This window comes from Bacteroides sp. M10 (assembly GCF_014334015.1).
Taxonomy (GTDB): Bacteria; Bacteroidota; Bacteroidia; order Bacteroidales; family Bacteroidaceae; genus Bacteroides; species Bacteroides intestinigallinarum.
Window position 1 is genome coordinate 460,632 of sequence record NZ_CP060488.1, and the last position, 115,343, is coordinate 575,974.

Below are 115,343 nucleotides of genomic sequence, written 5' to 3' on the forward strand. Positions count from 1 at the left end.
TCCCAGACACCGGCAGTAATCGGTTGTGACGGTTTACAGTCGCGTACCCAGCGAAAAACATTGGTCAATAAAGACAAAGAGGTTTCCTCGTGTTTACTATTTCCGGGTTCATTATACAAATCCCACATCAATATCCGGTCATCATGAGCGTAAGTGCGTATAATATCTTTGACATACTCTTGTAGAAAAGGATACAAAGTCAGTGTATCCTTGCGCAAGCTACACGAAGGGTCCTGTACCCATCCGGAATTATGAACTCCCGGCTTCGGTTCTGGTTGTTTGCCATAAGTAGATTCAGCATTCCAACAGTCATCAAAGAATACAAACATAGGACGAATTGAGTACTTTTTACAAATATTCAGAAATTCATCCATACGTTTTTTCATGCCTTTCGCATCGTTTTTCCATACGACACTGCTTAAGAAAACCCGTAAGGTATTAAAACCCAGATCATGTGCCCATGACAGTTCTTTATCTATTTGTTTAGGATTGAAAGTATCCGCACTCCACATTTCTATCTGATTGATTGCTGTTGCCGGAATATAATTGCAACCTATCAGCCAATCCTGGTCGTCATACCATTTCTGTATTTTCTCTTCTGACCAACGATCATTGTTTGAGGAATTGCACTCCTGCGTACAAGCATTTATACATATCCCCACTAAAAAGAATAAAAATGCAACACTAACACACCATTTATTTTTCATGCTATTTCAATTGATTAATATACAAGTCTATTTATTTTAATTTTCACCTTTGAGTTATACTGTATCCATCATTCAGCTCTAAACCGCTTGGTTTGTACATCACGGGAGTTCGATCCTACCATGACATCAAATTCTCCTGGTTCATAGATATATTCCAAACCGGAATCATAGAATTTCAGATCATTTTCCGTGATAACGAAGTTAATGTCACGACTTTCACCACTCTTCAGGAAAATACGTTCAAAGCCTTTCAACTCCTTCACCGGACGGGCAATCTCTGCATATATATCACGAAGATATAGCTGCACTGTCTCGTAACCGTCGTAGTTTCCTTTATTGGTAACAGTCACAGAAACCGTTAACTCACCGTTTTTAGGTAAAGTTTCCGAGCTAATCTGAAGATCACTATAAACAAAGTCTGTATAACTCAAACCATATCCGAACGGATACAGAGGCTCATTACTCTCATCCAGATAATTGCTGGCATAACGATTAAATATACGATTGTCAGGATCAGGACGACCGGTATTCAGATGATTGTAGAATAATGGTAACTGTCCCACCGAACGCGGGAAAGTCGTTGTCAATTTACCGCTTGGAGCTACTTTGCCGAACAGTACGTCAGCAACCGCATCCCCCGTTTCACTACCTCCAAACCAGACATTCAAGATGGAATGTACATTTGTAGCCTCCCAGTTCAAAACCAAAGGACGACCCGTGAACAAAAGAAGTACGACAGGTTTGCCCGTCTTCACCAGAGCTTTTAATAAGTCCTGTTGAGCATCGGGTATCTCCAGATTGGTACGTGAAACCGATTCACCACTCATTTCCGCACACTCACCCAAAGCAGCTACAATCACATCAGCACGGGCAGCTATACGCAAAGCCTCATCCAATAACTGCCGGTTGTCTCCACGTTCAAGCGGCCGAATACCCGTAGCAGCCTTTTCCGTTTCTGCATCATAATATATGTTACTGCCTTTCGCGTACAGTATTTCAGCCTTATCACCCGCTGCCGAACGGATTCCTTCCAGTAACGTTCCGTGCCGGGAAGGAGTACATGTCATACTCCACATTCCACACATGTTATTACGTGCATCTGCCATCGGACCGATCAGGGCAATCTTTCCTTTTATGTCCAAAGGAAGCAGATGACGATCGTTCTTCAACAAAACAAAAGTTTCAGTTGCAATCGTACGGGCGGAAGAACGATGTTCGGCCGTATAAAGTTTTTCCCGGGTACGCAGAGTATCACAATATTTATACGGATCGGAGAATAACCCCAATTTATATTTAGCTTCCAGGACACGACGGCAGGCCGCATTTATCTGTTCTTCCGTCACTTTTCCTTCTTTCAGGGATTCTTCCAGTGTGTTCAGAAAACCACAGGAAACCATATCCATATCTGTCCCTGCCTGCAAAGCACGTATGGAAGCTTCTTTCAGAGGGGCGACACCGTGGGAGGACATTTCGGCTATCGAATTATAATCTGTCACCAATAGTCCCCCGAAACCCCATTCATCCCGAAGCAGATCGGTCAGTAACCATTTATTGGCCGTGGCAGGAATACCGTCGACGATATTAAAAGAACTCATGACACTACCTACACCGGCATCAACGGCAGCTTTATAAGGAGCCAGATATTCGTTATACATACGCAGGCGGCTCATATCCACCACATTATAATCACGTCCTGATTCAGACGCTCCATAAAGTGCAAAATGTTTCACACAGGCAAGTATTTCATCGTTGCCCTGCATATTGTTTCCCTGATAACCACGCACATACGCTTTAGCCATTAAAGAACCCAGGTAAGGATCTTCCCCACTCCCTTCTGCGATACGTCCCCAGCGGGCGTCACGACAAATATCGACCATCGGGCTGAATGTCCAGTTAATACCGTCTGCGCTGGCTTCAATGGCAGAGATGCGTGCCATACGTTCGACGGCCAGAGTGTCCCAACTGCAAGAAAGCGCCAATGGGATCGGGAAAATAGTTTCGTAACCGTGGATAACGTCTGCACCTACAAGTAGAGGTATTTTCAACCGGCTTTCTTCTACCGCAAGGTGTTGCAGGGCATTGATTTTCTGAATCCCCTTGACATTGAAGAAGCCGCCTATTTCCTGTTTGCGAATCATATCGCTAAGTTCACCGTTCATCACCGAACCTGTCACGAGATCACCGCCCGAAGGCAGGTTTAGTTGTCCGAGTTTCTCACGGAGAGTCATCCGCTCCATTAAGTCGGTAATGAAACAGTCCATTTCCGCATCTTTCCCTCCCCCGGACGGTGAGCAGGCAAAGAGAGTAAGCCCGCAAAGGGCACAAGATATAAGATTTTTTATCTTCATTTTTCTTGTTATTGGGTTATTTATGCTTGTTGTCCGATTTTTCTTTCCACACCACTACTCCCGCAGGTTCAAGGCGTGCACTGCCAATCAGTACCTCCGCCTCATCGGGAATGACTATTTCCTGAATGTCCGACGTATAATTCAAGGCGATGTAAAAACCATCACGCCATTCTTTCACTACTCCGTACGGCAAATCTTCGGTCGATACGCCTGCTTCTGTATATACACGACGTACCACCTCTTTTTCCAGTTTGCCGTCATCGGTATCCGTTCCGATATAAGTGACCGTTCCCTTACCCAGTTTGTGGTGTATCACGGAAGCGGCTCCTTTATAAAACTGGTCTGTATAGACAGCCCACACATCTGTTCCGGCAGCCGGTGTCAGTACGTCTCCCCAATTATTCCAGGCAAATTCCTTACCCTCGAAATTGATCTTTCCGTACAGATTGTGTGGCAGATGGTCATAATACAAGCTATTTATTCCGGCCAGTTGATGGATCGGAGTAGCCAAAGGAGCCTCCCACAGTTTGGCGTCACGGTCTTTCTGACCGGTACGGCAAGTCAGGATCAGGTGTCCTCCCTTCTTCACATATTCAGTCCAACGTTCCACCAGCTTGTTGTCAAGCAACTGATAGGCAGGAGCTATCAGGAAAGGATAACCGGAAAAATCCTCTTTCTCCGAAATCACGTCTACGGGAGCTGCAAAAGATTTTAGCAGATTGTAATATTTATGCACGTGAGCCATCGTCCGCCATTGATCCGTCTGCCGCTGAAACTCCATTTCCCAATAATTACTCATATCGAAAAGTAAACCAATACGCCGGGAGGCCAGTTGACCGGGCATACGATTTTTCTTATCGTAGGCGGCACGCAGTTTTTTCATCTCCTGCGTAATGCGTACATATTCTTCACCGCCCGGAGAAAGAGTTACTCCATCAGTCATTATCATACCGTAATGATATTGCTCACTGCCTTTCAGAGGTTGACGGAAACGGTAATTGCATACGAATTTCCCACCACCTGCAAAGACGTGATACACCCACATACGGACGGCACCGGGTAAAGGTTGGGGGTTATACACTCCCCAGTTCACCTGCCCGGGTTGGAGTTCCATAACTCCAAAGGCTTTACCTACGCGATTACGGAACTGGTCGTTTGAGAAACCGAGATCTTCCGGAATACCCATCCGAAAACCCTGGCTGCCTATTCCCTGATTATGTCCGGTCACCAGATAGCGGGTGTAGGTCAGGAAATCCGGATGATCGATCCGTACCGGATCGACCGGATTGAAAATAGGTATCAGGTTGGTAGTGATCCATTGGTCTTTGTGGATATGCCGCCGAAGGATGTCTGCCTGCATATTGACAAAGCCTGCCAGTTCATCCGCCATAAAGCGGTTTAAATCAAGCATAGCGTGAGGATTGGCCTTATCAGGTACTTCCTGTTGGTTGGGAAGGCGAACCTGCTCGAAGTTCTGATAGGTTTCACTCCAGAAAGAGGTACCCCAGGTATCATTCAGTTTGTCAATAGTGCCGTATTTCTTCTGTAACCAGACACGGAATTTGGCTTGTGCATTTTCACTGTAATCTACCACCCCGTAGTGTCCCGGTTCATTGTCAATCTGCCAGCCGATAACAGTGGGATTATTGCCATAATGTATTGCCAGGCGGGAAACGATATTTTCTACATAATGACGGTAGCGATCACTACTCCAGGAAGCGTGCTGACGTCGTCCGTGTTGAATGGTCACTCCATTATCCCGTTGAATCAGTATGTCGGGATATTTTTTCGACAGCCAGACGGGAGGCGTGGGGGTAGGTGTACACATGATTACTTTCAGGCCATACTTCTCCGCCAGAGAGACTGCACGATCCAGCCATTCAAAATGATATTCTCCCTCTTCCGGTTCCATCATAGCCCAGGCGAACTCTGCAAAATGGGTGAACTTGATGCCCATTTCCGACATTTTCTTCAAATCACGCTCCCATTGGGAGGAATCCCATTGCTCGGGATAATAGTAAGAGCCCAAAGCAAACAACTCTTCCTGAGGAAAAGACTTATCGACCGGAGACTGGGAAAAGGATGATAATGAAAACAATAAAGTTAAAACAAATAGGAAATTCTTCATGGATATTATTTTTAGAATCTATATGATAAGACATTTCTGAAAGAAAAAGCCACATTGCTATTTGTATAAAGAGGTCGTGTTTCGGTGAAACCCGGCCTCTTTATCTTATGTAACACGAATACCTATGCCAGACTATTATCTCTTTGTAAACGTACAGGTATTTGTATTCATATCCAGTTTGACATGATATATACCGGCTCTGAAATTATTTCCCGGTCCGAAGTTCTCTGTTTCCTTCCATTGATCTCCATCCCAATAACCACCCCGGGCTATTAAATCACCTTCAGAAACGATGGTCACATCAAACGAAGTAATTACTTCATTCCAAGCACTTCGTTTTTTAAAGAATTTAAACATAAAATCTTTTCTTAATAGCAGATTAGTCTCGAAAACTCCATCACTCGTCTTCACACAACAAATAGCATCTTTAGGGGTATCCCATAGCCAACCACCACTACTTAGATTGCCAGCAATATCTACATCTAAATTCCCACTAATTTTAGGATGTCCGAAGTTCAAGCCACAAACCCACAATGCATTAGGATACGCCATTGAAACATCAGCAATCTCTACAAAGATCATCTCTCTAACCTTATTATACAAAATTTTATATTTCCCATCCTGAGCATTGAACTTGTATTGTCCATTCTCATTTGTAAAATATTCCGGCTGAAGCATATAATCCAGATAACTAAACCCATCAAAGTCAACAACCTGACCTTTTATAAGATTTAATTCCACACCTAAATAATCAGGATAATCAGATTGAGTCAGTTCCGTACCATTTATTTTATAAGATTCCGGTCCAAGTTGTCCTTCATCTACCTTATCAATAAACATACATAGATTCTTATTCAAATCTATCCGGACACGATATACTCCCGGTGTGAAATCCGGTCCGGCTACAAAATCACCGGTAAAATGTCCGCCACCAGTGCCACCTGTTGCCGGATCACTGTAATACCATCCCTTACCCAATAAATTAACAGGTTGCGTATTGACAATAGTACTAGCCAGTTCACCTCCCCAAGGACGTTGTTTGTAGAATTTAAACTGGAAATCTTTAACCAGATAAAGAGTGGTTTCAAAAATATTGTCTGCTACCTTCACACACTGGAATGCATCACTCGGCAAGTTGAAAGTCCATGCACCGACAGTCACCCGTCCGGCTTGAGGATGTCCGAAACTGGATCCGCAAACCCATAACCCATCCGGATAATTCACCGAGCGGTTTTCCAGATATGTCAGTTTGTTTATCGGATCATAATACAATTTATAGTTTCCGTCTACTCCGATAAATGTGGCTTTATCTTTTGTTATATTTTCAAAGAAATCCGGTTGAAGCATCTTTCTCACATCACCAAAATTGCTGAAAGTCACTTCATCACCTTTATGAAGTTCCAAAGCAATGCCCAGAAAAGATGAAGCCTCTTCTAATATACCCATTTCCTGACCGTTAACCAGGAAGGATTGTTCTTGAATATTCTCATCTTTCGCTTCAAAAGCACAAGTGTTATTGTTCAAATCGAGCGTGATAAGATAAACTCCGGGTTGGAACAGAGGTCCCGGAATAAAATCTCCTCCCGTCTTTCCGGCAACCAGGAAAGGGGTAGTTAGAGTGATATTATCTTCGGGAAGAGTAGTGATCTCATTGTCTCCTTCTCCCCAGCCTCTATGCTTGAAAAACTTAAATGAGAAGTTATTAGCCAGATAGAGAGTCAGTTGAAAAACATTGTCGGCACTTTTATAGCAATAAAGCACATTGTTGGGTCCGTCCATACTCCAGCCGCTTGTGGTAACCAGCCTCGCTTGAGGATGTCCCCAATTGGCTCCGCAGAACCATAATCCGTCCGGATAGGTCGCCCCGGCTTTTTCTATGTACAAAAGCTCATTAGCAGGATCATAAAGCACACTATAATCAGCCGTCTCTCCTTTGAAACGGGCCTTATTTTCGGACACATATTCAAAGTAATCCGGTGAAAGAATGGATTCTATTTCGTCAATCCCCGAAAACTCGACTTCCTGTCCTTTTTCCAGATGAAGCTTTTTTCCCTGAAAATTAGAGTAAATCTCTTCATCCAACACTTGACCTCCTACAGAAAGAGGAGAGGCAAGTTTCCATTCCGGCCATTGATCCCATTTCTGTACGTCATCACTGCAAGATGCCGTTAACAGCAACAGAAGAACCGTATATATATAATATTTCATAATGCAGTCATATTAAGATTATACATTTATTTTTTATATGCTTTCAGCAGAGCCTGATAAACTGTTTCGTTCACCTTTACGATGCAGCCGTGTCGTGCGCCGGGTCTGTCCGTACCATCCTTTACATTAGGTCCGGAGAAAGTACGTTCTTTCCATGGGCCGTCCATAGAGGTCGACTGAAACAAATGATACCCATAAGGTTTGGCTGCATAAGATTCCGCATAAATAAACCAACCGCTATGATTCGGCCGTTCGATAAAAATAGGTGCTTCACGCATCATATCATTCGGAGTAACAGGTGCTCCCGGATTAGTGTAGGGACCAGTCAGATTGGAAGAGGTGGCAATACGGACTGTTTTCCCTGTTTCCGGGGCAACAGCCGGATCGCGTTCGTCTTTCATAATCGCATAATAAACACCGTTTACTTTACGGATAATAGCATCGATAATAGCCATATTCTCATCCGTACCGGTAAAATTGAATAATTTCTGTGGTTCCGTATAGGTCTCGAAATCCTTTGTCAACACATAGAGAGTGCGCATACTGTCCCAATCGTCCTTATCCGGGTCGTTGCAGGCATGCCAGCTTATAATGTACTGTTCGCTATCCTTGTCATAAAACATTTTGGGTGCTCCCCAATAATAGGTAGTATAGAATCCCTGTGCATTGCTACGATTAAAAATCATTTCATTCAACTGGGTAGATGTCCATGTCACCAGATTTTCCGAACGCCACAAAGCCAGCGGATTGACTGCAATCATATAGAAAGCTCCGTCATGTCCCTGACAAATATCAGGATGTCCAATGTAAGCGCTATTGATGATCCGGCCTTTATTCAGTGTTTCCCAGTTGATGCCATCCCGGGAAACAGCATAATACAACTTTCCATAATTCGCATTAGTCATGTGAGCGAACAAATATCCGCCATCAGTTTCCACCGGAATTTCTTCTCTGCCTGTTTCTGCATCATCCGAACACGACCAACTCATTAAAGACAATAATAGACCAATTATATAGTAACTCATACGTTTCATATCTTTTATTCAGTTAATAGGTTTAATTTATACTTTGCTGCGCTTTGCTCTTATCCTCCGCCCAACCCGGACGTTCCCAAGTCTGCTTCAGCTCTTTTCCATAAGAAATGGCCTGTTCGACTGCATAGTTAGGAATCGGCATGTATTGATGCGTCGGCATTATGCCTTTCGCCTTATACATTTCTTGCGCGTATTTATTAAAGCGGATCAAGTCAATCTTTCGATTACCTTCATAGAAAAATTCATGTCCCCGCTCTATCAGAATAGCGTTTAAAAAAGCGTCTTTTGTATTGGTTGTCACACTCGGCAAGTCCGACAGCCCGGCTCTTTTTCTCACCTGATTCACCGCATTTATAGCAGCTACGGAAGGTACAGTTCCTGTTTTACGCACTTCTGCCTCTGCATACATCAATAATACATCGGCCCATCTTGCCAAAGGAATATCGGTACCCTGGAAAGTAGTCATCGTCTCCTGCGGGAATTTATTTATAATATATCCGTTCCATCTCACTCCCAGATTATCTTTGTTGATAACGACACCATTCTTATCCTTATAACTGGTTACAATGGTCTTCAGACGACCGTCGTTGCTTTCGAAAGCATCGTAGTATTTTTTATCCATACTGAAAGCCTGGAGCCATCCGCCTCCCATTGGAAAAGGATCCCCTTTTGCCACATCAGAAGGTAAAGCCCACATCAGGAAAGGATTCGCATTTCCATGTTTCGGGTTACCATCGGCAGTCGGGCTACAGCTGACAGCCATAATCATTTCTTTATTGAATTTATTGGCATTCTTAAACAGGTCAACGTACGGAGTACTTCCGGTTTTAAACAAATCATATTTGCCCGTATTGAGTTCATTATACATATCAATCGCTCTCTGATAATAGCCTTCCATGTGTTCACCCTCGTTCAGACAGTGTTTCATCAGGCAGAAACGGGCATAGTCACGCGTATAGCGTCCCAAATCCGGGGCTACTTCGGGAGCATTCTTTGCGGCAAATTCCAGATCATCCGTAATCCATTGAGTCATTTCATCCAAAGAAGGACGCACGGTATTCGACAACGCTTCCGGATCAATTACTTTTTCGGGATCCAGGATTACCGGTACGGGACCGTAAACATGCAACAGGAAGTACATCATCAATCCACGACACAAGCGTGCTTCTCCAAGTAAATTATTCTTCTTTTCTTCCGTAAGAGCAGTCAGGGGAGCTTTTTCCAACGTTCCAATCACTTCAGTCATACGGGTTACCTGGGCTGTTTTCGGGAAATGATTCAAGTTGCCACCGTCGTCTACATTTCCGCGCCAGTAATAAAAGCAATTACTATAATCTCCTTTACTAAGGCGTTCCCAGTCTGCACCTACTGTGGTAGCAGGCGCACATATATCAGAAGCAGAATCAAACATACGCACCGCTCCTCCAGACTGTATATGAATACCATGTTGCAAACCACCCGAACCCATATCATACGTCCAAACCGTAGTATAAGGCAGGTAGCAAACCATCATATAGGAAACATACTCCTGCTCTGTGGAAGGATATTCTCCCTGCAACAAAGCTCCGTAAATATAAGGATCAAAATTATTCTCACAACTACCGAATAAGAGTTGCAAGGAAACAAGCATCGGTAAAAAGAACTTCTTTTTCATACGACATAATTTGTTAGATTTCATAGCTTGAAGTTTAGAAGGTTAATTTTGCACCTATTGAATAAACTCTCATTTGAGGATATTGTCCTCCGGTCAGATTCGAAGAGGAAGTGTTGATTTCAGGGTCATATCCTTTGTATTTGGTAAAGGTCAAAGGATTCTGAAAGTCGACAAACACACGTATTCCTCTAATATATCCTTTAAATACGGATAATTCTTTGGGGCCCAGGTTATATCCCAATGTGATGTTTCTCACACGTATATAAGAGGCATTTTCTCTTGTATAATCAAAGCCCAGATTTTCGGGTAAAGCCACTGATTTACTGATTGCAATACCCGGGAAATGTCCGTTCGTGTTTGTCTGGGTATTCCAGATGTTATAAGAATAGATACCCACATTGTGCGCATCCACTCCCCTGGAGAGATTTCCGGCATCTGCACTATAACTATATGCGTCATTCCATTTCTTTACACCTAGTTGTCCGTACATAAATATATCCAGATCAAAGTTTTTCCATGTAAACGTATTGCCAAAACCAAAATACAATTTAGGAAGCATGTTATCCATGTAAGAGTCATTCACATCAATGATTCCATCACCGTTTTTATCTTCGACAATAGGATAACCCGGCATACAGGCGGCAGGTCCCAATGAACGTTGCGATTCGGGCATATTACTCTTATCCACATCGATAATACCGGTCGTTTTATAATAATAGAATGCATTCATCGGTTCATTTTTCCTTTTCTGATATTTCTGATAATCATAGTTAGGCATACGTTCGATCCATACTGCATTGTAATGGGACATCGTAATTTGAGAGGTCCATTTAAAATCATGTGTCTGGAGATTCAATGAGTTCAGGCTTACATCTACTCCGGTACGTTTATAATGCCCTCCATTGATAGGACGTGTTCCGTGCATTCCCAATAATTCTGTCGGTGCTGTTCCCAACAAATGGGTTACGTCGTTACGGAATACATCTACACTACCCCAGATTCTATCTCTAAAAATAGAAAAATCCAATCCGATATTTTTCATGACTGTCTTTTGCCAGGTGACATCTTCATAGTTAGCGCCGGACAATATGTAGGGAATGTAAGTTACCGAGTTATTATTGAATTGAACATCCTCGCGGGTTGTCGTTACAATACCGTATAGTGTTGTACCCAGGTTATCGCTACCTGTTTCACCGTAACTGGCTCTTAATTTCAACATATTAATCCAGGAGATATTCTTTATAAATGATTCTTCGTTCATCTTCCATGCAAGAGAAACAGATGGAAAGAGGGCGTATTTCTTACTGGGAAAGAATTTATCCGTACCGTCACGGCGCAATGAAGCGGATACTACATAGCGTCCGAATAAGTCGAAACTTCCTCTGACAAACTGTGATCTCTTTTCATTCTTATATTTATAAGAAGTCGGATAGAAAGGACCGTCTGCCATACCTACGCTACTTCCCTGTATATGGTCATTGGCATTTTCATAAGATATATCCGAACCATCGCCACTATCAAGATAACGTCCCATACCGGCCATCAAATTCATATCCAATAATTCTCCAAATTTATGTTGGAATGTCAATGTACCTTCGAGAGTGCTTTGCTGCCTTTTTCCATATCCTAAGTTTCCTCTGGATTTACGTTGCAATGCATAGTAAATATCAGAAGGAATGTAAGAATCACGAGAGGTATTTTCCTTGTTCAAGCCATACAAAACTTTGGCTGAAAGCATATTCTTGATAATATCGACATCCAGTGAGAAGTTCATGTAGTAACCATTTTGCTCGGATTTGTCATTAATATCTTGCATGGAAACGGGATTAGGCGTCCGGCTGAATACATTATATTGTCCTTCGGCATCGTACACGGGAAGATAAGAGGGATAGAAGATTGCTCCGAAAAGTGCTCCGGCTCCCTGATCTCTTAAGTTTCCGACATCTCCGCCGACAGTAGAGTTCGTGTAATTATTCTGATTCAAGTTGACAATTGTTGTCAGTTTCAGGAAATTAGTCAGCTGGGATGTGATGTTTGTACGCAGGGAGTATCGCTCCATATCCGAATTATAAACGGTAGCGTCTTCTTTATAGTAGTTAACGCCCAGATAGTATTTAAACTTTTCCGAACCACCGCTAATCGTCAGATTATGATTGGTCACTGCACCTGTTTTCAGTACCTTGTCCAGCCAATCCGTAGTCGGGGCATTCGCTATTTGTGTCGGTGTAAAGATAGGTGTCCATTTATCGTCATAAGCGGCGTTTCCATAAGGATACTGACCTTTATCATATAAATAATTCTCTTTACTGAACACATTCACCATGTTCATCAGTTCGGGTCCGCTCAATACATCCAGATAAGGATAATGTTTTTGCACGGAATAGCTTCCTTCATATACGATGGTCGGTTTTCCCTCTTTTCCTTTTTTGGTGGTCACCAGAATAACACCATCCGCTGCTCCGATGCCATAAATTGCTGCAGAAGCATCCTTCAGGATTTCAATAGATTCAATATCATTGGGGTTTAATCCGGCCAGTCCGGCACGATTGACGGAAGAAGGAAGTGACGTACTTCCCGTGCCGACTTCAAAAGAGCCGTTAGGCATAACTACTCCATCCACCACATAAATCGGTGTACCACCTCCACGAATGGAGATATTAATACCTCCTCCCGGCTGGGGACTGGCAACGGTTGCCTGCAAACCGGCAGCACGTCCCAGCAACATTCCGGAGATATTGCTAGTAGCCGCTTTGGATATTTTTTCTGTTTTTACGGTAGCGATAGAAGTAGTCAGGTTTTTACGGGAGGTTGTACCATACCCCACCACTACCACCTCGTCCAATATTTGCTGATTTTCAGCCAAGGTGACGGATAAAGATACCCGGTCACCCACCTTTACTTCCTGTGTCTGATAACCGATATAGGAGACTTCCAATACAGCTCCCGGTGACACTTCCAGAGAGAAGTTAGCATCCAAATCAGATGCGGTTCCGTTGGTTGTTCCTTTTTCCTTGATGGTAGCACCGATGATCGGTTCACCGTTGGCATCATTCACTGTACCTGTGACTTTACGCTTTTTAGTGTCTTTAGAGGTATTCTGCCGCGCTTGCCCTTTTTGGACAATAATATTCTTGCCCTTTACCTCATAAACAACTTCTTGCCCGTACAATATCTGATCGATAGCTTCATTCAATTGTTTTGCCTTTACACTTACAATCTTCCTGGTATCCAGGTCTCCCACTTTATATACGAAAGAATATCCGCTTTTATTCTTCAATTGCGTCATTGCTTCTTTCACTGAAACATTATTCATTTTCAATGAAACGGCCTGGGCTAGCATTGCTATGTTAAGGCAAAAGAGAGCCACGACCATTAATATGGCCTTCTTCCTGTAATTCATAAAATAAACAAATTATTTAATTAAAACTTGAATAACTCGTTTTAAAAGAGATGTATTTTGCTAACTTTGCATAATCTCTTTTGAAAACATGCTCACGTTTGAAAGTTGTTAAAGAAGAGATTCAGGAGCCGGAAGATGTTCGAGATCTTCCGGTTTTTATTTTTCTCTCCTTATCATTCACTAAAAACTATTCAGTATTATTTCCTTTACTCATATTCTTCAATTATAAGGTTAAACAATCATAGTATTATAATCTCTGGTAACCGGTTAATAGATAGTTATATTGCGCTCTTCAATTTTATATTGTATTTTCTCTGTAGATGCCAACGCATCCAACACTTCCTGAATACTTTGTTCCCGACGGACGAAGTTTCCGTAGAACCGGAATTTATTTAATGAATCATTAGCTATATGGATATTCACATTGTAGCTACGTTCCAGTTCTTTCACGATGTCGGGCAAAAGTTCTTCATCAAAAAACAGATAGCCATCCGTCCATTGGGAGGCATTGGAAGCTGTGACAGTTTCTACGGTCATCAATCCGTTCGCTTTGTTTAATATCGCTCTCTCGTCGGGTGCAAGGAAAGCTTCTTTCTCTTTTTTCAGTAAATTACTTAATTCTACTTTCCCTTCCAACAAGGATACTACTACTTCATGATCTTTCGGATAATCGCGGAAATTAAATTTTGTTCCCAATACCTGCAATTGCAAATCTTTAGTCTTTACAAAGAAAGGGAGTTTCTCATTCCGTTGGACTTCAAAATATCCCTCGCCTTCTAATTCTACTTTACGGTTATCTACTCCGAAGCCTTGTGAGTAGGTCATTCGTGAACCGGCATTCAACCAAACCAATGTACCATCAGGCAAATAAAGTTTCGTTCTTGATCCTAAAGGAGCCTCTACGGATATATCTGCAAAAGTGTCTTTTACATCCACTCCCCCCTGCCAATATGAGAAGCATCCTACTGCAAGTATGACTGCGATAATCGCGGCATAACGCCACAACGCCGACAAACGGAATTCCTGGCGAGGAGCTTTCTCCACTTGCTTCCGGCTCCCGATACGATTCTTAAAGGTATCAAATGCCTTGTCTTTATTGTATTTCGACGCGGCTTCACGGCTCACGGCAGAGAACCAGACTTCCCGTTGCTGAATAAAATAATCCTCATTTTCAGGTGATGCAGCTATCCATGCTTTCAGTTCGGCTAAAGCATTTTTGTCCAAACCTTCGGTCAGATAGGTTGCAATCAATTCATCAATATGTTTCTTTTCTTCTTCCATTTTTCTGCGTTCTATAAAGGAGACAGTAGATTTTTAATTGAGGGTAGTCTAAAAATGACTTTTTTTCGTTTTTACCCGAAAAAAAATAAAAGTAGAGTAATCAGATATTTACTTAGATTCGTTTGTAAAGATGCTAATGCATTCTTTATATGATACTTAACCGTATTGACAGAGATGCCTAACTCTTGAGAAATTTCTTCGTATGTTTTTCCTTCAAAACGGCTTTTATCGAACACGCGGCGACATTCGTTCGGCAATTTATCAATGGCTTTATATATTTCCTCTTCCAGTTCACGCTCCAGCAATGTCCCCAACGGATGCGAATCGGATATCGTTATTTTATCGTCTGTGATCTCATCAGGCATTAGAGATGAAAACGCAATCTCGCGCTTTTCCCATTCTGAATTAAGATAGTTGATACAACGATTACGGACGGCTCTCAACAAATAGCTACGGATGGAAACGGAAATCTCCAGCGTTTCACGAATCTCCCATAAATGAAAAATAGTATCTCCGACGATAGTTTCCGCGAGGAATTGATCTTTTACATAGCCATTCGCGACATGACACAACAGGGCATAGTGACGGTCATAGATGTATTGATAGGCATCTTCATTGCCTGTCTTCAACTGCTCCACTATTAAAGTTTCAGTATGCTCCATGGATGTATTAGTCAAGTTAATGGCACAAATTTAGAGAATTTGTCCTAATTAACCTAATATCTATATTAATATCTCCAAAGACACTTTGACTAGAAAAAAAATTATCTTCGAATAACTATATATGGAATAAAAAGTTATTTTTGCACCGTTTTTTTAATTTTATCTTAACCTAATATTATGTACAAAATTTTTCATGGTTTCCATTTAGTGGAAGCTTATCAGGATTTAAAAAAAGCCAAACGGTTGGCAAAAAACCGGACAGTAACCCGATGCATAAAGTTAACCGTAGCTATTACTCTCTCTCTTATTTTATGGTTCCTCCCTATTGGCACATTTGGAATAGAAGGATTAACCGTCATAGAACAAAGACTTATTTCCATCTTTATTTTTGCCACACTGATGTGGGTATTCGAAGCTATCCCTGCATGGACAACCTCCGTATTGATTGTTGTATTACTATTACTTACCGTTTCTGACAGTAGCTTATGGTTCCTCACGCAAAATATTTCAGCTGATGAGTTAGGGCAGACAGTCAAATATAAGTCCATTATGCACTGCTTTGCCGATCCTATCATTATGCTATTTATAGGTGGGTTCATACTTGCCATCGCAGCAACCAAAAGCGGACTGGACGTATTGTTGGCACGTGTCATACTGCGACCTTTCGGAACACAGTCACGCTATGTATTATTAGGATTCATTCTCGTTACGGCTGCCTTTTCAATGTTCCTTAGCAATACAGCTACAGCTGCCATGATGCTCACTTTCCTTACTCCTGTATTAAAAGCACTGCCAGCAGACGGTAAAGGGAAAATAGGGCTGGCCATGGCTATTCCTGTAGCGGCCAATGTAGGCGGTATGGGAACTCCTATCGGTACACCACCTAACGCCATTGCTTTAAAATACCTGAATGATCCGGAAGGGCTAAACCTGAACATCGGTTTTGGAGAGTGGATGAGTTTTATGTTGCCTTATACCATTATTGTATTGTTTATTGCGTGGTTTATTCTCTTAAGACTATTCCCTTTTAAACAAAAAAATATTGAATTACAAATCGAAGGTGAAGCCAAAAAAGATTGGCGTTCCATTGTGGTTTATATCACTTTCGCTATCACTGTTGTCCTATGGATGTTTGACAAAGTGACAGGAGTGAATTCCAATGTAGTAGCCATGATTCCGGTAGCCGTATTCTGTATAACAGGAGTTATCACCAAACGTGACCTGGAAGAAATCAGTTGGAGTGTACTCTGGATGGTAGCCGGTGGATTCGCACTAGGTGTTGCCCTACAAGAAACAGGACTAGCCAAACATATGATTGAAGCTATCCCCTTCAACACATGGCCTCCTGCACTAATGATTGTCGGCTCCGGACTGATTTGTTATGCCATGGCAAATTTCATTTCACATACGGCTACTGCGGCATTGCTAGTCCCTATTCTTGCTATTGCGGGAAGCAGTATGCGTGAAAACCTATCTTCATTAGGTGGAGTCGAAACTTTATTGATCGGAGTAGCAATCGGTTCATCATTAGCAATGATATTGCCCATCAGTACCCCTCCTAACGCGCTGGCACATGCTACGGGTATGATTCAGCAAAAGGATATGGAAAAAGTCGGTATCATTATGGGAATTATCGGACTAATACTAGGATATACCATGTTGATTATACTTGGCTCCAACAATTTGCTATAAATAATTTCTTTTCCATAAAGATAAGCCCTGCAAGAAAAAACATTCTTACAGGGCTTTTTGATTAGTCAGTCTCATTTCGAAAATTGGAAAGTATCTTTCTCGACATTATTATTCGTTGTTCAAAATATTTGCGGACTTCTTCCCACTGATAATATGGGAAACGAGATGTTGCCACCGGAATAGCTACTTCTTTTTCATTCAAAAGTATTTTAATCCAGACCTGACCGTTTTGATCATGATAAAGAACCCATTGCACATTGGCAGCCATAGGAGCAATTTCATAATCTTTCCAATAAATGGATACAGAATCGGACGCTGTTATCTGCATGTCAGTTTTTCCTATCCCCATTAAAGCCACCAAAGGGATAATTGTTTCCGCATGTGCAAAACGGAGATTTACCCGGTTATCTGATTGACCGTAAATTACTCTCTCTGTAGTTTGAATGAACTCTGAAAGCAACGGCCACGCAATTGCAACCGGCAACATTCTTCCTACCGGTGCCGCACTTTTAGTCATATATTGCCGTAAATTTTGTGTTTGCCAATAATTATACCATTCTTCATTTTTAAAAAGGTCTTTCATATCAAAAGGCAGGCCCGTATCAGGGAGGATTGCCGCTATTGAAAATAAAGCCATGACAAATTCCCGGCTTTCCAATTCTGTTTCTTGCCCCGAAATAAGAAAAAATCTTTCCATGACAGGAATGACCGTTATTTTATCCCGGACAAATGATTCATACAATGAAATCCAATTTCCTTTCTCTTTATAATGAATATAAGACTTGTTCAAAGCGAAAAAACGGAGAAGGGAATTATATTGCTCTCCTGCACTTTGCCGTATAACCAGCAAGGAATCGCGCTTCTTCATACAGGAAAGAAAAACATCCATACTGTTAATGCAACGAGGAACATAGGTAGCTATGGCTTCAACCCGAGCCGAACCTACAAATAGTTCAGGATAACGTGCTAGCATACGTTCTGCTATTCCTTTTTGCTCCTGTTCTCCTATTGGTGACAACTTCCCCCATTGGTCCTTAAAATTGTCGGATAGTTGTAATACCGTAGCAAGTAATTCCAGTCCTTTTGCAGTCAACCTTTTCTCCTGTTTCGCCAGTATAAGTCTATCTCTAACTTTCTCTAATGCCTTTCCCGAAGTTGGAAACCGTGCTCCATGTCTTCCCAAATGGTTAATATAAAAAGGCATCATACCCTCATGATTCAAAATGGGAAGTTCCTTTACTGAAGGGTATGGCATAGCCGTACCTGCATATTTCTGAATTTCACTTTGTCCAAGTAGAGAAGCAACAGGGAAAAACAGAACAGCTAAAAATATCATTATTACTTTCATCCGGCATAATCTGTTTCTATTTACAGAACATAACAACCAGAAATAAAATAATGTTTATTCACCTCACATACTATTCTATATTTGCCGAATTGGTTGTCGAAGAAACGACATCTTTTCCCGACTCTGCATACTTGCTTGGACTTACATCATAATATTTTTTAAATACTTCGCGGAAGTATTTCACATCCGAAAATCCAACAATATCAGCAACCTCCGTTACTGTATGTTCGCCCTGTTTCAACAACTGTGCAGCATGTTGCAAACGTATCATCCGGATATAATCAGCCGGGGCATAACCGGTCAATGCCTTTAATTTATTGTAGAAACTCGTACGACTCATATGATGCTGACTGCTAAGTATATCCACAGTAAAGTCCAGATCTCCCATGTTCTTCTCTATACATTCTTTAACTGAAGCTATAAACTTCCAATCCAAAGTATTAGAACAATTGGCTGGTAAATGCTTTTCTTCATCTTCAATACTATTATAAGCTTGACGAAGCAATGCACGATTCGCAAGTATGTTTTTAACGGTAACCTTGAATATTCCCACACTAAAAGGTTTGGTGATATAAGCATCCGCTCCGATTTCCAGTCCTCCAAGCATATTTTTCTCATCCCCTAGTGCGGTTAGCAAAATGACTGGAATATGAGACATTTCAATATCCCTCTTTATAGTTGAACATAGTTCATCCCCACTCATCTCGGGCATCATTATATCGGATATGACAAGATCCGGATTGAATTCCTGTATAATGACAAGTGCATCTTTTCCATTAGAACAAGACTGAACGTTATAACTCACAGCAAGCATATCAAAAAGATAATTGCGCAAATCATCATTATCTTCCACTACCAAAACACGTTGCGAAGAGCTGTTCATCTGTGGCGATTTCATGACCGACAAATTCGGAGCTTCACCCAACATGGTAGCTTCCGGACATTCATCCACCTCTTTAGGGGAAATGAATTTAGCTTTATGGAAATGCTTATTTCCTTTCGGAAAAGTTATCCGAACACAAGTACCCTGTTGTTCAGTACTTTGGATCTGAATCTTTCCCTTATGCAACCGAACCAGTTTATACACTAACATAAGCCCAATTCCACTACCCGTTACTTTCAGATTGACAACATTGCTACCTCTAAAATAGTTCTTGAACAATTTCTTCTGTTCACATGAAGGAATACCAATTCCTGTATCTTTTACTTCAATGTTCCAAGTAGCTCCTTCCTCATAAACACAAATACACACACTACCATTTTCTGACGTGTACTTCAACGAATTTGACAAAATATTTTTCAGAATAGAACTCATCTTGTCACTATCAAACCACACATTCAGATAGTCGAAATTGCTTTCGTAAACAAATCTAACATGTTTCATCTCGGCATATTTGCGGAAAGTGGCGCAAACATCATTCATATAGGAGTTCAGCTCATACTCAGAGACATAAAGGGTAGAAGAGTAAATGTCTATCCGTTCAAAGTTTATCAGGTTGGTCGTCAGTTGAAGTAATGTATTCACATTCCTAAGAGCCATACTTATATGGGGTAATGCTTTATCAGTCACCATATGATTCTCTACAACCTCCTCCAACGGTGCTTTTATCAATGTTAGCGGTGTACGTATGTCATGAGCTGTATTAATAAAAAACCGTGTTTTCTCATCCGAAATCTTCTTTTGTTTGTGCAACATGGCAATACGGAATATGATAATCATAACCAACAGCAACAGGATTGCATATCCCACCATGGCCCACATGCTGGCCCATACCGGAGGCGTAATAATGATCTGGATGCTCCTCGTTTCATAAGTCTTATATTTCTCTTCATTGGATATGGCACGAATTTGTAACGTATAGCTACCGGGAGGCAAATTCCTGACAAGAATTCGATTATCATAGCTCGGACGACTCCATTCTTTATGATAACCGTCAATTTTCCATGAATAAAGAATATTGGAAGGATAATCATAATTAATAGAAGCTACATCAAGGGAGAACGTGTTTTGTCCGTAGGCTAATTCCAATCGATCAGTTTCGTCAATATCCTGCTTCAAAGGAGATCCATCGTCACCCGGATAAACAGGATGATAGGCTATCATAAAATCACGTAACAACAGACGCGAATAATGCGGTTCCGGTATCTGTATGTCTGTCGGGAACCTGATAGCACCGTCATTACCACCAAAAACAAGGGTACTATTACTGTAAGCTGTGGCAGAACCTGCATTAAAATTGACACTCATCAGGCCCTGCTCCCGCGTCCAGTTACGAAAGGAGTGTTCCTCGGGTGAATAAATTGTAATACCGTTCTCCGTCCCCATCAAGAAGCTGTTGTCCTGACGTGGAAGAATCGTATAAATATTATCGGAAATCAGCGCACAATTGTCAGTTCGGTACTGATGCACAAATTTCCCTTTATCGATATCATAAACAAGAAGTCCAGCTCCGCGAGTACCAATATACAAAATACCGTCTTCTCTCTGATATAATGCACATATATAAAGAGATTCAATGGGCAGGTCAATATACTGATAAATTCCAGATTGCTTATCAAGCTGATAGAGTCCCATCCTCGTACCAATCCACATCTGCCGGGCATCTTTCTCCAGAATAGTGGTGACAGAACTTACCCCCGGATACAAACGCACGCTTTTACTCTCCAGATTGATTCGTTTCAAATGATAATACCCGCCGGACCATATATCACCGCTTGAATCCTTTTTAATATCAAAAATATATTGATCGGGACGTATTCCTGCAATAGAAGCCGGAGAAAGATAGCTGATTTTAAACCCTTTCTTTTCTATTTTATAAATATTGGAGGTAAAACCACCGGCCCATATCACACCGGGAGAAACCTCACAAAGTGCTAAAAAGATGTGATTCCCATCTTCCAATATCGGATCAAAAGAACTTAAAAAAGAGCGCCATTCTTTTGTTTTAGTCTGATAGAGACTAATGCCATTACTGGTTGCGAACCAAAGATCACCGTCACTATCCTCCATCACGTCATGCACTTGATCGTTCACCAAAGACCGGTTGTTACCGAGGGAATGTTTTATCAGGTCGTAACTCTGATAACGATTATTACGGATTGTGATACCGGTGGGGTAATTAGCAAGCCAAATACGTTCTTCTTCATCCACATAAATATCATTGATATTGTTTCCATTCATTCCATTATAGCTACTATAATCAGCCGTTATATAAGGCTCACTCATAGCCGTATTCACATCCAGTTTGTATACTCCTTTTCCACCCGTGGCTACCAGGAGTTCATGAGCGTTCAAAGCAACAATTTGGTTAACCTCTACATTATTGGGGGATTGGCAGGGGATGATTTTTCCAGTTCCAACCATGTCATATATAAGTACTCCCTCTTTGTAGGTTCCCACAAACAGCTGTTGTGAAACGGCATGATAATAAAGTTCATGTACAGGTGCAGCAATACTTTTCACAACCTCATCAGAAACCAGCTTCAGTTCTTCCCCTTCTACTCTAACACGAAACAAACCGCTTCCCGTACCGATAAAAAACTGGTTACTATCCGTCTGTTCAATGGCAGTTATTTCCTCATGAACCGGTATTGCCAAATGTAGTATTTTTCCTGTACGGATATTATACCAAGTAAGAGTGTCTTTATAACATAGCCAGATATGGTCATTCTTATCCAAATAACCGTAATTAAGAAACGCCTGTGACTTATTTCTAATCAGCTCCGGATGTACATATGTCAGTTCGAATTTATCATGTTTCGAATCATACTTGAAAATCCGCCCTTTTTGCCCAATCACCCATAAGCCATCCCTTCTATCCATGTAGAGCCAACTCAAAGCAATCCGCGAATCCAGCTTCATGCTATCGTCTGAAAAGGTGTAATGCTTGATATGTTTACCATCATAACGGTCTACCCCTTCCTGGGTCAAAAACCACATATACCCTCTTCGGTCTTTCTGGATATAGTATATTTTCTGATTGTTCAAACCATCTTCAAGTCCTATGTACTTATAGATCTGTCCCTTGCTTACAGTAACATTAATGAAAAGGAATATAAACAACAAAAGCCTTCTCATTTTCACAAAACAATTCATGTCTTCACAAATATTCAAAAAACTCTCTGCAAAAATATGAAAAAATTAACAAAAATGCAATATGATAAATGTATTTATATTTCAACTAACAATTAAAAATAAATCCCATGTATCCAAGTTAAGTCTGATGAGTATTGTAAAGAAGAGCCTGAAATCTCTGTAGATTTCAACATTTTAAAGTTTCCAAAGCACACAAAATAAATAGAAAGCTATCTTAATATTACTAAAACAGCCTTCTACTTATATATCATTTATTTATCAACATAATTGCTACGCTTTCTTTCCCCAAACAATAAGCTTTAGCTTTTATCAATGGAGCATCACATTTTATCGGTTCTTTCCATAAAACAGAATTTTCATTGGGCTCATTTCCGTCAGTGGTATACCGAATTACCGCATTTGGATTGGCTGTATTAGCTAATAGTAATCCATCCTTTACTATAATACCTGGAGGGGATACCCGGAAATTAATACCTCGTTTTGCCAAACGGGGCAACTCATAAGTTACAATACCAGCATTATATTTTCGTTTGGCATCTACATATACCTTACTGTCCGGAGATAATGCCCACGATGGTTGAGCGTTCCAAGCGCGTTCTACCAGTCCGAAAACTTTTGGGAAAAGATAATATTCTATTTGTTCGAAACTACGGATTGTCTCCGCCCAGATTTGTCCGGACAAACCTTTGATATTCTTATAACCCTCTTTTGTCAAGGGTTGCTTACCGTTTGAGGCTGTTTTTACATCCACAGATTCACCTTTCAGATTCCGCCGTAAAGACTTGTAAATATCAAAAGGTAACATATCAAACGTTACGTACTCATCTACGTAACCACCCCAACGCAATCCCGGTTCTTCCACATGATAACAATAGGCCATATCCAAATAGAAATTACCCACATTACAGAGTATAATAGGATAGCCCGCATTTGCTAACTTATACGGAACTTCATCCCCACCCTGTTCCGGAATTGTATTCCAGCAATAATTCAAGACCTTGCTATTTCTGAAATGTTCGTTCACGGTATTATCCGGCTTCATAACAATGTCTTGCCATCCAACTGCCTGTATATTGCGTTTATCCAACATTTCCAGAATTTGCTCCAGAAAATAATCTTTCAAATCCCGTATCTTAGCCAATCCATGTTCTTTCATAAAAGTACGGCAGATAGCAGAACCTTCCCAAATGCCTTCCGGCACTTCATCTCCACCTACATGGAAAGCAAGCAATTCTACTCCCGCATCCTGATACATCCGCCCGATTTCATCAATCACTTTTTCAAGAAAACGGTATGTAGAAGGCATGGCGACATTAATAACATTATCAGTGAAATTTTGTGCCGATAGATATTGGGAAGTATCTGCAAAGTCAATCAGAAGATATTCTTCCGCTTTCGGCTGATCCGTATCGATATATTTCCGGTAACGGGCATTCATTGCTTTTATTGCTGCCCGTGAATGGCCGGGAATATCTATTTCAGGAATAATTCTGATATGCCTTTCTTTTGCATATTTCAAAATATCCATAAAGTCACTGCGGGAATAATACCCATTAGCCAATGAGGTGGTATCTGCCTCATTCCATCCCCAAGCATAAGCAGGATAAAGACATGTCAGTTCATCTGTAGTATGTCCTCTGCGAGAGGCTATTTCTGTCAATTCTTCCAATCCGGGTATTTCTACACGCCAAGCCTCATCATCACTCAAATGCAGGTGCAGTACATTCATTTTATAGAATGACAGTATATCTATCAGTTTCAGTAAGTCCGTCTTCTTTGTAAAATTGCGGGCTACATCCAGCATGATTCCCCGATGTCCCATGTCCGGATAATCGGTAATATGAAGATTGGGGAGCGGAGAGGAAGCTAGCTTCATGTTATCCAATAAAGCAACCAATGTCTGACAAGCATTAAATATGCCATGCGCATCATTAGCTTTCAAAGTCAACAGGTTATTCTTTATCACAATTTCGTAATACTCATCCGGACATTGACAGGTGGCAGGATGTTCTGTTTTCTTCAATTCAATGATTGTTTCTTCATCCTTGTCAGAAACGGTACATCCTAACTGTGAAGTCAATTGCTTTTTCAACAAAAGAGCTTCTTCTTTAAATACACCGTCAAACTTCAGACCTACCTTTGGAGAGAAAGTAGAAACACCACCCGCCTTCTCAACTTTTTTAGGAGTAGGAAAGAGAGAAAGTATATCACAATCTACAGGCTTGCTGAAATCATCATTCTGCTTATACAAATAATTTCCATCTGCATAGGGAAAACTATTCTTCGAACGAATCCATTGGGCATCGGGCGTAAACAGTCCGATCTCAATCGGAATATTTTGCGGCTGCAACATTTTCCCTTTTTCATCGGTAACTACAATATAAGCCCCTTCAGGAACCGAAGATACATTAATCACATTTCCTTCACTCAATATAGTAAAAGAGAGTGTTTCACCCGGTGCCAACGCCTGATAGTGTTCAGTAGGATACATTTTATAGTAAGTCGAACCAATACATTCTATTTCCAACGGGGCATTAATAGGTTGCTGATAATAAATTGGTGTCTGATTAAAATAGATCACCCAATCATCAGCCAAGGATTTATTCCCTTTATTCGTCAAACAGAATGTATTCTTAAAATATCTGGCTTCCACACTATCTTTTTCCAGTTTCCATGTTAAAGAGAGCTGTGAGGAAGGGGGCTGTTTACCAGCCCCACAACCAAACAAGCATATCCCCAACATCATTATCCATATATTCCTCATAGTTATCATAAGGGAATTATTTAGTTAATGAACGAATACATTCCACTTCTTCTGTCGAATAAGGTGTCCCATCGCTACGGAAAATATCATGGAACCACAAAGACGGTTCAGCTACGTCAGGCAACGGAGTATCCCATGCAAAGATTGTATTTGTCTTTCCGGCTACAAGTCCCCAGTTTATTGCACCGATATTTTCTTTCTTCAGCATCGGCATAATATCCTGGAAAGTACTATTTTGAGTACGTGCCATATATTCCGTGCAAATCATCGGACGCCCATATTGCTTCAATGTGTCAATGAGCTGTTGATGCGAATCCAGACCTTCATACGTGTGATAGGTTATCACGTCCGAGTTTTCCAACTGAAACTTATTCAAATTAGTCAAACTCATATCCCAGACTCCGGCTGACAAGGGTTGCGACGGGTTAACCATCCGTCCCCACATAAATATCTTCTGCAATAACGGCAGACTTCTTTCACCGTATCTATATCCACCCGAACCGCCGGGCTCATTATATAAATCCCACAACACAATTCTCTTATCATCCTTAAAGGTGGTAAGAATGTCTTTCACATAATTCTCCAAGACCGGAAGTATCACTGCCGTATCACCTTTATAATACAAATCTCCCGGATCACGCGCCCATCCCGAATTATGTACTCCCGGTTGTGGTTCCGGTTGCTTTCCTGCCTGGTAAGTAGGATTCCAGCAATCATCCAGAAAGACGAAAATGGTAGAGATATGATGCTTGTCGGCAATAGTAAGGTATTCATTAATACGTTTCTTAAAACCTTCCTTATCCATTTCCCAAACCAGATGGTGCAAATATACACGCATACAATTCATTCCGATATCTTCTGCCCAGCCTAGTTCACGGTCAATAGTCACCGGATCAAAAGTATCAGCCTGCCACATCTCCAATTGGTTGATTGCCGTGCTCGGAATAAAATCACACCCACGGAGCCATCCCCATTGTTGATACCATTCATTGGCCTGCTCTTTTGTCCAGACTTCACGAACAGAGACTGTTTTCTGACTGCAGGCAATTAACATAATGCCAATAAAAAATAAGAGTAATATCTTTTTCATAATCGAATTTACTTTATCTAATTAGAAACCTTTATTCATTTTCTCCATGTAAATATAACCATATCCCCCGGTTCAACCGCTATCGTAGAACCATCCGGACTTACAGTTGAACCATCCTTCAGCACTCTGCTTACAGAACCATCCACATCAATTGCCAGATTCATCACATTACGAAAGTCCTTATTTACAACTACAAGATACTGGTTACTACCTTTCTCCAATACAGAAACAACAGCACCTGTATCACTCGTTGTCAACGATTTTATAGGGGCCGGCAAACTTCCCAACGCCGTAGTTCCTTCCGGTATTTCGCTTCCGGTATGAGACACTGAAATAACCTGCGCTCCCAAGAATATACCTGCAAGCTGTTGCACCTCCTGATTAACTGTCTTGACCAAATCATATACTTCGGTCGGTTCATCATGTTGAAGTCCGCGATAAGTAAAATACTGGATTGCCTGTGCGCCGTAAGCCAAATCACTGAAAACTTGTAATCTCAACTCGGGCAATGTTGGTATTTTATAAAAATGAGTTTCATCCAGTTTATGAGAAAGTGCAAGTGCAAATGCCCAAAAAGGTTTATTACCCTCTTTAGCAGCTGCTGATATTTCTTCCAAATTCCGATACCAGTCCGGCCGTACAATGCTGGGAGCCCCATTTATAGACACAATAGGATAATTGTCAAACGATATAAACGGTACAGGCACCTGCTCTATAAACGACTTTACATTTTCAGAATAAAGTTCTTTTCCCCAGGCCCAGTTCGGATACAAATTTATATAACAGGGATGATGACTATCCACCGTCTTAATCTTCTTTACCAATTCCCCCAAGCCCGGTAAATCATTCACCTCCGGCTCATCTTTCAAATGATAGGCATACAATGCCGGATGATTCATCATCGCTTTTACAACCTCTTCGGCAGTACCAACAGACAATAGGTCCTGACAGGAAGTTATCATCTTCACTCCGGTTTTCTGTGCCGCATCAAGCACTTTGAGTGTTGTCTCCAAATCATTATACCATCCCAGATAAATATTAATGCCGGATGCTTTCATCACCGGAAATTTCTCAAGTGATTTGTCTGCTTCCACTCCAGTCCATGCTATAATCGGAAATACTCCATCAGCTTCCGGGATATAGGAGTTTCCCTGAATAATCTCTATTTCCTGCGTTTTCACCCCATTAGGCACCACACGGAATACGGCAGTACGACCGGTTCCCGCATTTGCACTTACAGTAATTGTCACTTTTCCGTTCCCACTCCCTTTAACCGGGGAAATGGTGGCCCAAGACTGATCGGTCTCGTTAACAAATTTCCACTCCGTATTAGACTTTATCGAATAAACTTCTGTAAACCCTTCATTGCTGATTTGCAACTTCCCCAAATTTCCGGAAATAGAGAAAGAGGCTTTTTCCGGCTCCATCGAACAAGACATCAACACCATTGGCAACATTGAAAAAAAGAATGCAACCAGAAACTTCTTACTATATGTTTTCATTGATATATACATAATTCTATTGAATATTAAATTAAAGACTATTAATCCCGATTCCCGACTCAATTATAAGGAATCAATCGTATCATTTCACTAGCTTTATCAATATGTATCGTATAAAGACCAGCTTTAAAATCAGGACCGGGAATCAAATCACCGGGAGCACTTCTCGTAACCAAGTTAGCCGGTTCAACCGTATACAAATTCTTCGTATCCTCTTCTTGCGCCCAGCCATATCCTCTAAAGAACTTAAATCCCATCGTCTGGTCGATATATACGACTGCCTCAAAAGCACTTGCACCTACCTTCTTAAAGAAGAACCACTGGTGAGGATATGAGAAGTCCCAAGCAAGTGTGGCAACATAGGGTTCACGCGGGAATCCAACTCCGGTACCAACAATATACATCACTTCCGGATAAAACACATCCCGCGGCCGTTCCATATACATAAAACCGTTTGATGTATTGTATTTCAAGTTATAAAGTACCGACGGACCATCGAATTTTGCCTTGGCACCAGAAACATCTTTAAAGAATTCCGGCCGGAGCATATTGGTGACATCATTACCAAAGCCGATAAAATTAACCTTGGCACTTTCCACCAGTTCAACATCCAACTGGATATATCCTCCTCCCACATCAAAGAACCGGGATTTATCAATATCAATACTATACGTCAGTGTCTTATCAGCCAGGAAAGACAACATATCGAAAGTGATATTCTCCAATGTATAACTTCCCACCTTAGGAGTCGGTATTGAAGCTGCCGCATCATCCGTCACAATGGATATTTTATCATCCGCATACCCCCAAACCAGACCGGAATAGTCCGGTTTATTATTTACCACCTTCTCGGCAACTTTAAAATGATCTCCGATCCCTGCAAGATCCGCAGCATTCGTCCGAAAACCATAATCCGATTCATTCTGATTTGCCTTGTCCATTTCATATACATTTCCGAGATCATCAACAATGTATAATTTGGAAGGTGTTTCCGGACGGGTTACTTTCACACTTGCAGCCTCATCCAGGGTCAGTGTCGATTCATTACCTCCCAAATCATTTACAGCTTTGATAGTTACCACAGGACGCCCGTTCTGAAAACCGGCAACAAAAGGCAAAGTTGCTTCCTCTTCAATAACTGCAGAGCGTCCGCTCAATCCCTTAGACAAATTCAAAATCTCGGCTCCGTCCATTGTCACCAATAATTGGAATGAAACCAGATCATTATACTCATCACTTATCTGTGCGGTGAATTTAACTTTATCACCAGCCGCCACAACCGTTTCACCATTCACCCCCCGCAATACAGCATTTTCTATTTTAGGTTTTGAAGGCGTAGGCCACTCCGGCCATTCACTTGGCTTACTAATATCATCTTTCGCACACGAAAAGAGCAATAGCGATGATATGAATAGTACGTATATCTTTTTCATTTTTCTTAAGATCTCTAGTTTAACAATCATGAATGACGACATTAATTGCGAGCTGCCGCAAGATCCGCTTTCCATCCCTCACGCTCGAATGTCTGTACCAACACTTTTCCATAAGATTCCGAAGCTTGCTGAACCGCATAATTAGGAATAGGCACATATTGATGTGTAGGAGCCACTCCTTTTATCTTCGCCGTACGCTGTGCATATTGATTAAACCGGATGAGGTCTATTTTACGCATTCCTTCATACAACATTTCATGTCCTCTTTCGGTAAGTAAAGCATCCAGGAAAGCTTCGGCACTAGCTGTTGCCGATGACGGAAGATCATCCAGTCCGGCACGTTTACGCACTTCATTCACTGCAGCAACAGCGTCAGCAGACGGAGCAGCATTGTTTTTACGAACTTCGGCTTCCGCATACATCAACAAGACATCCGCCCAACGAGCCAACGGTATATCAGTCCCCTGAAAAGCCGTAGCCGTTTCAACCGGGAATTTATTAATTATAAATCCGTCCCATGTGGTTGTATTCCGGTCAATCCAAGTTCCGGCTGTCGTATAATACTTAGTCAGGATAACGTCACGACGCTTATCCGAAGGATCATACGTATCCCAGAATTTCGGAGATACATTAAAGGTTTGTCCCCATCCCTGCCCTTGCAGATAGAAAGGAGTCGGATTGCCCTGATCGTCCACTCTCGCCGCATTATCAGGAGTAGCGAGCATCATCAGCGGATTAAAATTACCGGACTTATTCGTACCATCCGCCGTTTCATCACAACTAACAGCCATAATCACTTCCGAATTGAAGTTATTGACATTTTTAAATTGCTCGATATAAGGATTATCTCCTTTTTTGAAAAGGCTATACCGCCCCTTCAACTCGCTATACATATCAATCGCTTTCTGATAATAACCGGACATATAATAACCTTCATTCAAGCAATGCCGCATGATGCACACACGTGCATAGTCCTTATTGTAACGTCCTTGTTCCGGCTGCGTATCTGCAATATACTGATAAGCATAATCAAAATCAGCCATAATCCATTCCGTCATTTGCTGCAATGTCGGACGTACCAGATTCTCCAGTTTTGAAGGATTAATCAGATCGTTCGGATCAACAATCAAAGGAACAGGTCCATATACATGCAATAAATAATACATCATCAATCCCCGGCAAAGACGGGCCTCGGCAATAAACTCCCTTTTACGTTCCTCGGAAACGACCTCGGTAGAAGCCTTCTCCAAAGTTCCAATCACATTGGTGAAGTAGGAAATCTCACTTACTTTCGGAAAATGATTCGGCCTTTCGTCACTTAACGTACCACTCGTATAATAGACACACTGACTGAAATCGGCTTTGGAAAGGAAGTAGTATCCACCTCCCCAACCATTATTCCACACCGCCATCTCATCGGTCGGATAATCAAAGAATTTCAGTACGCCTCCGGCAGGTATATACCAACCATGCTGGTTGCCACTTGTACCGGCACCAATCCAATAAGTCCATGTAGTAGTAAAAGGCATATAGCAGGTCATCATAAATGATTCGTATTCGGCTTCAGTCACCGGATAATTAGAAACATTCAATGTGCCATACATCTTCGGATCAAAATTATCCTCACAACTGCACATGATAAATGCAATCATGATAAATACTTTAAATAATTTATTCTTGCTCATATTTTCATTTTTTTCTTTCGTTACAGGTTCTCTTAAAAACATATTTTTGCTCCGAAGGAGTATGTTCTTGTCATCGGATATTCCGCCTTGGAGCCGTCGCCACCCGTCTTTATTTCAGGATCGACCCCAACAAACTTGGTAAAAGTCAGCGGATTCTGACAATCAATAAAAACCCGGATAGAACTTACATAATCACCTATTCTTCCCAGCTTTTTCCCCGAGAGATTATATCCCAAAGTAATATTCCTGACACGTACGAACGAAGCATTCTGATAATCTTCTTCAAAACCTACGTTACCGGGTAAAGCAACAGCCTTTGTCGAAGCAATGCCACGCCGGTTTCCATTCTGGTTCGTTTGAGAGTTCCAGATAGTATATACATATTTGTTCGAGTTCTTGGGACTTGTGTAATACACATCTCCGACAAGCGCCCAACGATATGCATAATTATAACGTGTACGTCCGAATTGTCCATACATAAATATATCCAGATCGAAATCCTTGTACACAAATGTGTTTCCAAATCCGATGTGAATTTTCGGAAGTGTATTCCTCATCTTTACATCATCAATCGTTATTTTATTATCCCCATTCGCATCCTTTATAATCGGATAGCCGGGTTGTTGTGCATCCGCCGGTAAAGATTTCTGCGATTCGGGCATATTGCTTTTATCTATATTGATTACGCCTTCCGTTTCATAATAGTAATAAGCATTTACCGGTTCGTTTTTACGGATTCGATATTCTTCATAATAATAGTTGGGCATCCGTTCTTTCCAAACGGCATTATGATGTGATAAGGTCAATTGTGACGTCCACTTAAACACACGGGGGATTTCATAGTTAAGTGAATTGATAGTTGCATCCCATCCATAACGTACATAATGTCCATAGTTCATCGGGACGGAAGATGTCATACTAAGCGGAGAGGAAGAATCATATCCCAGCAAGTTGGTTACATCATTACGGAACATATCGAAACTTCCCCAGATTCTATCCTTCAACACAGAAAAGTCTACACCTATATTCTTCATGGTAGTCTTTTCCCAAGTTACATTCGGGTAATCAGGACCGCTAAGCAGATAGGGTACATAAGTCACTGAATTGTTAGAGAATTTAATGTATTGTGCTGCCAGACTAAAAGTTCCATAAAGTGAACTGCCCAGGTTGTCATTACCTGTCTGTCCATAACTGCCACGAATCTTCAACTGGTCAATCCATGATATATTCTTCATAAACGGTTCGTTAGATAATTTCCAGGCTAATGACACTGAAGGGAAATAGGCATATTTCTTTCCCGGAAAAAATTTATCCGTTCCATCCCGGCGGATAGTAGCCGCAACCACATACCTGTCAAGCAAATCCACACTTGCCCTGGCAAATTGAGAACGACGTTCGTCGGCTGCCCTGAAAGAAGTCGGATAGAAAGTACCTTCCGCAGCTTCCACTTTATCAGCAGCAATGTGATCGTTAATCTGCTCGTAGTCAAGTTCAAGTCCATTTGAATCGTTCGTATATCTTCCCATACCCACTACGGCATCAACACGCAACAAATCTCCAAACTGCTTTTTGAAAGTCAGTGTCCCTTCCATGGTTTGGTTTCTACGCTCAACATATCCCAGATGCCCTCTCGATTTATACATATCCATAAAATAAATATCAGAAGGAATATACAGGTTACGATTAGCATTCTCCTTATTGATACCATACATCAAACGGAACGACAGCATATCCTTGATAATATCCACATCGGCAGCAAAGTTTAGATAGTAACCACTCGTTTTGGTGCGGTCGCTCACTTTTACCATTTCTGCAGGATTGGGGTAGTTCGAATATAAAGTAGGATTTCCTGCCGCATCCCTGATTGGCAAATAAGAAGGATAAGTCAATGCCGATTGGATAGCATCATAACCATTACCACCACCTCCACCACCGGAAGTTGAGTTTGTATATTCATTCTCATTTACATTGACAATTGCAGTCAACTTAAGAAATGGAAGCAATTGTGAAGATATGTTCGTCCGAAGAGCATAACGCTCCATTGCAGAGTTTTCTACCGTACCTTCCTGTTTATAATAGTTTCCGGACAAGTAATATTTCAGTAGTTTAGATCCTCCTGTAATTGTGATGTTATGGTTATTGATACTACCATCTTTCAACACACAATCCAGCCAGTCTGTTGTTTGAGCGGCAGCTATCTGTTGAGGTGAGAATTGAGGCACCCATTTATTATCAAAAGGTTTATCGCCATAGGGATACATGCCGTTCGTAAATAAATAGTTTTCCTTATTGAAAATGTTAGCAACATTCATATATTCCTCTCCGCTCAAAGGTTCCAGATACGGATAGTTTTTCACGATAGAGTAATTTCCCTCATAAGTGATCTGTGGACGAGTTTCAGTACCTTTCTTCGTAGTAATCAATACGACACCATTGGCTGCGCCAATTCCATAGATGGAGGCAGATGCATCCTTTAATACTTCGATAGATTCAATATCGGCCGGATTAAGTCCTGCCAATCCCGAACGATTGATAGAATTAGGCATGACCTGATTTCCGTTTCCAACCTCTAAAGAAGTGGAAGGCATCATTACTCCATCCACTATAAAAATAGGAGTGCCTGCACCACGAATGGAAAGGTCGACTGCTCCACCCGGTTGTGGGCTTGCTAACGTAGCTTCCAGTCCGGCTGCCCGTCCAAGCAACATCTGCGACATATTACTTGTTGCGGCTCTTGATATTTTTTCTGTTTTGACCGTTGCTATGGAAGTGGTCAGATTCTTACGGGTGGTCGTTCCATAACCTACCACAACAACCTCATCCAATTGTTTTGAATCTTCTTTCATCGTCACGTTCAACGTCATCGGCCTGGTTATTTTCTGCGTATATGTAGTGTAACCTATTGAAGTAAATTTCAGTGTCGAACCTTCCGGAACCTGCAACTGATAATTGCCGTCTATACCGGTGATGGTTCCTTGAGTCACCCCCTCTATCATCACAGTCACTCCCGGAAGAGTCTCTCCAGATTCGTCCACGACCTTTCCTGTCACCTTGACTGTCGGCTTGTTATCCTGCTGTTGAGATGAAACTTTGTTTAATACAATCTGGCGTTTTTCAATCGTATAAGATACTCCTTCGCCTTTAAAAAGTTTATCCAGTACCAGAGTCATCAGTTCATTCTTCACAGAAATGCTCACTATACGGCTAACATCAACAATATCTTTGTTATACAGGAAGCGATATTCTGTCTGATTTTCGATACTAGTCAAGACCTCCTCTACAGTCACGTTCTTCAGTCGTAATGTAATTTTGGCGGATTGTGCAAGGATAGGTATACTGACGGCTTGCAGAGCTATACAAAACAACCATATAGCACAAATTCTCCCCATTTTTACATTCGCAGGTACATTAATTCTCTTTTTCATTTTTCTAATTGAAATAAGTTTCATACCTTTACATGTTTGGTTATTGGTTCTACAAATAAGTTGATTAACGAATAACTGAATCTTAGGAAAGGAAGGTGAGTCAGACCTTCCTTTTTTATCAGTTTTTTCGGAAGTAAAATTCACTGATTATGTCTTTCCCATGGCTTGTATTATTTAAAGGTTAATAAATGTGTTTTTCTCTCGTTCCTATCAATAAGACGTTTCTAAAAATAAAAGCCACATCCCATATCACATTATTTTTTCATCCGGACTATTTTTTCATCAAACTATCGTTTATCCCAAATAATCTTTCTATTTTTACCCCCAACAATAGAATCTCTACTACAATACTATGTCAAATATCCAACAACAGACTTCCGATGACCGTTTTCTGGTAATAGCACTGAAACAGGATGATAAACAGGCTTTTACCCGATTATTCCATGCCTACTACAAAGATCTGGTGTTGTTTGGCGGTACTTACATTCCAGAGAAATCTACCTGTGAGGATATTGTACAGAATATCTTTCTCAAATTATGGAATGACCGGAAAACACTGGAAATTGAGAACTCACTAAAATCATATTTACTGAAAGCTGTCCGAAACTACTGCCTGGATGAATTGCGCCATCGCAGGATTATAGATGAACACGTTGCTTATGAACTTAAATCGGGCTCTATAGATATAGATACAACGGAAAACTACATACTTTACTCCGATTTATGCCGGCAACTCAAAAATGCATTGGAACAATTACCTCCCCAGGAAAGAGAAGTATTTGAAATGAGCCGGTTAGAAAATATTAAATATCAGGAAATAGCCAATCGCCTCAATATCTCTGTCAGAACAGTGGAAGTACGCATCAGCAAGGCTTTGAAACAGCTTCGCATTTTATTAAAAGATTTTTATTTGCTACTTTTTTTCTTTCTTTTCCACTAATGGATGTGGGATTTTCTTTCTGAAACGTCTATTATATATAAGGTAAAATGCATATGATAAATAAAGATTCAGACATAGAAATTATAATTTCCAAATATCTCTCGAAAGAGGCTACACCAGAAGAAATAAAGGTACTGGAAGATTGGATATCGGCTACTCCCGAAAACTATAAGAGCTTTCTATCACAAAAGAATGTGTGGGAAGTCAGTCACCCGGCTTTTAATCCGGAAGAGATAGATGTGGACAGCGCGCACAGAAAAGTTATGGAGCAGATTCTTCATCAAAATCAGCCGACATCGGTTCGTCCAAAGTTGTCCTTTCTGTACTACTGGCAACAAATTGCAGCTATACTGCTTCTCCCTTTGCTGATAGTATCCGCTTATCTTTATTTGAAACCTGCTTCTCAAATTGCAGAAACTTATCAGGAGTTATTCACTCCTTACGGTACCTGGTCGGTAGTGAATCTGCCCGACGGCTCTAAGGTTTGGCTAAATGCCGGAAGTTCTCTAAAGTATCCGACTCAATTCAATGATAAGCAAAGAGTGGTTTCAATGCAAGGTGAAGCCTATTTTGAAGTAGAATCCGACAAGGAGCATCCGTTCATCGTAAAAACGAAAGAACTGACTGTAGAAGCTACCGGCACAGCATTCAATGTGAATGCATATACCTCGGACAATGTAACAGCAGTGACATTAGTAAAAGGAAAGGTAGCAGTAACTCTTGACAAGAAAAAAACAATTTCCCTTTCACCGGGAGAGAAAATAGACTATAATCTGGCAACTGCTTTGTATAACGTCAACAAAACCAATACTTACAAATGGTGCTCATGGAAAGATGGAGTACTCATTTTTAGAGACGACCCACTGGAATATGTATTCAAACGTTTGGGACAAACTTATAATGTGGAGTTTATTTTGAAAGATGCCGAATTAGGAAAATATTCCTATAAGGCGACTTTTGAGGGTGAATCTTTGAATGAGATCTTGCGCTTGCTCGAAATGAGTGCACCTATTCGCTGTAAAGAGGTTAGTAACCGCAATACCAATAATGAGAAGTTTGAAAAGCAGCGTATAGAGGTGAGCAAGACTATCCAATAAAGGTCGTTTCACTCTGTGTAAAACGACGTTTCCGTATGCTCTGACAGGAAATGATACTCACCGCTATGAGAATTAATTCTCATAGTAATGAGAAAAAGTTCTCACCGCAATGAGTATTTTTTCTCATTACGGTGAGAATGTTTGAGAATTCTTAATAGCATTAAGTCATATGACATCCGGGTGTCGTACAACTGATTCATGCAGTATCTTTTTTTCTTTACTGAATATTTCTATTAAACAAGAAGCTATTTCTTATTAATATCTTCTGCAGCATAGACTCTAACATAATCAACATACATATCTGAGCCATTTCCATATCTTTCTAAATCTATTGGCCATCCACTAATACCTCCAATAGCATAATTAATCATAAACAAATGAGGAAAATCTCGCGAAATTTCATTAGTAGGATGACGAAAAACTTCGATATCATCTAAATAATAAACAGTATCTTTTAATCCGATATAAAGACCATAAGTATGAAAAGTGGTAGACCAAGAAGATTTTCCTCCCAATGCTAACATATCAATGCTCTTTGCCGGATGTGGCTTGGCTTTACCATTTTCATCTCTCTGTCCCCAAAAGTGACTAGTACAAGAATATCCCCAATAATTAGGATTTCCCTTACCCCGTCCTCCATACGCCTCTACAATATCCAACTCATCTCCCGGAGCATGTCTTATTTGATTGATTGTCCAAAAAGCTGGCCAAGTGCCCGGAGCCGACTGCGCAATAAAACAACATTCCAAGTAGCATGGAGCCTTTACCCAAAATCCTTCACCATCCATATTTACAGATGCTATCAATCCCGTACTTCCCTTGGTATCCTTTCTCTTTCTCGCCGCAATCTTCAAATAAGTATCAACTTGAAAAAAGGGATTATCCGGACCATCCACATCGGAAAAAGGCCATCCGCTAAAATCTCCCCATAGTGGTTTATGAGCATTATAGCGAGCTCCCCGCCCATCATTTGAGATTGATAACCCTTTGTCAAAGTCATCACTAAAAACAAGTTTCAACCCCTTTGCTGCCGGCGGATCTTTTTTAGGAATTCCTTGTTTCCAAGAAATCCCTCCCTTATTATAAAGCTGTAATTCAAAGATATCTTTCTTACCATTTTCTGCTTGAGCATAAATTCGAATATTCATCGGACCTGCCGGAAGAAGTTCTGCATCAAAAGTAAAACGTCCTGAACCATCTTTTTTTAGCTTTAGTCCCCGAGGAGTCAGATTAACATCATATCCCCAATCACTTTTATTTTTCTCCGTTGGTTGACTCCAGCATAAAGCTTTTGCCGTTTTCATCCCTTTTGCCTTAAATTGTACCTCAACTTTCCCTTGTACTTCACTTCTACATAGCGGACTAATAATCTGAATAGCTTCGACCCAATCAGTATCCTGAACATGTTGTCCATAATTAAAATCCATATAATTAGGATCCTGTGCCCAAGCTAGCATATCTATAGCAAAACTTGCTAATAAAATCATTATAATACGTTGTAATATTTTCATTATATATACTTTAATATTATTCATCTTTTATCTACACTAGAAATATCTCGTATTTTTATCTCCTAGTTTAAACCACACGGACTTAACGAATCGACATCTATTAAGTTATCGGATGAGCCTAATGTCATCTTAACATCCGGTTTGAAGACAGTCCCTGAATCTTTCAGATATTTCAGATAGCAAAGACCTAACTGCCAATCAGTAGAATATGTAGGAACACTTGTGTTCAAAATAACCACATCTCCACCTACTGATTTCAAACCAGCCAGTCCATCCAATTGCCAAAATGCATGACAGTCCTGAATTATCAAATCACCACCTATCTTTTCTAACGGTAATGGTCTTGTCGGATCCTTAAAGTTTAGTTCCCAGAACCACTGAATGTCTCTTAATTCAAAATCACCTTCCACTTCCGTCAAGTTCTTGAATGTTTCACTGTTCACATTAGAAGTAACAATCCCTATCAATCTTAAATCTCCTTCAACTTTAGTTATGCAATTAAAGGAACTCCATCCTTGAAAACCTCCACAAGCAAAATTCGGACAATTTTCAATTATAAAATCGCCATGAATAATACGATATTTATCAGGTGCCTCTTGGAAACCTGAAGGATCAACCAATTTAGGACAGTTTTTTATAATAATACCTCCTTGACAATCAATGACATTAAAAAAATGTCTTGTTGACTCAATGCTGAGGTTATCCCATGTAACTACTCCTGAAACGCTTTCGATACGATATTGCACTTGATTCATCATTTCCTGCGTAATATCTTGTCCTTTTATCGTCAAGTTAATCGCCTTACCTTTAGGACCTTCCAAAAATAATTGCATCTCTCGTGCGCCATTTATCTCATAATCCTTTGGTATACCATCATCCTTTGAGGGATTAAAACCATCACAAGCATCAATCATGCTTAAGTCTACTAATTCTCCATCGCTATATGTAAGAACAACGTCTGAAGTGTTTTTCACTATTTCGTCTTCTATCCATGCCTTGACCATACACCATCCGGGACGACCTGTCGAGCCATAGGTCGGAATTTCCCCATCAGCATTCCCATTTCTGGTAATTTCGATTCCGTTGCCGATAGATTTTAGAGATTCAAAACCAGTCAAACTGGCCACTTTGGGATTGTTTTTATAAATCAATTTCCCGCCAATCTCCTGTAATGCCATCATAAATGTTTGCATATTTACAATATTGGAGCAACCGCTAATCTCTAAATCTCCCCCAACTTTCTTTAATAATGGCATACCGTCCAATTCATCACCCCGCGTACCTTGGTATGGATTATTAAGTATTCTGAAATCTCCAGTAATTTCCTTTATTTGAGCAAAACTACTTCCCTTTCCCCAGAACTTTATCGGAGTATTATCTATAATTAAATCTCCATTGATTTTTTCATAAAAACGTAAGCCATTACTAAAAATAGCATCGTATCCATTTCCAGGAGTGTTATTGCGAAATATTATACCGCCTTCCACACTAACAACATCAAAAAATCCTTCTGTATTGGTTATAACTGTTCCTTCTATAGTCAACGTACCAATAATCTTTTTCAGCTTTCCTGTCAACAATTTCAGCACTTCGTCCGTTATCTCACTACCTGATATTGTTAAATTACGCACGGCGGTATTGGTTGGAGCAAACTCCAAAGCATCTTTACGAGAAGCAATCGTATAACTCGAAATTCCATCTTCCAACTTACCTATATCTTCTATATCTGCGGCTGCATTAGGATGATTATCAGCAATACGGAATGTACCATCAAACTTTCCTTTTTCATATAAATACCTCAATGGGAGCAATCCATAAGAATAATCTTCTCCCACCAAAGGCTTATCTTCTCCCAAGGCTTTATTATTAATAACACTAATAGTGCCGGCACCACTCTGTATATCCAGAAGCCCCGAGATATCTGTTAATAGGACATTATTATTAATTACTAATTCTCCATTAATCTCTTTCAGTTTTGACAAATCTGATATTTTTATAAGTTTAGAATTGCCCTCAATCCTTAACTCTTCATGCACTGATGCTAAATTCGGAAGAGACAGGTCAAGTACATTGGTATTCTTAATAATCAAAGTTCCAATAGAAGCAAACTTTAATGCAGACAAATCTGTTATATCCTCTCCTGAAATAATAAGATAAGATATATTTCCCGATTCCAAGAAGTTATTTACATCCTTTTGTGTAGTTAAATTATAACCAACAGCTGAATCACCTCCATCATCATCTTTACAACCACCAACATGAATGACAAAGAGCAAACATAATACTCCTAACATAATCGAACGTATATTTTTCATAACCACTAATTTAAAAGTTCTACAAATTGGTATTTTACATTTTATAAACTATCCCGGTTCTCTACCATTTCAAAAGATGGAGGGATGGATTCAGGTAATGAGGCCCATGATTTATTAGGATATTCTCCCATTATCAACTCAAGCTTACCTCCTTTTTCCAGCTCTTCATGACTGAACCATGATTTATTCCAGACACGTCCATTCAAAGTAGCAGATTGAATGTATTTATTCTGAGGAGCATAATTCTTACATACTACTTCGAATGTTTTACCATTATCCAATTTTATTACAGAACGCTCAAAAACCGGACTTCCTATCACATACATTGGTAACCCCGGTGTTATGGGGTAAAAACCTAAAGAAGAGAAAGCGACAAAAGCTGATAACCCTCCTCCATCTTCATCACCAGGTACTCCCATTACGTCATTACGAAACCACTGCTCCAATAAACGACGAATCCTCTTTTGGGTGCGCCAGGGAGCACCTGCATAATTATATAGATAAGGGATGTGTAAACAAGGCTCATTCGCCATTGAAAATTGTCCCACATTACCTGTATGATCTGCATTCTGGCTATAAAAATGAACTCGGTTCTGTCCTAATGGAGTATAGTACATACGTTCCAGTTCATCAATAAAAGACTGATTACCACCAATCATATTCACCAAATCAGCAATATTGTGTAATAAATCCCAACGATATATCCAACCATTATTCTCATCATAAGCATCTCTAAATCCAACTCCCCAAGAATATCGATAATCAAATGGTTCTACAAAATTGCCTTTACTATCTTTTGGATGAAAGAATTTAGTAGCTGGATTAAATATCTTTTTATAATTCAGACTTCTATGCAAAAAGTATTGATAGTCTTCTTTCTTATCCAACGCTTTAGCAATCTGCGACAAGCACCATTCGTCATATACTGTTCCCAAAGTTACTGCAACAGGCTGCCTCCTCTCAAAAGAATTCACTTCTACAACTGTTTCCTGTTCCCCAGGGACAAGTGACGGGAAATAACCATTTTTTAAGTAAAATTCATCCAATACTCCTGCTTTTGCATCAGACCACGGAATAAGTGTTTTTTCAGTTATAGCTGTCTTACAAGCTTCATAAGCCTTCGACAAATTAAAATTCCTCAATCCTTTATTGTAAGCATCTATAAAGGTAGCAACTCCATGATTACTATTCATACTATGATTATCACCCGTAGCCACAGGAAATGTTGGCATCCAATAATTATCCCGCTCTTCCGCCATCCGGATATATGAACTCAACATATCTTGCTCAACAGCCGGATCCATAATAACTCGTAACGGATGTGCTGCGCGAAAGGTGTCCCAAAACCAATCATCTGTATAGAAAGGTACTCCATTGTCATTATGTACCTTTTTATCAAATCCACTATAATAATATCCATCTTCCGAGATGCATACAGGACGCTCACAGACCCGATATATAGAAGTATAAAATACAGTTTTCTGGTCTTCATCATTGCCCTGAACAGATATTTTATTCAATTTTTCATTCCATATATTACGTCCTATCCGTGCTACGCTATCTACATTATATCCTTCAATTTCCCGATACAGATTCCTTCTTGCCTGTTCGCTACTAATAAATGAAATACCATAACGAATTTTCATCACACGAACCTCTTTGGGGAATTTTAAAACGACACAGCTTCCTCCATTAACCTTTTGCTCCATTCTTTGCTCTGACAGAATTCCACTGGAAACTGGCGGCACTTCCGTCTCCAAATAAATATAAGCCCTATCCTCTTTACCAATTGGTTGATCGCCCGAAATTGTATTTCCCGCCACTTTCAGGTTTCCTTCTTTTGAATTTAAAATCAAATAGGAATCAGCATGATTATTAAAATCAATTTCATATACAGCCGATTGATGTGAAGGAGCATATTTAACTCTTGCATTCAGACTATCTAATAGAACACTATAATAGTAGGGCTTCACTACTTCTTGATCATATTCATATGCAACTACCGGTTTTAAGCCCAATGTATCACCCTGATATGGACTCAAATTAAACGCAAATCCACCTCGATGTCCAATCAAAAATAATGGCAAACCATTTAAACGATCCCCCGTATAGTCCAAGCGTTGAGCATACACTCGCATCATACTATTAGGAAGATGTACAGTTGGATAAGTAGGTACTAATAGATGACTTATATTGCCAATATATGCATTTACATAATCAACAGGAGTCTTCTGATCTTGACACACGCATCCGATTCCCAACAACGGAAAAATGAATATTATTATCAATAACTTTACTTTCTGCATAATACTAATAAATATTTTTCAAACATTACTTTACAACTTTACGTGGAGCATACAGTCTCGTAAAGTCATCTTGAACAAATCCTGTAATAGTTATCGGTAAATAACTGATGGTAACAATAACTTTTCCATTTAATACTTTCAACTGTTGTACTCTTCCAAAAATGTCAGTCACATTCACCTTTTTCGTATTTGGCAAATACAAAGTTTCTTCTTTACTGCCTTTTTCTGTCCATAAACACAATTGATTCTTTCCCTGATTATCATAAGCGAAACCATATGATTGACCAGCATACTTCCCAACAGGAATTGCATGTCTATAATTATTCACCATATTAGAGAAAGCTACAGCAGAGGGTTTCACACTAAGTGATTCATTAAATCTAAGAATTCCAAAGAAGGATTCCGGATTATTCGGACCAAAAGGCTCATCAGCCATTTCATACCAAAAAACTTTTTTAGCTCCATAATATAAATGAGATAAATAAGTTCGAACTAAATAAGCCGCTTGTTCGTATTCTGTCACAGGGATATACCGATTCGGTTCACCATTATTTTTATAAGTAGTCCATCCTACTTCTGTAACCCACATTTCTGTAGGTACTTTCATCTTTTTCAATCCTCTTTGATGCTCATCATAAAAACCGGAAGCAAATTTTTCTGTTTCAGGGTATATTTTATCATTTACATACGGATGAATAGCAGTAATGTCAATGTATGGAGCGGCTCCTCTTTCATTAACAAAGTACTCAATCCACTCATCTTCCCCCGGCCACATCAATTTAATAGCTGGATCAACAGCGCGTATAGAATCACACATTTGTTTAATAAGATCAGTGAAAGGTTTCCCCCAACCTTGTGGACGCCATTGCTGTCCTTGCGGATGCGGCCAGCGCTTAGACCACCCACCAAAATTATTCGGTTCATTTTGAGACTCAAACACAACAAAATGTCCTTTTGTCAATTCTACATACTTTTTTAAGATGGATACGTCTTTATTCCATGTCCAAACTCCTTTATCATTTTGAATACCATCAAATGAATTGATATATCCGAATAAATTAAGCCAGCAAATATGATGGCGATCTAGATAATCCAAATCAGGATCGCTATCCAGATTTTCTTCAACAACTTTCTTCCAATTACTTTCATCACGTACCCAAGCTATTCCTAATTTCTGTTGTACAGCTGCAATATTCCATTTCTTATAATCATATCTTGCATAATGCCCACAGATACCAAATGGAGAATCCCAATCCTTTTTCGTAAGAGTCACATTAGGTATAACACCGAATCCTTCTTCAATCGTATCAGATTTCAAGGTTGATTCAGCGATAACTTTAAGAGTATAATACCCTAGATCTTTTTGCTTTAACGGATAATGGACAGCCATGTTCTTATCTCCCTTTATTGTATACGATTTTCGACTTAGCACTTTCTTATCAGTATCTAACAATTCAACTATCACTTTCTTATAAGGTTCGTTCAGCTGTATAAAAGCCTTCCCAGCTTCTCTAACATGGTAAAGCGCTCCTGGTTGATCGAATGTTATTCTAACCGGAAAATTCTTTTCATTTTCTACATTAGCTAATGCTATGGTATTACATAACATGAATGTGCACAACATACATATTACAATTACTGTCTTGAATATATTTCTCATATCTAATTTATTTTAGTTGTGTTTTAAGGAATATCAGTCATCTCAAAAACTAATGTACCACCATTCATTATTTGCGTATGGGATATTGTATTGGTTACTAAATTTCCATTCAACATTACAGACTTTACATATTTATTTGCTGACGAATAATTTTGAGCTTTTACTGTGAAATACTTACCGTTTAGCAAATGAATAGTAGCTTGAGGGATCTGAGGGGCACCTAACACATAATTACCACTAACCGGATCTACCGGATAAAAACCCAATGCGCTGAACATATACCATGCCGACATCTGCCCACAATCATCATTACCACACAGTCCATCGGACTTAGGCAAATAGAACTTATCAAAAATTTCTCTTACCAACTCTGCTGTACGCCACTGTTCGCCCGCAAGAGTATACATATATACCACATGGTGACTTGGTTCATTTCCATGTGCATATTGTCCAATTAATCCAGTAACATCACCAACAAAACCAGCACTTTTCGCATCGGACTGCAAGAAAAATAAAGAATCCAACTTGGTTATAAAGGCCTCTTTTCCTCCCATTAAATCTATCAAACCATCAATATCATGCAAAACATGCCATGTATACTGCCATGCATTCCCCTCCGTATAGTCGCCCCCCGCTGTACCAGCATGAGATAAAGCCAACTTGTCAAAAGGCACACGCCAGTTGCCTTTCGTATCCTTCCCCCTCATCAGTTGACTTTCCGGATCAAACAAGTTCTTATAATAATTAGCTCTCTTCATGAAAAAACGATAATCTTCTTCTTTGCCTAATTTCCGTGCCAGTTGTGCTGCACAATAATCATCATAAGCACCTTCTAATGTACGGGACACAGCTTCATCCTTAATCAAATCAATTGGATAATATCCATATTCATCATAGATATTCCATTCTGAACGATAATGATTTCGGGTCAAAGTATTTTTCACTTCACCATATACCTGTTCCGGATCTATCCCTTTAATATCTTTCATACAAGCTTCCACTACTACAGGAATTCCATGGTTGCCGATCATACAATAATTTTCCTTTCCCCACAAAGCCCAAATAGGTAAGAATCCTTGTACTTTACTATGGGTTAACATTGTATTTATCATATCAGGCACCTTTTCCGGAACCAATATTGTGTACATAGGATGGGCGGCACGAAAAGTATCCCATAGAGAAAAGGTTGAATAGTATTCACCTGACAAAGAGACAAAAATAGAATCATTAGCCCCACGATATTTTCCATCTACATCGGCTATATTGTTTGGTTGAAAAAAGAGATGGTACATGGATGTATAAAAGTTTCTTTTTTGCTCTACACTTCCTTCTATCTCAACTCGTGACAATATATCTTCCCATCTTTTGCTACTCCTCTCTTTCACTTGATTAAAATTCCAGTGTGCCAATTCTGAGTCCATATTCCCATACGCCCCCTCTATGCTGACTGTAGATAAAGCAACTTTAGCCTGTAACACATCTCCCTTTTTCTGATTAAAATGAAAAACGCAAATAGGAGCCTTATTATGTTCATTCCCTTTTATCGTATCAATAGATACAATCGGTTTATCAAACTGAATAATATAATACAATTGCCGTTCTACCCATCCTTTCAAATGATGAAATCCTGATATTGTATAATCATCCACAACATTCACCTTTGAATGAATGACACGAGTTTCATACTGTTCTTCCGTACTAACAGAACCACTTTGAAAATTAATATACACTGCTCCTCCGTCTCGATCAAAAGAGTATTTATGTATGGCAACATGAGGCGTGCAACTTAATTCTACTTTAACATGATTATCGTCTAAATACACAGAATAATATCCTGGCGAAGCTATCTCTGTATCTTTAGAATATTTACTCTTAAAGTCTTTTCCCGAAACTCCGGAAAATGGCATCATCAAAAGATCACCCATATCAGGAATACCAGTTCCATTGAGTTTATTTTGAGTAAATCCCCAAATCAGCGAATCGTTATAATTATAGCCACTGCAATGTTCCCAGCCAAAATTTCCAGTTTGAGGCCCTGGCTGAACAAATCCTAAAGGACAAGCTGCTGCAGGAGTTGTATGTCCTGTATAAGCAGTACCTACAAATGGGTCAACGTATTGAGTCAAATTACGATCTTTCACATCTGTAGATTTGCAAGAGTAAAATCCACAAATAAAGAATAAAATAATTATCAGATATATTTTCATACAACTTTACCATTTAATAAATTAATAAGTCATTCATTCCACCCGTTCTATTCTAAAAGAATAACTTATAGGCCTATTTTCCGGAATCATATATTTAGGGAGAGGTATGTCTCCACACGTTGCATTCCCCAATCCCTGTTGTATGCAATCCAAATTAAGATAAACTTCCGGCCTCTTTATTTCCTTTAGTTTGAAGTCATGGGTAGCCTCCCACAAATCCTGATCGGTATAATGCAAAGCACTAAAACTTAAGTTGTCTTTTGACGTTATCTTTAGTCCGTCTCCCTTTGCATCTGTAATTGTCACCCAACGGATTTTTTCACGATTTCCCATACTCTGAGACCGCACGTAATGTTCTGATGCCATATCATCAACAGTCATATTATAGCATCCTATCATAGCAGACTGAACCCTATCAATATAATTCTCATGAGGCCCACAACCATACCATTGAACATTTTCATAGCCGGAAGGCATTATCAATTGAAGTCCCAAGCGACGAATGATTGCCGCATCCGCATATTTCGTGAAACTTGCTTCCACATCTATAACACCATTCTCATAGATAATGTACTTTACTGAATATGGGATTTCAATTGGCTTGGGAGCATCTACGTTTACTGTAGCATTAATTATTAACGTTACAAATTTTCCAGTCTCATCCAATTTATAATTAAAAAGAATATTCTTAATATTTGATTTATAATAATGTTGGTCTGTATACTTATCATTCCCCACACTACGATACCAGTTTAACACCAGCCCACCGTTATTATATATCCTTTCTTTTCCACTATATTTCAACGAAAGAAGTTTTCCATTTAACTTATTGAATAGAATTTGAAACTTCGAGCCATATATACCTAAACTATCCTTCAAAACATCAATCTTCAATTCTCTTAAAGATGACAAATCAACCGTTGCAACAGAAGGGCGTTCATTTAAAGGGATTTGCTCTTCTGCTATACAATAACCGGCTTCTGCCCAAGGCATTTTATTCTTTGTCAAAAAATAAATATTCAGGAAAAATTCACTGTCACTATTAATTTTTGTTGTATAAGGTATTGTTAGAGTTGCCTTCTCATTTGGAGGCAAATTAAGCCCTTCGTTTATGGTCCCTTGTTCTATTTCTATTCCATTTTTCAAGATTTTCCAAACTACACGAAAATTATTCAAATTCAGGAAGTCATAGCCATTACTCACTTCAATCTTACCCGCAGACATTGCCAATGGCCGCAATTTTATATACTGATATACTTTTTTCACCTCCAGCAACTTGGCTGTCACCCGACGGTCAGGCGTCACCAGCCCATTGCAACAGAAGTCCGCATCATTCGGTTTATCTCCAAAATCTCCTCCATAATAATAATGACTCGATGGTGCTCCTACTTTATTAATACCTTGATCAACCCAATCCCATATACAAGCACCAATCATACGTTGAGACTTATTCTCAATATACTCCCAATATTCAGCTAAATTTCCCGGAGCATTTCCCATAGAATGAGCATACTCACATAAAAAGTAAGGCTTATCTGTATCCAACTGGTCAAAACGACTCATTCGTGCAATATCAGGATACATCTGCGAATCAATATCGGCAGCATCATTCTTTCCTTCATAGTGTACGGGACGCGAAGGATCTAATTCTTTCGCTCGTTTATACATTGCGTCAAAATTAACGCCCGCTCCTCCCTCGTTTCCAAGAGACCAGAAAATAATAGAAGGATGGTTCTTATCCCTTTGGATTACTCTAGTAATTCTATCCAGAAATGCAGGTTGCCAAGAAAGTTTATCACTTAATCCATGATTCCCATGATTCTCAAGATCCGCCTCATCCATCACATATAGACCGTAGTAATCATATAAAGCATACATTTTAGGACTATTGGGATAATGACTAGTACGTACTGTGTTAATATTATGTCGCTTCATCAGTTCAATGTCCTTTATCATTGTAGATACAGGTACAGCTTTACCAAATCTCGGGTCTATATCATGCCTATTGGTTCCTTTAAAGAAAACTTGCTCATTGTTTAAATAAACACGCTTATTCTTTATCTCTATTTTACGAAAACCAAACTTTGAAGACATTGCTTCTGTCTCTTTACCCTCATCATCTCTTAAAGCCAAGATTACAGTATAAAGTTGCGGGGATTCAGCCGACCACAATAAAGGTTTCTCAACCAATGTACAAATGCTTAATTTATTTTCTTTATTCTTGAATAAGTTTTCTATCGGCTGAACCTGATTAACAACCAGCTTTCCAAAAGGGTCCCAAAGTTGTATTTCAACACTATTCCCTTTTGCCACTTTCCCTCCATCATTTTTAATCCACAAATCAACATTTAGTTTTGATGAAAGAAGATCGTCAACCAGAAAATCCGATCTTAAAGAAAAATCACGTATATACATTTGAGGCGTGGCATAAATATATACATCACGATGTATACCACTCAAACGAAACATATCCTGATCTTCAATATAGCTCCCGTCAGTCCAACGATACACTTCTACCGCCAGAATGTTTTCACCTACGTTTACAAACGAAGTAATATCAAATTCCGCATCATTGTTAGCCCCCTGACTATAACCTACCTTACGTCCATTTACCCAAACATACATACCACTATATACTCCGTCAAAATGAAGAAAGATTTTCTTGCCATCCCAATCTTTTGGTATTTGAAAATTACGACGATATGAACCGACCGGATTCATCTCTGTCTCATTAGTAAACCCTTTTTGTGGTAGAATCTTTGAAGGTAAATTTTTAAACGGGTAATTTACATTTGTGTATATAGGAGTACCATATCCCAGCATTTCCCAATTAGAAGGTACCGTTATCTCATCCCAAGTCGAAGTATCATAAGTTGTTTTATAAAAGTCGACCGGACGCTCTGATGGTTGCTTCGTCCAATAGAATTTCCATAGCCCATTTAATGAACTATAAAATGAAGAAGAAGGCGTCTCCCATGGTTTCTCATAATACAATCTATCATTCCGTAAACTTTCTATTGAAGGATAGGGTATATAAGTACTATGCCCTGGTTCTTTATTCACAGCAAATATTTGTTCATTTTCCCATTCATGCTTTCCACGGATATTCTCCGGAGGTAGTTTTACAGAGGTTTTAACAAGCTTCCAAGTTGTTTCTGAAACATTTATAGCATATATTTCGGCACCTTCTTTCTCATTTCCTTTAAAAGTAATTCCCCAGTTTGAATCATTATGCAAAATAGCATAACGTCCATCCCTATCCGGTACTATACGCCAATGTTGATTCACATTCGCTCTACTGTAATCCCACAGATTCAATGGATGTTTACCATTATCTGTATCGACAATATCCAAACTTTTGGCCGTAAACGGACTATAAATTACATAACATTCCTTGTAAGGTACAATTCTCCATAATTGTCCTTTAGCTCCTTTCTTTTCTTTTTCCAGGAAAACGCCAGTCATATTGGTCGGACTTTCATGATTATCCAGAACCAATCCCTTTGGACTTACAATTTTATAAAGTATATCTTCTTGAATTTCTTGAGCAATCAAATTGCACTTGCAACAAAAAAGAAAAGAAAATAAACCTATGAAAAAAAGAATATTTTTCATACTTATTAATTATAGTAAAAAATTATCTGACCATACAATTCACAGGTTTATAGATAATAACCTATTATTTCTGCAACTCCAAAACATATGGATATGTAGACATTGTCAAACGTACAGAGTTGACATTGTCCAATGTTTCAATCTCGGAAGAGCTATATGTAGGATCGTAAATTTTCACTGATTTAAATGTATTATCAAAATTAATGGTCACTTTCTCATTCCCACCAGAATACTTCTCATCCCAAACAACTAGCATAAACCGTCCTGTACTCTTTTGTAACAAGAGATAATGAACAGTAGCCGGTTTCATCGGTATCGAGAAAGTCAAAGTTTCTAAAGTTGTCTCCGCCTGTGGATTATCAGCTAGAATAGACGTCAAATTATGCAAATAATGCGCAGCAACTTTTGGAGTGCCATCTTGATTAAAAAAAGCAAAGGCAGCGTGATTTGTTTCATCACTATGAGTTTTCAATAAATAGATGGCCGTATATGCCCATCCTCTTTTAAATTGAGCTAAATACAAATTCATATACATACATCCTTGCATTTCCTCGGTGAGTATATCTTCCCCTTGTTGGCCAATAGTGATACCCGTTTCTGTAGTAACTCTGGGCAAAGTTGCTAGTTCTTTCTCCGTATAACCAGAGAAACCATTAACCCATGTAATACCATAATTTCCATACAGACCGTCTGCGTGAGAATCCGCTGACGGATCTGAAGCTCTCCAAGTCATATTATCATGTATACCAGGCCATGACGGATGCGATATATAATTATGGCAATTAGCATAATCTGCAAATTTAGTCCCGACTGGATACAACGCTGAACTCCCTTCCGGTATTTCAAGATATTGAAGTCCTACATTATCTGTTTCAGCTCCATTCTCACTAATATGAAACACAGGATATTTTTTCAGCACTTCATCTCCTTTGACTATCGAATATAAATCCCGCATTAAATCAGCAATGGGTAACCAAGTTCCATTGCTACCACCGGTAACTCCATTGTAGACAACAGACCAATTATTAGGCTCATTAGGACCTTCAAAAGCTAGAAGAGCTCCGGCTTCTGCAAGCTTCCGTGTTTTCAATATTTTGTCAGTCAGACTTGCTGTTGTTAAATCTCCTCCGCTACTCGTGCCAATGCAAACTTTTGCTCCTGTCTCTTTATGCAAAGTTATAATATCATCCAACTCCTGATCTGCTCCATATCCTCCACGAATCCACCGGGCTCCCAAATAGTTTATAAAATCAATTGTCTGATATAAATACTCCCCTCTTGACACAATGGAAGAATTTACTCCAATGCTATTTAAGAAATCATTTGCACTTTTAGCACTAACCGTCTCTTTCACCAAAATATGATCATATTCCAACGGTTCTGTTTCACATGATAATAACAAAGGAAACATTAATATATAGAAGAAGTTTTTCATATAATATAAATTTAAAATTCAAAACCAAACTATTCTATCGGAGCCCCATATACCTCTATTTCAGATAAGAAAGCATACTGATTAGGTCCCTTTGTCGCCGTATATCTAAAATAACGAGCTTCCGGTAAAAGAACCATTGTATATGTTTGCCCTGCATCTTTTTGCGAATCAAAAGCAAATGTTCCCATGTCGGTCCAATCATTTCCATTTAAACTTACCTCAAATTTATGTTCGGTCTGTCCTCCATTATTACCTTGTCTTCTGTAGCACACAAAACTGCTAATAATATATTCTCGTCCCATGTCAACAATAAACCAGTGCGGATAGCCAGGTTGAGCTTTATCCCATTGAGTATGCCAAAAAGTAGTCAGGTCTCCGTCTATTGTAGCCTGCGCTAAACCTGCTATAGGAGAATCGCTCCATTCCGCTTCTTTAGGTTCTTCACTATCACATCCAACAATACTCCATCCTGAATTATCTAACTTTGCAGCCTGTATAAGCTTCAATCGTAATGTATAAGCTGCATCTCCTGAAATGCCTTTAGCATTCAAAGTTACATCATAAATGCCCAAATCATCATATACATGTTCCGGATTAAGTTCTGTAGAAGTTGTTCCGTCTCCAAAATCCCATAACACAGAAGTTACATATTTAGCAGTACTGTTGAATTTCACTTTAGTACCATCTAATGAATATGTGAAACTTGCTTCCGGAACCATAATCTTTGTATCAATAACTACAATTGTAGTTCCTAAAGAATTATTTATTTCTTGATCAGCTTTTACTATCTGTACAGCGAAAGCATACTTCTTTCCTCTATTGGTATTCAAAAAATCTAAATCTACCGTTACAAAAAATGGCTCATAATCCTTACCGGTAGCAATCTGAAGATTTGAGGGAATGGAATATTTATCAGAAGATAGAATCTCGACTCCATCCAGTAGAGTATTACCAGCAGCAATCAATGAAGCAATCGTATCTGGATATGCTTCCAAATTCACAGAAACATTATTATCACGATTTAATCCAGACCGATACACAGCTAGAGCTACATTAAAAGCATTATTTTCTGTATCAATCTTAAAAGAATAAGTATTACCCGGTGTTGGAACTGCAGTACTTGAAGATGGAATATCATTGATAACATAAATGCCATTAACTGCGGTTGGCAAATATATTTTTGAATCAGGATAATCCATCGATACAATTTCTTCATATCCACATGCTGTCATTATGACTCCACACAAGAATAGTAAGAAAGCTTTCTTGATATCTATATTAGCTCTTTTCATTTTTATTCTTTTTACTTTAATAAGTTCACTACATATTATTACCATAACGGATTTTGACTCCATCCTGCAATATCCAAATCTCCTTGTGGAATAGGATATAAATACATTTTAGGTTCAAAATTTCTTTTTTCTATTTCAATAGGACTATATGAAGGTACTCCACCCCGATTCAAAATTTCAAGTCCTCGAAGAGGTATATTAAGAACTCCCTTTCCCATTTCATTGTCAGCAGCAATCATCCAGCGACGAGCATCCCATAGACGATGATCTTCAAAAGCTAGTTCTATTCTTCTTTCATGGCGAATCTTCTGACGAACAGCATCCTGATCTAATCCATCTGGAAGTTCAGGCATCTTTATACCTTCGCGTCGACGTATCTTATCATAATATATTTTTATATCTGAATGTGTCGGCTGGTATTCGTTTAAAGCCTCAATATAATTCAAATAAACCTCTGCTAAACGGATAAGAATCCATGTATGTACACTAGTACGACCTTCCAGTAAATTTAACTCCGGATCAATATATTTCAGCAAATATTGTCCAGTTTTAGTAGCACGAGGGACTCCTTTACCATCTCGTCCGCCAGTCCAACATTCCACCGGACGTCCGTTGAACTTTGTCATATTGCTCAGTATAGTAAAAGCCAAACGAGGATCTCTACCTTTATAGGGATTTGCTGCATGATTTTTATTGTTCCAGTCAAAAGCTGTTCCATCCAACATCTCATAATCATCCAACAGATTTAATGAAGGAGTATTCCCACTATTACCTAAATCATATCCAACCGGATAATTAGTTTTCTCAAAATCATTACTGGCACCATCTCTACGCGCCAAAATTATTTCTGCATCTGTATATGAACGAAAAACCCCTTGATAATTATTTGATAAAGCATAACCGGCATCTGTCAAATCAATCACATCTTTTGCAGCATCAGCTGCTTTTTTCCACCTTTCTTTTCTATCTATTGGTTTTACTGATATCAAATCCTTATTTGCATAACCCGAAGCCCATTTTTCAGGAGAATTAAATAAATCACTTGCTGCATAAAGCAATACTCTACTTTTTAAAGCAAGAACAGCTCCCCTTGTAGCACGTCCTAAATTCTCTTGCTCTGTATACTTAATCGGTAATCCTAGAGCAATGTCATCACATTCTTTTACTATAAAATTAACACAAGAATCCAGCGTATTACGTGGAAAGGAATCTCCTATTTCTACAGGACGAGTTATCACTGGCACTCCTCCGTAGCGTTTTATCAATTCAAAATAAAAGTAAGCTCTAAGGAAACGAACTTCATACTTCCACCTCTTAATATTATCTAGTCTGTTTTGGTATTGTTCATGTCCAATATCATCAGGATTCAAACGATACATCTCAAGATCTAAATTATCCGAATTGGCTAAAAAATGATTTACTAAATAAATTCCACGAAAATTATTCCACCATGAGCCACCATCCGGATTATTTTTGGCATTCCATGATCCTACATTAAACATCTGTATACTAGATGTTTCAAGTGTATATTCTGCTTCATCTGAAGCTGAAGCCATCATTGCTCCATCAACACATCTAAATCCGGAAGGCAAATAATTATATATAGCAACAGCTCTGGATTGTGTATTATTATAGAGAGTTAAAACATCATCTTCTGTAAGAGAAAGCACTACTTCACGATCAAGAATGCTATCGCAGGCATTTACCAATAGAAGTAAAGCTGCGCCATACAATATAGTTTTCACTTTTTTCATTACTACCATTATTAAAAGTTACACTTTGCTATAATTGGATACTTAAACCAAAACTAATTGTTCTTAAAGCAGGATAACCACTCATTGTTTCCGGGTCTGTAAATCCATCCATATGATCAAGAGAAAATAAATTCGTTCCATTTGCAAATATTCTGACTTTCTCCAAATTAATTTTTCTGGAAAACTGGAATGGCAATGTATATCCTATTTCCAAACTTCTTAGCTTTAAAAAATTTCCATTTTTCTGCCAAAAAGAAGATGCCTGATAATTATTCAAATTATTCTCTGAAGACAATCGAGGATAAGTAGCTGTTTCTGCTGTTTCAGGTGTCCAACGCCCCATAGCTATACTAGAAACCTTACCATCATTTTGAAAAGCATGGTAATATTTCCCACCGCAATACACAGTACGATTAGCCGCTCCCTGAAAAAAGACATCCAGATCAAAGCCTTTAAATGTTATTCCACCATGAAGCCCTAGAGTTATTTGAGGCATTGAAGTATAGCCAATTGGATAATAGTCATTCGAATCAATCTTTCCATCTTTATTTTGATCTTTATATTTTATATCCCCCGGACGTACATCTGTAAATGTTTGAGTAGGCGATTTCAATATATCATCTTCATCTTTAAAAAATCCTATGGCTTCCAAAACGAAAGGCTGCCCTACCATACGTCCTGTTCCATACAAATATTCATTCTCTTGGATTGCTTCTGCATTATAAACAACTTTATTCTTTGCATACCAGAAACTGGTTTCTACAAAATAAGTCAGATCTTTCTTACCAATTCCATTATAACGAATAGAAGTCTCAAGTCCCTTATTGTCTACCTTACCAATGTTTATATCCGGGCGGGATATCCCTAAATAATCTGGAACTGTCCGATAAGGCTGTGAAAGAATATTTGAACGTTTTTGAATAAAATAGTCAAATGAAACATCAATCTTATTAATCAACGTAGCCTCAAAGCCGGCATTAAACTTCTTTTCTTTCTCCCATGTGACATCAGGGTTGGCTAGTTTCCCCTGAACTAAACCATCCTGTACATTATTAGAGTTACCAAGATGATAGCCATATCCATCATAATATTGGTCGAACATATAGCGTATACCTCCAATATTATCATTACCAACTATGCCATAGGAAGCTCTCAGCTTTAAATAATTCAAAATCGGATTTCCTTTTAGAAAAGCCTCATTAGATAATATCCATCCTAATGAACCTGCAGGGAAAAAACCAAAACGATGTCCTTTGGGAAAATTCTCCGTTCCATTGTAACCAAACGAAAATTCTCCAATATAGCGTTTATCATATGAATAAGTCACACGTCCTCCCATAGCAATATTCTTGTAGGAAAGATCAGTTCCTGTCACAACATAATCATTATATGATCCTAAATATATAGCATCAATATTATGTAGTTCGTTAAACGTACGATTATAATTTAATGAAGCCTGCAAAGAATAATCTCTCCATTGTGAAGAACTAGACTCATCTCCAGCTAAAGAAGTATTCTGACCATAGGTCGTATAAATAATCTCATCGGCATTATCACGATCAACAGAATAACGAGCATATTGACGTGATTTTTTTGAATATGACTTAAAATAAGTATTAAAGCCAACCGCACCACTAACACTCAATCCAGGAGTAATAAACCCCAAGTCACCTTTTAGTTGAAATATAGCCTGCAAAGATCTACCATTATAAGAAGTATAACCAGTCTGCATCAAATCACCCAAAGGATTTGAGTACATAGAATTACCACCATACATGCCCGTTGACACATAAACGGGGAAAGCATTTGGAGCAATAGAAGACATCAAATCAAACATCCCTGAAGTATTTTCACTAGTCCCAGGATTAGTTTTATCTTCAATTGTTCCACCAAGAGTTACAGCTCCCTGCAATCGCTTTGACAATTTCACATCAATATTCGTACGAAAATTGTAACGGGTATATGTTCCATTTTTTGAGAAGTCTGAAACATTTCCAGCTTTTCGATATAGACTCCTGTCGTCAAGAACATTGAGTAACACAAAATATCGGAAATATTCATTACTTCCACTCGCTGTAAAATTATAATTAGTTATAGGGGCAGCCTTTCTTAGAATAGTCTCGTACCAGTCCACATCCGGGTGAAAAATTGGGTCATTACCCGCTTTATAGGCTTCTAAGTCCATCGGTGTATAAAGTGGTGACTTTCCATCATTCACTAAGGCCTCATTATATAATGTTGCATAATCATACGCTCCTAAAAACTCAGGTAAACGAAGTGGCTGCTGAAAACCACTTTGAATGCTAAAATTAATCTTTATCTTATCACTAGTACCTCGTTTAGTAGTTATCAGTAAAACCCCATTTGCCCCTTTTGATCCATAAATTGCAGTGGCAGAAGCATCTTTCAATAAAGTAATTGATTCTATTTCTTGTGGAGTCAATTGCTGAAAATAAGCCTCTGTTGACTGAAAACCATCAATCACAATAAAAAGACCTGCTCCAGAACCATATGTATTTACTCCCCGAGCATTCATTGCCGGAGAATCCGCTCCCGGTTCACATCCCCATTGTTGAACAACCAACCCTGGAATCCGTCCGTTAAGCATATTGGCTATATTAGGGACAAATGATTTTAGCTCATCACCTTTAACAGAAGAAACAGCACTAGTTGTCATCCATTTCGGTTGTATGCCATATGCAACCCTATTTATATCATTTTGCAATAAAGTATCAACTCTAAAAGTGTGAGCCATAGCAAAGCTACAATTCATTCCGAATAGTAAGGATACGAATAATATTCTCCTTATATATATGATGTTTTTTATATCGTTTCTCATATCTTCATCTATTAAGCTACATTTAACTGTTTAGTAACCAGGATTTTGAATTAAATATCCTTTATTGATTTCACCTGTACCAAATGGGTGCAAGTACATTCTGCGGCTAAATGAGCGAGTTTCAAAAACATACGGCTCATAACGGTACTCTGTACTCTCTGGTATCTGATAAATTTTAATACCAAGCATACCTCCTTGCATAACCCCTTCCTCTTCTGCTATCATCCAACGGCGAATATCATAAAATCTATGTCCATCAAAAGCAAGTTCAATCGCTCTCTCATTCCTCACTTTGGTACGAAACTCCAAATGTCCCAACCCTGTTGGCAAATCAGGTTGACCTGAACGTTTACGAATCGTATTAATAGCATCATAGGCCTCTTGAGTAGGTCCTTCATTATATTCATTTAATGCCTCAGCATAATTCAAATAAGCTTCATTCAACTGGTATAATGTGGAATTCGGAACTTTTTTCCATACAGATTCACTGATTTCTTCAGGATAAAGTTTATGTAACCAAAAACCACCATAACAAGTATTAGCATCTGCCCCTGGTCCATTACCCGAATCTTGCCATAGTTGTAATTTAGGAAACTCTGAATTCCATCTCATTAAATTGCCAACTACTGTTTGAGAAAAACGATAATCCAAACTTGCCATTTTAGCTTGCAAATCATTACCGCCATTCCAATCGACCTTGTTTCCTAAACGATCTTCATATTTCGAAACTAAATTCAAGGTCACAGTCACTCCACTCTGCCCTGCATTACCTGGATAAACAGTAGGAGGAGATATAGCAGACCAAGGCCATGTATATTTTCCCATGGCATCACTTGATTTCTCTGCAAAAATAATTTCCGAATTATCATAGGTTTGCCATGAATATCTATAATTACCATCTATTCCCTGATCAGTAATCAAATAACAGTTAGCCTCTTTCGCCCAATCCAAGACCTTTTTTGCTGCATCTGCTGCTAGCTTCCATCGTTCTTTATCCTTATTGCCGTAACATATCAATTTATTATTTGTTCCAAAATCTAAATAAGGTCTATCTGTATTAAATAAATCACTCGCTGCATACAGTAAAGTTCTCGCTTTCAAGGCTAAGGCCGCCCCTCGTGTAGCTCTACCTCGTAAGGCACCCAATTGATTGATTGGCAAATCTGGAATTGCCTCATCACAATCTTTCACGATAAAATTAACTACATCTTCAACACTGCTACGAGGTATTTTCAAATTCTCATCCAACTGTAAACGATGATCAATAATTGGCACCCCTCCATAACGCTTGAACATCTCAAAATAATTCAATGCTCTGATAAACTTTGATTCTGCTTTTAGTTGATTAGCATACTCCTTGGTTATATCAGGTACTTCATCTACCCGATCTAACATTACTGTTACTTTTCGTATTGCAGTAAATCGATGTGAAAATCGAGGATCATCCGTATTATCAGGACTAACAGAAGCGTTATTCCACTTTTGAGGATCATACCAATTGGCACAAGCTTCAGCCTCATCTGTAGCCCCTGCATCTATCGTCCCTGCACTATTAGCAATGGCCGGAGCGCCATTATCTGGACTACCCAAACCTAAATTGGAATGGACACCATATTCATATATACTAGCCAGGAACATCTCAACCTGCGACCTGGATGAGAAAATTGTATCTTCTGTGACATCAACTCCTGGAGCTTTCTCTAAAAAATCTCCCATCATATCCTCACAAGACACTATAGTCAGTAACATTATAGAGGTCACTATTACAATAGCTGCATTTTTCATATATAAGCTTTTTAGAAGTTAACATTAAATCCCAAATTATAGACTCTTGTAACAGGGTAAGGTTCACTATTAGCTTCTCCATTAGGAAATTCCGGATCTTCCCCCTGATATAAATCAGACCATGTCAATAAGTTATTTCCATTCAAATATAATCGAACCGAACTAATGCCTATCCGTTGCAAACCTTTATTTCTAAATGTATATCCAATCTCCATATTTTTCAAGCGTAGGTAATTGGCATTTTCCAGCCAATATGTAGATTGTACATAATTATGAGCATTATTAGAGGCTGACATACGAGGATAAATAATTTCCTGTCCATTTTCCCATCGTTCTAAACTCCAACTTTTCAACAACGCTTTTCCTGCATTAGTATTAGTATAAAAGCCTTGTGTACTACGACGAGAAGGCCATGTGGAAACATTTGCCGCCCCCTGAAATAAAATTGAAAAATCAAAACCTTTATATTCGCCACCTAATACTAAACCAAATGTTTTTTCCGGAAAGTTAGAATATCCAATCGGTACCTGATCCTGGTCGTTTATCTTACCATCTCCATTTATGTCTACATAACGAATATCACCAGGCTGAATCTTATTATTATTCCACTGATAAACTGGACGATAAGGATTATTAACTTCTTCCCACGAATTGAATAACCCATCAGCAACATAGCCAAAATTCTGGCCAAAGCGATGCCCTGTTCGATACTGATAATCATACGGCCAAACGGCTTCATCCATATACTCTATCTCATTATGGGCATAAGTATAATTAACCTTAGCATAGTAATTGAAGTCCCCGATTTTGTCATTATAAGCTAGTTCAAATTCAAGACCACCATTTTTCATTTTCCCCAGATTATAGGCTGGAAAGTTGGCTCCAACTATTGTTGGAACTGTCCCTCGATTAGCTAAAATATTACTTCTTCTTTCCTGAAAATAATCAAAAGAAAAGGAAAGACGATCATTCAAAAACTTAATATCAGCTCCAATATTCATTTTATGAGCTTTTTCCCAAGTCAAATCAGGATTCCCTAATTTACCCTCATAAGCTCCTTTGTATGTCTGATAGGTGGAACCATCTTCTCCCCAATGATACTTTCCACCATATGAATAAGACGTTGGCCTATATAAAAATCGATCTCCTCCTATCTTATCATTACCAACCACTCCATACGAACCTCTAATTTTCATAAATGTCAAATACTGATTTCGTGGAAAGAAACTTTCTTCTGTTACAACCCATCCTAATGAGTAGGCTGGAAATACGCCAAATCGCTTTCCTGGTGCAAAATTCTCCGTTCCATTATACCCAATATTAAATTCTGCCAAATATCGACTTTTAAAATTATAAGTAATACGTCCTACAATGCCCTGATAACCATTAGGTATTAGGAACTCCAAATTTGGATCATAATATTTACTTTGGTTATAAAGTAAAAGGGCAGTGATATTGTGATTTTTAAACGTTCGTGCGTATTCTAAACCAAATTCAATATAAACCCTATGGTTCTTTGTAACTCCTTCCGAGAATTGCATTTGACTTGGTTCTCCCATTGGCATTAATACATAAGATTCTCCTGTTTCTTCATTTTTTATGTTCAAAGCTTCATAAGATACCCCTGTCTCATTATAACGTTGTGATTGAGTATTATAATTTTTATATGAAATTACTCCACGCGCATTAAGTCCCTTAGTTATAAAACCAAGATCATATGTCAAACGCAGCGAACCATTCAGATTATTCCCAAAATCTTTATGCCAACCACTATTAAAAGCTGCATATGGTGAAAAAGAAACATTTGTTTGACGAGGCATAACCACAATCTTATTATCAATTATACCAGGAGAAATATAAGGTAAAGTAGATGATAACATTTCCATGAACAGAGGGGTGTCCCAGTTAGGGTAACGTCTGTCATCTAGTTGGGCTGAAACATCAAAACTGGCTTTTAAACGTTTAGTAATATTTATATCAAAATTAGAACGCATATTATATCTACGATACTTAATCTGTGTATCGTACCCCGGGTCATAAATGTCTGTATTATACATTCCGTTTTGAGTCAGATAACCAAGTGAAAAGAAATATTTAATACGTTCACTACCACCACTTATATTTAAGTTAGTTCGTGTTTCCCATGAATATTTCTTCAACATCTCATCATACCAATCAATACTAGGATGGAAAATCGGATCTGCACCTGTACGATACAATTCTATGTCTTCATCACTAAACTTGGGATTATAACCACCTGTCACATAAGAATCATAAGCTAACGCCTTATTAAAAGAACTAGTATATTCATATGAATTCATATTTTCTCTAAGAAACGGAAAAGAAGTCATAGAAACACTGGAAGATAAACTGACTTTGAGTTTTCCTATATCTCCACGTTTGGTTGTTATAAGTAACACTCCATTGGCCCCCCGTACACCATATACAGCTGTAGCCGAAGCATCTTTCAATATAGAAATGGATTCTATTTCATTAGGATCTATATTATTATAACTAGGCGTCTCAATTCCATCAACCATAACCAAAGGAGCCTGTAAATCTTCAGAATTGCTAGTAGCAAAAGAGCCGATACCGCGAATACGTAAAGTAGACGCATCTTTTCCAGGTTCGCCACTACGCTGAACTGATAAAAGTCCAGGCATACGTCCTGTTAATGAGTTACTGATATTAGCTTGTGGAGATTGAAGCAGGTCTTTTGTTTTAACTGCAGATATAGCACCTGTTATTGTTTCTTTTTTCTGAGAAGAATAGCCCACTATAACCACATCTTGCAAAGATGTCACATCTTCTTTTAAAGTTACATTAATTACATTTTTATGACTGATTTTCACTGTATAAGATTGATATCCTACATAAGAAAATTTCAGTTCAGCCTCCCCTCCCGTAATTAAAATAGAATAGTTTCCATTTGCATCCGTAATAGTACCAGTCATAGCATTCGATACCGTTATAGATACTCCTATTAGAGGTTCTCCCGCCTCATCACGAACAGTTCCTTTAATGTTTCTCTTTTCTTGTTGCAATACATCCAAAGAAACCTCACCCGTTCTCACTCCCGAGTTCCCAATCCACGTTGTTCCCATGCTGTCTTCCGAAAAGGCATTTGGAAACCAAAGGTTAACAAACAGATAGCAAATAACATAATAAATACTTCTGCGATTAAACTTTAACATTAAACATTTTTTTTTCATACTGTCTACTTTTTATTCATAAGACGACAAATTAGATTTTTAAAGTTTACTGTTCACATTAATATTAGTATTCTTCATAGTAATAGATAAATATATAATGTGCCTATTTAAACTACACACAAATGTATAGTCCAAACCTTAACCCGGACATTAATTAAACCTTAATCAGTCCTTAATTATTTCTTAAAGTTTCATGATATACCCATTAAGAGCAAGATATATAAAAGAAAAGAAGAAAATCGTATACCCTACAATTTCTTTATCAGCTCTTCATACGTAAAAGGAGGATACTCATTTAATAAATGATGATAGTCCGATCTAAATTTTTCAAAACGGCTTTTAGACAAACCTTTCTGTCCCAATTTATACAAAGCAATACATTTTAATCGGATAGCTTCCTCATCTATATCATCATGTAGTAAAACAACATCTGCAATTTTTTGCATAGATACCAAATCTCTTTGTACTTCTACTGTTTTAGACTTTTCCAATAGGAAATTTATAATCTTCCCTGAATATTCTGATTTATAATGATCAATCCAATCAGTTATCATATTAGGCAATAAAATTCCCTGAGATGCCAATTCCAAAATTTCAGCAAGCCTTCTACTATCAAAATTGGAAGATAATTTATCTTCCAATAAAAGTGATACTATCGTCGCATAATCAATAAATACCTCGCTACCAATATCTAAAAGCCAATAACTTTTTTCATTTTTCAACGTTATATCACCAATCTCTTTCAATAATAATCTTAACTTACGTATATTTACATTCCTATTGTTAGAAGCGCTATCTTTATCCATACCAGACCAAAAAGTTTCATCTAAGCGTTCCGAAGTTATACCCTTCCCATTCTGAATAAAATTCAGTAAGATAAACAAGAACATCTGACGAATTACAGGAGTAAACTTCTGAGTAATGTCATTTCCATCACTATCAAAAATTTGCAACCCTCCCAACAAATAAATAGCAGAAAACTGCTTTCTATTTATTAAATCAATTGTATCTTTATCAGAAAAGTTAGATGTGGTTATGTTACTTACTTTCTTTTTAGGCCTAAAAAAGAAATAAAGTAACAAAATCAAACCTACTCCTATTCCTGCTAATAATAAATATACAAATCTTTTAGAATCAACTCCATTATCCAAATATTTATCTTGCAAAATATCTGTCCAATTTAGAGGAGGATAAGACAAAGAATATACATCAACAGAGTAAAATCCTGATTCTTTTTCCTGCAATAGAATTGAATAAAGGTTGTTTGTCGATTTATTCAGAAAAATATCACAAAAAGATTCTGAATCCAAAAAATTATATGGAATAGAATCAGCAAAGGATTTCCGTTCAAATTTTTTTAAATCTACAGAAAATAGAGATAAAGAAGAATGAAATCTATCATTAAAAAATTTTAGAGTATAAAAATTGTTGTTTAAAGAATCAATCACCATTGAATTAGAATAAACAATTGGACCTTCTACTGGAAATTCTGTTAATTTCTGACAAGATAAATTTCTATAATCGATTAAATATAAATCATGCAAATTTTTAGGAAACTCTTCCTGTTTCCCAGACGCACTGCCGTACCCTCCCATTAATAGAAATTTTCCATTGCCCATATTCCCGATAGAACTTAAATATCTCGGCGACAACAAAGAACTTATGGTATCAATTTTCCATTTGCAACCATCCAGATCATGTATTGCCAGTTCTGCATTATATGTATGATTCCCATAACCTCCAAAAACGACGAGAGTATTTGTTAAAGGATCCACAAAACGATTATGTTGTTGAATAACTGCTAATTTTTCAGTAGGATGATTAGGCCATTCACCATTATTAAAATTAAAAGAGATAAGACTATCATTCAAAATACTATAAGAGATCAATCGATGTTTCACTCTATCATAGATCAACTGGCTTCCCCCCGCTTTATAGGGTTGTCCTTTCTTGACCTCCATTTTTTCAATCTGATCACTTTTAATATTATACTTATATATATATTTATCACTAGCTATAAAGATAATACCATCTTCCTTATCACAAGCTATTTGGACATTTTTTTCCGAAAAAGGAATTGAGATACAATGTTTCCATTTCACATGCCCATCAATATCCCAAATACCATTTTCTACTACTGCCCTCTTACCACCTATTAAATCAAAGATTTCATCTCTGTTATGTTGTTGCATTCTCCAATAATGAATAAGTTCGCCTTCATTATTGTACAATCTCAAATCTCGAATAGCCATAGGAGGCACGTCTGTTGTATAAAAACTAGAGTATCTATTTTTTCCAAAAGAAATTTTAATATTTTCAAATCCTTTTAATGGATGAGAAATGATTTTCATTGTAGAGTCAACCATGCATCGAATACCATTCTCATCAACGTCTATTCTAATCTTCAACCAACGATCTGTAACACTATCTTTGTTGCACTGGAATTCGCAATTTTTCAAAATACTACTAGATTTACTCAACACATAATTCAATTTTTCTGTATTCAAATTAGTTATTAAATCAAAACTTGATATTTCATCCAATATAATACGAAAAACATAACCATAAGTCAAGTTAGCTTCAAACAATTTTAAATCAAAACTCATTGAAAAGCCTGGCTTCAAATTAAAGCATTCTTCGGGAGACAAATCAAGACTAGTTCTTTCATCCTGATTAACTGTATGAGAACGAAATGTTAGCCCATATCTCGTTGAAGCAAAATTTACAGGATTTCCCCAAGCAGCATAATTACCGACAAATAAAAGCATTATTAAAATATATATACCTCGCTGCATAATATAATTTCTACTTTTTAAATACAAAATTTGTGTTCTTCAATGCTAGAAATACTAGAGATGCAAACATACATAAAAATATTCTGATTTTACGCAAATCAAACAAAAAACAAAGCTCCTATTTTCATCAAGCTACTTCAAATTAGTTTATGCTCTATATATTTTCAAATTATGAAACGACTGAAAAATATTAGATAATACAGTATAAAAATATATCATACATGCAACCTCTGAAATATCCACATATTATATTTATAGGTCTCAATTGTCATTGCATTTTACAATCTACGTCTTACATCTTTATAAAAGAATGTCCAATAAAAAAAGGCAGCCCTTAAAAGGCTGCCCTACTGATTCTATCAGAAACAAATTTATTACTTCATCTTATACACCAGTGTACCACCTTTTACAATATCTTCATGTGAGATTGTTTTCTTCGTATATGGTTCACCATTCAATGTAATACTATCTACATATTTATGTTCTTTCGATAGATTCTCTGCAATAATTGTGAAAGTCTTGCCATCAGCCAAATGCAAGGTCATTTTTGGTAATTGTGGAGCACCGAATACATATTCTGCACTCACCGGATCTACCGGATAGAATCCCATCGCACTAAGCATATACCAGGCAGACATCTGTCCGCAATCATCGTTTCCACAAAGTCCATCAGGTTTGTTCTTGTATTGAGTATCGAATATTTCACGAACCAGTTCTTGTGTACGTTCCGGACGACCTGCCAATGCATATAAATAAGTTACATGATGACTTGGCTCATTGCCATGAGCATACTGCCCAATCAGTCCGGTTACATCTGACAGACTTTCGCCTTCCAACTTAACGGTAAACAATGAATCTAACTTATTCAGGAAAGGCTCTTCACCGCCAAATAACTGAATCAATCCCGGTACGTCATGTTGTACATGCCAGGTATATTGCCATGCATTTCCTTCTGTATAATCTCCACCGATACTTTCAGAATGTCCTAGTGCACTTGGATTAAATGGAGCTTTCCAAGTTCCATCAGCCTTGCGCGGACGCATGAACTTCGTTTGTGGATCGAACATATTCTTATAATAATCAGCACGTTTTGCAAAATATGCCGCATCTTCCTCTTTGCCCATACGACGTGCCATATCGGCAGCAGCATAATCATCATATACCGATTCTAAAGTAGAAGATACAGATTCAGCTTTTATCAGGTCTGTCGGGAAATAACCATATTTTGTATAAACTTCCCAATCGGACTTCAACGGATGAGACACCGTCTGCGTCTTCTTTATTATATTGAAAGCACGTTCAGCATCGAAACCACGGAATCCTTTACGATAGGCTTCGGCAATAACTGATACGCCGTGATTACCAATCATACAGAAATTCTCTTTGCCCCACAATCCCCAAATAGGTAAGAAGCCTTGCACTTCACCTTGTTCAATAAGAGAATTAACAAAGCCATCCACACGTTCGGGAATCATTAATGTATAAAATGGATGAGCAGCACGATAAGTATCCCACAAAGAGAATGTGGAATAGAAAGTACCCATTCCGGCTTTCACTATAGAATCAGCAGCATTACGATACATACCGTCTACATCCGAAATCTGATTGGGTTGAATCAATGCATGATAGAAACAAGTGTAGAAATTTGTTTTTTCATCATCCGTACCATCTATTTCAATACGGCTCAAATAGTTATTCCATTCATTATGGGCAGCAGTCTTCACTCCTTCAAAATCCCAGGCAGGAATTTCTGCTTCCAGATTCTTTTTAGCCCCATCTACACTGGTAGTAGAAAGCGCCACTTTCATCATCAGCTCGTCTCCCGGTTGCATATCGAAAGAGGCAATAATACGTTTGCCTTTTTCTGTCTCTCCCATTGGAAGATAAATCGAATCGACTACCGGACGGTTGAACTTCATCACAAAGAAATAATCCTGATTCACCCATACCGTATTATTGACATGTCCTGTCAGTGTCTGGGCATCTTCCCAGTTTACTTCGCAACTGTTGACCTGTGAATGATATTGCTCTTCTCTCCATGCAGGACCATGTTGCAGGTCGATCAATATAGAGGCAGAATCAGCTTTATGATAAGTATAGCGGTGAAGGGCAGCATGGATAGATGCTGTCAGTTCCGCTTTCACCTGCGGATCGGAAAGTTCCGTAGTGTAATATCCCGGAGTAGCCGCTTCTTTGTCTTTAGGGAAATGACTACGATAAGCATCCCATGCACGGACACGTGTACCCGTGACCGGCATCACCAGAATATCGCCTAAATCCATACAGCCTGTTCCATTCAAATGTGTCTGTGTAAATCCCCAAACCAGAGAATCCTCATAAACATATTCAGAACAGTAACGCCAACCGACTGCACCCGTCACAGGGCTGGTCTGTATCATACCGAAAGGATAACATGCGCCGGGAAATGTATGCCCGTTGTCTGCGCCACCGATAAAGGTATTAACGTATTGAGTATAATCTTTTGTATCCGTCTTTTCAGCCGGAGTACAAGAAGAATAAAAAAACAAGCCTGCTGCCAGAGTTGCAGCCATAAAAGGGGTTTTTCTTCTCATGGTAAATATAATAATGTTAAGTTAATGTCGCATTATATATGCTGATATTTATCTAATTTTTCACGATAGTAGCTTTCTACATCTTTCCAGTGGTAATAAGGAGCTACGTCTGTTTTCACCGGTAGTTTAGTTTCCTTTTCATTAAGTAATACTTTTACCAATACATCGTTACTTCCTTTTTTATGGAAAAAGACGAATTGCACGTTACTAGCCATCGGGAAAATATCATACGCTCTCCATTGTTCGGATAACTTTTCTACGTCAGGGTAAGATTCTCCATAATGATTCAGTTCCAATAAAGCGACTAACGGTAACAGACAAGACTCATGACCAAATCTTAAAGTGGCCTGGTTCTTACCTTCTTTCAAAGCAGCATCTGCCCTATCTAAAATATTACGCAACAAGTCGGCTTCCCGATAGGGCATCAAACCATCCGTTACAGGAGAACAAGCGTGTGTCAGATACCAATATAAGTTGTTACAACTCCATAGATCATAACACTCTTCATCTGTGAAAAGAGAATATAGCTGCATATCTGTATCATGACTCTGCATATTACAAGCCAAATCAAAAAGACGTCTCATCAGGCGCGCTTCATCAACATTTGCTTTTACATACGCTTCGTCTGTAAACAATGTTTTCATCAACCGTTGCGGGCGTACATGGGTAGCTTCAAAATCTTTCTGAACCTTTTTCACTTTATCGGAACCAGCTATTTTACTCAAATCCTTAGCAGGAGGATTCATGTAATACATATCATGGTAACTTGCATCATTCTTGATACATAGATTAGGATTCATCGCCTGCAATTGGAGACATTCGGATGTCATGGATAATATACACCGGATGACAACTGTGGAACGGGCATCCACTTCTGTTCCATCAGCAAATATCTGTGGGAAATTAGTATACATACGCTTTGCAATTCCTCTGTGTTGGCGTGCTCCTACCGAAGTCAGTTCACCAAGACGACCTTCCGCCATATCAGCCATGCGCAAAACAATATCCAGTGTGTTTTTACCTGTTGTAGTAAGTTTGTTTAAAGAGTCGGCTTTTAATAAAGTTTGCTTGGGGAAACGATAATCATTCGGATCAATCAGATACCGTGAGCCATGACGCATATATGTGCTGATATAAAAAGGTTCGTACCCCTTAGGAGCAGCTGTCTGCTTGGCAGTAGGCGTAGGATATGCATAATAATTATTAGCGGATAAATACCGGTTTGCACGGATCTCTTCACGAGCAGTTTGCGCTTGTACCGTCCATACAAACAAAAGCAATAAAAGAATAGATGTGAGTTTTTTCATGATAGTATTATTCAATGTATTAATAGTTGTGCCACAAAATTAGAGATTTCTTCTCATTTAAAAGGATTTGATACAGACAAATATACTTAAATCTTAAATGGAGGAAGTTCCTATTTATGTGGATTCGCTGTGATAAAACAAAAATTCGTACGACTTATTGAATAAATATCAACTCAATTATTTATCTTTGTTAGCTTAATAACAAGCTGGCGCAAAAAACAATAAGTATAATGAAAGATTTCTTGAAATTTACACTTGCCACAGTGACAGGTATCATTTTGTCAAGTATTGTATTATTTATAATCAGCATGGTAACGTTGTTTGGCATCATGTCTGCTTCGGACACGGAAACAATCGTAAAAAAGAATTCTGTAATGATGCTCGACTTAAATGGAACGTTGGTTGAACGTACGCAAGAAGATCCGCTGGGTATTTTATCACAGTTGTTGGGTGACGGATCTAACACGTACGGACTGGACGATATTCTTTCTTCTATCCAGAAGGCTAAAGAAAACGAAAATATTAAAGGGATTTATCTGCAGGCAAATTCATTAGGCACCTCCTATGCTTCTTTGCAGGAAATCCGCAACGCACTGCTCGACTTCAAAGAAAGTGGAAAATTCGTTATTGCTTATGCAGACTCCTATACGCAGGGACTTTATTATCTTTCCAGCGCAGCCGATAAGGTGTTGCTCAATCCCAAAGGAATGATTGAATGGCGAGGTATCGCCTCTGCTCCCTTGTTCTACAAAGATCTGCTGCAAAAAATAGGAGTTGAGATGCAGGTGTTCAAGGTGGGAACTTACAAATCTGCCGTAGAGCCGTTTATTGCTACGGAAATGAGTCCTGCCAACCGCGAACAGGTTACCACATTTATCACTTCTATCTGGGGACAGGTTACGGAAGGGGTATCTACTTCACGTAATATTTCTGTAGACTCACTGAATGTCTATGCAGATCGCATGCTCATGTTCTATCCGGCAGAAGAGAGTGTAAAATGCGGATTGGCTGATACTCTGATTTATCGCAATGATGTGCGCAATTATCTTAAGAAATTGGTAGAGATCAATGAAGATGATAATCTTCCTATATTAGGATTGGGCGACATGATGAACGTAAGGAAAAATGTGCCGAAAGATAAAAGCGGTAATATCGTAGCTGTTTATTATGCATCCGGTGAGATTACAGACTATCCGAGCTCTGCAACTTCCGAAGACGGGATTGTTGGTTCGAAAGTCATTCGTGACCTGCGCAAATTGAAAGATAATGATGATGTGAAAGCTGTTGTACTCCGTGTCAACTCTCCAGGCGGAAGTGCTTTCGCCTCGGAACAAATCTGGCATGCCGTGAAAGAGCTGAAAGCAAAGAAACCGGTCATTGTTTCTATGGGTGATTATGCTGCGTCAGGAGGTTACTATATCTCTTGCGTTGCCGATACGATTGTTGCAGAGCCTACTACCCTGACCGGTTCTATCGGAATCTTCGGTATGATTCCTAATGTGAAAGGATTGACTGATAAAATCGGTTTAAGTTATGATGTCGTAAAAACGAATAAATACGCTGATTTCGGAAATATCATGCGTCCGTTTAACGAGGATGAGAAATCATTGCTTCAAATGATGATAACTGAAGGATATGATACCTTTGTAACTCGTTGTGCCGAAGGACGTCACATGACGAAGAAAGCTATCGAGAAGATTGCCGAAGGACGTGTATGGACTGGGGAAACTGCTAAAGAACTGGGATTAGTAGACGAATTAGGTGGTATTGACAAGGCACTGGACATTGCTGTTGCAAAAGCCGGTATCGAAGGCTATACCGTTGTCTCTTATCCGGAGAAACAAGATTTCCTGTCTTCCCTGCTTGATACGAAACCGACGAATTATGTAGAATCACAATTACTGAAAAGTAAATTAGGCGAGTACTACCAGCAATTCGGTTTACTGAAAAATCTGCAAGAACAATCCATGATTCAGGCACGTATTCCGTTCGAACTGAATATTAAATAAACCGTAATACATGGACGAACACTTTATCAAGATACATAAGTGGCTCTACCCTGCCTCCTGGCTCTACGGAGCAGTGGTAATGATGAGAAATAAACTCTTTGACTGGGAAGTTCTCCAATCAAAGAGTTTTGATATACCTATTATCAGCGTGGGTAATCTCGCTGTAGGAGGGACAGGAAAAACTCCGCACACTGAATATCTGATAAAGTTTCTTTGTAATCAATATAAGGTAGCTGTATTAAGCCGGGGATACAAACGGCACACGAAAGGTTATGTATTGGCAACTCCGGAAAGTACGGCAAGAAGCATTGGTGACGAACCTTACCAGATGCATCAAAAATTCCCGTCTGTTACAGTAGCTGTCGACGAAAAGCGTTGTCATGGCATAGAAAAGTTGCTTGCACTGCAAAAGCCTTCAGTAGATGTTATCCTATTAGACGATGCTTTCCAGCACCGATACGTCAAACCGGGATTGAGTATTCTGTTAACGGATTATCACCGGTTATTCTGTGATGACACTTTGCTCCCCGCAGGACGGCTTCGTGAACCAATTAGCGGCAAGAACCGGGCGCAAATCGTTATTGTCACCAAATGCCCGCAAGACATCAAGCCTATTGATTATAACATTATCACGAAACGGCTGAACCTTTATCCATATCAACAGTTATTCTTCTCATCGTTCCGGTATGGCAACCTGCAACCAGTGTTCCCTACCATGTCTCCGGACACAAATGCTATTTCGACAAACCATGAGATTGCTTTGTCCTCACTGGCAAACACTGATATATTATTGATGACGGGAATTGCCTCACCTGCTCCCATTCTCGAAAGACTGGAAGGTTGTACCAAACAGATAGATTTACTATCGTTTGACGATCACCACAATTTCACTCATCGGGATATACAGCTTATCAAAGAACGGTTTCATAAACTGAAAGGAGAACACCGGTTAATTATTACCACCGAGAAAGATGCAACACGCCTGATTAACCATCCGGCTTTGGACAAGGAATTGAAACCATTTATCTACGCCTTGCCTATTGAAATTGAAATATTACAAAATCAACAAGATAAATTTAACCAACATATTATTGACTATGTTAGAGAAAATACAAGAAACCGCAGCTTATCTGAAAGGTAAGATGCATACCAGTCCGGAAACTGCTATTATACTAGGCACCGGGCTTGGCAGTTTGGCAAACGAAATCACCGAGAAGTATGAAATAAAGTATTCGGATATCCCCAACTTCCCGGTATCTACCGTCGAAGGTCATAGCGGTAAGCTGATTTTCGGCAAACTAGGCAATAAGGATATCATGGCTATGCAGGGGCGCTTCCACTATTACGAGGGTTATTCGATGAAAGAAGTAACTTTCCCTGTACGTGTCATGCGTGAATTAGGTATCAAAACCTTGTTTGTATCCAATGCCAGTGGCGGTACAAATGCAGATTTCGAAATCGGTGACCTGATGATTATCACTGACCATATCAACTATTTCCCCGAACACCCGCTTCGCGGAAAAAATATCCCTTACGGACCTCGTTTCCCGGACATGAGCGAAGCATACAGCAAGGAATTGATTAGTAAGGCTGACGAGATTGCCAAAGAAAAAGGAATTAAAGTACAACACGGAGTGTATATTGGTACGCAAGGTCCTACTTTCGAAACTCCTGCCGAATATAAATTATTCCATATTCTTGGTGCTGATGCGGTTGGTATGTCTACCGTTCCGGAAGTTATCGTAGCCAATCATTGTGGTATCAAAGTTTTTGGTATTTCCGTCATCACCGACTTGGGAGTAGAAGGAAAAATCGTAGAAGTAACACACGAAGAAGTTCAGAAAGCCGCTGACGCTGCTCAACCGAAAATGACCACGATCATGCGCGAACTTATCAACCGTGCCTAAACAACCATCCCGATTTATGAGAACTGAAATAGCATCTCTCGGTGAGTTTGGTCTGATTGACCGCCTCACCGAGGGAATCAAACTGGAAAACGAATCCAGTAAATATGGAGTGGGCGACGATGCCGCCGTTCTCTCCTACCCTTCAGAAAAGCAAGTACTGGTAACAACCGACCTGCTTATGGAAGGTGTGCATTTTGACCTGACTTATGTTCCCTTGAAGCATTTGGGATATAAATCAGCAGTAGTTAATTTCTCCGATATTTATGCCATGAACGGTACTCCCCGGCAGATTACGGTATCTCTTGGTCTTTCCAAGCGTTTCAGCGTGGAAGACATGGACGAACTTTATTCCGGTATCCGTCTGGCTTGCCAGCAATACAATGTCGACATTGTGGGAGGCGATACCACTTCTTCTCTGACAGGTCTTGCTATCAGCATTACTTGTATCGGCGATGCCGATAAGGATAAAGTAGTTTACCGTAATGGAGCCAAAGACACTGACCTGATCTGTGTTAGTGGCGACTTAGGAGCAGCCTATATGGGTTTACAACTCCTGGAACGTGAAAAAGTCGTATTGCAAGGTGATAAAGATGTCCAACCGGATTTCTCCGGCAAAGAGTATTTATTAGAACGCCAATTGAAACCGGAAGCGCGCAAAGATATCATTGAGAAATTGGCAGCCGCCAATATTGTCCCTACTTCTATGATGGACATTTCCGACGGCCTGTCATCAGAACTGATGCATATCTGCAAACAAAGCAATGCTGGTTGCCGCGTTTACGAGGAGCATATCCCAATCGATTATCAGACAGCTGTTATGGCCGAAGAGTTTAACATGAATCTTACAACTTGTGCCTTGAATGGCGGAGAAGATTATGAACTACTCTTTACTGTTTCCATCGCCGATCATGAGAAAATTTCACAAATGGAAGGGGTTCGTCTCATTGGACATATTACCAAACCCGAACTTGGCTGTGCATTGATTACCCGTGATGGACAAGAATTCGAACTAAAAGCACAGGGATGGAATCCATTAAAGGAAGATAAGCAATAGATTTCATCACATACCTGAAATATTTTTTATCTTATACAACACTGATAATAAGCCGACTAACTTTTTATCAGTGTTTTTTATTTCCAGAAGACTTGCAGAATCCAAAAGTTTCACTACCTTTGCAACCGCAAAAGAGATATTACCGGACCGAACAAGCACGAGGTGCCATAGCTCAGTTGGTAGAGCAAAGGACTGAAAATCCTTGTGTCCCCGGTTCGATTCCTGGTGGCACCACTATCGATTCGGTAATAAAAAATCCCTTGAACTTCAAAAGTTCAAGGGATTTTTTATTTTATCAGTTTCGCTCTTGCCTTATCATATAACAGATGAGAAGATCCAAGGATCAATTCAGACAAGAGCCGACATTAATCCTACTTCTTTTCTAAAGTAACATTAACAGCATTCATTCCTTTCAGACCACGTTCTAAATCAAATGTTACAATATCATTCTCTGCAATCTCCGACACAGCGTTGTTCACATGAAAAAAATACTTTTCAACTCCAGCAAGGTCTTTAATAAAACCAAAACCTTTTGCTACATTAAAGAATTCCACACGACCTCTCAAGATGACAGGTTCCTCTTCCTCTTTTTTCGGAGTTGCTATTACGATCTCATCCGGATTAATTTCTTCTTTTCGGATATCATCAGCGGGAGGAGTCGAAGTTATCATTCCGTTCTCATCTACATAAGCAATCATATCCTCAAAGCTATTTGAACTGCCCGATAATTTCTTGCTTTCTTTCTTTTTCAACTTTTCTTCTCGTTTAGCGAGTCTTTTCTTTTCATTTTCACGTTTACCAACTGTCATGGATTTTGCCATAGAATTTATATTTAGTTTTATATTAATTTTAAAGAGATTGTTATTTGTTGATTTTAGATAGTAAAATTGGCTTTATTCAGCTTCTTACCCGTCAGTTTCTGAATATCATTAACGAGTTTACGTTCTTCCTGCGAGCAGAATGTCAGTGCTGTCCCTGTATTGCCAGCTCTTCCGGTACGTCCGATACGATGCACATACGTTTCCGGCACATCAGGAAGATCATAGTTAATAACTAAAGGAAGTTCGTTAATATCGATACCTCTGGCAGCAATATCAGTAGCAACCATCACACGTGTTTTACCCGACTTGAAATTTCCCAAAGCCAACTGCCGCGCTGCCTGACTTTTATTTCCATGAATCGCCTGGCTACCAATTCCTGCCTTGCCCAGTATCTTTACGATCTTATCAGCATTATGCTTCGTACGCGAAAATACCAACACCGACTGATCTTCTGATTTTTGCAAAATCGAAACCAGTAAAAGACTCTTTTCCTTTTTCTCTACGAAATAAACCACCTGTTCAATAGCATCCACAGTCGATGATTTCGGAGTTATGCTGATTCGTACAGGATTCTTCAACAAAGAATTCGTTAAAGAAATAATCGTATCAGGCATTGTAGCGGAGAAAAATAAAGTCTGTTTTTCTTTCGGAAGTTTCGGCAATATCCGCTTGATATCATGAATAAATCCCATATCAAGCATACGGTCAGCTTCATCAAGTACAAAATGACGAATACTATCCAGACGTATATGGCCCTGATTCATCAAGTCAAGTAAACGTCCTGGTGTAGCAACCAGGATATCAATTCCTTTGTGCAACATATCAACTTGCGGACGTTGATTGACCCCTCCGAAAATAACCCCATGCCGCACTTGGGTGTATTTGGCATAATCATTAATGCATTCACTTATTTGCAAGGCAAGTTCGCGGGTAGGCGTCAATATCAACGCCTTGATTCCCCGGCACTTTACTGCCTCTTTATTCGTTTGTAAATGTTGTATAATAGGAATAGCAAACGAAGCAGTCTTACCTGTTCCCGTCTGCGCACAGCCTAATATATCTCTTTTGGCCAATGCAGCCGGGATTGCCTTTCCCTGAATGGGAGTAGGCACTGCATATCCTTTTTCTTCAATAGCTTTTAAAATCGGTTCGGTTATATTTAATTCTTTAAATGTCATAATTGTTATTTTTGCTGTATTAAAACAGCCATTAATTTATATTGCAAAGGGATAGACAAACTCCATCATGAGAATGCATAATCCCAAAGATTAAGCCAGTTTATGGGTTGCTAAGAAAAACTCGCGCTCCAGTGTACTCATCACTTCTTTGACACTGCTGATTTTCTCAGCGAGAAAGGCATTGCTACCGGCAAAAGCATAGCCTTTTTTCATATTTCCTCTGGCTGCATTATATAAAGCCTTAATAATGCAATAGGGACTTTTTGTATAATCACATGTCTTAATACAGTGGAATGAACAGCTTTTAGGCTTTTCCAGACCGTTGTTCACATTGTGAATAAATTCCCCGTCAATAGCTCGTCCTGGCATTCCCACAGGACTTTCAATAATAAGAACATCTTCGGACTTGGAGTGAATATATACTTCCTTGAACGTCTCGGACGCGTCACATTCCTGGGTGGTAACAAATATACTTCCCATTTGTACCCCTGAAGCTCCCAGCTCCATAAAATGTGCAATATCTTCACCCGTCGAAATACCGCCGGCAGCAATCACCGGAATCTGTTTCTGTTCTTTATAACTGGATGCAATCATTACCACTTCCGGAATCAAAGCTTCCAAAGCATAATGCTGATCCTGTAATTGTTCTTTTTTGAATCCTAAATGTCCACCGGCTTTAGGACCCTCCACCACGATTGCATCGGGCAGATAATTATAGTTCTTCTGCCATTTATCGCAGATGATTTTGGCTGCTCGTGAAGAAGATACAATAGGCACCAGCTTGGTTGTACTCTCCGGAGTCAGATATGAAGGCAGGTCGAGTGGAAGCCCGGCACCGGAAAATACCACATCAATCTTTTCCTCGATTGCGGTGCGCACCATATCCGCATAATTCGATAAAGCAACCATGACGTTTACGCCAATAATACCTTTTGTTTTCGCACGTGCTTTCCGGATTTCCTCTTTCAGCCCGTTAATACATTTTTCAGGATAAGTACCTTTCCCTTTGGGATATAACAAACCTAAACCTGCGCATGATATAACGCCTACTCCTCCTTCGTTTGCTACTGCCGAAGCCAAACCCGAGAGCGAGATACCTACTCCCATTCCACCTTGTATTACAGGTGTTTTTATCTCAATATTTCCTATAAAGAATGATTTCATATGTTTTATTTTGCTTTGGAGCAATTGAACAAGATAAACAGTGTGAGCACACTTTATTCAAGCGCTCAAGATTGGCCCTGTCATTGACTATTTGCCTTGTTGGGTGTAATTTATTAAACCTTTACTCCTGACTTCTTCAAGAGTATTGTGTATTACAAAAAAGTCTAATAAATCTATTTTCAGAATGGAAAGTGCAGGAGTAGATATTCCTGATATTGCATAGAAAAAGAGCCAGAATTAGCAGAACTTAAATGTAATATGATTTTTTGTCTTCTCCTGTGTCAATCAGAAGATTCCTCCGTTGAATCATGAAACGGAAATAACTTATTAAATAAAAGCAGAAGATATTGTCTTCTGCTTTTATTCGGATATTAATATCTTCTAGAGTTATTATAACCACCACGGCCACCACCGTTAGACGGTCTTTCAGTACGAGGACGTGCCACGCTTACTGAAATAACTTTCTGGTCGTATTCAACTCCATTTAGTTCGTCAATTGCTTTTTGTCCTTCTGCATCATTCGGCATTTCTACGAAAGCAAATCCTCTGGATCTACCAGTTTCTCTGTCAAAAATTACTTTAGCTGAAGAAACTTCTCCAAACTCTGCAAATAAATTTGTTAAGTCAGCATCATTAGTGCCATAGCTTAAACCTGAAATGTAAATGTTCATTTAAAATTTTATTAAAATAAATACTAATTTGGAGTGAGGAGGATAATTAAAGACAAGGACTGCTTGCTAATAAAATATTATAAAGAAGAACTATACGATAATGATTCGTAACTCAAACTCTTGGTACAAAGGTAACACAATAAATCAGATAACAGTTGTTTTAATCATCATTTTTCGGAAGAAAGACGATTATTATCATTTGTTAGCATACTAGACATTCTCTTAATCCACCGAAGGCCAAATATTCAAACAATAAGTCTAAAAAAATAATGGGATGGTTAACATTCCGCTATCCATCCCATTTCTTATCATTACATTACTTTATCAAAAATATTTTCGGCTTCCCGATACATAGGTTGAGTTTTACCTACTTTCTGTGGATCATAGTTCAACATCTTTATTAATGCTATATACTGTGAGAAATCAAGTTGTTCGAAATTAAGCATCATGGGATTTATCTTCCACACGACTTTCTGTTCGTGTTCATCATATTTCATCAAATTAGTAAGCCCACACAAAAGTGGATAAAAATAACCATGAGGATACTGATATTTAGCTTTTTCTTCAATTGTACCAAATGGAACATCATTTTCTTTAATTTTCACTTCACCAATACGACCAAATTTTCCATGACTAGTACCATATAAATCTGGAAACTCAAAATAAAGCTTATCATAGAATTTAATAATGTCTTCTACCAGATCTAAAGCCGATTTAACAATTTCATTCTTTAAAATATACTTGCCTTTTTCTCCTTCTGAAACAGCAGAATGTGCCAAGACCTCATTAAAATAATCAACACATTTACTTTTCTGCGAATAAATACTAATCTTATTAAGCGTCTTTATATCTTGAGGTAATAATCCTTTATCTTGCAAAAACAATAATGGTAAAGTAGCCAGACTGATGACATCTTCTGCTTTTATCTTACCGATACTGCCAGTCTTCCATATTATCTTATAATCATACAATTTATCTTTCAAATATTCATAATAACCAACCTGATTACCTTTTGCGGTTTCTCTTAGCTGTACGTTATTATTACGGGCAGAACATATTTCTGATATATAATCATAAAACTCGTCCAAAGCTCCGGTTTCATCAGAAGGAGATAATATTTCAATAGGAATCGAAAATTTGAATTGCTCTTTCACCTGTTCAAATCGTTCCAAAACATTATCATAATTTTCATCCCAGAACTTCTTGCATTCATCCCATGTTTTGAATGAAATACCATACAATTTATCTATAATAAATCTCGCAATAGCAAATGTATTGTGCCCACCATCCATAATGCCTTCATAATCGGCATTATCTAAAGATATCCTCACTCTACCTCTATCCAAGATCTCACACTCTTCCGTAGATAAAAGAATGCCTTTGGTTTTATACCAAAACAACTCTGGTGATTTATCCAAAGTCTCATAAATACTTTTTGTAATAGGATTTACTGTTGCAGTTCGAGGATTAACTTTAGTATCTGCTTTAAAAAGCAATTTAATAAAAGTCAAAGGTGAAATACTAGAAACAATCTTTTGAATTTTAACACCTTCTCTTGAATGTTGAAGCAAATTAGAATGTTCTAATTTAATAATTATTGTCGCCATCTTATATTATTGCAGGGATGCTTAATAAATAATATAATATTATGGAGGAAGAGTAACTAAGTACATCCCTATTAACCCTTAATGACTATCCAATCATAATACCTTGTATCTATCCAGACACGAAAACACCTATCCAGGTGTACTACTTCCAGTAGTGTTGCAAATATACACATTTTTTATTATTTACAAAACAGATACCCCAAAAATATTAATCTATTTTGAAACAAACTCCTATATTCCTTGATAGTCTCTTACAATATATCTATTTTTGCTAACTATTAATCAGCAATATATCTCCCAGTTAAGTCATTCTGTATGAAACCAATTAATACCACCCGAGAAGAAATGTGGGCAAAGCAACATCTGTCTGCCACCGACATTAATTATTCCGTATGGGAACAGGATAAATCCATACTTCATCAACTCTCGAAAATTAGTCGTAACTGTACATTTGTTGTCGATGTGTATAAATGCAAATATATTTACGCCTCTCCGAATTTTGTTGATTTATTGGGATACGACAGCCACAAGATAGAAACACTAGAAAGGCAAGGTGATTATTTGGAATCGCGCATTCATCCGAATGATCGTGCACAACTAGCAGCATTGCAGGTCACTCTAGGGCAATTTATCTATAGCCTGCCCTTTGAACAGCGGAACAACTACTCTAATATTTACAGTTTCCGCATACTTAATGCTAAACAACAGTACATACGTGTCACAAGTAGACATCAGGTATTGGAACAAGATCGTAATGGTAAAGCCTGGCTTATAATAGGAAACATGGACATATCGCCCGACCAGAAAAAATCAGAAATGGTAGATTGCACCGTTCTGAATCTAAAAAATGGAGAGCTATTCTCTCCTTCTCTCTCATTTCAACCTTCTACTAATCTTACTAACCGGGAAATAGAGGTATTATGTCTTATTCAAAAAGGTCTGTTAAGTAAAGAAATTGCAGACAAACTATGTATCAGTATTCATACCGTTAATATTCATCGGCAAAACCTGTTACGAAAACTAGGCGTACAAAATTCTATTGAAGCCATTCGTTTAGGACAGGAAATTGGATTGCTAGGTTAATTCACACCTTCTTTCTTTCCATACTTTTCAATCCGGTTAAGGTATCCATTCCACCACACCCGTAACCGGATGAAATCTCCTCCACTCTTCAAATTCCGGATAACTACGTACTCCATCCCGAATTACAGCTTGATAATATTCCACTCCCATAATCTTCTCCATATCAGGCGTTTCATTCTTTAAAGTCAAGATAGCCAGTTTCATTTCATCTGTCATCACCGCAGAAATACGTTCGGCTACTCTCTCAAAGTAACCGTCGTAACGAGAACCCTCCCGGATATGAATCATATCAATTTGCCAAAGTTCACCTACCATATCCTGATACCATGCATGCCACTCTACACACGCTTCCACTGTATGCAACAAATTAACACACTCAATCTTCTTGACAGACGTATTTTTCGCCAATTCAGCCATCGCCCGAAAGCTATCATGCAAGTTCAAAAAAGAAGTATAAATATGGAAGTCAATATCCCGGTGCTTCATCAGTAATCCAGTACGCAATGAGCCCACCAGATTCACTTTGGCACCAATCCCTTCCCATATCTGAATGATATGAGTATCCTCTATGATCTCCCAGGCTTTCTGTTGGTTACGTTCAGCTAATTCAAGAACATTCATCTTTCTCCTTTTTAAGTAAGTATGCAAAAATAGGAAAAAGGACAAATATATAGCTATAAATAACTATTTAATCCCTCAATGAGCAGAGCTAACTTTGCCTGCAATTTCAATTCTTCACCATACCATTAACAAAAAGATTATGATATTCAATCAAACAGAAAAACAGGAAAAAGAGTACTTGCAGCAAGTCATAACCACCATCAATGATACGATCAACACCACCAGTACTTCTGTCAAAGAACATATAGACACCCTACAGGAGTACAAAGATTACCTATGGTCGAATAAGGATATCGATCCGCACGAAATCCGTTCTATGCGCGAAAGCATATTAAATCATTTTGCAATAGGCGAAAACGTAATTGACAAACGCAGACGGCTAAGCAAAATACTGGATATCCCCTATTTCGGACGAATCGACTTTCAGGAAAAGAAAGACAAAAGCCTGATAAATCCAATCTATATAGGAATACACACTTTCTATGATTTCAAGCAAAAACGAAATCTTATTTATGATTGGCGAGCTCCTATTTCAAGCATGTTCTACGATCATGAATTAGGCGAAGCGACCTATTCTTCTCCGGCAGGTGAAATTAATGGAACAATCTTGCTCAAACGCCAGTACCGTATTCGTAAAGGAAATATGGAGTACATGATTGAAAGTTCTGTAACTGTTCATGACGATATTCTGCAAAAAGAACTATGCTCCAATGCCGACAACAAAATGAGGAATATCGTTACGACCATCCAAAGGGAGCAAAACCGAATTATCCGTAATGAGAATGCCGCCGTACTTATCATACAAGGTGTTGCCGGTTCAGGGAAAACTTCTATTGCCCTCCATCGTATCGCCTACCTGCTTTATGCGCAGAAAGGACAGATTTCTTCCAAAGACATATTAATTATCTCACCCAATAAAGTATTTGCCGATTATATATCGAATGTACTTCCGGAACTTGGCGAAGAGACCGTTCCCGAAACCAGTATGGAACAAATTCTTTCAGAGGTACTTGATAACAAATATAAATACCAGACTTTCTTTGAACAAGTAACAGAATTATTGGAAAAGCCGACACAAGACTTTATCAAACGGATACAATACAAAGCCACCTTCGAGTTTATATCACAACTTGACAAGTTCATTCTTTATATAGAAAACAACTATTTCAAAGCCATAGATGTAAAACTCACAAAATACATCACCATTCCTGCTGAATTTATTAACGAGCAGTTCAAACGATTCCATCGCTATCCCATACGTCAACGATTTGAGACTATGACAGATTATATCCTGGAAATGATGAAACTTCAATATAATCAAACGGTCAGTACTCCGGAGAAAAACCAACTAAAGAAAGAGATAAAAAATATGTTTGCAGGAAATAATGATCTTCAAACCTATAAGGACTTTTTTGAGTGGATCGGAAAACCGGACTTGTTCAAGATGCGTAAAAACCGCCTACTGGAATATGCAGATTTAGCACCTTTAGCCTACCTGCATATCGCATTAAATGGAAACAACACCCAATTTTATGTCAAACATCTTCTAATAGACGAAATGCAAGATTATTCTCCCATACAATACAAAGTGATTCAAAAACTTTATCCCTGTCGAAAAACAATTCTTGGAGACGCTTCCCAATCCGTCAATCCTTATGGCTCTTCCACGGCCGATATGATCCAAAAAGCATTTACAACAGGAGAAATAATGAAACTTTGCAAAAGCTATCGTTCAACTTTTGAGATAACCAGCTTTGCACAGAAAATTCAATCGAACAATGAGTTAGAACCGATTATGCGACATGGAGAACACCCAAGAATTCTTCAATTCAGAAATACAGAAGAAGAAATACAAAGTCTTTCTGATCTGGTAAGTTCCTTCAAAAGCTCCCATTATACATCATTGGGAATCATCTGCAAAACAGAATCCCAAGCGAAAGAACTTGCTCAAAAGTTCCAGCCATATACAGATTGTATTTCACTTTTATCCAACCAAAGTTCAACCTATATAAAAGGTATCATCATCACTTCTGCCCACATGGCAAAAGGACTGGAATTTGATGAAGTCATCATTCCGCAAGCAGATGATAAAAACTATCATTCCAGTACTGACAAAAGTATGCTTTATGTAGCAGTAACAAGAGCAATGCACAAACTTACCTTAACCTATTCTGGTCCTTTGCGCATTTGTCGATTCCTATGAACATGTGTTTAAACAACTATTAAAAATGAATTGAGAGAGAATATAATAGCCAATCTCCTATTATTTCCTATTTTTGCAACTATATGGAAAATAAGGGAATAAAATACGAGTTTACCGCAAAAGTATGGAATTACTCATCGACAGCCGGAACAGGTGGTTGGTACATCGCCTGCCTGCCGAAAGAAATGTCCAAAGAAATAAGAGAGAATCTTAAATTCTTAGAAGAAGGCTGGGGGCGATTGAAGATGACAGCCAAAATCGGCAACACACAGTGGGAAACCGCAATCTGGTTTGACACAAAACTCGATACTTATTTGCTTCCTCTCAAAGCAGAAATCAGAAAAAAGGAAAAAATCGGAACTGAAAAAGAGGTAGAAATTATGATTTGGATTTAAAGGGGTAAGTAAGAAGTGCAACTTCCCTCCCTCCTTCACACAATATAACAGTATACAAAAACTAAGGTTCTGGTTATAGTATGCAAGTCTAAAAACTCATTCCTAGAATGTTAAATACTATTCGTTAGAAAAATCTTAATATATAACATTTACATATTTATTTACACGAATAACATTCAGACTATTTCTTTACATAAATAAGATTAATAAGTTTCTCAATTTCGAAAATTTGCGCAATTTACCATAACTCTATTTTTTGATTCTAGGAAGCATTCCGTTCCTTTTAAACCAACGAAGTGTTTCTCGGTGTGGAACAGGTTGTTCCTTTTAAAGGAACAACCTGTTGGTTTTAAAGAAAAAAAAGAAAGCGTAACAAGCTATAAAGCAACGCTTTACATAAATTCCATCTAAACTACCCTTTCATAAGAAATATTTCAACACAAGAAAACTAATATTCATATTAAGCATGGCGATATATTAACAAAGACTTTACAAGTCAAACACAAATTGCATTAAGAAATTTATAATATATAATCAGTCATTTATCTTTTCCATAAGAATATATCAAGATATAATATTAAACACAGCAATTAAAATACCATCTTCATGTTGGTAAGAGACCAATCAAGTCAACGAACAATTTATATCCATCTACGTTTTATTGCAAATTTCCATATTACTAAAAAGCTTAATATGAGATAATTATAAATATCTTCAAATAATAACCTTAATTAAAAACAAATGCCATGCCAACCAAAACTAAAATTTATTATCGGAAGGCCGATAGCGCAGATAGAATAATTACTAAAGGTCGATTTATCAGTGGATCAATTAATCTTTCACGAGAAGTATCTTCTCTCCTTTCAGACAGCACCTTTGTTTCCGAACCATTATATATGGTACGTACGATTGCATTAAACTGCAACAATGAAAATATCTTTTTATGCAATAGAAATGTCTTTTTATGCAATATTCAGCATATTGGGACTACATGTGCGCATAAAAAAACCATTTAAATTTGCATTCTGTTTTCAGGTATTTGAAATTCATAGATAGGTATTAGGTATTATGTATATATTAGGAATAGATAAAAAACGATCAACCGCAATGGCATTTATAATAACGTTGCTTTTCGGTTTTTCAAATTTAAGTCGTGCTTCAGCTCCTCCGTCCAGTAGTGAATTGCCGGCACGTTTGATATTTTACTTTGCAAATAATAGCTCATTGCTCATGCGTGACTATTATACCAATCAGAGTGCCCTTGAAAAACTTGACGAAATGTTGAAGAATCCAGATTTCATTTCCGGAGTGGATTCTATAACAATCTTCGGAAGCGCTTCTCTTATAGGAGATTTTCAGGTCAACTCACGTCTCTCATATGAACGCGCTATGGCATTAAGAACTTATATCAGATGGAAACATCCGGGAGTTTACAACGATAGGATAAGTGTTTTGCCATCAGTATTCAATTGGGATGTTTTGATTGACCTAATTCAAAATGATCCGCTTGTCCCTAATAGAGAAGAGGCTTTGAGAATATTACACTCTTCCGTTAGCAATCGACTGAAAGTGATTCAAATTAAACAACTAAGTGGAGGCAGTACAGATTTCTATATAACTAAGAATTTTGCGAAATATATGCGTACAGCTACAAGTGTATTTTTTCGCATAAAAGAAAAGCATGAAAAGATAAAGGAACCGGAAACCATTGCAGTACAGGATGATTCGATACCGATAGTGGTTGAAGAAGCAATTATCGAACCAGAAGAACTGCCAGAAATAGTTTCTCCAATAATACCACCACTGCAAAAAACATACAGACCACTTTTTGCTGTGAAAACCAATCTTTTGTACGATCTATTGTCTGGCCTTAATGTAGAAGTTGAAGTTCCTATTGGTAAACACCTTTCCTTGGCTGGTGAATGGATATTTCCCTGGTGGCTTTGGGAGAAAAAACAATATGCACTCGAAATTTTGAATGGAAATTTGGAATTGCGTTATTGGTGGGGAAACCATACGAAAGACAATTTACTAACCGGGTGGTACATGGGTATTTATGGTGGAGCCGGATCATATGATGTCGAATGGAAAACCAAAGGCTACCAAGGAGAATTTATTATACCGTTTGGATTGACCGGTGGTTTTGCTCATAAAATCTCCAAAAACTGGCGACTGGAGTATTCACTTGGAATAGGATATATGACCAACAAATACAGAGAATATATTCCTCAAAAGTGTGAATATGATGACGAATGGCACTTGATAAGACAAAAGAGTGGAAAGTCCACTTGGATAGGTCCTACACGTGTCAAGGTATCCTTGGTGTGGATGATCAATCAAAAATATAAAAAACAGCTAGAATTCGGACAATGAGACTTATATATTTAAAATACAATATTTTGGTTTGGAGTACATTGTTACTCCTCCTCTCCTGTCACCGCCGCCCATTAGAGGAGACATGTGAGAATAATGCTCTCATTCCGATAGGAACGGTGTGGTCTCAAGCTAACATCAATCCACAGAATGTTACCGCTTTGTTTTATAATCAGGATGATGGCAAACTGATTCTGGAACATAGATTTGAAAATAATACGAATCGTATTCAAACATACGCCAATGTACCGGCAGGCAAATATACCGTTGTCATCTTCAATGAGCTTCGGGGACAGATTAAAGGAGTTGGCATTCGGGGATATGATAATTTCTCCACTCTTCAGGCGTATGCCACTCCTGATCCTACTGCTAAAAGCCGAAGTAATGACAATTCATATGCATACGAACCGGATATTTTAGCTTCGGTGACAGTTTCCGATTTTAACGTGACTAATGAGATGATCAATTATTCCCGTTATTATTCAAATGGAGAAGTCGTAGATCAAGCTATACAGGAGTCTATAGAAGCACTTGTCGGATTAATACCCTTACGCAAAGTGCATAAGTTCAATATTGTTGCTCACGTGAAAGGACTGAACAACGCGCGTATGCCGGCATTAGTTGATTTGCTCGGAATAGCAGAATCTTTCAATATCAAAGAAGATAAAAGTTCTCGGATTGCATCTACACAGCAATTTACCATGAACAATAGAACGTATGATAGTGATTCAAAGAAGAATGGAACCATTTCGAAGACTATTTATACTTGGGGATTTTTGGGTGAAAAGCCCAATGAAACCAATGTACAACGTGATTCACCAGTACAAATAGACTTCTTATTTATGTTGGTTGATGCAGAAAAAACTCTTATCCGTCAACAGGTAAACGTGACTTCCTTGGTTACCTTCCAGCCCGAAACTAATGGAGCAACCACTTTGAATCTGTATGTAGAACTACCTGATCCTTTACCTGATGTTGTTCCGGAAGGAAGCGGAAACTCGGGTTTTGAAACGGAAGTAATTGACTGGGACATTATAGAAGTCCCTCTGAATATAAAATAATTGTAATGTCTAAAATGAATTGGAGTATGTAAATAGGGAATAAAAGAAACAAGATAGCTTACCTTGAAGTAACTATCTGGAGATTCAGTTATTTGCTAAGCAAAAACTGATGTAAACAATTAGATTAATACTAAATTAAAAAAAGGGAAATGAAAAAGATTTTTACAATGGTAGCAACAGCCATAATTCTGGCCAGTTGCTCACAAGCTGAACTAGAAGAAACTTCTGTTGGACAAAAAGAAATTAAATTTTCGAATTTGAACGATAAGGTGACTCGTGCTGCAAATGATAATAATTCCAATTACAAAGTTTATGCAGTCTGGAGTGGTGCAACTAACAATAACTGGTTTATCAACGATGTGGCTAATGGCACAACTAATTTACCTCAAAGTGGTCCTTATTACTGGCCAACTACCGGGGGTACAGTAGACTTTTACTCATGGGCTCCGGCAACTGTTACAGCAACAGGTACTTACCCGGCTCTTTCAATAGCGTATGCTGTCCCCAGTGATGCAGCTGAAGATTTTACTATTGCCAATCCTAAAACGGGTTTGAGTGCCGGTACCGTTGCTTTTGAATTTGCTCATAAACTGGCTAAAATCAGTGTAACAGCTTCATTGAGCCAAGATCTGTTAGATGCAGGTTATACTCTTAGTACAACTGGGCTTACTGCCAATCTGGGAGTCAAATCAACAGGAGGAACCATCGATCCTAAAACGGCCGACGCTGCGTGGACTGCCCCTAATGCAACTGCTACCTCATATACAGGAGCTGCCTCATATATGATTATGCCACAAAGTTCAATCGGTTGCACGATACAGGTAACTGGTGGAATCGAGGTCAAAGATGCTAATGACCATACAATTTATAGCGGTGATTTGTCACAATATACAATCGTGGCAGGTAATGTGCCCGCAGTAGGTACGGTGCCTGCTGACATGTTCGGCATGGGTAAACACTATATGTTGAATTTAACTATTGCCGATGACTCAACAGGCGGTGGTGGAGAAGACATCTTCAACATAATCACATTCTCTGCTAATGTTGCTGACTGGGATACAGTGGGAGGTACAGACACTCCATTGCCTCAACCTTAATTTGGGGAATGCATTTACAGGCTGGAAAATAGAATTTTCCAGCCCTTTATTAGATTTAAACAATGAAATTTATGGAGACTTTCAAATTGACATTAATGTGTCTGGCGGCTTCTTTCTTGACAGTCTCCTGCACAGAAACAACAGACTTAAACCATTACGATTACGAAGCCAATGGGATTCAGTTTGCAACTATATCTGATATTCCACAGTCACGCGGTTTACCTATTTCTTCTGCCAATACTATCCCGAATATGGGTGTATTTGCTTATTATACCGGTAATGGGACCGCCAATAATTGGGGTGCTAAAGGGACGACTGCTACTCCCAATTTTATGGATAATATTGAAATAACTAACACTGGAGGTGTCTGGAGTTATGACAACCCTGTATATTGGCCCCAAGCTGTCGATGCCAATGTTAGTTTCTTCGCTTATTCGCCATACGCCACTGCCGCAAATGGTATCACAATGAACGTGACTTCAGGCATCCCTTCCATTGATTATACTGTCCCTACAAATTGTTCCGATCAGCCAGACCTGATGGTTTCCGCCCTCCTGCAAGATCGGAATAAAACTAACAACGGCTCATCATCAGTCAATTTTCAGATGAGACATGCTCTCACTTGTATTGGATTTAAAGCTTCAGGCAATGGAGAGAAAATAGAAAAAATAGCAGTCAAAGGTGTTAAGAAGTCCGGTAAACTTAGCATAGCTACCGACGGAACCCCATCTTGGGATCTTTCCGGAGCTACGAACGAAAATTTTGAGGCCATAGTTGATGATGGCGTATATCTGGAATCTACAGCAGAACTTATCAATACAGGTGGAGGATATCTGATGATGGTTCCACAAACCCTGACTTCCGGAGCCACGTTAACTGTAGAACTCAATACAGGGAGAACCTTCGATTTCGATCTTGAGGGACTCACATGGGGAACCGGACAGTTTATTAATTACACTTTGTCAATCACTCCGGAAGCAGCATTGCTACTTACTCCGGAAAAAATAGTCTTACCTCCAACGGGAGGGTTTTCAGAATTCAACGTAATAGTTGCCAACGGTTCTTCTTTAGATTGGACTATCGCTATTGATAACTCTAACTTCCTTATATGTGATAATCTGACAGATATCCTTAATTGGGCCAATGGTTCATTACCTGCAGCTAATGTTCGTAATCAGGATGGCACTCCCCCAGGCACCACCAATCAATTTACCGGAACAGGTACAAAAACATTATATGTATGGAAATATACGGAGAACTCCAGCACAAGTATTGAAATGGCAGGAACTATTTATAATGTTATTGACGTGAGCGGCGCCTCTATAAAGGTTATCCAGTTGCCGAATTATCCGATGGCAACAGTGCGTGATAATTATATGTCAGGCGAGTATGTAGGTGCTTTTTGGAAAGCGAACCAAAAGGGAGAACGCATTATACGCATTCCGGTCGGTAATGGAATGACACGTTCGGGAAATTGGGATGCTTCAGTTTACTGGCTTGGCTCCGGATGGAAACCCGGAGATATTGTATTCAGCAACGACGCATCCGATGACACAGGAATCACCTATAATTCCACTACTGAAAATCCGGGCAGCATGCTTACCAATGATGCTATATATACAGTACCAGGCTATGTATCATCAGCATCAGGTACTGCTGTCAGCGGAGCAGGAAATTATATTTATTTTCGTATAGGGCTGACTTCCACTTATACGCCGACAGGGAGCAATTCGGCACGTTATGCCTTGGTACTCCTTCGTTATGGAACTCCACAAAAATATCACATAATCTATATACGCCAGGGCAACGAGCCTGACTATCTGATGGATCCCACTGACAATGCACGTGGTTCTGCCGCAGTACGTGTTTGTGCGTATAATGCTACAGCCTCCGACTTGACGAATATGGACGAACTTGTAGAAATTTTAGCCGATAGATCAAACGCAGTGTTTACGGATTATCCCACTCAAGCCGGAGCCTTGTTTCAATGGTCAAAAATCCCCCCTTATGGAGCATTAGCATATAATCCGGTTACCCCCGTAACATCTACTATATGGAATAATGTACCAACTGGCGATTTTTGGAATACACTTCAAGCAACTTCCGAAGGCTGCCCTCCAGGATATCGTCGTCCCAATGATGGCTCTATCACTACTTCGACTTCGAACAGTACCTCCGCTGCCATAAAAAACTCCGAGCTTCGACAGTCTTTATATGCCACCCCTATGATAAATGATTTGGGTAATAACATAAATTTCAGATGGGGATTTTATGCAGATGGGTATTTTGACCGAAGAGACCACAACAATCCTTTTATATCAAGCACTGGATTTGGAGGTAGTGCTATAGCAAGCAATACTGCAGTTTCTTGGAACACTAAGGATGTAGCATATATTGGAAGCCTTCTTTTTAATCCTGTTGCCGGTAGTTTGCATGAAAATGCCTCTCTTTTTATTCCGGCTGCGGGAGATAGGCATTCTGAATCCGGAGCACTTATAGAAGGAGGAGAAGCTTCTCTTATTTTATCATCTTCTGCTCCGAATGGAACTGACATGTGGTATTTCGTTGGAACTCCTGCATTAGGTGCTCAGCAATTGTCTTCTACCAGAACACATGCTTTAAGCCTACGGTGTGTCCCCAATTAAGAATTGAAAAATAAAATATCCCCTTTATTCTAGCTATTTCATTAACGACATAGACTAAAATAAGGGGGAGCCTTTCTAAATTAGAATCCACCTCAATCCTTCGATGGGTTTTGAACTTCCGAACTATTTCTTATTTGTAAGGGAGTCGCATTTAAATACTTCTTGCAAAATGTATTCAGATGAGATTGATCGACAAATCCAAATTCATAAGCAATAGATTTTATAGGAACTGTTTTATCTAATAAACTGGCTTTTATTTTTGATATTTTTTGTTGCTGTATCCATTGATAAGGTGAAATACCAAAATGCCTGACAAATATCTTTTTGAATCTGGAAAGACTATAGCCACACAAGTCAGCTAATTCCTGAACAGTTTTTACTTTTTCATAATTGGTTCTCACCAAAGTATCAAAAGACAGGTCCTTATATAAAACCGGATAAAAGAAATGAGCTAACTCTTCAGAGGTATAAAAGAATCTATATACAATAAAAATCTCCACCGCTTTAGATTCTTGCAAATAATCACAGTATATTTTGTGATCCAGATAGAACATGACTGATTTGGCAAAATCTAACATAGGAGGAACCATTTCCAGAGTATTGAATCTGTACGTCACCGTCTTCATAGTACGCCAAACTCTTTCAGCATTTATATTAACACATACATGATAGTGGGTAGTGAAAGAGAGAACAAGCATTATTCCCTTTGTCAATGCCTTAATACGATATTCATGATTATATCCTAGTAATATCATTTGATTAATCCCCCGTACATAGGTATCTTTTGCATCCTCTATTTTGATTTCTCCTTCCAGAATAAACAATATATGCCCGGCTTCAGGAGAAAATGAGATCCTTTCCCATTGTCCAAATTCACGTTTTACAAATCGACGATGTGTATCCGACCCATTTGAACTACAACACGCACAATCATCAAGACCATTTTTTATTTGCATAACCCTATTTTATTTACTAAAAATAATTAACACACATATTTGTAAGCCATCCCTATCGGGGAGAAATACTCGCTTTATCACGGCCCCTTCATCCGTTCAAAGAAAATAGTTATCATCTAATTCCAAGTATCTATTTTTAACTATTTAGAAAAAGGAAGTTATCTTTCTAAACTGAAGACAATATGGTATAACGATCTGTAAGATAAAAAACAAAACTTGTAGATATTTTGTTTAATAAAATACCTCAATATATGGTAGTAATACCAAAAATAAGCTAACCTTTCGAAAAAACAAGAATTTATGTATCGTATAAATATCTTTGTTCTTAATATCTCACTTTCACTATCTCCTATCCAAGTATCGAATGTCAGCATAAATGTAGGTATTTGAATAGATTACACTCATAAGAAAAATAAAGATGTGATAATTCCCAATTTAAATCGAAATATTTTTATTACATTCACAGCATGAAATGCAGAATTATACTCGAACTATTAGCAATTCTCTTTTTTACAGGATGTTACAATAGAGAACAGATTTCCCGGCTCGACGAGGCGGAAGCGCTGTTACAAAATAAGCCGGACAGCGCCTTTACAATATTACAACAGCTCAAGCCGGAAGGAAGACAGGCAGAACAGGCCAGATATGCACTACTTTATTCTGAAGCCTTAGATAAAAACCATATTAAGGTAACCAATGATTCGCTGATTCGCCAGGCCTGGAATCATTATAAGTATCATCCTCAAGATCTACGTCGCCAATGTAAAACTCTCTATTATTGGGGACGAATCAAGCTACGGACAGGAGACAAACCGGGAGCATTACGGCTTTTCCTGGAAATTGAAGAGAAACTAAAAGATACCAATGAGCCTTATTATACAGGGCTTTTATACAGCCAAATCGGTGAAGTATATTATGAACAAATGAATTATAACCGGGCTTATCATTATTTTCGGGAAGCTCGCAACAACTTCCGGCAATCAAATAATGTCCGGGAAGAAACAGAGGCTACTCTCGATATGGCAGCCGCTACCTTTCATTCGAAAGACATAGAAAAAGCGATGCGCCTCTATTCCGCCGCACTTGATTTAGCCGATGAACTAAAGAACGATCACTTAGCCCAAACAAGTCTCACCAATCTCGCCTCTCTCTATGTAGTGTCAGGTAAGAAACAGATTCCTCATGATCTACTGCAACGTATCGAATTTTCAGCCCGGCGAGATACACTGTACGGATATCATACACTAGTAGACGTGAATCTCATAAAAAACCGCCTAGACAGTGCACGCCACTATCTGACACTTGCAGAAGCAAATACCACCGATATTCGTGATATGGCAGAACTGCAATACACCGCATATCGGATTGAAGCACAAGCCAAGAATTTTAAGCAAGCAACCGATAATATACACCGTTACATCTACCTCACAGATTCTTTGACACGCTCAAACATGCAATTTTCCGCCGGCATGGTTGAACGCGAGTATTTCAAAGAGCAATCGGATTTTACTGAATACCGGATGAAAAACCGTATAATTTGGGAGATTGCCACAGCAACCATCGTTTTCCTGATAATAGGAATAGCCTACTATATCATTCGTCAACGTCTGCGCCTGCAACGTGAGCGTACCGATCACTATCTGTTACTTGCGGAAGAAGCCAACTCCGAATACAAGACCCTGATAGAACATCTGGAAGGCCAACGCAATGCAGAAAGCCATTTAAAAGGTTTAATAGCTTCACGTTTCGATATTATAGATAAACTGGGAAAAACTTACTACGAACGTGAAAATACCGCTTCCCAACAGGCTGCCATGTTCCACGAAGTAAAGCAGATAATCACCAATTTTGCAGAGAATAATGAAATGCTGCAAGAACTGGAACTAATCGTGAACACCTGTCATGATAATGCTATGGAGAAACTTCGGAATGATTTTCCGACAATGAAAGAAGCTGACATCCGATTACTTTGCTATATTTTCGTAGGTTTTTCTCCACAAGTAATCAGCCTGTTTATGAAAGACACGGTTGCCAATGTATATGCCCGTAAATCACGACTTAAATCGCGTATCAAATCGGCAGAAACGATCAATAAAGATCTGTTTTTAGCTCTTTTCGGATAGGTGTTAGACCAGTGTTAGAAATCTTAGAATACAATCCAAATAATCTACTGAATATCAATACGTTTAAAAACAAAGTGTTAGATTTACAAAATCGCATCATAACTCAAAACCGATGTAATCTTAGTACTTTTGCATTCGTAAAAATTGAAAAAAGAAAAGATTATGAGAAAGATTGTTATTCTACTAAGCACCATGCTTTTCATGGTAGCATGCGAAAAAGGAAACGAAGAAGTAAAAGAAGCTAAGGTAGTAGTATCCGTTTATGATGAGAATGGAAAAATGATAACGGGAGTTCCCGTAAAAATGTATAATGAAAAAGATTATAAGATTTTTGAAAAAGATAATTTAACCTCGCCTACCGCAATTATTCAGACAAATAAGAGTGGCATAGCAACCTTTACCCTGCCACAAGAAGAATGGTTTGCAGCGCAATCGCAACGATTCCTGACCTTCGTGGTGCAAGAGGGAGGCGGCCCCGATAACTACCAGATATGGTCTGCCGGCAAGACTGTAGAAGCCGGAAAAGTCGTCAAAATAGAAATACGTTTAACCCAATTTCCCAACTAAACTTTTATCACATGAAACAAACCAAACTTCATAGAATGACAGCACTTTGCCTGCAAATAGTTATAGCAGTTACATTACTAAGTTGCAGCACTGAAAATGACGAATACAAGAAAGATTCACCTTTGGAGGAAAAGCCGTCTGCTCCCGCAGGAGCTTTACTTGAAAATTTCTCCATAGAACAATTACCCTCAAAGACGATTTATGCATTAGGAGAAAATATAGACTTAACCGGCCTTAACGTGACAGGTGAATATGATGACGGGAAAAAACGTCCTGTGAATGTAACCTTGGCACAGATCAGTGGTTTCTCTTCATCCACACCTGTCGACAAACAAGAAGTGACCATAACAATAGAAGGAAAGCAGAAGAGCTTCACCATTCAGGTTGCACCTGTCCGTGTAGAAAATGGAGTATTGACAGAAGTCTTGAAAGGATATAATGAAATCATACTCCCCAATAGTGTGAAATCAATTCCTAAAGACGCCTTTAGTAACAGCCAAATAAACAAGGTAGTACTCAATGAAGGACTAAAATCTATTGGAGACATGGCTTTCTTCAATTCAACCGTTCAGGAAATTGTGTTTCCATCAACCTTGGAGCAGCTTAAAGAAGACATCTTCTATTATTGCTACAACCTGAAAAAAGCAGATCTAAGCAAGACTAAAATCACTAAACTTCCTGCCAGTACATTTGTATATGCAGGTATTGAAGAAGTGTTATTGCCCGTGACACTAAAAGAAATCGGATCGCAGGCATTCCTCAAGACCTCTCAATTGAAAACCATCGAGATTCCGGAGAATGTAAGCACCATTGGCCAGGAAGCATTCCGGGAAAGTGGTATTACGACTGTGAAGTTACCAAATGGTGTTACAAACATAGCAAGCAGGGCTTTTTACTACTGTCCGGAATTGACGGAAATAGTCACCTACGGAACAATGTCCAACGATGATCCCAATGCTATGATCCACGCCTATTGCCTGGAAGGATGCCCCCAATTGACTCGCTTCGAGATTCCGCAAAGCATCCGGATATTGGGACAAGGGTTATTAGGGGGAAATCGAAAAGTCACCCAATTAACAATCCCGGCCAACGTCACACAGATTAATTTTTCAGCTTTCAACAATACAAGTATTAGGGAAGTAAAAGTAGAAGGAACAACACCTCCTCAAGTATTGGAAAGAGTATGGTACGGATTTCCGGATGACATTACCATTATTCGTGTTCCAGCCGAATCAGTAGATAAATACAAGAATGCAAACGGGTGGAAAGATTATACAAATAAAATAGCAACGTCTTAACAATTCATAGCCTTTCGGTTATAATCGAAGAGTTCAATACAGATTGCACTTCTTCTGATTATAACCGATTTTTTATCAAGTTAGTATTAAATCTCTCCATTTACTCCTAATCCAAACAGGGCAAAATCGCCCAGACAAGGATCATCCGGAAACACTTTGCCTAATGCCACCGTTATCTGACGGGCGTTTTTCAAAGAAAAAGTTTCCGTATCCGTCAACTTGAAATAATGTGCTACCCGGCATACATGTGTATCTAAAGGAACAATCAGATCTCTGCGATCAAAACTTTCCCAAATCCCCAAATCGACCTCCGAATCCCGACGAATCATCCAACGCAAAAACATATTCAGTTTCTTTTGAGGACTTTTGGCAGAGACTTCAAGAAATGCACATAACTTTTCCATTGGTATTCCGGGATATAACATCAAAACTTCCTCCAGACTTTCAAACTGTGTATAAGCCGTATATAATCGCCGAAAGTATCCATAAAAATCAGCATACGACAACATACGATAAAAGCTATTGGTCGCTCCCGAAGGAAAATCCTTCTCCCACTGCCGGGACAATACATATTGATAAGGCGAATCTCCCATTAATCTATGCAGTTCGTCCGCCTTCTTCAATATCTGTTTGCGATTGCCAAAACTCATAATTGCCGTCAACAGACCACTGATTTCAATATCCTGTTTCAACGTATAGCGATGAGGGAACTGCACCGGATCACTTATAATAAAGTCTGCACGATGATAAATCTCCGCACACATCAAAAGTTTATTCTTTATATCTTCAGTCATTTTGAGAAAGTATCAAGTATTGAAAGCACAAAAGTACATATTCTAGTTGAATTTCCTCTTTAAGTAAATAACGGATTGTATCCCTAATAAAATAACAAACAGATATTCTGCCGTCATATACACAGTCAGAGAAGCATGCAAACATTCACTTAACAGATACAGATAAATCAAATATACCAGAATAGTGATTAACTGGAAGATAAAAGCGAGCTTCGTCTTTCCTGTACCGGTAACAGCATTGATATAAACATATCCGGGCAGTGCAAAAGCATAATTCAACAGCATAACTATAAAAGGATAGAAAGCTAATCTCACCAGATTATCGTTATTCGTATAAAATCCGACAATCCATTGATTGCTCCAAAGAGCTATCCCTATCAACGGAAGTCTCACCACATAGCCCAGCTTAAGAACTTTACGACAAACAGGAAAAAGTTCTTTCCCCGCTCCTGCTCCAATCAAATTACTGACTAACGCTCCCGTAGTGGATGCAAAAGAATTGACTATCACAAAAAAGACGGTAGAAACACTACGGGTAATATTGGAAATAGCAAGCTCTGTCTTTCCCAGATGCTCGATAGCAACGAAGAACAGAAACCAGGGAGCAACGCTGATAAAAGAGTGAAGCATACTCCATACAGATAGCCTCAACAACTTTATTAACAATTTCCCATCATAAACGACCTTCAGCCCATATTTCACTTTATCTACCCTCACCCACATATATAATAGGAGTACGATAAAAGCTCCGAACTCTGCCAAAGAAGAAGCCATCGCCGCCCCGGATATACCCAGATTCAGTTCGAATATCAGCAGATAGTTAAAAGGAATATTGATACAGATAGCCATGATAGCTGCTGCGGACAATGCTTTGGTCGTTGTTATCCCTACCAGAAAAGACCGGAAAGCTAAAAAAGGAAATGAGAACAACAAACCAAAGCTACGCCAATCCAGATAATGAATCACTGCCCGGTAAATCTCATCCGAAGTTATCAACCGGCGTAAGATAAATGGAGAAACAAACAAAATCAGCAAACAAAGAATGACTGCCATCCCCGACAGGAAATATAATCCCTGAAAAAATGTACGTCCCGTCTCTTTATAATGTTGTTCCCCATTTTTCCGGGCAATCATTACCTGCAGCCCGATGCTGAATCCGAAGCCCAGCATATAAACAGCCAAATAATAGATTCCGGCAAGCGCAGAAGCTCCCAGTTCGACTTCTCCCACATGCCCCAGGAAAATAGCGTCGGTAATATTGATTAATTGTTCCATCAGAATGCTCATCATCACAGGAAAGTTGATGAGCCATATTTGCTTATATGTATAATTCATTGCTCAATTTTAAAATAATACGATACGGTATACCACATCATAGTAGCACACAGTTCCGTAAATTTATAAAAATGGATATAAAACTCTTTGGCAGGCGAGTAGTTGCCTGTCGGATAGCTGAATAGCCCTGTTAGAAATGATGCTATTCGTTGAGCGTAGCTATATGCAGAGTTTCATAAATAGATGAATACTGTTGGTTTATCAATCAATTACGCTACAAAGATAATAAATCTTACTCTATATCACAATATGGTACGGTATTAGCAGATTACTTATAGTAAAGAGATGTATTAAAAACATTGATTACGACATTAACAGATTGATTTATAAAGATATACCATATTCTAAAGCTAAAGAATGATTCTTAAATATCTTTCTCTTTTGAAAAAGGGCATATCATTTTGAAAAGAGTAGTAACCAATAAATAACCAGATAACAATGAAAGTTTGTAAATTCGAGAAAATTAAAGATGAGGATGAAATGAAGCAAGTAATCAATTGTATTCAGAAAGAACATCCTTATGTAGCTGTAGTCCCTATATTGGCACAATTACAGGAGTGGTTACAGGCTATTTCCATCAGTTGGTTTCACGAAGAAGATGAAGCTTCTCATGCCACAGTCAATGCCATCGAAGCATATTGCTGTACCCTTGCCAATCATCTCATTATAGATTCGCACTTAAATCAGGAAATTAAAAACCGGATTCTGGAGTGCATAAAGAAAATACATATACTTGTAGAAGACAAAGCAGATTTACTGATTGATAAAATGATAAAAGCGGAAGTATACGGATTATCCAGCGATTTATTCACTTATTGCTTACGTCAACAGGGTCTTCGTGCCCAAACATTAGATACCGGCAAACTTATACAGATCAACCTGGAAAGAAAGCCGGATATCCCATATATTCAGGAATCTATCCAACAATACATTGACGAGAACCGGAATGTGGATATTTTTATCGCCCCACTTTCCATTTGCAGGAATGTGTATGGTGAAATAGACTTCATGAGCGAACAACGCAATGATTACTATGCAACAGTGCTTGCCACCCTATTCAAAGCGGACGAAATACTGTTATCCACCCCAATCAATCATATCTACGCAAACCGGAATTGTCTGCGAGAACAACATTCACTAACCTACATAGAAGCCGAACAACTGATTAACAGCGGAGTACACCTGCTCTACGCAGATTGTATCACCCTTGCGGCACGCTCTAATATAGTTATCCGCCTAACCGATACACACGATCTGTCAACAGAACGACTCTATATATCTTCCCATGACACAGGCAACAGTGTCAAGGCCATCCTCTCACAGGATTCGGCTACCTTTGTACGTTTTACCTCATTAAATGTATTGCCCGGATATTTATTTATGGGTAAGATATTGGAAGTTATCAACAAATATCAAATCAATGTCATCTCAATGGCCTCATCCAATGTATCCATCTCGATGATGCTGACAGCCAGCCGGGACACCCTGCGAATCATTCAAAGGGAACTACATAAATATGCCGAAATGGTTATGGACGAAAATATGTCTGTAATACATATCATCGGCTCCCTTCATTGGGAACGCACACAAGTAGAAAGCCATATTATGGATACTATCAAAGATATCCCCGTATCTCTCATTTCTTATGGAGGAAGCGATCATTGTTTCACACTATCTGTACATACCACAGATAAAAACAGACTGATTAGTTCGCTATCCAGACAATTTTTCGAGAGTCAGTGCGCAGCCTGACTCAAAGCCGGATAAAAAGAGACATCTGAAAGCCAAATAAAAAAAATAAAGAGATGAAAATAGCTATTATAGGAGCCGGACACATAGGGAGTGCAATCGTCACTTGTCTGGCGCAAGGACATCTTTACAATGAAAAAGACATTATTGTCTCCAATCCAAATATCGATAAACTGGAGAGACTGCAAGAACATTTCCCGGCAATACACATAACGACCGATAACCAACAAGCCATATCGGAAGCCGAAGTAATCGTCCTCGCCATCAATCCCTGGAAAGTAGATGAAGTATTGTCTCCTCTACGTTTCTCACGTACACAAATCCTCGTATCTCTCGTGTCCGGAGTATGTATCTCCCACCTGGCTCATTTGACAGAAGCCGAGATGCCTATCTTTCGGGCAGTTCCCAATATGGCCATTACAGAACGTTCCAGCCTCACTTTGATAGCTTCCCGCGGAACCGATAAAGAATATCAGCAATTAATAAAACAGATATTTGAAGAAGGAGGAAAATGCCTGTTCCTGCAAGAGAAACAACTAGATACCACTTCCGCATTAACCTCCAGCGGAATAGCTTTCGCCTTAAAATATATGCAAGCGGTTATACAGGCAGGGATTGAGCTAGGAATTCCCGGCAAGGATGCCATGCAAATGGCAGCGTATAGCATGGAAGGAGCGACAGAACTGATTCTGAATCATAACACTCATCCGTTGCTGGAAATAGAGAAAGTAACCACTCCGGGCGGAACCACTATAAAAGGATTGAACGAACTGGAGCACAAAGGCTTCACTTCTTCTATTATTCAAGCCATCAAAAGCAGTGCCACAACTTTGATTGACAAAGAGGAAGAAGATGCAAAAATCTTCCGATAGTCCTTATGGTATGGTTTCTCAAGTCCTTTTTGCCTATTTTGAAATGCTATATATCCCAAAGCCAGCATAAAAGGACTTAAGAAAATGTATGCTTAGATTTTATATTCCTCTATCTTCCGGTACAGGGTGGTAAGTCCGATTTTCAACAAACGGGCAGCTTCCGTTTTATTCCCTTTTGTATATTCCAACACACGTGCAATATGTCTGCGTTCCATTGCGGCCAACTCAAAACTGCCTACACTATCATCCGAACATTCATAATGAGTGTTTTGGATTTCCAAAGGAAGATCACAAATATCCAGTCGCCCCCCTTCACACACAATCAGGCTACGCTCAATCACATTTCTCAATTCACGGATGTTCCCTTTCCACGGCTGTTGTTCCAGAGCCTCCAGAAAAGCGGGAGTCATCTCATTGATGGCATACGAAAGTTTTTCGGAGAAACTCTTGGCGAAAGCAGTTGCAAGAATTCTGATATCACCAGTACGTTCACGGAGCGAAGGAAGATGCACCTGAAAAACCGAAAGACGATAAAACAAGTCTTCACGGAAATGTCCTGCTTTGATCTCCTCCTGCAGGTTGCGATTGGTAGCAGCAATGATACGCACATTGACTCTTGTCGGCTTGGTATCACCGATCTTTATATATTCTCCCGTTTCAAGGATACGCAGTAACTTTGCCTGCAGCTCGAAAGCCATCTCTCCGATTTCATCCAGAAAGATCGTTCCGTTATTAGCTTCTTCAAAAAGTCCTTTCTTATCCTTCAGCGCACCGGTAAACGAGCCAGCCTTATGCCCGAACATCTCGCTTTCGAGCAATTCTTTGCTGAAAGACGAACAGTTGACCGCCACAAAATTCTGTTTGCTCCGTTTACTACTATAATGTATAGCTTGCGCAAAGACTTCCTTTCCTGTTCCTGTTTCCCCCGTCAGTAATACGGGAACATCTGTCACAGACACTTTCTGCGCCAGAGATACAGCCTCTTTCAACACCTTTGACTCACCCAGAATAGAATCGAACGAGTACATCTGCCCGACTTTCTTTTCCAGTTTTTCCAAACGGACATTCATCTTTGCTTTCTCCACGGCACGGCTGATTAAAGGAATAATCTTGTTATTATCATCTCCTTTCGTTATATAATCAAATGCACCGTTTTTAATAGCCTGCACCCCGTCGGGAATATTGCCGTGAGCAGTAAGAAGAATCACCTCTACATTGGGAGCTATTTTCTTGATGTTCAACACCAGATCTACTCCGTTTCCATCAGGAAGAAAAACATCGCATAAAGCTACGTCGGGCGATTGAATTTCCAGTTGTTTGATGGCAGCTTTGCAATCACCTGCCTGACACACTTCATAGCCCTCAAGTTCCAGCATACGAGCTAAAAGGCTGCGAATCTGGACTTCATCGTCAATAATAAGAATTTTATTCATACAATTTATCTACATTAAATAGAAGAATGAAAAACAGGGTGCGCAAATATAGTTTTTTTATCTGAATCCATGAACATTTCTTCGATACAGTTTGTTATTTCCACAGGAAACTATTTACGCTATAAACAGATGAAAATAATTATTATTGGGGGAGTTGCAGGAGGAGCCACCACTGCTGCCCGAATCAGACGAGTAGATGAAACAGCTGAAATTGTCCTTTTAGAAAAAGGAAAGTACATATCATACGCCAATTGTGGCCTACCCTATTATATAGGGGGAGTGATAGAGGAACGGGATAAATTGTTCGTGCAAACGCCCGAAGCCTTTTCTACACGCTTTCGCGTAGATGTACGCACAGAAAATGAAGTGATTTTCATTGACCGGAAAAGAAAGACAGTGACTGTCCGCCAAAGCAGTGAAGATACTTATGAAGAGAGCTATGATAAGTTAGTCATATCTACCGGAGCCTCTCCGGTACGCCCCCCTCTTCCCGGAATCGACCTAAGTGGAATCTTCACACTAAGGAATGTCACCGACACAGATCGGATCAAAGAATATATCAAAAGCCACGCCCCACGAAAAGCCGTTGTCGTAGGGGCCGGATTTATCGGCCTTGAAATGGCGGAAAACTTACATGCACAGGGAGCGAAAGTATCGATTGTGGAAATGGGCAATCAAGTGATGGCCCCTATCGATTTTTCAATGGCATCACTTGTTCATCAACATCTGATGGATAAAGGAGTAAACCTCTACTTGGAACAAGCTGTCGCCTCTTTTAGCCGGGATGGAAGAGGATTGAAAGTAACTTTCAAGAATGGCCAGTCAATCTCTGCCGACATCGTTATTCTATCTATCGGCGTACGCCCGGAAACTAATCTGGCACGGGCTGCCGAACTGACTATCGGCCCTGCAGGAGGTATCGCCGTAAACGATTACCTGCAAACCTCTGACGAGTCTATTTATGCCATCGGTGACGCGATCGAGTTCCGCCACCCGATCACCGGCAAACCCTGGCTCAACTATCTCGCCGGACCTGCCAACCGTCAGGGACGTATCGTTGCGGACAATGTCCTCGGAGCAAAGATTCCTTACGAAGGCTCTATTGGTACTTCCATCGCAAAGGTTTTCGACATGACCGTTGCTTCAACCGGCTTACCCGGCAAGCGTCTGCGTCAGGAAGAGATAGACTATATGTCGTCTACCATTCATCCCGCTTCCCATGCCGGTTACTATCCGGATGCCATGCCGATGAGCATTAAAATCACTTTCGATAAAAAGACAGGAAGATTGTATGGCGGACAAATCGTTGGTTACGATGGGGTGGACAAACGGATTGATGAACTCGCACTTGTCATCAAGCACGAGGGAACAATCTACGATCTGATGAAAGTTGAACAAGCGTATGCTCCTCCGTTCTCTTCAGCCAAAGATCCGGTAGCACTGGCAGGATATGTAGCTGAAGATATAATCACAGGTAGAACCAATCCTGTGTATTGGAGAGAATTGCGGGACATTGAAATGGAAAATAAATTCCTGTTGGATGTCCGCACCCCGGATGAATTTTCATTGGGTAGCTTACCGGGTGCCGTGAATATTCCGTTGGATGAACTTCGCGACCGGTTGGCTGAATTGCCGAAAGATAAAATGATTTATACATTCTGTGCAGTCGGGCTACGGGGTTATCTTGCTTACCGTATACTGACACAACACGGATTTGACAAGATACGTAATCTCTCGGGAGGGTTAAAGACTTATCGGGCTGCCACTGCTCCCATCATCATACGGGAAGAAAATGGAAACCAAATAGACGAATCACCCATACAGCAGGAAACTGCTTCCCAAGCCAGTCAGCCCAACGTTTCTACGGCTCCCGTCACTGCTGCTGTAACTGATGCTTCTACTACCCCTGCCAAAACAATCCGGGTGGATGCCTGCGGGTTGCAATGTCCCGGTCCGATTCTGAAAATGAAAAAAACAATGGATACACTGGTTTCAGGCGAACGGGTGGAAATCACCTCAACCGATCCTGGTTTTCCGCGCGACGCCGCCGCATGGTGCAGTTCGACGGGTAATCAATTGATTTCGAAAGATACCTCCGGAGGAAAATCTATTGTTGTAATAGAAAAAGGAGAACCAAAATCGTGCAATATTGTTACTTCATGTGAGGGCAAAGGAAAAACCTTCATCATGTTTAGTGATGATTTGGATAAAGCCTTAGCTACTTTTGTACTGGCAAACGGTGCAGCAGCTACGGGACAAAAGGTCACCATCTTCTTTACTTTCTGGGGACTGAACGTTATCAAGAAGTTGCACAAACCGGAAACCAAAAAGGATATTTTCGGAAAAATGTTTGGTATGATGCTGCCTTCCAGCTCCAAGAAACTGAAACTTTCTAAGATGAGCATGGGCGGAATGGGCGGAAAAATGATGCGGTATATCATGAACAAGAAAGGGATTGATTCACTGGAATCTTTGCGCCGGCAAGCTCTGGAAAACGGTGTGGAATTTATCGCTTGCCAGATGTCAATGGATGTGATGGGAGTAAAACAAGAAGAACTCCTGGACGAGGTAACAATTGGCGGTGTAGCAACGTATATGGAACGGGCGGATAACGCAAACGTTAATCTATTTATTTAAAAAATGAACTAATAAAATATTCAAATAAGGTATGAAAACAATATGTGCAATGCGTGATGTTTTCAAAGCAATGGGAAACTTTGAAACAGCATTTGAAAAAATGTACCAGATAACGCTAAATGAAGCAATGATATTGTGTGCCCTCAAAGAGGCGTCGGAGAAAGTGACAGCTACCAACCTGTCCAAACAAACCGAGTTAAGCCCCTCACACACATCTAAAATGCTGCGAATACTGGAGGAAAAAGGACTGATCGTCCGGTCGCTCGGAAGCGAAGACCGGAGACAGATGTACTTCCACCTGACCCATACGGGCAAGCAGCGAGTAAATGAACTGGAACTTGATAAAGTAGAGATACCCGATCTACTTAAACCCCTGTTTAAATAAACGGATTTTCAAACAATTATCTGTAAATAATGAACGGTGAACAAACTCCCTGATAATGGGGCAGAGTGCTCACCGTTTTTCTTTAGACAGGGCAAAAGATATATGTTAATTTTCCGGCAAAAGAAATTTCCATCTGAACCTTTTTCCACCTTTCTTGTTGTTTCTATCAAAAGCCCAAGGTACCTGGGCGCGATTTTTATATAACCTAAACATTATAAAAGATATGAAGAAATTAATTCCTATTTTATTGGCGGTCTTTGCACTCGCTTCATGTGAAAAAGACCCGGACATGGGTAAGCTGGATGACAATTATCTGGTATACACTAACTACGACAAGAAAGCCGATTTCAAAGTTCCAACATTCTATCTGGCACCCCAGATTCTGGTGATTAGTGACAGTAAAGAACCGGAATATCTCGAAGGTGAAGGCGCAGAACAAATTCTGGCTGCTTATACAGATAACATGAAAGCTAGAGGCTACGCAGCAGCAGAAGATCAGGAAAGCGCAGATCTTGGTATCCAAGTGAGCTACATCGCAAGTACTTATTATTTCACCAGCTACGCACAACCTGAATGGTGGTGGGGTTATCCCGGTTACTGGGGACCTGGCTACTGGGGTGGCAACTGGGGTGGTGGATGGTACTACCCGTACGCTGTAACCTATAGTTATAGTACCAATTCCTTCCTGACAGAAATGGTGAACTTGAAAGCTGAACAAGGAGACAGTAAAAAACTGCCTGTTGTATGGACAAGTTATCTGACCGGATTTGAGACTGGTTCCAAAGCTATCAACCGCACTCTTGCAGTAGAAGCTGTCAACCAATCATTCACTCAGTCACCTTATCTTACTAACAAATAATCAACTACAACTGTTATGAAAACAAGAAAAAATATATACTTCAAGGTAGTAGCCTTGGCGGCTATTGCCATCGCCTTCGCTATGCCGGCTAAGGCACAGCTATCAGACAACGGATATGCGAATATCGACTGGCAGTTCAACGCTCCGTTAAGTAATCATTTTGCAGATAAAGCAAGTGGTTGGGGTATGAACTTCGAAGGTGGTTATTTCGTGACTCCTAACATTGGCTTGGGTCTTTTCCTGAACTATCACAGCAACCACGAATATGTAGGTCGCGAAACCTTTCAAATGGGTGCCGGTGAAGTTACTACCGACCAGCAGCATACTATTTTCCAATTGCCTTTCGGTGCTGCTGCACGTTACCAGTGGAATCGTGGCGGATCTTTCCAACCTTATGTCAGTGCTAAATTAGGTGCTGAATATGCAAAAGTCCGCTCTAACTTCAATATGCTGGAAGCAAGAGAAAACAGCTGGGGATTCTATGCTTCTCCTGAAGTAGGTATCAATGTATTCCCATGGGTTTACGGACCGGGCTTGCACTTTGCTTTGTACTACAGCTATGGTACCAACAAAGCTGACGTACTGCATTACAGTGTAGACGGATTGAGTAACTTCGGTTTCCGCCTGGGTGTATCGTTCTAAAAAGAACTGCAACTATCAGAATAGTACGTTAATAATAAAAAAGGTAAAAGGTAGCTTTTAATATAGGCACCTTTTACCTTTCTTTTTTTATTTTTTCTTCATCGCATCATAAATAGCTCCCTGTATTCGCTCACGAATGTGCAGCTGGTTCAATTTGCGGTTCGTTACGTCCGGATAAATCCGGTTGCTAAGGAATACATAAACCAGTTCATTCACCGGGTCCACCCATGCACATGTACCGGTAAATCCGGTATGGCCATACACTTCGGCAGGTGCGGCAGGAGCACAATTCCCTTTCTTCGGATCATCTGCATCGGGCTTGTCAAAACCTAAACCACGCCGGCTGATCTTCGATGTTTCAGTAGTAAACAACTGGCAGGTTTCCTTACTTAGATAGCGTTGACCATCTATTTCCCCTCCATTCAGCAACATCTGATAAACGCGGGCTACATCACGGGCAGTAGAGAAAAGTCCGGCATTTCCGGCCAATCCGCCAAAGAAAGCGGAAGCCTCATCATGCACAACCCCCTGCAAAGTCTCTTTACGCAAGAAATGGTCTTTATTAGAAGGAACAATTTCCGATTTGGCAAAACGGCGTAAAGGCAAATAGCCTGTATGCTCCAACCCCATCGGCTCATAAAACTCACGTTGCAAATAGGCTTCCATAGGCATACCGGCCAATTGTTCCACCAACATTCCCAAGAGTATAAATCCGACATCACTATATACATAGCGCTTCTGCTTTAACGGAGCTTCTGCAATTTTCTCTTCTATCACCTTTCGGAAAGAACGATTTAACCACAAACTGTCACAGATCTGAACAGTATAATCACCGGTTTTGACGGAAGAAACATATTCACTTTTGAACTTGAATTTCGGATTCGCCCATGAAGTGGTCCCCAACTGTAACGGATGGTGTGCATCTTTTCGTGCACTGAATAACTTTCCATCATAACTATCCTTGTCAATAGCTTCCTGGTAGAAAGGAATCCAGGAGGGTAAACCGGACTGATGATACAGAATTTCCTGAATCGTTATATCTTTCTTATCAGTACGTTGTAAGAACGGCAAATGATCCGAAATCTTATCTGTCAGATTAAAACGTCCCTTGTCGTAGAGCTTCATAATGGCAAGCAAGGTGCCCGTCGTTTTTGAAAGGGAAGCCAGATCGTAGATATTCGTAGATTCGACACGAGAACTTCCTTTGCCCGTATAAGTACCGAAAGCCTTGTCGAACATGACATGACCGTTTTTCAGCACCACCACCTGGCAACCGGGATAGGCTCCCTGACGAATACCATCCAATGCAATGGAATCAATCCGTTTTAGATGAGCAGAGGAAAGCCCGTATTCTTCCGGAACGAAATGCAACGGTGTTTTGGGAGTAATGGTCACTCCTGCTCCCGCCGGGAACAGCTCTCCCAAACTTGCCGACAACTGTCCGTCTGCAGATGCCTTGGCAAATAACACATCTGCTACCTGGCGCTGCACATCACTACTATAGCTATGCCCCAGCACCACCGCCGAAGCATGAGCCACCGCACGCTGAATCTGCAACATCATCTTCCCGGGAGTAAAAAACAGATAAATGGCCGGGCTTTCGGGAACAAACTTCGCAAAGAAAGGCTGATAAGGAGCCAACCGCTGTTCGCTGACGGCTACAATGATCCGTTTATAGGTAGACAGAGAATCACGTAACCGCTGATTTTCCTCTTCCGTCTGATTGGCACGAAGGGAAAAACGAGCCAAAGACGTATAGCGGGAAAGTTGTTTCGCCAACGCATTAGTTTCTCCGGGATCTCCCACTTCGAGCAATGCAATCTTCTGTTCTTTGTCTGTATGCAGGGGGAGAATATGATTCTTATTGTTCAAAACGGTTATTGCCGCCAAGTTCAATCGGCGAACCAGATCACGTGTCTGCGGACTGTTAATGCGTTGTTCCAAGCCGGACAATTGTACATACGACTTTTTCTTGAGCCCCAACACATATTTATAAGTCAAGACCTTACGACATTTGCTCTCAATATCTTCGCGGGTCAACTCTCCTTTTTCAATAGCTTCCAGTACAGCCGGTATCTCTTCCTTCAAGTTTCGGGGAGACAATACCATGTCATTACCTGCTTTCAAAGCCTGCAAACTGACATATCCATTTCCCGCCACTCCTTTCATGGCAAGCGCATCCGTAAATATGAGTCCTTTGAACGCCAGTTCATCTGTCAGCAAATCGTATACGACATTGCGGGACAAGGAAGACGGAAGTCCACCAATCGGTTCTATCACCGGAACTTGCAAATGTCCTACCATCATACCGCCCAATCCGGCACGGATGGCTTCTTTAAAAGGATAAAGTTCTACACTATCCAGACGTTCACGAGTGAAAGGAAGTACCGGAAGCGCCTTATGCGAATCGACATCAGTATCTCCATGTCCGGGAAAATGTTTGCACACAGATAAAACCCCTCCGCTTTCCAAACCGGAAGCATAAGCGATTACCTTATCAGCCACCTGTATCGGATCTTCTCCAAAAGAACGGGTATTGATTACGGGATTTTCAGGATTTATATTCACGTCCGCCACCGGAGCAAAGTTGACCTGTACTCCAATCTGTCGACATTGACGAGCAACTTCACGCCCGTATTCATAGAGCAGCTTGTTGTCACGGATACATCCCAATACCATATTCCGTGGAAAAACAGGCATACCACGCAAACGCATGGCCAGTCCCCATTCTCCATCAAAGGTAATCATCAAAGGGACTTTAGCCTGCCGTTGCGCCCGGTTTGTCAGTTCAACCTGATTTTGCATCTTCCCACCGGAAAAAAGAAGTCCGCCCACTTTATAGGTGTCGATGACTTCGCGCAACAGTTCCAGATTTCGTTTGGTATCTACCGGGGCAATGGTATAGATGAACAACTGCCCTACCTTTTCTTTAAAGGAAAGCTTATCCATAACCGAATCAACCCAGTGCCGGCAGTCCTTGTCCTGAAGGGCTTTATATACCAGCAGAGGTTCAACGGTTGTAGCATTCTGCGCCGGACTTGAAACCGTGCCGGCCGCAATAAGGAATAAAAGCGTTACTATTGAGGGGATTATCTTCATTTATGTTTCAAAGTCAAATCGAGACGGCCTACACGAACACCATTTTTTCCCGTGTGCATAACAGGCACCTCTTTTCCGTCCATATTCAAGTATGTTTTGGGGCCTTTCATAAATGTATGAGAGTGCCCGCCCAGAATCACGTCGATATTGCGTGTTCCGGCAACCAGATGTTCATCCATTTGAATGCCCAGATGAGACAGGCATACTACCAAATCACAACCTTCTTCGTCTTTCAACAAAGCAGCTATTTCGTTGGATACGCGGATAGGATCTTCATAAACGACTCCTTCGCATTTATTAGCCTGAATCATCCCTTCGGGTTGGGTTCCAAGGCCAAACACACCAATTCTCAAACCATATTTCTCAAGAACGACGTAGGGTTTAACTATATCTTTCAATACCGTAGCATCCAGATTATAGTTGGCACAAACAACCGGGAAATTAGCCATCTTGAAAATGCGTTCCATATTATCCACATCGAAATCAAACTCATGGTTACCGATAGTCATAGCATCATAACCCATTTCATTCATTAGTTTAACTTCCACTTCTCCGCGGAACATATTATAATAAGGTGTTCCCTGAGAAATATCTCCGCAGTCGAAAAGCAGCACATTCTTATGCTCCTTACGAAACTGTTCGAGAAAAGCAGCCCGGCGAAGAAAACCGCCTTTGTTATAGTATTCGTCCCCCTTCTGATTGACAGGTTCGATACGGCTATGCACATCGCTTGTTTGTAAAATAATCACTTCTTTGGTATCCTTATCCTGCGCAAAAATTGAGAAAGTAAAGCTCAATGCAATACATAACAGGAATAATATCTGAATTCTTTTCATATTCAATATTTTTAGATTCTCCTTTTTATTTTATGGTAATACGTCCATCCAGTTTGGAGGTAATCGCTTTGCCTTCGGCAGTCTGTTTGCGTACATAATCAAGAAATAGTCCGCGTAAGGTTGCGTTTTCGGGGCATACTCTCTTTTCTGCCTGCAGGAAAGCATCCATCCGTCCGTTTCCATCTGCCAGATAATCGATAGTGGCCACCGTGTAAAGCTGGTCATCCTTTAGTGGTTTTTCACCGACAAAGGCGTTCAGCAACTTTCCATCTTTGGTGATTTCAAGGCGGATACCGCTCACTCCTTCTCCGTGCAGAGATGCAATCGCTTCAAAAAGACGTCTCAAGTCTGTTCCTTTCATAGTCAATACGCAAAGAGAATTCTCAAAAGGAAGAATTTCAAACACATCGCCTACTGTGATATCCCCTTCGGGCAAGATATTGCGCAAGCCGCCCATGTTTACCAATCCCATATCGGCAGGTTTCCCCAACACCTGAACCGCTGCTTGCTGTAAAACACCTGCAACAAGGTCGGAAAGCAAACTTTCAGGAGCTCCTTTTTCCATTTTCATCGCACTGGTACCGATGACTTCATACATCATCGCGTCTACCTTTTCCTTATAAGGCTTTAATATTTCGGCAGCTTTCGCATTGGGATGGGTGTCCCAAACAGAATCAATTGTTATCATGCTACCCTCTACTTTAGTTACTTCGTACTGAGCCGTAGTCTCGCGTGCGGTCCGGCAGGAAGTAAACAGGAAGCCTCCTGCCAACGCTGCCACCATCAGATACTTTGCATAAGTCTGTTTCATGTTCGCTATTTTTAGATATGCTACAAATATACAAAAACATTTGGCTATCTGGCAAATAATTCGTTACTTTGCACCGCTTTCGCGCAATCGCTGTCAAGAGAAGAGATACTTGGTATGTTGCGTTGTAACGATGAAACAATTTAATAATAACAACAATGGATTTAATTAAAATTGCAGAAGAAGCATTCGCTACCGGAAAACAGCACCCGAGCTTCAAAGCAGGAGACACTGTAACAGTAGCATATCGTATTATTGAAGGTAACAAAGAACGTGTACAGCTGTACCGTGGTGTTGTTATCAAAATCGCCGGTCACGGAGAGAAAAAACGTTTTACTGTACGTAAAATGTCAGGAACTGTAGGCGTAGAAAGAATTTTCCCAATCGAATCACCGGCTATCGATAGCATCGAAGTGAACAAGGTAGGTAAAGTTCGTCGCGCTAAATTGTACTACCTGCGTGCTCTTACTGGTAAGAAAGCTAGAATCAAAGAAAAAAGAGCTAACTAATAAGCCGAACTTTTCGATTCGAAATAAAAAAGGGAACTTCATTATGAGGTTCCCTTTTTTATTGTGCATTTTCTCAAACATTCTCATGCCCATGAGAAAAAATTCTCACTGCAATGAGAATAATTTCTCATAGGTATGAGAATATTTTCTCACTACGGTGAGAATAACCCTTTGTCTGAATAAGCCGTATACGTCAGAAAGGACTAAATAAAACAAAGCCCCGAAAGTCATAAACTCCCGAGGCTCCATTACCTTTATTATAATAATGAAATGTTATTCTTTCAAATCTTTCAGTTCCCAAGCCAATGCACTGGCGCCCAGTACAGCAGCATCAGAATCCTTCAATTCGGAAACGAGCAATTTAGTCTTACCTTTATAGATATTCAGGATATTATCATCAATTGATTTCTGAATTGGTTTCATGATATAGTCACCGGACTTAGCCAAACCACCGAACAATACAATTGCTTCAGGGCTGGAGAATGCAATAGCATCTGCCAGTGCTTCACCCAAGATGTTACCTGTAAAGCTAAAGATTTCCTGTGCCAGTTTATCACCTTGTACAGCTGCATCATACACATCTTTTGAAGTGATGTTTTCTGCAGGAATGTTACGAAGCAAGCTAGCATCCGTACGGGCAGCAAGGAATTCGCGGGCTGTACGAGCTACACCGGTAGCCGAGCAGTAAGTTTCCAGACATCCCTTACGGCCACAACCGCAAAGACGACCATCGCGACGGGCGATAACGTGTCCCAACTCACCTGCAAAACCGTCATGACCATACACCATCTGACCGTTGATAACGATACCGCTACCCACACCAGTACCCAGTGTAATCATGATAAAGTCTTTCATACCACGGGCAGCACCGTAAGTCATTTCACCGATAGCAGCAGCGTTTGCGTCGTTTGTCAAAGCAGTGGGGATACCCAGTCTTTCTTCAAACATGGCAGCCAACGGAAGAATTCCCTTCCAAGGCAGGTTCGGAGCAAATTCAATCGTTCCCGTGTAGTAGTTGCCATTCGGAGCACCGATACCAATACCTCTGATTTTATCAACACCACCATTAGCAATAATCAATGGAAGCAGACTTTTACACACTTCATCAGCGTATTCTTCTACTGTAGGGTAACCAGATGTTTTGATTGAACTGCTGGCAATAATAGTTCCGCGTGCGTCTACAATTCCAAAGACGGTATTCGTTCCGCCAATGTCAATACCTACTACGTAGGGTTTTTCCATGTTTGAATTCATGATACTTTTATTTAAAAGGGTTAGTTAATCATTAAGTTTACTGCACACAAATTACGTAAAGAAGATTGAGTCTACAAAATGTTTTTTGAAAAAAGTTCAACCTGTTTGCAACTTTTCGTATCTTTCGCACGTCTAATAGTAGAAAATTATCAGAAAACAGAAACTAAATAAAGAAAATTGTGATACAACTAACGAATATCAACAAGACCTACAACAACGGAGCGCCTCTCCATGTACTTAAAGGTATCAATCTCAACATCGAACAGGGAGAATTTGTTTCTATCATGGGAGCATCCGGGTCTGGGAAATCAACGTTACTCAACATCTTGGGAATTCTGGACAACTACGATACCGGAGATTATTACCTGAACAACGTACTCATCAAGAACTTGAGCGAAACCAAAGCCGCCGAATACCGGAACCGTATGATCGGATTTATCTTCCAGTCATTCAATCTGATTTCCTTTAAAGATGCCGTAGAGAATGTAGCACTTCCTTTATTTTACCAGGGGATAAGTCGCAAAAAACGAAATGCGCTTGCCTTGGAATATCTCGACCGCCTGGGTTTAAAAGACTGGGCACATCACATGCCGAACGAAATGAGTGGCGGTCAGAAACAACGTGTAGCCATTGCGCGAGCTTTAATCACTCAACCACAAATCATTCTGGCAGATGAACCAACAGGAGCCTTGGACAGTAAAACTTCTGTGGAAGTAATGCAGATTCTGAAAGATCTTCATAAACTGGGAATGACGATTGTCGTTGTCACCCACGAAAGTGGAGTCGCCAACCAGACAGACAAGATTATACATATCAAAGATGGAATCATCGAACGTATTGAAGATAATATCGACCATGACGCTTCTCCTTTCGGAAAAGACGGGATTATGAAATAAGTATTAATTCCATGCGGCCACAGCGCAGCCTAATACTTAATACTTGATACTCATTACTTAATACTTAAAAAAATGATTGATATCTGGCAAGAAATATATAGTACCATCAAACGTAACAAGCTAAGGACTTTTCTCACAGGATTTGCCGTGGCATGGGGAATCTTTATGCTTATCGTCCTACTAGGTGCAGGTAACGGACTGATCCACGCATTCGAGCAATCGGCTTCCGAACGTGCCATGAACTCCATCAAGATTTTTCCGGGATGGACCAGTAAATCATACGACGGACTGAAAGAAGGAAGACGGGTGCAACTGGACAATAAAGACATGGATGCTACCAGTCATTATTTCCCGAATCATGTCATCAAGGCCGGAGCAACCGTGTGGCAGGGAGGCGTAAATCTTAGTTTCGGGCAAGAATACGTCAGCCTGAACCTTTCCGGCGTATATCCCAATCATACCGAGGTAGAAGTCGTGAAACTTTTCGAAGGACGTTTTATCAATGAAATCGATATCAAGGAACGCCGGAAAGTAATTGTACTCCATAAGAAAACAGCAGAAATCCTTTTTAACAAGACTCATACCGAGCCAATCGGACAGTTTGTCAATGCCGGAAATGTGGTTTATCAGGTAGTAGGTCTCTACAATGATAAAGGAGATAGCGGAGACAGTGATGCCTACATTCCTTTTACCACTCTGCAAACGATTTATAATAAAGGAGACAAGCTGAATAACCTGGTCATGACTACCAAAAATCTGGAAACAGTAGAGGCCAATGAGGCTTTTGAAGCCCATTACCGCAAAGTATTGGGAGCCAATCACCGGTTTGACCCTACGGACCACAGTGCCATCTGGATATGGAACCGGTTTACCAACTATCTGCAACAGCAGAAAGGTTCGGGCATGTTGCGTATCGCCATCTGGGTAATCGGTATCTTTACGTTGCTTAGCGGAATCGTTGGAGTTTCCAACATCATGCTGATTACCGTCAAAGAACGTACCCGCGAGTTTGGTATTCGTAAGGCTTTGGGAGCTAAACCACTTTCCATTCTCTGGTTGATTATCGTAGAGAGTGTCACCATCACCACCATATTCGGATATATCGGCATGGTAGCCGGTATCGGAGTGACCGAATGGATGAACAGCACTTTCGGTAATCAGACTATGGACACCGGAATGTGGACGGAAACCGTTTTCCTGAATCCGACAGTAGATATAAGAATCGCCATACAGGCTACACTCACATTAATAATAGCTGGTACGTTAGCCGGATTATTCCCTGCCCGAAAAGCAGTCAGCATC

The 115,343-nt window shown here is 39.5% G+C and carries 71 protein-coding genes, 1 tRNA gene and 2 pseudogenes (2 of these 74 cut by a window edge); 28 read left to right on the forward strand and 46 right to left on the reverse strand.

Translation table 11 applies throughout. The features are described 5' to 3' along the window. From H8796_RS01955 to H8796_RS01995, 9 genes are all read right to left on the reverse strand, one after another. Positions 1–707: the 5' portion of a cellulase family glycosylhydrolase gene (locus tag H8796_RS01955; protein ID WP_117971903.1), read on the reverse strand. Its footprint begins 391 nt before the window's first position; the window shows 707 of its 1,098 coding nt (coding positions 1–707); the start codon lies at positions 705–707; the stop codon falls past the left edge of the window. A 68-nt stretch (positions 708–775) separates the two neighbouring features. Beyond that, positions 776–3,055 carry a beta-glucosidase BglX gene (gene bglX, locus H8796_RS01960; RefSeq protein ID WP_187343921.1) on the reverse strand — a complete coding sequence of 760 codons (2,280 nt, stop codon included), beginning with the start codon at positions 3,053–3,055 and terminating at the stop codon, positions 776–778. A 16-nt stretch (positions 3,056–3,071) separates the two neighbouring features. Then, positions 3,072–5,183 carry a beta-galactosidase gene (locus H8796_RS01965; RefSeq protein ID WP_187343922.1) on the reverse strand — a complete coding sequence of 704 codons (2,112 nt, stop codon included), beginning with the start codon at positions 5,181–5,183 and terminating at the stop codon, positions 3,072–3,074. A 135-nt stretch (positions 5,184–5,318) separates the two neighbouring features. After that, positions 5,319–7,391 carry a hypothetical protein gene (locus H8796_RS01970; RefSeq protein ID WP_117971873.1) on the reverse strand — a complete coding sequence of 691 codons (2,073 nt, stop codon included), beginning with the start codon at positions 7,389–7,391 and terminating at the stop codon, positions 5,319–5,321. Between the two features lie 26 nt (positions 7,392–7,417). Next, a complete protein-coding gene (locus H8796_RS01975; RefSeq protein WP_004310635.1) occupies positions 7,418–8,416 on the reverse strand; it encodes a family 43 glycosylhydrolase in 999 nt (332 codons plus the stop codon). A 31-nt stretch (positions 8,417–8,447) separates the two neighbouring features. Beyond that, a complete protein-coding gene (locus H8796_RS01980) occupies positions 8,448–10,103 on the reverse strand; it encodes a RagB/SusD family nutrient uptake outer membrane protein (RefSeq protein ID WP_009000097.1) in 1,656 nt (551 codons plus the stop codon). A gap of 10 nt (positions 10,104–10,113) precedes the next feature. Continuing rightward, entirely contained in the window at positions 10,114–13,479 is a 3,366-nt protein-coding gene (locus H8796_RS01985; RefSeq protein WP_117971875.1) for a SusC/RagA family TonB-linked outer membrane protein, read from the reverse strand. Between the two features lie 267 nt (positions 13,480–13,746). Then, entirely contained in the window at positions 13,747–14,760 is a 1,014-nt protein-coding gene (locus H8796_RS01990; protein ID WP_117971877.1) for a FecR family protein, read from the reverse strand. Between the two features lie 71 nt (positions 14,761–14,831). Then, positions 14,832–15,422, reverse strand: a complete 591-nt coding sequence (locus H8796_RS01995; RefSeq protein WP_117971878.1) for an RNA polymerase sigma-70 factor — start codon at positions 15,420–15,422, stop codon at positions 14,832–14,834. 177 nt (positions 15,423–15,599) lie between these two features. Between H8796_RS01995 and H8796_RS02000 the strand changes: the two genes are divergently transcribed. After that, entirely contained in the window at positions 15,600–17,114 is a 1,515-nt protein-coding gene (locus H8796_RS02000; protein ID WP_117971880.1) for an SLC13 family permease, read from the forward strand. A 61-nt stretch (positions 17,115–17,175) separates the two neighbouring features. Here H8796_RS02000 and H8796_RS02005 read toward each other — a convergent pair whose 3' ends face one another. From H8796_RS02005 to H8796_RS02040, 8 genes are all read right to left on the reverse strand, one after another. Continuing rightward, the gene (locus H8796_RS02005) at positions 17,176–18,462 is read right to left on the reverse strand and encodes a histidine-type phosphatase (protein ID WP_117971883.1); all 1,287 of its coding nucleotides are present in this window, start codon (positions 18,460–18,462) and stop codon (positions 17,176–17,178) included. 70 nt (positions 18,463–18,532) lie between these two features. Then, positions 18,533–22,558, reverse strand: coding sequence for a two-component regulator propeller domain-containing protein (locus H8796_RS02010; protein WP_187343923.1), 4,026 nt, complete (start codon positions 22,556–22,558; stop codon positions 18,533–18,535). Between the two features lie 247 nt (positions 22,559–22,805). Continuing rightward, positions 22,806–25,331: a family 20 glycosylhydrolase gene (locus H8796_RS02015; protein ID WP_187343924.1), complete on the reverse strand. Its 2,526-nt coding sequence runs from the start codon at positions 25,329–25,331 to the stop codon at positions 22,806–22,808. 7 nt (positions 25,332–25,338) lie between these two features. Beyond that, the gene (locus H8796_RS02020) at positions 25,339–26,412 is read right to left on the reverse strand and encodes a cellulase family glycosylhydrolase (RefSeq protein ID WP_117936651.1); all 1,074 of its coding nucleotides are present in this window, start codon (positions 26,410–26,412) and stop codon (positions 25,339–25,341) included. Positions 26,413–26,447: 35 nt separating this feature from the next. After that, complete coding sequence (locus H8796_RS02025; RefSeq protein WP_117936652.1) at positions 26,448–27,926, reverse strand: BACON domain-containing protein; 1,479 nt, start codon at positions 27,924–27,926, stop codon at positions 26,448–26,450. A gap of 47 nt (positions 27,927–27,973) precedes the next feature. Beyond that, positions 27,974–29,389: a hypothetical protein gene (locus H8796_RS02030; protein WP_117936654.1), complete on the reverse strand. Its 1,416-nt coding sequence runs from the start codon at positions 29,387–29,389 to the stop codon at positions 27,974–27,976. Beyond that, the gene (locus H8796_RS02035; protein ID WP_233530314.1) at positions 29,389–31,032 is read right to left on the reverse strand and encodes a RagB/SusD family nutrient uptake outer membrane protein; all 1,644 of its coding nucleotides are present in this window, start codon (positions 31,030–31,032) and stop codon (positions 29,389–29,391) included. The genes H8796_RS02030 and H8796_RS02035 overlap by 1 nt, the downstream gene beginning before the upstream one ends. A 32-nt stretch (positions 31,033–31,064) precedes the next feature. Next, positions 31,065–34,481 (reverse strand): SusC/RagA family TonB-linked outer membrane protein, encoded by a 3,417-nt coding sequence (locus tag H8796_RS02040; RefSeq protein ID WP_117936658.1) that lies wholly within the window; start codon positions 34,479–34,481, stop codon positions 31,065–31,067. Between the two features lie 328 nt (positions 34,482–34,809). On the opposite strand from H8796_RS02040, the gene H8796_RS02045 reads away from it, so the two are divergent. After that, on the forward strand, positions 34,810–35,397 hold the full coding sequence (locus tag H8796_RS02045; protein WP_009000122.1) for an RNA polymerase sigma-70 factor: 588 nt from the start codon (positions 34,810–34,812) through the stop codon (positions 35,395–35,397). Between the two features lie 53 nt (positions 35,398–35,450). After that, positions 35,451–36,494, forward strand: coding sequence for a FecR family protein (locus H8796_RS02050; RefSeq protein ID WP_117936770.1), 1,044 nt, complete (start codon positions 35,451–35,453; stop codon positions 36,492–36,494). A 245-nt stretch (positions 36,495–36,739) separates the two neighbouring features. On the opposite strand, the gene H8796_RS02055 is transcribed toward H8796_RS02050, so the two are convergent. From H8796_RS02055 to H8796_RS02125, 15 genes are all read right to left on the reverse strand, one after another. Continuing rightward, positions 36,740–38,005 carry a family 16 glycosylhydrolase gene (locus tag H8796_RS02055; protein WP_233530315.1) on the reverse strand — a complete coding sequence of 422 codons (1,266 nt, stop codon included), beginning with the start codon at positions 38,003–38,005 and terminating at the stop codon, positions 36,740–36,742. 62 nt (positions 38,006–38,067) lie between these two features. Then, positions 38,068–40,320 (reverse strand): hypothetical protein, encoded by a 2,253-nt coding sequence (locus tag H8796_RS02060; protein WP_147340100.1) that lies wholly within the window; start codon positions 40,318–40,320, stop codon positions 38,068–38,070. Positions 40,321–40,361: 41 nt separating this feature from the next. Continuing rightward, entirely contained in the window at positions 40,362–42,626 is a 2,265-nt protein-coding gene (locus H8796_RS02065) for a GH92 family glycosyl hydrolase (RefSeq protein WP_117936664.1), read from the reverse strand. A gap of 25 nt (positions 42,627–42,651) precedes the next feature. Further along, a complete protein-coding gene (locus tag H8796_RS02070) occupies positions 42,652–44,286 on the reverse strand; it encodes a hypothetical protein (protein WP_233530316.1) in 1,635 nt (544 codons plus the stop codon). Between the two features lie 23 nt (positions 44,287–44,309). Then, entirely contained in the window at positions 44,310–46,493 is a 2,184-nt protein-coding gene (locus H8796_RS02075) for a GH92 family glycosyl hydrolase (RefSeq protein ID WP_117936666.1), read from the reverse strand. A 33-nt stretch (positions 46,494–46,526) separates the two neighbouring features. After that, entirely contained in the window at positions 46,527–49,958 is a 3,432-nt protein-coding gene (locus tag H8796_RS02080) for a glycoside hydrolase family 2 TIM barrel-domain containing protein (RefSeq protein WP_233530317.1), read from the reverse strand. A 214-nt stretch (positions 49,959–50,172) separates the two neighbouring features. Continuing rightward, the gene (locus H8796_RS02085) at positions 50,173–51,543 is read right to left on the reverse strand and encodes a glycosyl hydrolase (RefSeq protein WP_117936670.1); all 1,371 of its coding nucleotides are present in this window, start codon (positions 51,541–51,543) and stop codon (positions 50,173–50,175) included. Between the two features lie 29 nt (positions 51,544–51,572). Beyond that, the gene (locus tag H8796_RS25555; RefSeq protein ID WP_158570812.1) at positions 51,573–52,835 is read right to left on the reverse strand and encodes a discoidin domain-containing protein; all 1,263 of its coding nucleotides are present in this window, start codon (positions 52,833–52,835) and stop codon (positions 51,573–51,575) included. 38 nt (positions 52,836–52,873) lie between these two features. Next, on the reverse strand, positions 52,874–54,589 hold the full coding sequence (locus H8796_RS02095; protein ID WP_117936772.1) for a RagB/SusD family nutrient uptake outer membrane protein: 1,716 nt from the start codon (positions 54,587–54,589) through the stop codon (positions 52,874–52,876). Positions 54,590–54,617: 28 nt separating this feature from the next. Continuing rightward, entirely contained in the window at positions 54,618–57,428 is a 2,811-nt protein-coding gene (locus H8796_RS02100) for a TonB-dependent receptor (RefSeq protein WP_117936674.1), read from the reverse strand. Between the two features lie 30 nt (positions 57,429–57,458). Further along, positions 57,459–59,213 carry a RagB/SusD family nutrient uptake outer membrane protein gene (locus tag H8796_RS02105; protein WP_117936676.1) on the reverse strand — a complete coding sequence of 585 codons (1,755 nt, stop codon included), beginning with the start codon at positions 59,211–59,213 and terminating at the stop codon, positions 57,459–57,461. An 11-nt stretch (positions 59,214–59,224) separates the two neighbouring features. After that, entirely contained in the window at positions 59,225–62,425 is a 3,201-nt protein-coding gene (locus H8796_RS02110) for a TonB-dependent receptor (protein WP_117936678.1), read from the reverse strand. 248 nt (positions 62,426–62,673) lie between these two features. Beyond that, positions 62,674–65,220 carry a hypothetical protein gene (locus H8796_RS02115; protein ID WP_117936680.1) on the reverse strand — a complete coding sequence of 849 codons (2,547 nt, stop codon included), beginning with the start codon at positions 65,218–65,220 and terminating at the stop codon, positions 62,674–62,676. Positions 65,221–65,594: 374 nt separating this feature from the next. Then, the gene (locus H8796_RS02120; RefSeq protein WP_187343925.1) at positions 65,595–67,793 is read right to left on the reverse strand and encodes a GH92 family glycosyl hydrolase; all 2,199 of its coding nucleotides are present in this window, start codon (positions 67,791–67,793) and stop codon (positions 65,595–65,597) included. A 32-nt stretch (positions 67,794–67,825) separates the two neighbouring features. After that, positions 67,826–69,100, reverse strand: a complete 1,275-nt coding sequence (locus H8796_RS02125; protein ID WP_117936684.1) for a histidine-type phosphatase — start codon at positions 69,098–69,100, stop codon at positions 67,826–67,828. A gap of 230 nt (positions 69,101–69,330) precedes the next feature. On the opposite strand from H8796_RS02125, the gene sppA reads away from it, so the two are divergent. The 5 genes from sppA (at position 69,331) to H8796_RS02150 (ending at position 74,304) form a co-directional block, all read left to right on the forward strand. Next, positions 69,331–71,109, forward strand: a complete 1,779-nt coding sequence (gene sppA / locus H8796_RS02130; protein ID WP_117936686.1) for a signal peptide peptidase SppA — start codon at positions 69,331–69,333, stop codon at positions 71,107–71,109. Positions 71,110–71,119: 10 nt separating this feature from the next. Continuing rightward, a complete protein-coding gene (gene lpxK, locus H8796_RS02135) occupies positions 71,120–72,250 on the forward strand; it encodes a tetraacyldisaccharide 4'-kinase (protein WP_117936688.1) in 1,131 nt (376 codons plus the stop codon). Beyond that, on the forward strand, positions 72,207–73,016 hold the full coding sequence (locus H8796_RS02140; protein ID WP_004327187.1) for a purine-nucleoside phosphorylase: 810 nt from the start codon (positions 72,207–72,209) through the stop codon (positions 73,014–73,016). Before lpxK ends, H8796_RS02140 begins: the two co-directional genes overlap by 44 nt. A gap of 16 nt (positions 73,017–73,032) precedes the next feature. Beyond that, entirely contained in the window at positions 73,033–74,070 is a 1,038-nt protein-coding gene (thiL, locus tag H8796_RS02145; protein WP_004298938.1) for a thiamine-phosphate kinase, read from the forward strand. A gap of 161 nt (positions 74,071–74,231) precedes the next feature. Further along, positions 74,232–74,304 (forward strand) — tRNA-Phe (locus H8796_RS02150). Positions 74,305–74,441: 137 nt separating this feature from the next. Here the strand turns inward: H8796_RS02150 and H8796_RS02155 are convergent. The 5 genes from H8796_RS02155 to H8796_RS02175 form a co-directional block, all read right to left on the reverse strand. Further along, positions 74,442–74,891, reverse strand: a complete 450-nt coding sequence (locus H8796_RS02155; RefSeq protein ID WP_117936690.1) for a cold-shock protein — start codon at positions 74,889–74,891, stop codon at positions 74,442–74,444. Between the two features lie 53 nt (positions 74,892–74,944). Further along, positions 74,945–76,069 (reverse strand): DEAD/DEAH box helicase, encoded by a 1,125-nt coding sequence (locus H8796_RS02160; RefSeq protein ID WP_117936692.1) that lies wholly within the window; start codon positions 76,067–76,069, stop codon positions 74,945–74,947. A 90-nt stretch (positions 76,070–76,159) separates the two neighbouring features. Further along, positions 76,160–77,233 carry a nitronate monooxygenase family protein gene (locus tag H8796_RS02165; protein ID WP_187343926.1) on the reverse strand — a complete coding sequence of 358 codons (1,074 nt, stop codon included), beginning with the start codon at positions 77,231–77,233 and terminating at the stop codon, positions 76,160–76,162. Positions 77,234–77,604: 371 nt separating this feature from the next. Next, positions 77,605–77,904 carry an RNA-binding protein gene (locus H8796_RS02170; protein ID WP_117936696.1) on the reverse strand — a complete coding sequence of 100 codons (300 nt, stop codon included), beginning with the start codon at positions 77,902–77,904 and terminating at the stop codon, positions 77,605–77,607. A gap of 311 nt (positions 77,905–78,215) precedes the next feature. Continuing rightward, positions 78,216–79,511 carry an AIPR family protein gene (locus tag H8796_RS02175; protein WP_117936698.1) on the reverse strand — a complete coding sequence of 432 codons (1,296 nt, stop codon included), beginning with the start codon at positions 79,509–79,511 and terminating at the stop codon, positions 78,216–78,218. Positions 79,512–79,826: 315 nt separating this feature from the next. Between H8796_RS02175 and H8796_RS02180 the strand changes: the two genes are divergently transcribed. Continuing rightward, positions 79,827–80,594, forward strand: a complete 768-nt coding sequence (locus H8796_RS02180; protein ID WP_117936700.1) for a LuxR C-terminal-related transcriptional regulator — start codon at positions 79,827–79,829, stop codon at positions 80,592–80,594. Between the two features lie 36 nt (positions 80,595–80,630). On the opposite strand, the gene H8796_RS02185 is transcribed toward H8796_RS02180, so the two are convergent. Further along, on the reverse strand, positions 80,631–81,215 hold the full coding sequence (locus H8796_RS02185; RefSeq protein WP_117936702.1) for a phosphoglycerate mutase family protein: 585 nt from the start codon (positions 81,213–81,215) through the stop codon (positions 80,631–80,633). Between the two features lie 139 nt (positions 81,216–81,354). Between H8796_RS02185 and H8796_RS02190 the strand changes: the two genes are divergently transcribed. The 6 genes from H8796_RS02190 (at position 81,355) to H8796_RS02215 (ending at position 90,989) form a co-directional block, all read left to right on the forward strand. Further along, positions 81,355–83,418, forward strand: a complete 2,064-nt coding sequence (locus H8796_RS02190) for a UvrD-helicase domain-containing protein (RefSeq protein ID WP_117936704.1) — start codon at positions 81,355–81,357, stop codon at positions 83,416–83,418. A 98-nt stretch (positions 83,419–83,516) separates the two neighbouring features. Further along, positions 83,517–83,813, forward strand: a complete 297-nt coding sequence (locus H8796_RS02195; RefSeq protein WP_117936773.1) for a DUF1905 domain-containing protein — start codon at positions 83,517–83,519, stop codon at positions 83,811–83,813. 1,107 nt (positions 83,814–84,920) lie between these two features. Next, complete coding sequence (locus H8796_RS02200) at positions 84,921–86,186, forward strand: DUF3575 domain-containing protein (protein WP_158570814.1); 1,266 nt, start codon at positions 84,921–84,923, stop codon at positions 86,184–86,186. Further along, positions 86,183–87,247 (forward strand): DUF5119 domain-containing protein, encoded by a 1,065-nt coding sequence (locus H8796_RS02205; protein WP_117936708.1) that lies wholly within the window; start codon positions 86,183–86,185, stop codon positions 87,245–87,247. The genes H8796_RS02200 and H8796_RS02205 overlap by 4 nt, the downstream gene beginning before the upstream one ends. Positions 87,248–87,396: 149 nt before the next feature. After that, the gene (locus tag H8796_RS02210; protein WP_117936710.1) at positions 87,397–88,344 is read left to right on the forward strand and encodes a fimbrillin family protein; all 948 of its coding nucleotides are present in this window, start codon (positions 87,397–87,399) and stop codon (positions 88,342–88,344) included. A 71-nt stretch (positions 88,345–88,415) separates the two neighbouring features. After that, the gene (locus H8796_RS02215) at positions 88,416–90,989 is read left to right on the forward strand and encodes a fimbrillin family protein (protein WP_158570815.1); all 2,574 of its coding nucleotides are present in this window, start codon (positions 88,416–88,418) and stop codon (positions 90,987–90,989) included. Positions 90,990–91,081: 92 nt separating this feature from the next. On the opposite strand, the gene H8796_RS02220 is transcribed toward H8796_RS02215, so the two are convergent. Further along, positions 91,082–91,945 carry an AraC family transcriptional regulator gene (locus H8796_RS02220; RefSeq protein ID WP_117936714.1) on the reverse strand — a complete coding sequence of 288 codons (864 nt, stop codon included), beginning with the start codon at positions 91,943–91,945 and terminating at the stop codon, positions 91,082–91,084. 467 nt (positions 91,946–92,412) lie between these two features. Here H8796_RS02220 and H8796_RS02225 point away from each other — a divergent pair, with 467 nt between their 5' ends. From H8796_RS02225 to H8796_RS02235, 3 genes are all read left to right on the forward strand, one after another. Continuing rightward, entirely contained in the window at positions 92,413–94,068 is a 1,656-nt protein-coding gene (locus H8796_RS02225; protein WP_117936716.1) for a hypothetical protein, read from the forward strand. A gap of 162 nt (positions 94,069–94,230) precedes the next feature. Beyond that, positions 94,231–94,635: a hypothetical protein gene (locus H8796_RS02230; protein ID WP_117936718.1), complete on the forward strand. Its 405-nt coding sequence runs from the start codon at positions 94,231–94,233 to the stop codon at positions 94,633–94,635. 11 nt (positions 94,636–94,646) lie between these two features. Beyond that, the gene (locus H8796_RS02235) at positions 94,647–95,933 is read left to right on the forward strand and encodes a leucine-rich repeat protein (RefSeq protein WP_187343927.1); all 1,287 of its coding nucleotides are present in this window, start codon (positions 94,647–94,649) and stop codon (positions 95,931–95,933) included. An 86-nt stretch (positions 95,934–96,019) separates the two neighbouring features. On the opposite strand, the gene H8796_RS02240 is transcribed toward H8796_RS02235, so the two are convergent. Together H8796_RS02240 and H8796_RS02245 are read right to left on the reverse strand one after the other, a co-directional pair. Next, on the reverse strand, positions 96,020–96,727 hold the full coding sequence (locus tag H8796_RS02240) for a TIGR02757 family protein (protein ID WP_117936720.1): 708 nt from the start codon (positions 96,725–96,727) through the stop codon (positions 96,020–96,022). A gap of 42 nt (positions 96,728–96,769) precedes the next feature. Next, on the reverse strand, positions 96,770–98,062 hold the full coding sequence (locus tag H8796_RS02245) for an MATE family efflux transporter (protein WP_117936722.1): 1,293 nt from the start codon (positions 98,060–98,062) through the stop codon (positions 96,770–96,772). A 438-nt stretch (positions 98,063–98,500) separates the two neighbouring features. On the opposite strand from H8796_RS02245, the gene H8796_RS02250 reads away from it, so the two are divergent. Next, on the forward strand, positions 98,501–99,814 hold the full coding sequence (locus tag H8796_RS02250) for an aspartokinase (protein ID WP_117936724.1): 1,314 nt from the start codon (positions 98,501–98,503) through the stop codon (positions 99,812–99,814). A 53-nt stretch (positions 99,815–99,867) separates the two neighbouring features. Beyond that, complete coding sequence (gene proC / locus H8796_RS02255; protein WP_117936726.1) at positions 99,868–100,683, forward strand: pyrroline-5-carboxylate reductase; 816 nt, start codon at positions 99,868–99,870, stop codon at positions 100,681–100,683. Between the two features lie 92 nt (positions 100,684–100,775). Here proC and H8796_RS02260 read toward each other — a convergent pair whose 3' ends face one another. Then, on the reverse strand, positions 100,776–102,116 hold the full coding sequence (locus H8796_RS02260) for a sigma-54 dependent transcriptional regulator (protein WP_004327156.1): 1,341 nt from the start codon (positions 102,114–102,116) through the stop codon (positions 100,776–100,778). 129 nt (positions 102,117–102,245) lie between these two features. Here H8796_RS02260 and H8796_RS02265 point away from each other — a divergent pair. From H8796_RS02265 to H8796_RS02280, 5 genes and pseudogenes are all read left to right on the forward strand, one after another. Next, positions 102,246–103,904, forward strand: a pseudogene (locus H8796_RS02265) (FAD-dependent oxidoreductase); the annotation flags it as partial. Positions 103,905–104,024: 120 nt separating this feature from the next. Then, a pseudogene (locus H8796_RS25580) lies at positions 104,025–104,753 on the forward strand (DsrE/DsrF/DrsH-like family protein); the annotation flags it as partial. A 31-nt stretch (positions 104,754–104,784) separates the two neighbouring features. Continuing rightward, complete coding sequence (locus H8796_RS02270; protein ID WP_004296191.1) at positions 104,785–105,138, forward strand: MarR family winged helix-turn-helix transcriptional regulator; 354 nt, start codon at positions 104,785–104,787, stop codon at positions 105,136–105,138. Between the two features lie 223 nt (positions 105,139–105,361). Further along, positions 105,362–105,997 (forward strand): DUF4136 domain-containing protein, encoded by a 636-nt coding sequence (locus tag H8796_RS02275; RefSeq protein ID WP_117936728.1) that lies wholly within the window; start codon positions 105,362–105,364, stop codon positions 105,995–105,997. A 15-nt stretch (positions 105,998–106,012) separates the two neighbouring features. Continuing rightward, positions 106,013–106,639 (forward strand): porin family protein, encoded by a 627-nt coding sequence (locus tag H8796_RS02280; RefSeq protein ID WP_004307005.1) that lies wholly within the window; start codon positions 106,013–106,015, stop codon positions 106,637–106,639. An 87-nt stretch (positions 106,640–106,726) separates the two neighbouring features. On the opposite strand, the gene H8796_RS02285 is transcribed toward H8796_RS02280, so the two are convergent. From H8796_RS02285 to H8796_RS02295, 3 genes are read right to left on the reverse strand one after another with little or no spacing between them, the layout of a single operon-like run. Further along, positions 106,727–109,738, reverse strand: coding sequence for a glycoside hydrolase family 3 N-terminal domain-containing protein (locus H8796_RS02285; protein ID WP_117936729.1), 3,012 nt, complete (start codon positions 109,736–109,738; stop codon positions 106,727–106,729). Continuing rightward, positions 109,735–110,574: a bifunctional UDP-sugar hydrolase/5'-nucleotidase gene (locus H8796_RS02290; protein WP_117936731.1), complete on the reverse strand. Its 840-nt coding sequence runs from the start codon at positions 110,572–110,574 to the stop codon at positions 109,735–109,737. The genes H8796_RS02285 and H8796_RS02290 overlap by 4 nt, the downstream gene beginning before the upstream one ends. A 25-nt stretch (positions 110,575–110,599) precedes the next feature. Next, positions 110,600–111,385 (reverse strand): 5'-nucleotidase C-terminal domain-containing protein, encoded by a 786-nt coding sequence (locus H8796_RS02295; protein ID WP_117936733.1) that lies wholly within the window; start codon positions 111,383–111,385, stop codon positions 110,600–110,602. A 155-nt stretch (positions 111,386–111,540) separates the two neighbouring features. On the opposite strand from H8796_RS02295, the gene rplS reads away from it, so the two are divergent. Then, positions 111,541–111,891, forward strand: a complete 351-nt coding sequence (gene rplS / locus H8796_RS02300) for a 50S ribosomal protein L19 (protein ID WP_117936735.1) — start codon at positions 111,541–111,543, stop codon at positions 111,889–111,891. A 273-nt stretch (positions 111,892–112,164) separates the two neighbouring features. Here rplS and H8796_RS02305 read toward each other — a convergent pair whose 3' ends face one another. After that, positions 112,165–113,145: an ROK family protein gene (locus H8796_RS02305; protein ID WP_117512773.1), complete on the reverse strand. Its 981-nt coding sequence runs from the start codon at positions 113,143–113,145 to the stop codon at positions 112,165–112,167. Between the two features lie 179 nt (positions 113,146–113,324). Between H8796_RS02305 and H8796_RS02310 the strand changes: the two genes are divergently transcribed. Both H8796_RS02310 and H8796_RS02315 read left to right on the forward strand, forming a co-directional pair. Next, a complete protein-coding gene (locus H8796_RS02310) occupies positions 113,325–114,041 on the forward strand; it encodes an ABC transporter ATP-binding protein (protein WP_004296202.1) in 717 nt (238 codons plus the stop codon). Between the two features lie 72 nt (positions 114,042–114,113). Further along, a protein-coding gene (locus H8796_RS02315) for an ABC transporter permease (RefSeq protein WP_117936736.1) crosses the window boundary here: on the forward strand, positions 114,114–115,343 show its 5' portion. The gene runs 30 nt beyond the window's last position; the window shows 1,230 of its 1,260 coding nt (coding positions 1–1,230); its start codon is at positions 114,114–114,116; its stop codon lies beyond the right edge, outside the window.

Coding starts and splice junctions, on each gene's coding strand:
- H8796_RS02085 (WP_117936670.1), bottom strand. CDS start 51,543: ATGAAAAACTTCTTCTATATATTAATGTTTCCTTTGTTATTATCATGT.
- H8796_RS02245 (WP_117936722.1), bottom strand. CDS start 98,062: ATGAATTATACATATAAGCAAATATGGCTCATCAACTTTCCTGTGATG.
- H8796_RS02170 (WP_117936696.1), bottom strand. CDS start 77,904: ATGAACATTTACATTTCAGGTTTAAGCTATGGCACTAATGATGCTGAC.
- H8796_RS02035 (WP_233530314.1), bottom strand. CDS start 31,032: ATGAGCAAGAATAAATTATTTAAAGTATTTATCATGATTGCATTTATC.
- H8796_RS02080 (WP_233530317.1), bottom strand. CDS start 49,958: ATGACTGGCGTTTTCCTGGAAAAAGAAAAGAAAGGAGCTAAAGGACAA.
- H8796_RS02000 (WP_117971880.1), top strand. CDS start 15,600: ATGTACAAAATTTTTCATGGTTTCCATTTAGTGGAAGCTTATCAGGAT.
- H8796_RS02140 (WP_004327187.1), top strand. CDS start 72,207: ATGTTAGAGAAAATACAAGAAACCGCAGCTTATCTGAAAGGTAAGATG.
- H8796_RS02200 (WP_158570814.1), top strand. CDS start 84,921: ATGGCATTTATAATAACGTTGCTTTTCGGTTTTTCAAATTTAAGTCGT.
- H8796_RS02105 (WP_117936676.1), bottom strand. CDS start 59,213: ATGAAAAATGCAGCTATTGTAATAGTGACCTCTATAATGTTACTGACT.
- H8796_RS01980 (WP_009000097.1), bottom strand. CDS start 10,103: ATGAAATCTAACAAATTATGTCGTATGAAAAAGAAGTTCTTTTTACCG.
- H8796_RS02050 (WP_117936770.1), top strand. CDS start 35,451: ATGATAAATAAAGATTCAGACATAGAAATTATAATTTCCAAATATCTC.
- H8796_RS02065 (WP_117936664.1), bottom strand. CDS start 42,626: ATGCAGAAAGTAAAGTTATTGATAATAATATTCATTTTTCCGTTGTTG.
- H8796_RS02215 (WP_158570815.1), top strand. CDS start 88,416: ATGGAGACTTTCAAATTGACATTAATGTGTCTGGCGGCTTCTTTCTTG.
- H8796_RS02100 (WP_117936674.1), bottom strand. CDS start 57,428: ATGAGAAACGATATAAAAAACATCATATATATAAGGAGAATATTATTC.
- H8796_RS02110 (WP_117936678.1), bottom strand. CDS start 62,425: ATGAAAAAAAAATGTTTAATGTTAAAGTTTAATCGCAGAAGTATTTAT.
- H8796_RS02160 (WP_117936692.1), bottom strand. CDS start 76,069: ATGACATTTAAAGAATTAAATATAACCGAACCGATTTTAAAAGCTATT.
- H8796_RS02155 (WP_117936690.1), bottom strand. CDS start 74,891: ATGGCAAAATCCATGACAGTTGGTAAACGTGAAAATGAAAAGAAAAGA.
- bglX (WP_187343921.1), bottom strand. CDS start 3,055: ATGAAGATAAAAAATCTTATATCTTGTGCCCTTTGCGGGCTTACTCTC.
- H8796_RS02070 (WP_233530316.1), bottom strand. CDS start 44,286: ATGAGAAATATATTCAAGACAGTAATTGTAATATGTATGTTGTGCACA.
- H8796_RS01965 (WP_187343922.1), bottom strand. CDS start 5,183: ATGAAGAATTTCCTATTTGTTTTAACTTTATTGTTTTCATTATCATCC.
- H8796_RS02290 (WP_117936731.1), bottom strand. CDS start 110,574: ATGAAAAGAATTCAGATATTATTCCTGTTATGTATTGCATTGAGCTTT.
- H8796_RS02260 (WP_004327156.1), bottom strand. CDS start 102,116: ATGAATAAAATTCTTATTATTGACGATGAAGTCCAGATTCGCAGCCTT.
- H8796_RS02010 (WP_187343923.1), bottom strand. CDS start 22,558: ATGAATTGTTTTGTGAAAATGAGAAGGCTTTTGTTGTTTATATTCCTT.
- H8796_RS02295 (WP_117936733.1), bottom strand. CDS start 111,385: ATGAAACAGACTTATGCAAAGTATCTGATGGTGGCAGCGTTGGCAGGA.
- H8796_RS02220 (WP_117936714.1), bottom strand. CDS start 91,945: ATGCAAATAAAAAATGGTCTTGATGATTGTGCGTGTTGTAGTTCAAAT.
- H8796_RS02275 (WP_117936728.1), top strand. CDS start 105,362: ATGAAGAAATTAATTCCTATTTTATTGGCGGTCTTTGCACTCGCTTCA.
- H8796_RS02305 (WP_117512773.1), bottom strand. CDS start 113,145: ATGAATTCAAACATGGAAAAACCCTACGTAGTAGGTATTGACATTGGC.
- H8796_RS25555 (WP_158570812.1), bottom strand. CDS start 52,835: ATGAAAAGAGCTAATATAGATATCAAGAAAGCTTTCTTACTATTCTTG.
- proC (WP_117936726.1), top strand. CDS start 99,868: ATGAAAATAGCTATTATAGGAGCCGGACACATAGGGAGTGCAATCGTC.
- H8796_RS02280 (WP_004307005.1), top strand. CDS start 106,013: ATGAAAACAAGAAAAAATATATACTTCAAGGTAGTAGCCTTGGCGGCT.
- sppA (WP_117936686.1), top strand. CDS start 69,331: ATGAAAGATTTCTTGAAATTTACACTTGCCACAGTGACAGGTATCATT.
- H8796_RS02025 (WP_117936652.1), bottom strand. CDS start 27,926: ATGTATATATCAATGAAAACATATAGTAAGAAGTTTCTGGTTGCATTC.
- H8796_RS02095 (WP_117936772.1), bottom strand. CDS start 54,589: ATGAAAAAAGTGAAAACTATATTGTATGGCGCAGCTTTACTTCTATTG.
- H8796_RS01990 (WP_117971877.1), bottom strand. CDS start 14,760: ATGGAAGAAGAAAAGAAACATATTGATGAATTGATTGCAACCTATCTG.
- H8796_RS01985 (WP_117971875.1), bottom strand. CDS start 13,479: ATGAATTACAGGAAGAAGGCCATATTAATGGTCGTGGCTCTCTTTTGC.
- H8796_RS02005 (WP_117971883.1), bottom strand. CDS start 18,462: ATGAAAGTAATAATGATATTTTTAGCTGTTCTGTTTTTCCCTGTTGCT.
- H8796_RS02020 (WP_117936651.1), bottom strand. CDS start 26,412: ATGAAAAAGATATTACTCTTATTTTTTATTGGCATTATGTTAATTGCC.
- H8796_RS02175 (WP_117936698.1), bottom strand. CDS start 79,511: ATGGCGACAATAATTATTAAATTAGAACATTCTAATTTGCTTCAACAT.
- H8796_RS02235 (WP_187343927.1), top strand. CDS start 94,647: ATGAAACAAACCAAACTTCATAGAATGACAGCACTTTGCCTGCAAATA.
- H8796_RS02270 (WP_004296191.1), top strand. CDS start 104,785: ATGAAAACAATATGTGCAATGCGTGATGTTTTCAAAGCAATGGGAAAC.
- H8796_RS02185 (WP_117936702.1), bottom strand. CDS start 81,215: ATGAATGTTCTTGAATTAGCTGAACGTAACCAACAGAAAGCCTGGGAG.
- H8796_RS02075 (WP_117936666.1), bottom strand. CDS start 46,493: ATGAAAATATATCTGATAATTATTTTATTCTTTATTTGTGGATTTTAC.
- H8796_RS02120 (WP_187343925.1), bottom strand. CDS start 67,793: ATGAGAAGAAAAACCCCTTTTATGGCTGCAACTCTGGCAGCAGGCTTG.
- H8796_RS02125 (WP_117936684.1), bottom strand. CDS start 69,100: ATGAAAAAACTCACATCTATTCTTTTATTGCTTTTGTTTGTATGGACG.
- H8796_RS01975 (WP_004310635.1), bottom strand. CDS start 8,416: ATGAGTTACTATATAATTGGTCTATTATTGTCTTTAATGAGTTGGTCG.
- H8796_RS02285 (WP_117936729.1), bottom strand. CDS start 109,738: ATGAAGATAATCCCCTCAATAGTAACGCTTTTATTCCTTATTGCGGCC.
- lpxK (WP_117936688.1), top strand. CDS start 71,120: ATGGACGAACACTTTATCAAGATACATAAGTGGCTCTACCCTGCCTCC.
- H8796_RS02115 (WP_117936680.1), bottom strand. CDS start 65,220: ATGCAGCGAGGTATATATATTTTAATAATGCTTTTATTTGTCGGTAAT.
- H8796_RS02055 (WP_233530315.1), bottom strand. CDS start 38,005: ATGAAAATATTACAACGTATTATAATGATTTTATTAGCAAGTTTTGCT.
- thiL (WP_004298938.1), top strand. CDS start 73,033: ATGAGAACTGAAATAGCATCTCTCGGTGAGTTTGGTCTGATTGACCGC.
- H8796_RS02250 (WP_117936724.1), top strand. CDS start 98,501: ATGAAAGTTTGTAAATTCGAGAAAATTAAAGATGAGGATGAAATGAAG.
- H8796_RS02015 (WP_187343924.1), bottom strand. CDS start 25,331: ATGATAACTATGAGGAATATATGGATAATGATGTTGGGGATATGCTTG.
- H8796_RS02210 (WP_117936710.1), top strand. CDS start 87,397: ATGAAAAAGATTTTTACAATGGTAGCAACAGCCATAATTCTGGCCAGT.
- H8796_RS01970 (WP_117971873.1), bottom strand. CDS start 7,391: ATGAAATATTATATATATACGGTTCTTCTGTTGCTGTTAACGGCATCT.
- rplS (WP_117936735.1), top strand. CDS start 111,541: ATGGATTTAATTAAAATTGCAGAAGAAGCATTCGCTACCGGAAAACAG.
- H8796_RS02060 (WP_147340100.1), bottom strand. CDS start 40,320: ATGAAAAATATACGTTCGATTATGTTAGGAGTATTATGTTTGCTCTTT.
- H8796_RS02040 (WP_117936658.1), bottom strand. CDS start 34,481: ATGAAACTTATTTCAATTAGAAAAATGAAAAAGAGAATTAATGTACCT.
- H8796_RS02225 (WP_117936716.1), top strand. CDS start 92,413: ATGAAATGCAGAATTATACTCGAACTATTAGCAATTCTCTTTTTTACA.
- H8796_RS02205 (WP_117936708.1), top strand. CDS start 86,183: ATGAGACTTATATATTTAAAATACAATATTTTGGTTTGGAGTACATTG.
- H8796_RS02230 (WP_117936718.1), top strand. CDS start 94,231: ATGAGAAAGATTGTTATTCTACTAAGCACCATGCTTTTCATGGTAGCA.
- H8796_RS01995 (WP_117971878.1), bottom strand. CDS start 15,422: ATGGAGCATACTGAAACTTTAATAGTGGAGCAGTTGAAGACAGGCAAT.
- H8796_RS02190 (WP_117936704.1), top strand. CDS start 81,355: ATGATATTCAATCAAACAGAAAAACAGGAAAAAGAGTACTTGCAGCAA.
- H8796_RS02180 (WP_117936700.1), top strand. CDS start 79,827: ATGAAACCAATTAATACCACCCGAGAAGAAATGTGGGCAAAGCAACAT.
- H8796_RS02030 (WP_117936654.1), bottom strand. CDS start 29,389: ATGTCGTCATTCATGATTGTTAAACTAGAGATCTTAAGAAAAATGAAA.
- H8796_RS02165 (WP_187343926.1), bottom strand. CDS start 77,233: ATGAAATCATTCTTTATAGGAAATATTGAGATAAAAACACCTGTAATA.
- H8796_RS02240 (WP_117936720.1), bottom strand. CDS start 96,727: ATGACTGAAGATATAAAGAATAAACTTTTGATGTGTGCGGAGATTTAT.
- H8796_RS02045 (WP_009000122.1), top strand. CDS start 34,810: ATGTCAAATATCCAACAACAGACTTCCGATGACCGTTTTCTGGTAATA.